Genomic DNA, 115,343 nt, shown 5'->3' on the forward strand with positions numbered 1-115,343 from the left:
GTGTTTTGTTTTGGTCGTAGAAATATAAAAAAGGGTTCTAGATGATTTAATGTGGGTAACGTTTACTTTGTTTGTCGAATTTTAGCGTGGCTCTCAGCTTGTTACCTTGTTACTTTTTTGCTTCAGGTCAAAAAAGTAACCAAAAAAACCCGCTGCGGTGAGGTATTTGACTAAAATCAAAGCCAGCATTCGCGCAGGCAAACTCCTCCATTTGAGCAGCCAATCAACTTTTTGTGCTGATTCACGTCAAACAATCCTGCGCCTTTTCCAGCCCACTTCTTTGATTTCTTAACGTCAAATACCTCAAGGCAGAGCAGAAAATTCCCCATTGAAAAGGATCATGAATCAACGGTAAAATAACCGGGCTCTTATCTTCACCCACTAGAATCTATATAGAGCCAAAAAAAGTCACCTTTTGTACGCTAAAGGTGACTTTTTCATTCTTATACAATAGTGTTTTTAAATCAATTCAGAAAGGCTTAATCTACTAACTTATACACTTCAGTCGCCGCCAGTAGAAAACAGCCCAAGCCATAATCTTCAAAATCCGGTTTGCTGGTGTAAGTGACCGGTTGACCGTCTTTTGGTTCTTTGCCAGTGCCTTGTAGATAACCTAGGAAACCATTGTCATGTATGGCTTCGGTAGATATCGCATTCCACGCTTTTTTGATAGCAGGCATATACACTTCTTTTTCCAGGAGGCCATTGTTTACGCCCCAGGCCATGCCGTAAAGGAAGAGTGCTGTACCGGAAGTTTCTTTGCCTTCAAAGTGTGTAGGGTCATGTAAGCTGACATTCCAGAAGCCGTCTGTACGCTGTACTGTCAATACTGCCTTTAGCATGCGTTGGAGCATTTGTACGTATTCGAAGCGGTGCGGGTCATCAGCGGGAAGAAGTTCCAAGGTGCGCACCATGGCAGCCACCACCCAGCCATTTCCACGTGACCAGTAGCAATCATTGCCATTGGGTTCTGCATAAGGGGGGCGGAAGTCACTGTCTCTCCACCATAGGTCGTCATGGGGATTGAACAGGCCTTGGGTTACTTTAGTGTCCATGTACATTTCGTACATGCGCTCAGAGTACTTGGCGTCACCGGTAAGGCTGGTCAGCTGAGCAAATACCGGCATGGCCATCTGCAGGGCGTCGATCCAGTCCCAATCGTTGATTTTGTAGGTGTCCATCATCGCGTCGATAGAGGCTTGGATATGCTCGATACGTTCAGGTTTTTGGTCGATTTCGTAGAGCATGATATAAGTCTGGCCGGCACAGTGATTGTCAGCGTGACGTGTTTGGGTGCCATTTCGAAGGTCCCAGCTGTGCGATTCTCCCCATTTCACGGCATAGTCATAATAAGCTTGGTCTTGTTTCAGGCCATAGAGGGCCATCAGCCCTTCATAGTAAACAGCTCGGGTCCATAAGTTGCTGCTGCGTTCTTTGTTGGTGATGACATTTTGGCCAGGATCAGGCCATTTTTCCATAAAATAGTTGTTGGTCAAGACCATCTGATCCATGACCTCTTCTTTGGAGGGAAGCTCTTGGGCTGTTGAGACACTTGCCAATAGCATGATGGTGGCAAGGAAGGCGGTTATTCGTCGGAATTGCATTTTTTAGATTATAATTTATTGATTTTGATAAAATCGTAAAAGTGTCAATGAAGGCACCAAGAAGATATCTTCAAAAACTCATGTAGATTTTTCCTACTGGTCAAATATAACCATGAACAGGGAGTTAAGTATGCTGATATGTACTGCTTTATTATGAGAGAACGCTGGCTCAAGCATATTTCCATCTAACGTAGGAAGGCTTTTATATCGTGGAATTTGGTATGGCTAGATGGAGGTGTTGAACTAGGCTTTCAGCCTGAGTGAGGGCAATGTTTTTTTGGACACTTTCCCTATTGTGCGCTCTGTGCCTAATGTGGTTGTCAACTAAGTTAGCTACTTTATCGAGGTCTTGGAATCTGGGTTTAAGCAAAAAAATCAGCGCAAATCTTAATCACCTGCCTCATCAGCATTCCAGCTTTTTGGCTTGATCCCCTAGCTAAAATAGCATAGCCAGATTAAAAAAATAAAGTCTCCTTGGCAGTGGTCGTTGCTGAGATTCAATGGGTGTTAATGAGCACATTGAACGTGTTAAATCCCAAGCTGCCGATCCCCGGCCATGGAGACATTACTGATGTAATTAACCCTAAGCTTAGTTTCTTACTAAACTGAAATAAAGTTCGCTAATTCCCGGTCATCGAGCTTATCATTATCGTTCAAAAACCTATCATTTTTAGATGATAGATAAAATGGGTCTGATTTAAACTGCTTGTGTTCAGTTGTTTAGGGTTTTCTTCTTTTTTCTTTGATATATTGACTTGGGGAAAGTCCAAAGTGCTTTATAAATGCACGGGAAAAATTATTGGGTAGGTTATAGCCTACTTTATAGGCAGTTTCTGAGATATTAAATTCACCGCTGAGAAGGTGTGATGAAGCCTTTTCCATTCGGAAGCTAGTGATGAACTCTGCCGCTGACTTGTCGGTAAGGCCTTTGATTTTTCGATAAAATTGGGGGCGGCTCATGCCTAGTTTTCGCGCGAGGGAATCGACATCCAGGTTTTCGGATTCCAAGTTGGCTTCGATATACTGGCGTGCATTTTCCAAGAAGGTTTGGTCCACGGGATTGGACGTGGATGCGGCAAAGTCCTTGGCGGTTCCTGCGGTGAATTTGGCCTGTAGGTGTTTGCGCTGATCGAGCAGGTTTTTTACCCTGGCCATGAGGACTTGGGTGCTAAAGGGCTTGGTGACATAGGAGTCTGCTCCCGTTCCGTAGCCTTCTGTTTTGGCGGTGTTGGATTGTCTTGCCGTTAGGAGAATGATAGGGATGTGGCTGGTACGCATGTCTGCTTTGAGCTGTTGACAGAGCTGGAGCCCGTCCATGTCAGGCATCATGACATCACTGATGACCAAGTCGGGGATCTCGTCAAAGGCCTTGGACATGCCTTCTTTGCCGTTGGCTGCAGTGCTGACGGCGTAATGATCCCCGAAATGCTTTTTGATATAGTTTCGGATTTCTTCATTATCGTCCACCACCAGCAATAATGGCGCATTTTGTTTTGGGGAAGGCTGGTGTGGCGTCGGCGGATTTTGTTCAGTTGCAATAGGAAATGGTGATGGGGCAGCGGGGATTGGTGTCGTTGGTATATTCTTTGGTGCTGATGGAGCATCAGGCAGGAAGAAGCTAATGGTTGTGCCTTTCCTCAAGCTGCTTTCTAGGGATATTTCACCGCCATGAAGGGCTACCAGTTCCTTGGTAAGGGCTAGGCCAATTCCCGATCCTGCTGATTTGGCTTTGCCGTTTTTTACCTGATAGAAGATCTCAAAGATCTTTTCTTGTTCTGATTTGGGAATGCCGGGGCCGGTATCCTTTACTTCGATGAGAAGTCCTTTTTCAGGGTGCTTTTTACGACGGATAGTTACGTGGACTTTCCCCTGATTTGGGGTGAACTTTAAGGCGTTTGACAGGAGGTTATTGAGCACCATGGTGATTTTATCCTGATCAAAGGAAAGCGTGTGGGATGCGAGGCTTGTTTCCATGCTCAGTGAAATGCCCTGCTTCTCGGCCAAGTGTTTGAAGGAAGCGACTGTTTTTTTTACAAAAGCGATAATATCATTTTGCTGTAGGTTTAGCTGAAGTTTTCCCCCTTCCAGCTTTCGGAAGTCCAAGAGCTGGTTGATGAGCATGAGCAGCTGCTGGGCATTGTTGCGCATAAGGTGGTAATAGTACTCGGCAAGCTGCCTTTTGGGTTTTTCGTGGATCAGCCGCTCCAGCGGGTCGATGATCAGTGTCAGAGGTGTCCTAAATTCGTGTGATATTTCCGTGAAGAATTGGAGCTTTGACTGGTGGATGGCTTCCTTTTTGCGTAGCTGGATTTTTGAATGCAAGTAGCGGTACACGAGCCATATCAGACACGCCACTGCCAGCAAGTAAAGGCATATGGCCCACCAGCTTAGCCACCAAGGAGGTAACATGACGATGCTCAGCGTAGCGGGCGACTCGCTCCATACACCGTCACTATTGGTCCCTAAGACCTTGAAGGTGTATTGTCCAGCGGGAAGGTTGGCATAGGAAGCGATTCTTCTGCTGGCATCTGTAGTAATCCATTCTTCGTCATATCCTTCGAGTTTGTATTGGTATTTATTGCTCAGGGGATTGGTAAAGTGAATGGCCGCAAATTCCAGTTGGAAGGATTTGTCCCACCAAGTAAGCGTGATTTCATCCGTGGTGAGCAATGAGCTGTTGAGGATGGTGCGGTCCCGGATCTTGGTGCCGATATTGAGCTCTTGGTGCATTATACTGAGCCTGGTGAGGACCATTTTTGGAGGATTAGGGTTGGTTTTGATCTTAGAGGGTAAAAAAGAGGTCAAGCCATTGGAGCCTCCAAAATACAGCTTGTTGTCTGTTGGGCTTTTAAAAACAGCACTTTGCTTGAACTCATTTCCCTGAAGTCCATCCTTGCGGTTAAAGTGTTGGACTTTCTCTGTGACAAGGTCCAGTCTGGAAAGCCCTTTGGTGTGGCTGATCCAGATAGAATTTTCCCCATCAAAAGCCACTGCCATGATAAGATTATCCGTGAGTCCATTCACTGTCGTGTAGTGTTGGACGGCTTTATCAGAAGGCTGGATACAGTTTAGTCCTGCATCGGAGCCCGCCCAGATATTGCCATGGTGATCTTCAGTCAGCGAGTAGATACGGTTGCTCAGGAGCCTGTTGTGTTGGGCGCTTCCATGAGTATAGTTGGTGATGTTCAAGTCAGGAAGGCCGTCAGAAGGGTTTTCGATACAGCTCACTCCACCGTCTTCAGTAGCTACCCAAAGCCTGTCTTTGTGGTCCATCATCAGGTCCATTATTTGATTGCCGGCCAGCCCGTCGGAGCTATATAGGCATTGGAACTGGTCATTGGTGGGGTCATATTTGGCGAGGCCATAAAATGTACCGACCCAGATAGTGCCATTTTGGTCCTCTGTGATGGCAAAGATACTGGGGTGGCACATGTCCGTAGTGCATTGTGTGAAAGTTTTCTTTTTTGGGTCGAAATAAAACAATCCCGTTTTGGTACCGATCCAAACGATTCCTTTTGAGTCACAAAAGATAGCTCTGATGCGGAGATCGGTGAGGTGATCGCTGTCCACATAGGAATATCGTGGAGCCTCTGGGTCTGGGGAGAGAATGGTGATTCCTTGGTTTTCAGAACCTACCCATAGGTTGTTGGATTGGTCTACAGATATTGCTCGGACGACATTGTTGATAAGGCCTTCCCCGCGGCGACCTTTGTAGTAGTTTTTAAATGTCTTGTCATATAAGTCGGCGTGGTCTACGCCGCCGGATTGGGTGCCTACCCATAGGTGCCCGCTATAGTCGAGATAAACGTCTTTGACGAGGTTGTCAGAGAGCGACATAGGATCACGGATCTCGGCTTGGTAGATAAGGGTATCCTTCGTTGTTTTATTGATTTGTACCAAACCATTAGTGGAGGTTTTCCATTCAAAGCGCTCGTTGGAAGCATGTTTGGTTTGATATCCGTAACGTTTTATAAGCATATCACGGAGGTAGTTGGGTACTTGTTCCTCTTTGGGCTTTTGGAAGGTGGCTGTTTTGTAATCGTATTTAAAAAGTTCCCCGCGTGGCTCTACCTCGACCCAGATGTTTTCTAGTGAATCCGTGATAATGCCACTGATGCGATTGTCTGATAGTGCCGTGCTGTCCTTCTCATTGGCCCTAAAGACCTGGACATTATACCCGTCGTACCTTACGGCTCCTCCCCAAGTGCCAAACCACATGAATCCATACTTGTCTTTGGCGATAGAATATACCGAATTTTGGGGCAATCCATTGTCTACGGTGAGCTGGTCAAAATTCAAGTGGAGCTGTTGTCCGTAGGCGGGATCTACTGTGAGCGGGCACAGCAGGATATAGTAGATGAGGAAATATGTAAAGGAGGCTTTGGGCATTGGGCTTTTTTGTAGTTGGTCGCCTAAGGCGAAAATAGCGTTATTTTTGCTTTTTTACTATGGATATAGGCTTTGTTTGCTTTTTGGTTTGTTCCTTATCTTTATCGCTAATAAAGGTGATTTTTGCCTTTCCATCTACTGTCCCAAAATCCGGGTCCTCCAAAGCTCGGATAAAGGCGTTCCGGTGAATGTTTCGATCGGTGAGTTGTTGCAAATATTATATTGTGATAATGGCCTGGGGATTTGTTTCATAACAGTGCATAACGGTTTTGGTTTTGTTTTATTATAAATTGATTTGAAATGCGGTATTATGAACTAATTCAATCCCAAAATAATCAATTATGAAAAAGAGTTATGGAAATTTAAAGGGTTTAGCGATCCTAGTATTATCGATAATACTTATCACATCTTGTAAGGAGGACATGGAGCTGGCCAAACCAACTGCAGGCTTCACTACGGCCACGAATGAACTGGTGGCCACATTTACCAACGCATCAGAAAATGTCGCTTCCTATTCTTGGAATTTTGGTGATGGCAATACCTCTACCGAGGAGAATCCAAGTCATACTTACGAGGCGGCAGGTATATATACTGTCGTACTGACGGCCAAAGGAGCCAACGGAAAAATAATAGAAGCCAATAAGGATATCACAATCATCGAAAACCTAAAAGCGGATTATGATTTTGAAAGTGAATATTTGACCGTAACCTTTACCAACGCATCCGAAAATTCGGTTTCTTATTTGTGGGATTTTGGGGATGGCAACACCTCCACGGACGAGAACCCAACTCATGTTTTTGAGACGGCGGGGACCTATGAGGTGGTTTTGTTCAGTACTGCCCAAGGAGGGACAACAGTCCAAGCGACTAAGGAAGTAACCGTTGTAGGGCCTCCAATGGCGAATTATACGTTTGAAGATGAAGGCCTGACGCTAAACTTCACCAATACATCTGAAAACGTAGCGACTTACGCATGGGATTTTGGTGACGGCGCTACCTCGACGGAAGAGAGTCCAAGCCATACCTATGCAGCTGCCGGAACCTACACGGTGGTATTGACAGCTACTGATGAGGAGGGAGTGGTAGTGATGAGCAGCCAGGAAATCACCGTAGAAGTGCCAATCGATACTTCGCTGTATTCCATTGTGGTAGTTACAGATGACTCCCTTGACGATGCCCAGATTGAGTGGTTACGGGAAAAAGGCTTTAATGTCAGCACGTATTATAACAGCGGCTTCAGTACTGCCCCTCAAGAGGATATTGATATGCTGAATGCAGCAGACTTGATCATCATTGGACGGAGTGGTGGCTCAGGGGACTTTGACGGGGACGAAAAAACAGCTTGGAATGCTTTGACTACGCCCCTGATACTGAACTCCCAATGGACGGCCAGAAATAACCGGCTGAACTGGTTTGATAATAACGGAAATCCTGCAGCTTTCAACCCAACTGGAGGAGAGATCGTGACTGCCCAAGTCTTTGAGACAGATGATGAAGTTTTTGATGACGTGACCATAGAGGATGATAATGCTCTTTCATGGATCACTCCTCCTGCCAATTTACTTTATGTAAATACAGCGTCCAATGGGCAAGTAATGGCCACGACTGCGCCGGGCAGTGGAGGTAATGAAGAAGGCGGAGCAATGTTATTTGTCCGCTTTGCAGCCGGCATGGAGTTTTATTCAGGTGCTGGGGAATCACCCGCAGGACCTAGGACTTACTTTGGCTTTGGTGCTGATGAAGGTGGAGTAGCCTACTATTGGCAGCTTACAGATGAAGCCAAGTCGGTGTACTTTGAGGAAATCCTCAGGTTGGTTTTGATGTAAGCCAAGCAGAATACTGCTATCAGCCTAACGGTAGGCAATCATATAAACTGGAAACCAGCTGCAAAAAATTAATTACGCAGCTGGTTTTTTTATTTCTAAAAAAACTTAGCGCCTTTGTGGCCTACCATTCATCCCAGAATATTATAACAGTGAAGATACCACTGAGCTGACCCGGTGAGTCAACCCTATTGTGCCCTATGTATCTATGTTGTCAATACCAAGTCAAGCCCAAAAGCACCACTCCCACAGTTGGTGTTGGGTTAAAAACTCACATCTCGTGGTCCCGCAGCACAGCTTTCGAAACACCAGAATGGTCTGTTTTTTTTTGCCACGAAGTCACCAATAGGATTGGTTGGAAGGTGTCATGCAGTCCACACCTTTATTTCTAAAAAACCTTAGAGCCTTAGCGCCTTTGTGGCCTACCATTCATCCCAGACTACAACAATGAAGGTACCACTGAGCTGACCCGGTGAGTCACTCCTATTGTGCCCTATGTATCTATGTTGTCAATATCAAGTCAAGTCCGAAAGCACCACTCCCACAGTTGGTGTTGGGTTAAAAACTCACTTCTCGTGGTCCCGCAGCGCAACTGTCGGAACAACAGAATGGTCTGTTTTTTTTGCCACGAAGTCACCAATAGGATTGGTTGGAAGGTGTCATGCAGTCCACACCTTTATTTCTAAAAAACCTTAGAGTCTTAGCGCCTTTGTGGCCTACCATTCATCCCAGACTACAACAGTGATGGTACCACTGAGCTGACCCGGTGAGTCAACCCTATTGTGCCCTATGTATCTATGTGGTTTCCACTCCCCGAAGGTCGTTCCTAAAGATATTGCTAGACCCGAATTATGCTTTTATTCTGAAATTCAGCTGGTAAAGAAATATAAATAAGCACTTGAAGAAGTTTTCTCAAAGCCCTAAAATGCCAAATTAATTTCCTTATAGGTGTGGTGCAAAAAAAGTATTGTTTTCAGGAAAAATCTGTGTTTTGTCCGACGGGGATCAGTTGGGGCACAAAACCGTTTTAGAAGGTGCTAAAATGCTATTTTTTGTGTGGAAAAATTTGATCCGTTCATAACGAAAATTGCCCTGTATTCTTATATGATCTAATGATTTCTTTGCATGTCGTTGCTGATGTCTGGTTTTTTGTACCAGTACGGATCATAACACTTTGCGGGTTTTAGTTTTATAAATTTCGATTAAACCTTTATAGGTAAAAGTTTATAAAAGTCTTTTTTATGTTTTGCGAAAGATAATTAATGAGACTGTTAGTGCTTTGCTGAAAGGAGTTGATTAACCATAAAACCTCAAATAATCTATGAACAATTTTACAAAACTGCTTTTTGCGTGTTTTTGCTTGTCAGGGGTTTTCCTATTTGGATGTAAGGAAGAATTCGATGACTACTACGCCCGTCCGGAAGGACTGGAGGGGCCAGTGTACCAGATGCTTTCCGATTCCGTCCGTTTCCGGGGAGACTTTGACCATTACCTAGCGCTGGTGGACAGGGCAGGTTACAAGCAGACCCTCAGCTCAGCGGGCTATTGGACCGTATTCGCTCCCAATGACGAGGCCTTTGAGCAATATTTTCAAGATAATGGCCTCAGCGGTATCGATGATATCTCTGATGAGAAGGCCTACGAAATCGTCACCTATTCCCTTGTGTACAATGCCTATAGCATGAGGGATCTGGGCTATTACCAAACTGGCCCTGGAAACGACACCCTTTCTTCTGCTTTCAGAAGAAAGACGGCCTATTATAAGGGAGTATACAAGGATGATGTTTACGGGCAAGAGCTGGATGTGGTGGATGCCAATAGAAATGGCGTGGCCACCTACAATATCAATGATAACAACAACAAGTACATCCCTTATTATGTGCAGCATTACCTGGATCAGATGAACTTGACGGCAGATGATATTGAAGGCTTTTATGATCGGCCTTATTCCGGTGCCCAAGTGGCCAATGCCAATGTCGTGCAGTCAAATGTCCCCGCAGAAAACGGCTATATCCATACCGTGGACCGAGTGATCGAGCCGATGCCCAATATTGCAGACTACCTGAAGGGCAAGCCGGAATACAGCCTTTTTAAGTCTATTCTTGAAATGGACTTCAGGGATGAGGAAAACAATACCGCAGTGAACTACGATGGGACGACCTATCCAGAACTCACCGAGCGATTTGGGCCAGTGTATGACTTGTCTGGCCCTGTCTATGTGAAGTCTTACACTGGTACCTATGCTTTTGCGCCCAATAATGAGAACTTCCTGACGGGAGGCAATGATGCCCAGTCTGATAGCTGGACGCTTTTTGCACCCAATAACGAAGCCCTTCAGCAGTTTTTGGATGAAGTGCTCTTGGAATATTACGGCGAACTCGCCAATGTGCCTGATCCGATCCTGTTTGATTTTGTAAATATGCACATGTGGCAGACGGCTCTCTGGCCAAGTCGATTTACCTTGGTGTCCAACTTACTTAATGAAGAAGCGCGCTTTGATGCTGAAACGGATCTGGTAGAGAGAAAAGTCCTGAGCAACGGCCTTTTTTATGGCACCAATCAAGTGCAGCAAGGAAACTTCTTCTTTACCGTTTACAGCAGGCCATACTTGGATCCTTCCTACAGTATCATGTTGGAGCTGCTGAACAGCTACCGGTTTACCGTGTCTGATCCAGGACAGAATTTTGCCATGCTCATGATGTCCAATCAGCAGCTCAATGACGCTGGATTTGTGTACGATCCAGGAGCCCGTGATGTGTGGACCTATAATGGATCCGCTGCCCAGGCCTACGAACGGTTAATAAGAATGTTGGAAATGAGCATCATTAAGCTGGGAAGCTCGGAGGAATTGGAAGATATATCAGGTTCTGGTATCGTGGAGACCTTGGGAGGAGAGTATATCCGTTATGAAAACGGGCAGTTTTTCGCCTCGGGAAATATCGATAGCGGCGAATACATCGACGTCAATGAAAGTGAAACGTATGAAGCGGTAAACGGTCGTGATTTTTATACGGAAGGATTGGTTGCTTACACTGAAAAGGTGCTGGCAGAGATTATCCTGGAAACACCGCAGTTTGCCAAATTTGCCGAATACCTAGAAAACTCAAGTATCTATAATGCTTCTACTTTACAGATCGAAGGCGTGTCTCCTGGGCAGTTTTTTACGGTGTTGGTGCCTTCTGATGAAGCCATAGCTGCTGCGGTGGCCGCTGGCAAAATCCCCGCAGACCCCATGACGTCGGATGCAGCAGAGCGGGAAGCAATTACGGCCTTCTTGAAGTACCATTTCGTGCCCAGAAATACCATTGTGCCCGACGGGAAGAAAATCGTAAGCGAAAACGGTGAGGAATTCAGTACACTTCTGGCCTCCTTGGACGGCGAAATCAAAGAGGTAGTGATCGACAACAGTGCCAATGGCTTCCAGCCTCCTTACACCATGACGGTAACGGACCTACAGGGCAATGTGGCCAATGTGGACATTCCTAACAGTAATGTGCTGGGCAGCTATGCTGTGCTGCATCAGATTGATCGAGTTTTAGAAAGTAACTAACCCCAATAACCAAAATATTTCTTATGAAGAATTTTACAAAGAAACTGTTGTGGTTTGTCGTGGGGCTTACTTTGATCACTTCGGGGTATTCCCGGGCACAGCAACAGCCCGCCCAAACCTTGGAAATCGTCAAAGGAAAAGTCACTGACAAAGATGACGGCTCCACCATCATCGGTGCTACGGTGGTAGAGGTGGATCGAAATGATGAAAGAACGCTCCGCGGGGTAGCCACTGATGTGAATGGTGCTTTTTCCCTAAGGGTAAGCAGCAAGCAAAACCTCATCCGCATTTCCTTTATCGGCTATAAAACGGTGACCGTCCCCATTAATGGACAGTCGGAAATCAATGTCCCTCTCCAATTTCAGGTCAGTGATCTGGACGTGGCAGAGGTGACCGCAGAAAAGATGATCGATCAGGGCATGATGAAAATCGATGAGCGTGACCTGACCTCCTCCGCCACACGAGTGGATGCAGAATTGCTCGAGGAGATGTCGGCCCTATCCATAGACCAAGCCTTGCAAGGACGAATGGCCGGTGTGGACATTGTGTCCAACTCAGGTGATCCGGGTGCTGGGATGTCCATTAGGATCCGGGGTACCACTTCCATCAACGGCTCATCAGAGCCACTGATCGTGGTGGACGGGATTCCTTTCCAGACCAACACCTCCTCTTTTGACTTTGCCAATGCCAATGAACAGGAATATGCGCAACTGCTGAACGTGGCACCGGCAGATATTGAGTCCATCACCGTACTACGGGATGCGGCGGCCACGGCACTGTGGGGCTCCAGAGGCTCTAATGGGGTGCTGGTGATCACGACCAAAAGGGGGAGCAAAGGCAAACCGACCATTACGTACTCCTTCAGGGGAGCCATGACCCAGCAGCCGGATCAGATTCCGATGCTCAGTGGTGATGAGTACTCGACCCTGATCGCTGAAGGCTTTATGAACAGCCGCGGAGTACCCCTGAATATCTCAGCAAACAAAGAATTTTCATATGATCCTAAAGACCCGTATTACTTCTATAATTATGGAAACAATACCGACTGGATCGATGAGATCACCCAAATGGGCTATATGTTTGACCATAACTTGGCCTTGTCTGGTGGTGGAGAAAAAACCAGGTACCGGGTGTCGGTCAATAAGAACAATTCGGAAGGGACTACCGTGGGGACAGGATTTGACCGTTTTGCGACCAGGATCAGCTTGGATTACCTCGTATCGAAGAAAATCCGTGTGATGACGGACTTGGCCTACACCAAGTCGACTACGGACCGAAACTGGGTAAACGACAGTGACGGCCAAGACCGTGTGCGGGGCATTGCCTATGAGAAGATGCCCAACATGTCTCCCTATGAGTACGACGAATTCGGTAACCTGACGCCAAATTATTTCTCTCCGGCCAGTAACATCCAGGGAGCTTTTCCCGGTACCTACAACCCATTGGCACTGGCCAATGAAGCCACGAACAGAACAGAAAGTGACCGGATCATTCCGAAATTTACTTTGCAATACCACATTCGTCCTGACCTGATGTTCCAGTCGGATGTAGCCTTTGATATCAATAATACCCAGAGAGAAAGCTTTTTGCCGCAGGTGGCCACTGGCCTTCCGATGAACAACCAGAATGTCAATATGGCTTCTGGAAGCGACACGGATTTCCTGATTACCCAGACCTTCAACAAACTGTACTATACGCCAGAGTTGGGTGAGGATCACAGTTTGATGGCTATGCTGTTATTTACCACTTATGAAGGCAGAAGTGACGGGTATGCCGTGGGCACAACCAATTCCGCTTCCTCATTCTTGCAGGTACCAGGGACGGTAAATAGGGATGACAATGTCTTCCTTTCTTCTGGAACGAGTATCTCCCGATCTATCGGCATGGTGGCCAATGTGCAGTACGGCTTCTTGGACCGCTATATAGTCAATGCCTCCATCAGAAGAGACGGAAGTTCCAAATTCGGTGAAAACCACCGATGGGGAACCTTCCCGAGTATTTCCGGTAGATGGAGGGTGTCCGGTGAGCCGTTTATGGAGGACTTGACCTGGCTGAACGAATTTAGCGTGAGGGCGAGTTACGGCGAGAGTGGCAATACACCAAGACAGGATTATGTACACTTCAGCACCTTCTCTAACCTGAACTGGAACTACCTCGGGGAGACAGGCGTAGTGCCCAATAACCTGGAGCTGACCAACTTCAAATGGGAAAATGTAGCCCAGACCAATCTAGGGTTTAATTTGGAAGTCATTGAAAGTAGGATTATCGTCGGTTTTGACTGGTACCAAAAGCGTACTTCCGACCTCTTCTTGGATAACCTCCGCATCCCTAGTACCACCGGTTATTCGGCTATCAACATGAACATTGGCACGATGGATAACAGGGGCTGGGAGCTGTCGGTGTTTACCACTCCTTACCAAAAGGGAGACCTGAAGATCAACTTTGATTTTAACGTAGCCAGAAACAAGAATATCATCCAATCCATTTCGGAACTGTACCAAACAGACAACCTGGAAGCGATGCAGTCCAATGGTAACTATTTCGTGACCATCCAGGAAGGCAATCCACTGGGCTCTTTCTATGGTTTCAAATACAAAGGCGTCTATTCTGACGGAGAAGCGACCATGGCGACAGATGGCAATGGCAATGTCATCACCGGTCCCAATGGCGACCCGGTCCCGATGATGTTTACCTATCCGACCATTGCCTACGAATTCCAGCCTGGTGATGCCATGTACGAGGATATCAACCATGATGGCAATATCGATTATAAAGACATCGTATGGCTGGGGGATGCCAATCCGAAATTGACTGGTGGCTTTGGGCCACGGGTGACCTACAAAAACCTCCAAGTATCCGGGTATTTCAATTTCCGCTATGGTGTGGATATCGTGAACAGTACCAAGATGCAGACAGAGAATATGTACGGATATGGCAATCAAAACAAGGCAGTGCTCAATCGATGGAGAAGGCCGGGGGATCAGACGGACATGCCACGCGCACTGATCGGTAATGGCTATAACTGGCTGGGCTCTGACAGGTATGTGGAAGACGGTTCATTTATGCGTTTCAGGACATTGACGGTTCGCTACGCCATGCCAAGACCATTTCTGGACAGAACAGGGCTGGGCGACCTGAGCTTTTACCTGACTGCAGAGAACCTGTACACTTGGACCAACTATACCGGCCAAGACCCGGAAGTAGGACTGACAAGTTCCAATGCCAATCGACTTTTCCAGATTGGTTATGATAATGCGCGGACACCACCTACGCAGACCTACACTTTGGGCGTAAACGTGCGGTTCTAATTTGATCATTAAAAAGAAAGAAAGATGTTTAAAAAATATATATCCTATACGTTGCTTGCACTGATGATCGTGGCAGGTACCAGCTGTGACAGTTGGCTGGACCAACGTCCACAAAACGGTGTGGTAAAGCAGGATTTTTGGAAGACCAAGGAGCAGGTGCGCTCGGCCTTGATGGGAGCATATGCCTCGCTGAACGGGAATTATAGAGGATACCACCTGCCTGAGCGGATGTTCCTTTGGGGAGAGTTGAGAGGTTATATGATTGCGCCCAGCACGGGAGCAGGCTTTAATGACATTCAAGTGGTGTTTGGCAATATCCAGTCCACCAATTCCATCGCAGATTGGGCGGGGTTTTATGGTACCATTAACCTGTGCAGTAATGTGATCGATAATGGCCCCGGAGCTTTGGCAACCGATGAGACCTTCAAAGAGGAAGACCTCAACAACTACGTGGCAGAAGCTCGGGCACTTCGGGCGCTGATGTACTTCTATCTAGTGCGGACATTTGGCGAAGTGCCATTGTCCATAGAGGCGGTGGATAGTGACGAAGACCAGCTTACCATTGCCAAGTCCTCCCAAGCAGAGGTGCTGGAGCAGATTGTGATAGATCTCGAAATGGCGGAGGCCGACATCTTTGAGCAGCACGAAACACCTCAGGCCAGTAAGGGCAGGATGACCCGCTATGCGGTGAATGCCTTACAAGCTGACGTGTACCTGTGGATGCAAAACTATGAAGCCGCCGCCGCCGCCGCTGACAAGGTGCTGGCTGGGCCTTATGCCTTGGTGGATCAGGAAAACTGGATGGGGAGGCTTTTTGTGGAAGGGAATTCCGTGGAAAGTATTTTCGAAATCCAATACGAAGCACCGCAGTCCAATACATTTTTTGACATGTTCAGTACCACTAGGGTTACCCGGTTTTTGGCCTATCCATCGGTACTGGAAGAGACTTTTGGGTTTAGTATTGACAGACCAGAAGAGGTGGATTTGAGAAGTATCGACGCTTCGTTGAAAAGCAGCGGTGAAATATGGAAATACATTGGGATAAGTGAAACCCAGCGACGTGAGCCTACCGACTCGTATGCTAACTGGATCGTTTATCGGCTCGCCGATGTGATGCTGATGAAGGCCGAAGCGCTGTCCCAAATCGGAAGAGGAGAAGAAGCACTGGAAATCGTGGCGGAGATCAGGGAAAGAGGCGGAGCCATACAGGCTACCGAGGAGAGCCCTTCCCCATCCAGTGCCAATGATGTCATCCGCTATGTCTTACGCGAAAGGGCCAGGGAGCTGGCCTTTGAAGGGAAATGGTGGTTTGACCTGTTGAGGGTATCCAAGATGGACGATTATGCCAATCTGGATTTGATGTTGGATGCGGCCATTACCAATGCGCCGGAAACCAATCTGAGCACGATTTTGAACCAGCTGAGGGATACACGGAGCCATTATCTTCCCATTTATAATGTGGAGCTGAATGCCAATCCGCTGCTGGAGCAGAATCCTTACTACCTCAAATAAACCTAAAATAATCGAACATGAAGACGTTTAAGATAAATACCTTATGGAACATAAGAAGCAGCATTGTGGTGCTTGTTTTGCTAGGCTTGGTGGCAGTAGGTTGTGAGTTTGACCCTCCGTCCAATATCAACATCACGGAGGATACCAATATCAGCGGTTACCTGAGACAGCATCCGGACGAGTTCAGCAATCTTTCCCGGATCCTGGAAATCTCCAATACCGAGGGCTTTTTGGGTACGTATGGAACGTATACCTTCTTTGCCCCTAATAATGAGGCGGTAGATGGTTATTTGGAAGAAAACGGCCTTAGCCTGGATGGCCTTGGTGAGCAAGAAGCCAAGGATATCGTCCGCTTTCACCTGTTGTCAGATACGTTGTCCACGGCGGATTTTACGGATGGAAAGTTACCGGTCCCTACGGAGTACGGAAAGTACCTGGTGACGGGTGCGGAGTTTGCAGACGGAGAGACCTATACCCGGGTAAACAGACAGGCCAATATCATCCAAAGCAACATCAAAGTGGGCAATGGCTTTGTCCATGCCATAGACAATGTGCTCTCACCGCCGACCAAAACCGGGGCACAGTGGCTGGAAGAAAACCAACAGTATTCTATTTTTTCACAGGCGCTGAAAGAAACCGGCTGGTATGCTAGCCTGAATGTCGAAGAAGAAGGGCAGTGGTACACCATTCTGGCAGAATCAGACGAAACATTGGCCGCAGCAGGGTATGACTCCTACCAAGACCTTAAAGATGATTACTCCCAAACGGGAGATCCGACCAATCCTTCGGACAGTTTGAACCTATACGTGGCCTATCATGTGATCCCGGATATCAAGTTTATCGCAGACTTATTGACAGCCACAGCCCATCAAACAGAGGCACCTCAGGAAGTGGTGACCATTAAGCTAGATGGTACGGACGTGCTGGTAAATGATGATACGTTCTTTGGCGTCCATGAGCCGGGGTCGCCGATTGTCCGCGCCCAAAGCGACAATTCCGTAACCAATGGCGTCGTACACAGCGTGGAGGACCACTTTGCGATCAAGCTTCGTGCGCCAACGGCCGTGTATTGGGATGTGGCCGAGCAGCCGGAGATTCGTCAGCTGACGCAGGTTTTTAGAGTGCCTGGTGCACCAAACTATACGTTCAAACTTGGAGAATTGGCAGGGATGTCCTGGGAAGGAAATTATGTAGATGCCATGGTAAATTATTACCCGCCTAGTCTTAACCAAGTTTATTATGCATTTGGAGACTATTTACGAATAGAGCTTCAAGGCAATCGTCTAACGGCGGCAGAAATCAAAACCCCCACCTTGGTAAAAGGAAGGTATAAACTCTGGATCTGTCATCATGGCGATAAATGGAACAACGGCTGTGAGCTGAAAGTCACCTTCAATGGAGAGGATATTCCTGGAGCGCGACTACTGGATACGACCATCAAGGCTCCCACGGATATGAACGAAGATGAGCTGGAGTCCAGGGGCTGGAAAGAATACCTGACAGCCGGTTCCGACGGGGGCAGGATCATGGGCAGGTTTATCGGTACCATCGAAGTACCCACTACCGGAGAGCATATGCTTCGTTTTGATCGAGTGACCGGTATCGGGAGAAGTAGTGGTGGTCTGTGGCTGGATATGATCCACTTCATCCCAGAAGGTGATAACCAGGTCTATCCCAAGTTTGCCATTGATGGCTCACCGGTATATGAAGGGGAGGAATAATGGGCTTTCAGAGATTAATAATCCAAATCGCAACTACAATGAATAAAAGATATAGATACTTCTTGCTTTGCCTTGTAGCCTTAGGGCTGTTTTCCTGCTCCGACCAGTGGGCAGACCATAACGAGGCCTCGCAAGACCTGAACAATAACTTGGTGCAAATGATCCGCGCAGATGCGGATCTAAGCACCTTTGCATCACTGCTGGAGCAGAGCGGGCTGGACAAGCAGGTGGCATCCGGTTCCTATTCGGTCTGGGCGCCCAGCAATGCCGCCCTGCAGAATTTACCGGAGAGCATTATCGGAAACGAGGAAGCGCTCAGGACCTTTGTGGGTAACCACATCGGTTACCAGCAGCGTCTCAGCTACCAAGCCGAAGAGGCTCCCATCCGGGTAAAAATGCTCAATGACAAAGTCAATGTACTGCGCCAAAACAGCATTACTTCCGTGGATCAGACGGCCAGTTTTGACTATGCCGATCGCGTGTCCAAAAACGGCGTGCTCTATAAAATCGACAGCTACCTGGAGCCAAGGAAAAACGTCTGGGAGATCGTGCAGGAGCAGTCTGATAACCCTGTCAGCCAGTTGGTGACAGGGATGGCGGTAACCGACTCCCTGACCGATGAAACGTACAATTACTTTGAATATGACGTGGCGGATCTTGCCAATGAAGACAGTACCTACACGTTTTTTCTCTTGAGTGACAATGCCTATACGACATTCAAGTCGGCCATGGAGCCTTATTTTAAGGATACCCTGCCCGAAACAGAGATGCTTTCGATGCCCCTTTCATTGGGGCTTTCGAAGGACTTGGTGTTTACGACAGCTTATTATGACAATGTGCCGGATACGATACTTTCCGTGGACAGTGTTAAGGTGGCCTTTCACGAAGGTCAGGTGCTGGAAAAGATCAATGCCTCCAATGGCGTGGTCTATCTGATGGACGGGTTTGATTACAAGCTTTCGGACAAGATCCCCGAGATCAAAATCGAGGGAGAATATTATGATGGACTAAGCGATGGCTCCGGCCCGGTAAATATCCGTGCCAGAAGCTGGGCATCCAATATGCGTGACCTGCTGGTGATCAATAGTGGTATCGCGGGGTACAGCGTAAGATACGATGTCCCTCAAGCGCACTCCACCAAATATGATATTTACTGGAGAGCGGTAAACGATGATTATATCCCACGAACCAATGAACAGCGGATTGCCGTGGATTCGGTCCAAAACGAGTTGTTTTCCCTGATGTTTGTAGTGCCCAACACGTACGAGGAAGTGTATGTGGGACAGCATGAAGTACAGAATTACGGGGATTTAAGACTGCTGTTGCAGTCTTATCCTACGACCAGTAATGACTGGAATAGCTTGGTGCTGGATTATATACGTTTGGTCCCGGTAGTTGAATAAACCCAAAACAAGAAACGATGAAGCGAAAAAATATACAGAAATTTTGTGCAGCCGCGCTGGTATTGCAAATGGGGTTTGCCGGTAGCTTGTGGGGGCAGGAGGTAGAAGAGGTCAAGGTCCAGCCCAACCAGCAGATGGAGTCCCTGATCGAAAAGGTGACAGGTAAAGTGGTCTCCAAAAGGACAGGCGAACCGCTGGAAGGACTCAGCATCGCCTATCAGGATCTTTCGGCCACCTTTACCAATTCCAATGGCGAATTTGAACTGATGGTACCCGCCTATACGACGACCATTCAGGTGAACTTCGGTGACCAGTTGGTCAAAGAAATCCCCCTAAAGGGCCGCAGTCAATTGGATATAGCTCTTTCGGATTTGGAGCTTGCAGCTGCTGGTAGCGGCTATGTACAGTTGCCTTATGAAGAGGCGGCACAAAGACACGTGACCAATGCGGTGACTTCGGTGGACTATACGGCAGCGGCCAAGCTAAAGGCCAGTTCGCCCGAGACCTTTGCCCAAGGAACCGCCGCCGGGGTCAATACGATCAGAAGGTCCGGCACCCCTGGAATGGGAGCAGACATGTTTATCCGTGGTTTGGGATCCTTGAATGCCAGCACGCAGCCACTTGTGGTCGTGGATGGAATGATCTATGACCTGGATGCTTATCAAGGTTCTATCCTGAATGGCTATCGGTCCAATCCACTTTCCTTTTTGGATGTCAAGGACATCGATAACATCACTTATATCAAGGACGGTGGCTCCATTTATGGCACCAAGGGAGCCAATGGCGTTGTCCTGATCACCACTTCGCGTGCAAAGGACCTGACTACTAGGATCGATTTCCACACGTATGGAGGCGTCAATATCAAGCCCAAAAACTTGCCAGTGATGGAGGCGGATGAGTTTAAGCCTTACTATTCAGAAATGCTGGAGAGCAGCGGGCTGACGACCAATGAGGTCATCGGCAACCGTTATTTGAACGAAACGCCAGATACTTTGGGGTATTATAATTACCACAATAACACCAACTGGCAGGATCAGGTCATGAAGACCAGCTATGACCAGAATTACTATATCAAAGTGTCCGGTGGGGACAATATTGCTCGCTACGCACTTTCCTTGGGACACTTGAAGAGCAACAGCATCATGGAAGGCGAGGACATGTCCCGCTCCAGCGTCCGGTTCAACGCGGATTTTCAGATCACCGAAAAGTTGACGGCCGGTACCAATATGTCCTTTTCCTATGCGGTGAACAACCTGCATGAATATGGCTATGGGGCTGAGGCGGTAAGTCCATTGTATTTGGGATTGGTCAAGTCCCCTTTCCTGGCTCCTAATATCTATTCCGACGAAGGCATCCAATCGCCCAATTTGAGTGATGTGGATTCGTTGGGCATTAGTAATCCTAGGTCTATTGTAGAGAACATGTCCGGCCAAAACAGGCGGTACAGGTTCTTCGGTTCGTATGATGCCAAGTACCAGTTCAATGAGCACTTTAGCTTGCAGACACTCTTTGGGCTGACCATTGACAAGAACCGGGAGTCTTTCTTTATTCCTGACTTGGGCACGGATGAGACAGAAGGCCCCAACGCAGAGATCCGCAACCAGATAGGCGGGCAAGTGCAGCGTCAGTTCAGCACCTACAGTGATACCCGTTTTGACTATTCCAAGACCTTCGGCTTTGCCCATGACTTGGACGTAGGACTAGGTTTTCGGTACAATAAAAACCAAATACAAGAAGACAGGGGCTATGCCTATAATTCCGGAACGGATGATTTGATCACCTTGAACTCAGGGGTGGTGACCCTTAATGATGCCCGTGCTAGTGCAGGTGATTGGATATGGATGAGTTATTATGCAGACATCGATTACAGTTACCTGGACAAATATTTTGTCGATGTGGATGTGGCCGTGGACGGTTCTTCGCGCTTTGGAAAAGAAACTGCTGACGGGATAGGCCTGTTCAATCACCGCTTTGGTGTGTTCCCTTCCATAAAGGGTGCTTGGTTGATCTCTTCTGAAGACTTTATGTCCGAGGTAAACTTGGACCTGTTAAAGCTTCGGCTGAGCTATAGCCAGACTGGTAATGACGGCATCGGCAATTACAAATACCTGCAAACCTACTCTGGCAGTAGCATGCTCGCATTGCAAGGCTTGGTAAGAAATAACCTGGCCAACGAAGAAATCCAGTGGGAAACCAACTCGAAGCTGAATGCGGGAATTGACATTGTGTCTCCCAACAGTATTTTTGGTCTTAGCGTGGACCTGTACCAAAACACCATCAGCAATATGCTGACCCTTCAGCCGCTGGAGGCATTCACGGGCATGGAATATTACCTGGCCAATGGCGGGGAAATGGTCAATACCGGTGTGGATTTGGGGCTTTCAGCAAGGGTGCTCGACCGCGATGTGAAGCTGACTTTGGCGGCACAAGTGGGTACCTATAAAAATGAAGTGAAGCAGTTGCCTTATGATCAGCGCATCACGCCAGTGGCTGGTGGTGAAGTGATCACCCAAGTGGGCGAGTCGGCCTCCATGTTTTACGGCTACCAGACCGAGGGCGTGTACAGTACTTCGGAAGAAGCCAGTACGGCAGGGCTTATGACGACGTTGCCAGACGGCACATTGGGAGCATTTGGCGCAGGTGATGTGAAGTTTGTGGACCAGAATAATGATAATGTCATCGATGAAAATGACAGAACGATCATTGGCGACCCGAACCCGGATTTCTATGGCGGGTTTTCGGCCCACGCAGAATATAAGCGATTCACCTTTGATGCTGCTTTTTCCTTTAGTGTAGGCAATGATGTCTATAATTATGTACGCCATGAGTTGGAGAGCATGTCCGGTTACGAAAACCAACTGGTCAGTGTACGTAATCGTTGGAGATCAGAAGGACAGGAGACCAATATGCCTCGATTGGCCTATGGTGACCCTATGGGCAACAGCCGCTTTTCCGATCGATGGGTCGAAGATGGTTCTTATCTCCGGTTGAAGACCCTCAGTGTGAATTACACCATCCCGATCGATGGTGACATCGTGAAGAATATCGATGTCTATGCCTCTGGCCAAAACCTGTTGACCATTACCAATTACCTTGGTTATGATCCGGAATTCAGCTACACCAGTAGCGTATTTGGGCAGGGAGTAGACGTGGGGCTCACTCCACAGTTTACCAGTGTGATGTTAGGCCTTAAAATCGGACTGTAATCATGGAAAAGTTAACAAGAATTTTAAAAGCTTCAACTATGAAAATGATACCTATTCCTGTCAAGAAATACCTCGGTATGGCAATGCTGAGCGTGGGGCTATTTTCCTGCTCGGATATGCTGGAAGTGGAGCCATCTGCGGAGCTGGACAAGGACCGCTACTACCAAAATGAATTCGATGCGGATGCAGCGGTCATAGGGGTATATGGGAAATTGATGCAATTTGCCGAGCAATATGTCGTGCTGAATGAGGCTAGGGCCGATCTAATGGATGCTACGATGATGGCTGACTCAGATATAGCGGCACTTAACAATCATTCGGTAGTGGCATCCGATGACAATAAATATGCTGACCCAAGGACTTTTTATGAGATCATCGTCAACTGTAACGATGCTTTGGAAGGCTTGGAGAAAATGCGTGATGAAAACCGGATCACCGAAGATCAGTATGTCCAGCGGTATTCGGATCTTGGAGCGGTCCGCTCTTGGGTGTACCTGCAGCTGGGGATTCACTTTGGGGAAGTACCCTATGTGACCCAGAGCCTGGAATCTATCGACGACGTCAATAACCCTTCCTTGTCTCCAAGGCTGAGCTTACCGGAGTTAGTGGACGAGCTAGTGAAGTTTATGGAAACACTGCCTTATATGGATCCTTATCCGAATAATGTCAGCTTGGTGGGGAACTATGACGGGTATGACATGAGCAAGTTCTTTGTCAATAAAAGAATGGTTTTGGGGGATTTATACCTCTGGCAGGGCAGCTATCAGCTTGCCGCAGAAAACTACCGCTATGTGATGGAGACAGGTACAAGGTTAAATGGTGCGGGTGACAATGATTATTATAATAGGTATAAGATGTCATGGTCTGGATCCACCTATAACGTGAACTACGATAAGGAAAATGACATCAGGACACTGCAAAACAACAATTCTAATGGATGGAGATCCATGTTTGGAAGGCCTTCCAATGATCGGGATGAGCGTACCGAGTGGCTTTGGATCATGCACTATGACAGTGATTTTGCTCCAGAATATCCTTTTGTTAGGCTATTTGCCAACACGGGCGATGGAGAATATCACCTTAAGCCTTCCCAGACTATTTTGGATTTATGGAATGCCGACGAGCAGTACAACAGTTTTGAATTTGATGCTAGAGGAATATTGAGCACCCAAAATTGGGATACCGATTATCCAGAAGTAGGGAAATATACATTTAACTATGACGCGATATCTTCTCCGCTTGTGAAGAATGGGAAATGGTTTTTGGAGCGTGCATCCAGCATTCACCTGAAATTTGCCGAAGCGGCCAATCGGGACAATGCTATTGATGAACTGCCAAAGCTGGCCAGGGCATTGGTGAATGAAAGTTTAGGTGGTGCCTATACTCCTGATGATTTCTCTGGAGATGATGTGACTGATATTCAGAACACCTTGTACCTACCTTATCCGTATGATTTTGATGCCAGAAATGGCAACTATCCCTATTATAGAAGCAGTTGGTACCGTCATCAAGGTATCAGGGGGAGAGCATATTTGCCTCCTAGAGAGCTCCCCGAAGATATGGAAGGTGGTGAAGCAGAGAGAGAGTGGACAGAAGACCTGATCATGGATGAGCTGGCGCAAGAACTGGCCTTTGAAGGACACCGCTGGCCGCAATTGTTGCGGATAGCCATGCGGAGAAACGATCCATCGGTTTTGGCCGATAGGGTCTATGATAAAATGTCCTCGTCCAATAACCCAGAAACCGTAGGCAGAGCACCAGGAGTACGGGCAAAATTAATGGCCGGTGACTGGTTTTTACCTTTTCATTGGGAAGAGTAGAAGGCCTTTGTCGTCAGAATGACAGTCGAATAGCCTGATTTGGTTAAACGAAATCGGGCTTGTAGCCAATAAAAACAAAAAGCATAAAAATGTATACGAAACAACTATAAAGATTTTAGGCAACCGTTTGTACTGTAAGTAGAAAGCACTATATTATGCCAATATTACCAATCACCCAACAAATGAAAAAGTACGTTAATCTAAGAGGGAAGTCTGGCCTTAGCTGGAAGACACGATTGTTGGTTTATTTGGCAACTATGCTATTATGTATCTTGGCTGCTAATTTTCGCCCCCAAATACAACACTTCGCAGGAAATACAAACAACGCTAATGTTCGAATTTCCACCATTGAAGAATAAACCATGTTAACCAACTTATTAACCAACGGCAAGGTGATGAACCTTGCCGTTCTATTATCCTTAGGATTGACATATTCCACGTCTGCTCAGCAATCGCGACAAATGGAAAACTTGGATAGGGGCGTCGTCGCTATCCCGACAGAAGCGGGAGGTAACTTTGTCAGTTGGCGGGTGCTAGGCACAGAACCGGAAGAGCTCAGCTTTAACCTGTACCGGATTGCAGCATCCGGAGAAGCCAAAAGACTTAATCCAACACCACTGACCAAATCCAGTAGTTTTTTGGATGAAGAAGCTCCCGAAAAGGAGGTTTCCTATGAAGTAAGGGCCATCATCGATGGCCAAGAACAGCAAGGGATAAAACCTGCCGCTGTATGGGAAGAAGACTTCCTTTCGATATCCCTCCAAACCCCAGAAGGCTATATGCCTAATGATGCTTCCGTAGGCGATCTGAACGGTGATGGCCAATACGAAATCGTGCTCCACCAAGCGGGCAAAACACACGATAATTCCCATAAAGGCCTCACGGATCCACCGATCCTTCAAGCTTATACCCTAGAAGGCGAAATGCTCTGGGAAATCAATTTGGGCAAAAATATCAGAGATGGTGCACACTATACGCAGTTTATGGTCTATGACCTGGATGGCGATGGTAAGGCAGAGGTGGCCTGTAAAACGGCCGATGGTACCACCGATGGCCTAGGAACGGTCATTGGGGATCCTGAAGCAGATTGGCGCAATGAGGATGGTTACATTCTGGAAGGGCCAGAGTTCCTGACGATTTTTGATGGCCTGACCGGCAAAGCATTGGCGACCACTGATTATATTCCTCCAAGATATCCCGGAAAATTACACCCTACGACAGAAGAACTTAAATCCCTATGGGGCGATGGCTATGGCAATCGCATGGATCGTTTTTTGGCTGGGATAGCATACCTGGACGGGGAGCGCCCCAGCTTGATCATGACCCGTGGATATTATACGCGGACGGTACTGGCTGCGTGGAATTGGCGCGATGGAGAACTTTCCGAGGTGTGGACATTTGATAGCGAGGATGGTGATCCGGCGCACAAACCGTATGGTGGCCAAGGCTACCACAGCCTATCTGTAGGGGATATTGATGAAGACGGTAAAGATGAGATTGTGTTTGGTGCCATGGCCATTGATGATGATGGTGCTGGGATTTATAGCACGGGGCTGGGGCATGGAGATGCGCTGCACCTGTCTGATATTGATCCAGAGCGACCAGGTATGGAGGCTTTTGGTATCCACGAACATGTGAAGCACGAGCATGGCACCAATTTAAGGGACGCCGCTACCGGGGAGATTATTTGGTCGTATTCTTCGCCAGATGTGGGAAGGGGTTTGGCCATCGATATAGATCCCCGATACCAAGGATACGAATGCTGGGCTTCTGGTGAAGGGCTGCATGGTCTTTGGAATGTGAAGGGAGAGCAGATTTCAGCAAAAAAACCTCACTCCTGCAATATGGGCATCTGGTGGGACGGTGACTTGCTCCGTGAAATCCTCAATGGTGTGGACATTGACAAGTGGGACTTTGAGAATGAACGTTCCCAAAGGATTTTTACCGGAGAGGATTATCGCATGGCCAAAAACAACGGCACCAAATCCAACCCTGCTTTGTGCGCAGATATCTTTGGAGATTGGCGGGAAGAACTGATCGGAAGGACGGCTGATGGCAGTGAGTTGCGGATTTTCAGCACCACGATTCCTACGGAATACCGCTTTTACACATTGATGCATGATCCAGTATATCGCCTGAGCATTGCCTGGCAAAACGTGGCCTACAACCAACCCGCCCACACTGGCTTTTACCTAGGAGCAGGAATGGCCAAACCACCAAAGCCAAGGATTAGTGTTAAGTAGTGAGTAGTGAGATATGAGATGTGAGACAAAAAATCCAAATTCCCCCTTTTAGGGGTTAGGGGGTAAACGGCTGTGCCCCGGTAAGGGTAGTATTGAGCTTTGGGCTTTTTTGGAGTATAAGGGCTCAGTTTTGGACATGCTGTGATATGGCTCTTGTTATAATCAGGTAGTGAGAGGTGAGATATGAGACGTGAGACATGAGACTAAAAATCCAAACCCCCTTTTAGGGGGTTAGGGGGTTAAGCCGTTGTACCGGGGGCTGTGTCCTCTTTATAATCAGATAGTGAGACGAATTCCTCTCCCGCGCTTTTGTTTGTCCAAAACCCCCATCTTTTAATTTTACACCCTTCCAATTCAAAACCGACCATGACAGACCAGAAGAGTTTCGTCAGTGTTTATGCTTACTTTAAACCCGGAATATGCATTAGCCTATCTGTTGCGACCTGAAACTGCTTCAAAATCAGCCGTTTCACATTAGTTTTCGGCATAACCGTAGCGGTGCTACGCTAATGCCTCCAAACTAACTGATTTTCTTGCAATTTCAGCTCTCACTACGATTCCTAACGCATAATCCGGGTTAAACCCAGAATTTAAAAAAAACACAGACATCATGAAGCATTCTTTTTGGTTAGTTGGTTCGGCAGTTTTATTGGCTTGTGCCTGTAGCCCGGCAAAGAAAGAGGAAAAACCGTTACAGTTTACCGTTACCAATCAAGCGTCACTGGCATTGACAGATAAGCCAGTAACGATCAAAAGGGGCGATATTCCTGGCCTGGAAGGGCATTCCGGCAAATTGCCTTTGGTGATTTCAGCATCGGATACCATTGCCTCCCAGTGGGATGATACCGATGGTGACGGAAGGTGGGACGAGGTGTTTTTTGTCACTGACCTTGCGGCAAATGATACCAAAACCTTTACGGTAGGCTGGGCTGAAGAAGCACCTGAATTTGCCCCGCGCACCAGTGTGCGCTTTGGTAAGCGTGAAGGGGCAGACATTCCAGTTCATCCGGCACTGGCAGACACCTTGCCAGCAGATGGGCTGCCCAAAAGTGTGGGCTACCAGCCTTATCAAACCGACGGCCCTAGCTGGGAAAATGATAAAGTGGGTTTCCGCCACTATTTTGATGGCCGAAATGCCAAGGACCTCTTTGGCAAGAAAACATCCGCCATGAGCCCAGAAGATGTGGGAATCAACAGTGAGGGAGCTGTAGAAGACAATTACCATGTGATGCATGACTGGGGACGGGACATTTTGGCGGTTGGCAATTCAGTCGGTCTGGGAGGTGTCGCTCTGATGATTGACGATGAACCGGCAAGAATGGGCGTTACCGTAAACGATGCTGTCAATAATGTAGAAGAAAGCATTTTCCAAATCGTAAAAGAAGGTCCCGTTCGCTCGGTGATCCAGTACAATTACAATAATTGGCAAACGCATGACCGCAGCTATGATGTGCAGGAAGTAAGCAGCATCTGGCCGGGCATGTATGCTTATAAAAATGCCGTTTCCGTGGATGGAATGCAAGGGGACGAGACACTTTTGGTGGGCTTGGTAAATATCAACAATGATCATGAACTGAGTGAAATCGAAGTCAACGATGATTGGGTGGTGTTATTGACCCATGACCAGCAGAGTTATGAAAAAGAATGGTGGCTTGGTATGGCCCTGATCCTGCCAAAAGCTGTGTACGAGGGGTACACAGAAGCCCCCAAAGAAGGACCACTATCCAATACCTACCTCGCAAAGCTAAAAGTGGACAATGGCAAACCTGTCGAGTATTTTGCTGCTGCAGGTTGGGAACTGTCCGAAGAGCAGTTTACTGACAGGGACTATTTTACCCAATACATCACTCATCTCGTAGAGCAGCTCAGTGCTGAGGTTACGGTGGATTGGGAAGAATAAAGAGATGGTGGTTCTATTCATTGCGAATGGAGCGATAGCGGAGTGAAGCCATCTCATATGATGGAGACGAGAGATCGCTTCGTTTACGATAATCATCCTGACACAGGCGATTCTTTCTCGCAATGAAGGCCTCCCAGTCAACCACTAAATAGAATAAGATACCCGTAACCCATTAAAAAGGTTATAAAATGATAAGAGTATGTTTAATGGTCATCACAGGAATCGTATTGGCGTCCTGTGGGGGCTCCGGTAAAAAGACAGCCACCAGAGAAGTGACTGTCCATACCAACGAGGTGTTGGTAGAAGAGGGTTTTTCCAAGCCGCTGGACAGCAATAGGTGGAAGGTGGAAATGGATGATCAGCCCAATTCCTTAGTGACCGTGAAGGACGGTAAACTGGTGCTGGACACCAAAGGAGGGGTGACGGTTTGGCTTAACCAAAAGCTGGAGGGCAATATTGAAATCACCTACAAGCGGCAAGTGGTGATGGCGGATGGCACCAATGACCGCCTATCTGATCTCAACCAGTTTTGGATGGCCACAGATCCCCGAAATGACAACTTATTTACCCGTGGAGGCAAGTTTCAGGAATATGACTCCCTGAGCATGTACTATGTGGGGTTTGGGGGAAATTATAACGGCACCACCCGTTTCCGTGAATATCAGGGTGATGGCGAAAAAACACTACTCTTTGACCTCGACGATGAAGCCCATCTGCTGAAGCCAAACCATTGGTACACCATCAAAATCAGCGTGGTGGATGGTCTGGTAAGCTACTGGGTGGACGGAGAAAAATTCTTCGAGTACCAGGATGAGACACCACTTACGGAAGGCTACTTTGGCTTCAGGTCCACTTGGTCCAGACATGAGATTGATGATTTGAGGATAATTAGTCTTGAGTCTTGAGATATGAGTCTTGAGACCAATGGCGATGAAGTATCAAGATCAAAAGGTAAGGCTTGAGCGTGTTGTCTCGCTGTATGTGACGCGGGATGTTCGAAGTTGGTGGCTGAGCGGAGCCGAAGCCAGCAACTTCGAACATCCGACATTAAACAATTTTCCCATCTTTCAATAATTACCATAAAACCAAATAACCCAACGCAATGAAAGACTATTCCCCTTCACGAAGAAATTTTGTAAAGCAATCAACCCTATTGTCAGGCGGACTTTATATGGCGCCTCACTTAGCGTCTGCATTTGATACTACGAGAGATATGCCCCTTGAGCCCGTTGAGCTCGGTTGGCTTGAAAATCCTGAAAATAGCCGTTTTGGTGGAGTGACCTTGGGAGTGCCCTGGCCAAAAGGGCAGTTAAGGCAAAGTGACTTTCTGCTGACGAATAGTGCCGGAAAACAACTTCCTGTCCAGAGTTGGCCGTTGGCCTATTGGCCGGACGGCTCTATCAAATGGGCCGGGCATGCCATTTCCCAGCCGATGGATGTGAAGGGCAGTTGGAAGTTGATACCGGGGAAAGGTGTGCGACCGGAAAAGGAAATAGCAGTAGAAGAAACTTCCGCATACATAAAAGTAGATACAGGCCTGATTCAGTGTACGGTGGACAAAAACGGCACTGCTCTACTGAAAAGTGTCACTCGAAATGGTCGGGAGAGCCTAAGAAACGGAAGATTGGTGCTTTTAAAGCAGGACGGGATTCTTGGCGAAGACGAACAGATTGCTACCTCGTTATTTGAAGGAGAGATCAACCAAGTGACGGTAGAACAAAACGGTCCCGTGCGGGCAGTCATAAAAGTAGAAGGAAAACACGAAGCGCCTGAGGGTGAAGGTTGGCTTCCTTTTATTATTCGGCTTTATTTTTATGCCGGAGAGGCCAATATCCGAACGATGCACACCATTGTTTATGACGGTGATGAGCAAAAGGATTTTATCAAAGGCCTGGGGCTGCGTTTTGATGTCCCGATGGAAGATGAGCTGTATGACAGACATGTCCGGTTTGCGGGTAAGGGCGAAGGGATTTTTGGCGAAGCCGTTCGGGGATTGACAGGCTTAAGACGGGATGCTGGCGAAGCTGTTCGGGAAGCCCAAGTAAAGGGAGAGAAAACGCCTCCCGAAAACACCTTTCCGGAAAATGTTCGTTCGAGACTACATTATATTCCCGCTTTTGGGGACTATACCCTTTCACAAACCAGTTCGGATGCGTTTTCCATCAGAAAGCGGACAGCGTCAGGACATTCCTGGCTCAAGTCGGGTTTTGGTGACCGCAGTAGAGGGGCTGGCTATATCGGTGGCCCTGCAGGTGGTGTGGCTTTTGGTATCCGGAACTTTTGGCAGAGCTATCCCGCCCAACTCGACATCAGAAATGCCCATAAGGAAAATGCAGAAGTGACCATGTGGCTTTGGGCACCGGATGCACCGGCGATGGATTTGAGGTTTTATCATGATGGCATGGGGCAAGATACCTACGAAAAGCAGCTGGACGCGCTGAACATTACCTATGAAGATTATGAACCGGGGTTTGGTACAGCAAAAGGTGTGGCCAGGACCAGTGAAATGCAGCTTTGGGTAGAAGGAGAGACGCCTGATCATGAAACCTTTAATGCCATGGCCAATGGAATAGCTACACCTCCCCAGCTGGTGGCATCGCCGGAATACCTCCATCAGATGGGGGTGTTTGGGAAAATTTGGGACCTGCCAGATTCGAGCTCACCGAAGAAAGCAAAGATCGAAGAGTACTTGGAAGACCATTTTGATTTTTACAAAGGCCAAGTGGATGACAGGAGATGGTACGGGTTCTGGGATTACGGGGACGTGATGCACAGCTATGATTTTGACAGGCATACTTGGCGATACGATGTCGGTGGATTTGCCTGGGACAATTCAGAATTGTCCACTGACCTGTGGCTTTGGTATTATTTTCTGCGCACGGGACGGGCAGATGTTTACCGTATGGCAGAGGCGATGACTAGACATACGGGAGAAGTAGATGTGCACCATTTGGGCAAATTTGCACCGCTCGGCAGTAGGCATAATGTGATGCACTGGGGCTGTAGTGCCAAGCAGCTGCGTATCTCCACTGCTGCCAACAGGCGTTTTTATTATTACCTCACAGGCGATGAGCGGGTAGGTGACCTGATGAAGGAGCAAATCAATGCAGTGGCCACGCTCAAAGAAGTACCGCCGACCAGAAAGGTGAGCCGTAAGTCTGTCTGGGAAACCGATGATGATCCCAACCATGTTTATGCTGGGTTTGGTACAGATTACAGTGCAATTGCCGCCGCTTGGCTGACAGAATGGGAAAGGACAGGAGGGGAAGAAATCCGTGAAAAACTCATGAACAGCATGCGTACCATTGCTGCACAGCCAAAGGGCTTCTTCACGGGTGGTAGCCGCTTGGATCTGCGAACAGGCAAATTTGAAATCCAAGAACGTCAGCGGGCATCCGCATCCCATTTGAGTGCAGTATTTGGGCTGATGGAGATCTGCGCTGAACTGATCGAAAATATTGACATGCCTGAATTTAAGGCTGCTTGGCTACAATATTGTGAGATGTACAATGCCACTGATGAAGAGCAGGAAAAGGAACTGGGGAATGCCCTCGGAAAGCTGAACCTCGGCCAGGGGCACAGTCGTCTCACCGCCTATGCTGCCAAACAAAAAGAAGATGCCCAACTGGCAAAAAGAGCTTGGAAGGAGTTTTTTGGTGGAGCTGCTGGGTACCGCTTTGATAAGCCCGAAATCTACGAAGTAAAAGGTGCCGAAGTGCTGCACCCCATGGAAGAAGGCCACCTCTCCACCAATGCCACCGCCCAATGGGGACTGGCTGCGATCCAGTGTTTAGGGTTGGTAGGCGATTATTTGGAGGAGTAGGAGGTTGGAAGGTTGAAGGTTTGTAATGTTGAACCCGAAATCAATGCCGTTTGGTTAAGGATATTTCCCCAGCAATGGGGATCCCTCACCCATTTTAATTTCCACCCGATGGCTACGGCCTAAAAGCGAGTGGGTCTCGCTGTTCCACGACGCGAGCCAACTCGCTTTCTTAACGGCCTCCATCATTGGCTGGAAAACAGCCCTACCACATACCATCACCTACCTACTTCCAAAATCCCACCCTCACAGCAGCGTACAGTTATTGATACATAATTGTTTAATTTTCGCTAAACTTCATTAACCACAATAGACCAACCATGCGTAGTTTATTCTTCTTGGCAGCATCACTTTTATTATTGACAAACCTGACAGCCCAGACCTACAAATTTGATTTTGGCAATGGTGCCGTGGCAAATGGCTATAAACAGGTGCTGCCCGATATGGCGTACAGCGCCGACAGAGGTTTTGGTTTTTTGGAAAGCAAGAAGCTGGAGGCAGTGGACAGGCAAGGAAATGCGCTTAAGGGTGATTTGATCTCCAGCGATGAACCATTCTTCTTTACCGTAGATGTGCCAGAGGGCAATTATGATGTAAAGGTGATTTTGGGCGATAAGGCGGGGACTTCATCCACGACCATTCGTGTGGAGAACCGCCGGCTGATGCTGGATAAGACGGATACCAAAAGAGGAGAACAGGTGAAAGAGCTGTTTTCGGTCCATGTTCGGTATCCTGAAATCGCTGGTACCGATAAGAAAGTCAGGCTCAAGTCCCGTGAATTGGCCTATTTTCATTGGGACCACCAGTTGACCATTGAGTTTAACGGAGATGCACCCAAAGTGGCAGCCGTCGAAATTACGCCCAATACCAAAGCTCCAACGGTCTTTTTGGCGGGAAATAGCACTGTTGTGGATCAGGCCAATGAACCTTGGGCCGCTTGGGGACAGATGTTTCCGGTGTTTTTTAAACCTAGCAAGGCAGTCATCGCCAATCATGCAGAATCAGGTGAAACGCTAAAGGCCTTTAAGGGGGCCGGAAGACTGGAAAATGTGCTTAGTTTGATGAAGCCGGGAGATTACCTGTTTATTGAATTTGCCCATAACGACCAGAAGCCGGGAGGAAGTCACGTGGAGCCTTTTACGACCTATCAAGAAATGATTCGAGAATATGCTGCTGCCGCAAAGGCCAAGGGAGGCATCCCTGTTTTGGTCACTTCCATGCATAGAAGGAGGTTTGACGAAAATGGCAAGATCATCAATACACTCGATGATTATCCCGAAGCCATGCGACAACTGGCCAAGGAAGATGGGATAGCCTTGATCGACCTGAATGCGATGAGCAAAGTCTTGTATGAGGCCTGGGGTGTGGAGGCATCCAAAAAGGCATTTGTCCATTTTCCGGCAGGGACATTTGAAGGACAAAGCGAGGACTTTGCGGACAATACCCACTTCAGTACTTATGGTGCTTACCAATTGGCCAGATGTGTGGTGGAGGGGCTAAAGCAAACTGATCTAAAGCTGAAAAAATACCTTAAGAAAGGTATTCCAAGCTATGATCCCGCAAACCCACCTTCCTTCGAGGATTTTTATTGGCCACTGAGCCCAAAGGTGTCGGTGATCAAGCCGGATGGTAATTGAGTGACAAGTAGCAAGATAGAGCAAAGAGAAAAGGAGAAAGAAAAAAGGTTCACCCGAGAGTTCCGTATTCCCACCCAGGGCAAGGCAAGCGCATTTAAAAACCTCAGTTCGATTATAAAACCGTTTCCGTACAGTGGTCGGAACATGCACTGCGAGGCTTAGGGGGGAGATTTGAGGAGTGGAAGCCGTGGCTGTCTTCGTATTTGGGGATTGCCACACCCTTTTCCAACCCACATCCTCCTAAAAAGGGTTCGTAATGACGCTTTTTATACTAAAAATAAGTCGAGTTCAGGTTAAAAAAAGTATCCCAGTTTGAATATATCTGTCGTTCCTACGGAACTTACCTTTTTGTGTGTAATCATTTTTTGTTGTCACCAGCACCTTCTATATGACCCTCCGCCAAAGGCGGATTAGGCAGAGTGCTCAGTTGCTAATGTGTATTCAGGGTTTAACCTCAACCAAGCCAACCACTATACATGAGCAGATAGGTGCGATGGCTCGTCCGATCCAAATCCATTAATCATTCTTCAACCTATCCCGCCATTCGGCAATCTAGTGTCAAGCCAAACCTAAACCTACGTGTAACCCGGTGTGTCTTTTGGCCTATCTCTACGTTGCAAAAAGACTTCCTTAGCTACGGCTAGGGGCATTTTTTGCGCCTTGATCTCGTCCAAAATCCACTACCGCCTTACCCGTCATTTAAGCGTTGACTTGACCCTAGGCTACTGCGGTTTCCAATGTACAAATCAGGGCAAAGTGCCAGCGGCACGATAAATTTTGTAACCTGCGGATTCATCCGCAGGAGCTTAAGGTCTCCTCAACCTCCCGAAGGAGTGCCAGCGGCACGGATGATAGCTATGCCTACACGAAAATTGTTTTCCTTCAAAACACTAAACGCGTTTGCCCTGTTATTCCACTCTTCGACATGCTCATGATGGGAATACGGAACAGCATCATTCAGTTAGCTACTCCACACTTGCCAGTGCTGGGGCAAAGACCCAGCACAACCCAGAAAAGCACAAAGACATTCTTTAGATAGGAGAGGTGAGTATTGCGTCTTGTCTCCTATCTAAAGGCTCAAAACTCACGTCTATTTTAAGTGTATAAAAAACATTTAATTATTTTTTCTTATATTGAGCTCTACTAGTCTCACCTAGAGGCAGCGAATAAATTTAAATCTAATTATAACCTAAACCCATGAACAAATTTAAACCCCTGATGCTTGGGGTGGTGATGTCATTAGCGCCATTCATTGCCCAAGCCCAAGATGAACCTACAGTTTTAGCGGTAGATCTAGACGAAAAAACCGCCGATATCGCCCCGACCATGTGGGGATTGTTTTTTGAGGATATCAATTTTGCCGCCGATGGTGGATTGTATGCGGAGATGATCAAGAATTACTCCTTTGAGTTTGAAAACCCCATGATGGGCTGGAACAGAGTGGAGGATCATGGAGCAAAAGGTTACGTGTTTAACCAAAACCACGAGGCTACTGGAGCCAACCACAAGTACCTTCGCATGCAGCGCCTCAATGAAGAAGGTAACTTCGGCCTTCATAATGAAGGTTTTCGCGGCATGGCAGTCAAAGAGGGATTAAAATATAGGCTGACATTTATCGCCAAAGTGGCCAAAGGCGACAACCTCACCGTCACCGCCAAACTGCTCAACAAAGATCAAGTGATCGGAGAAGGATCGGTAAGTGGGTTTAATAGCCAATGGGCCGAATATGAGATCGAAATGACCGCTGCTGAAACCTTGGATGGGGTTAACTTTCAGATTTTGTTGGAAGGAAAGGGAGAGCTGGACGTGGATATGATCAGCATGTTTCCGGAAGATACCTGGAAAGGCCGTGAAAGAGGCTTGAGAAAAGACCTGGTACAACTATTGGCGGACATGAATCCGGGTTTCTTACGTTTCCCCGGTGGGTGTATTGTAGAAGGTTTTGATCTGGAAAACCGCTATCAGTGGAAAAAAACCATTGGTGAAATGGAAGACAGGGAAGTGATGAAAAACCGCTGGAACATTGAGTTTGCACACCGTACCACACCGGATTATTACCAGTCTTTTGGGATTGGTTTTTTTGAGTATTTTCAGCTTTCTGAGGACATTAATGCAGAGCCATTGCCGATTTTGAGCTGTGGATTGGCCTGCCAATTTAATACTGGCGAACAAGTGCCGATCGGTGCGTTGGACCAATATGTGAATGATGCGTTAGACCTGATTGAGTTTGCCAATGGCCCTGTGGACAGTGAGTGGGGAGCCAAGCGGGCAGAGATGGGGCATCCTGAGCCCTTTGACCTGAAATTTATCGGAGTGGGCAATGAAAACTGGGGCCCTCAATATATCGAAAGGGCCAAGGTCTTTGAAAAAGCCATCAAGGCGGCTTATCCAGAAATGACGATTGTTTCTACTTCTGGTCCATTTCCCGAAGGAAGGGAGTTTGAATACCTCTGGGGTGAGCTCAGAAAAATGGATGCGGAACTGGTAGATGAGCACTACTACCGACCACCATCTTGGTTCCTGGAAAATGCCAGCAGGTACGATGACTATGACCGCAATGGTCCGAAAGTATTTGCCGGAGAGTATGCCGCCCACAGCACCACGGTAAGTGAAGATTTCAAAAGGAACAATTGGGAAGCGGCGATGTCTGAAGCAGCTTTTATGACTGGACTGGAGCGAAATGCGGATATCGTGCGCTTGGCGTCTTATGCACCGCTTTTTGCACATGTGGACGGATGGCAGTGGAATCCCGATCTGATTTGGTTCGATAATCTACGTTCTTACGGCACCACCAATTACCATGTACAGAAGCTATTCTCTACCAATCCTGGCACGGCAGTCGTACCGATCACATCAGCGGGTGAAAGCCTGGCCGGAGAGGAAAATTTGTATGCCTCTGCCACCATTGATGAAAACACCAATGAGCTGATTTTCAAAGTGGTCAACACCTCTCCTGAACCCAAGGAAATCACGATCAAACTGGACGGGAAGTATAAGGGTAATGGTCAAGGGACTTGGCTGGAAATGGCCAATGACGACCTAGAGGCCTACAATTCTTTGGATAACCCAATGGCTGTCAGTCCAAAAACTAGGACGTTCGAAGTCAAAAAGAAAACGATCCAGCTGACACTCAACGGTCAATCAGTGAATGTCGGCAAGGTGAAGCTGAGTAAGTAATTATTTTGTCCACGGATTGCACGGATTTTTCTATTCATATCAATGCTAATCCGTGGACATTTTTTAAGTGATTTTTTTTCAACTAATGATTATTGGCCAAAATTAATTAGCCACGGCCATCGGTCCTCTGTAATTTGCCTTAGATACGTCACATTTGATCAATTAAATTTTCAAAAACCGGCTTCGGCAGATTAGGCTATGCATAATCCTTTCTTTGCCCTTGTTCAGTACCTACGGCACCGTAGGGATGCTGATTCAATTTCTGTTACCAAGCTAATGCTCCTAGCGGAGCACCCTTCTGCTCGCTAAAATGGTGAGGTAGGTGTCCTGGCCAATGCCGTTTAGTGAAGAAACATGATGCAACATGAAATACTGGATGGTAGACTATTCTTCTACGTCACTTTCTTCATAGCGTACCACTTCCGCATCAAACTCCGCTTCCATAAATTCATCTCTGCCCATCCAGTATTCTGAGGTGATGAACCTGTACTGCTGATCGTTAAGTGCTTTTAATTCCCAAATAATGGAATCGGCTTCTGGAAAAGGCTTTTTGCCCTCAAGCTGATCAGGGAAAAGACGCTTGATAACATTGCTTTCGTTCAGTGTTTTTTGTAGTGCTTTTAATACAATTTCATTGGAAATTTCAGCCTTTTCACCACTGGTTTGCTTTATTTCAAACTCTACGATGGAAGCCTTGGCACAAGGGAATTTGCCATTATAGGATTTATAAAGCAGTTGGTTTATCATAAAAAGTTGATGATGGAGGTCTATTTCAGGATATTCTTCAGAGATTTTATCTGTCAGCATATCATGCGAAATTTGCTCTATTTGGCCTTCATTGAGTCTGTCCGAAAGTTTATAATCCAGCACAATGGCAGCGGCTTCTTCCGGTTCAAAATCAGTAACGGCCATGGCCAGTAGCTCTTTCAGCTCTTCGGGTTTAGACTCCGCTGCATCTGGAAAACCAAAGCGGTCTAACAATTGTACGAAGTCCTGGTTTGACCAACTGTCAGGTAGTTGCTCGACGGTTTTCACATCGTTGATGACGATATGTAAAATAATCTTGTCTGTGTTTGGTGAGTTGCTCATAATAAAGTTTTTAAATTAAATAATTATCGAGTTTGTGTTTTGTTGTTACTCCTTTCTGATTTTAAAAAGTGTGGTTTAGTATCGAATAACGTAAAGCTATTAAGATTGTTCTTCGCATAAACTATAATGTTGTGCTACCGCCAATTGCCCCAATAGCCGTCGCTAGTAACGAAGGCTTAACGAGCAGGGCACTTGCAATGCACGAATATTTTAAAGAGCAATACAAATGCCAAGCTTGTAAATTCCTCGTTGTAAACAAGGAATAGAGTAGTAGTAGGTAGTATTCATGGATATATCCAACAGACTATTTGACGGGAAGGTACAGGATAGCAGCTTGTGCGGTTCTTTCTAACTTGTTCGTGATACTGGGGACTCCCTGTGATTTTTGTTGGACAACTAACCCAAAATTAATACATATTATGAACAAGAAATACCTTTGGATATACTGCTTATCCTGTTTGCCGATACTGTTTTCCTGTGCGGGAGAAAAGCAAAAAGTGACGTGGAGGGATGGAATCGTCGTGGATGAATTCATCTACGAAGAAGCCCCTTACCCCTCTTGTCACGCCTCCACTATAGCCGAAACCCCCGAAGGACTGGTGGCTGCTTGGTTTGGTGGTACCCACGAACGGAACCCTGACGTAGGCATCTGGGTGAGCCATAGAAAAGACGGCAAGTGGACCGAATCCGTGGAAGTGGCCAATGGCATCATCAATGATACTTTGCGCTATCCCACTTGGAATCCCGTGCTCTACCAAGTACCCGATGGAGACCTGCAGTTATATTACAAAGTAGGTCCGCACCCATCTCAGTGGTGGGGCATGCTGATCACCTCTGCTGATGGTGGCCACTCGTGGTCTGCACCCAAAGCACTTCCTGACAGTGCCATCGGGCCTGTAAAAAATAAGCCAGTGCTATTGGATAACGGTGACCTGATCGCTCCTTCCAGCACGGAAGGGAATGGATGGAATATCCATTTTGAAGTGACTTCTGACTTTGGCGACACCTGGGAGAACGTAGGCCCAATCGCTCGGGGAGCAGATGATATCAATGCCATACAGCCAAGCGTGCTGGACCACGGTAATGGAAAGCTTCAGATTTTGGCCAGAACACGTAACCGGGCTATTGGGGCCTCTTGGTCAGAAGATTATGGCCAGACTTGGACACCAATGGAGAAGTCCAATTTGCCCAATAACAATTCAGGAACGGATGCCGTGACTTTGGAAGATGACCGTCACCTGTTAGTGTACAATCACGTATTGCCTCCAGGGGAGAAAGCAAAAGGACCCAGAACTCCCCTTAATGTGTCCGTATCAGAAGATGGGATCCACTGGAATGCTTCCTTGATCCTGGAAGATTCGGAGATCAGCCAATATTCTTACCCTTCCATCATCCAATCTTCCGATGGGATGGTGCATATCGTCTACACATGGAGACGTGAGCGCATCAAGTACGTGCAAATCGATCCCAGCAAATTGACCACCTTACCGATCAAGGACGGCCAATGGCCAAAACTTCCCAACGAAAACACCACAATGGAGGAAGCAGCTACGGAGTAGGATAGCATCAAGTAACAAGTACGAGGAATAAAGTACTTAGTATTGACTGCCTGTTGAATCTATAATCTTTCAACCTTCCAATATTCCAATCTTCAAATTTTAAGTCGTGAGCAATACATCCAATAATAGAAGAAATTTCATCAAATCCCTGGCCGTAATGGGCACGGGTATTTTATCTGGTCAAGTACTTTCTGCCTGTTCTTCCAGCCGCGGAATGGCAATGGCAGGAGAAGAACGGTATAAAATAGCCGTCTGTGACTGGATGATCCTGAAACGCCAAAAACTCAGTGCCTTTGCCCTTTCCAATGAAATCAATGCCGATGGTATTGAGTTGGACATGGGGGGATTGGGAAATCGGGAGACCTTTGACAGTAAACTGGGGGATCCGGCAGTGCGGAAAGAATTTCTGGCCGAAGCCAAAGAGCAAGGGGTGGACATTAGCTCCATCGCCATGTCGGGTTTTTATGCACAGTCATTTGCGGAGCGTCCTACCGTACCACGTATGGTGCAGGATACCGTGGACACCATGGAAGGAATGGACGTAAAAGTAGCTTATTTGCCGCTAGGCGTCCAGGGAGACTTGGTGAAGCATCCTGAGCTGCGCCCGGCCATCGTGGAGAGGCTAAAAATGGCCGGCGCCAAAGCACAGGAAATCGGTGGTGTCATTGCCGTAGAAACGGCCTTGGATGCTGCTGGAGAGGTAGCACTGCTGGAAGAAGTGGATTCGCCAGGGGTAAAAATCTGCTTTAATTTTGCCAATGCCATTAAGAACGGAAAAGATATTCCGAGTGAGCTGAAAACCTTGGGAGCGAATAATATTGCCCAGATCCATTGCTCCAATACCGATGGAGAACTGATCGAAAATGACCCTGCACTGGATATGCCGACCATTAAGAAAACCCTGGATAAGATGGGCTGGTCCGGTTGGCTGATCATCGAACGGTCCCGGGATACAGATGATGTCCACAATGTCCGCGCAAATTATGGCGGGAATGTGGCTTATATGAAGTCGGTGTTTCAAGCGTGATAGTTACCTCATCCATCATACCAAGTTAGAGGCGTAATGAGGCAAACTTGTTTTCTATAATGGGGAGTGGTACTTCTCCCCACCTTCACCCAAAAACTAACCGAAATGAAACTATTGACTCCCTTTCTGTTTTTGATTTTGCTGATAGGCTGTCAGCCGGAAGCAGAGCAAATCACCATTCTCCTTTCCGAAAATGCTTCCAATAGGGCCAACTTTGGAGCCGAAAAGCTAACCAAGGCACTGGAAGCTTCAGGCGCGTATACCGTACAGCTGGCGAAGCTCGGCAGTACGGATTCCAAGGGAAAAACCATTGTCGTAGCAGAACAGAATGATCCTGCACTGGCACAATGGAAGCAGGATCACTCATGGAAAGAGCCGAAAGAAGAACTTGCTGAAAAAGAAGCTTTTCAGATCAGCAGTGCAAGGGACAATATACTGTTGGTAGAAGGGGTAGATCCCTCGGGAGCACTTTATGGTGCCGATGAACTGAGTGATCAGCTTAAGGAGACAGGGAAGATTGATTTTCAGCAGCAGCTTACGGATGGACCAGAGATGGTGCTTCGCGGAGCGTGCATCGGTTTGCAAAAACTTTCTTACTTACCTGGAAGGGGAGTGTATGAATATCCGTACACACCTGAAAATTTCCCATGGTTTTATGATAAAGAACACTGGATAGATTATTTGGACATGCTGGTAGAAAACCGCATGAACTCCCTCTACCTATGGAACGGTCACCCTTTTGCCTCACTGGTGAGGTTGGAGGATTATCCTTTTGCGGTGGAGGTGGACGATGAGACATTCAAGAAAAATGAAGAAATGTTTCGTTTTATCACAGAGGAAGCCGATAAGCGTGGCATTTGGGTGATTCAGATGTTTTACAATATCATCGTGTCCAAGCCTTTTGCTGAGCACTATGGCATCGAGACCCAAGACCGTAGTCGCCCGATCATTCCGTACATCGCGGATTACACACAGAAATCCATTGCGGCTTTTATCGAAAAATACCCCAATGTAGGCCTTTTGGTCGCCTTGGGCGAAGCCATGTCTGGTGAGGAGAATGACGTGAAGTGGTTTACCGAAACCATCATTCCCGGTGTCCAGGACGGCCTGAAGGCAATAGGAAGAACCGATGAGCCACCCATCATTCTGAGAGCCCACGATACCAATGCTCCTTTGGTCATGGAAAAGGCATTGCCGCTCTACAAAAACCTCTACACCACCCACAAATACAACGGGGAATCCCTGACGACTTACCAACCCCGAGGACCTTGGACAGCCATCCACAAGAGCCTTAGCGCTAAAGGAAACATCCATATTTCCAATGTACACATTTTGGCCAACTTGGAGCCCTTCCGGTATGGCTCACCGGATTTTATCCAGAAAAGTGTGCAAGCCATGCACGATGTCCATGGTGCCAATGCACTCCACCTTTACCCGCAGGCTTCCTATTGGGACTGGCCATATACCGCAGATAAAACCGAAAGTGGGGAGAGACTGCTGCAGATCGACCGTGACTGGATATGGTACAAAGCCTGGGGCCGCTATGCGTGGGACTGCCGAAGAAGCCGAGAAGATGAAATGGCCTATTGGGGAGAGGTACTTGGGGAAGAGTATGGTGCTGGTAAAGAGGCCGGCCGCCAGATCTTGACTGCCTATGAAGAAACGGGTGAAATAGCACCGAAGTTATTAAGGAAATTTGGCATCACCGAAGGCAACCGCCAGACCCTGTTGCTAGGTATGTTTGGCAGCCAATTGGTCAATCCGTACAAATGGCGGGTATATCCGGGCTTTCACTCTTCCTGTGGACCATTGGGAGAAATCCTAATCGAATATGCCGAAAAAGAGCAGAACGGAGCACCTCATGAAGGGGAGATCCCGCCGCAGCTTATCGAAGAAGTAGTGGCACACGGCCGCAAGGCGGTGGAGGCCATTGATGCGGCAGCTCCTTCCGTAAAAGCCAACGAAGAGGAATTTGCGCGGTTGCGAAATGATGTCCATAGCTATAACGTGTTTGCCCAGTTTTTCTCAGAAAAGGTGAAGGGCGCCATGGAGGTATTGGAGTTTAAGTATTCCGGGGATGTGGCAGACCTAGAGGAGGCCTTGCCCCATCTGGAAAAAAGCGTAGCCCATTACAGGGACTTGGTGGAGCTGACAAAAGATGCCTACCTCTATGCCAACAGCATGCAAACATCCATGCGAAGAATTCCGATAGGAGGCGATGAAGGCAATAACAAACACTGGGTAGAGCTGCTGCCGCACTATGAAAAGGAATTGGCCAGTTTCAAGAGAAATATTGCTCTACTGAAAGACTCCAAAGACGGACAGCGGCCGGATGTGGAAGTAACTCCATGGAAAACGGTGGAGGTGGATTTGGGCTTGGATGCTGCCCGGTTTTCTGTGCGGGAAGGCCAGAAGGTTTTTACAGATGATCCGGGCAAAATCATTCAGCTGGCCGATGAGCTCAAAAGTCTCAAGGGCTGGATGCTGTCTTCCGAAAAGCTGGACGATGAAGGAATCACGCTGGAATTTCACAATGATCAACCCATAAAATTGGTAATGGGGTATTTCAATACGGGCGACAAGCACTTTCTGACACCACCCACACTGGAAACCAATGCCATGGGCAATATGCGCGGAGAAGCGGAAGTCCAGCTGGCCAACGCCCTGCAGATCGAAGGCTTGCCGCCGGTGAATATCCATACCTATGAATTTGAAGCAGGAGAAAATAAATTGACGCTGCAAGATGGCAAAGTGCTTTTTCTAGGAGCGATCGATGCCAATCAGGAAATCACTTCAAGGGATGTGGGGCTGATAGATGAGGAGCAGAAAGTGGCCGTGGACTGGGTTTTTTATTAGGAGAAACTGGATAGGAGATGGGAGACGTGAGACTTGAGATTTGAGACAAATGTATATCCTCCCCGCCGCGGCGGGGAGGTTAGGTGGGGTTATTTTGGAGCAAAGAGAAACACAATAGGATTTTAGTAAATGACTAGCGATTACAACAATTGACAATGAAAACTAATATTAATCTGGTCAACACTAATCAGGGAAGTACAGTATGAAATGCAGTGGCGTAGTTCTTTTGATAATATAGGTTTGCCAGGGCTGTTCGGGATTTGCAATCCCGAACCCATAATTAAGGGGGATTTGTAATCCCCAAAAATAATATCAGAAATGAAGAAGATAAGCACTCGTATTCTATCAGTATTGATGCTTTTTTGGGGATGTACCTTCTCTGTAAAGGCCCAAGAGGTGCGGAAAGAGATTTCGCTGAACCAAGGCTGGAAAACCATCGCTTCCGGAGTGGCGCCATTGCAAGAAGAGGGGTTTGAAGAAGCTGATTTTGACGCCAGCGACTGGCTTACTGTGGATGTACCACACAACTGGGATCAATATGAAGGCTTCCGGCGAATGAAGCACGGCAATCGTCATGGAGCCGCTTGGTACCGAAAGGATTTTAGGCCCAGCTCTGAAAACGAAGGAAAGCGACATTTTTTGTATTTTGAAGGAGTAGGTTCTTATGCCACCGTCTGGGTAAATGGCGAGCTTGTGGGCAAGCACGATGGTGGCAGGACCACTTTTACTTTGGATATAACCGATGCGCTGCATTTTGGAGCGGAGAATACCATTGCCGTAAAGGCCGATCATCCGGCGTGGATAGCGGATTTGCCTTGGGTATGTGGCGGCTGCTCTGGAGAGTGGGGCTTTTCGGAAGGCTCACAGCCCATGGGGATCTTCAGGCCAGTGACACTGGTGGTGACGGATCCTGTTCGTATCGAACCTTTTGGGGTGCACATCTGGAATGATGAAGAGATCTCTGCCGAATCAGCCAAGCTGCATGTTACCACAGAGCTCAAGAATTACGGTGCCTCTACCAAAGAGGTCAACGTCGTCAATCGGTTGTTGGATGCCAAAGGGAATGAAGTAGACCGGCAGGAAGATTACCTTTCCTTGGCACCGGGAAAGTTGGACACGATCCGCCAAACATCAGCCATTATCCAGCAGCCCAAGCTTTGGTCACCTGCCAATGCCTACTTGTACACCATGGAAACCGAGGTGTACGAGGGAGGGCAGTTGATTGATAAAATAAGCACTCCATACGGTATCCGTTGGATCAGTTGGCCAGCAGGTCGAAAGGATGGTGACCATCGTTTCTTTATTAACGGAAAGCCGTTATTTGTCAACGGCATTTGTGAATACGAGCACCTGATAGGAATGAGCCATGCCTTTACCGATGAGCAGGTAGCCTTTCGGGTAGCGCAGATGCAGGCAGCTGGGTTCAATGCCTTCCGCGATGCCCATCAGCCCCATAATTTCAAGTACCACGAAGCTTGGGACAGGGAGGGGATCTTGTTTTGGACGCAGTTTTCAGCACACATCTGGTACGATACGCCCGAGTTTAAAGCGAATTTTAAAAAACTATTGCGTGAATGGGTAAAGGAGCGGCGCAACAGCCCGTCGGTGGTGCTTTGGGGATTGCAGAATGAAAGCACCATTCCCAAGGCATTTGCAGAAGAGTGTACCCAAATCATTCGTGAGATGGATCCTTCCACTTCTTCCCAGCGGCTGGTCACTACCTGTAATGGCGGGGAAGGAACCGACTGGAACGTCATCCAAAACTGGTCAGGAACCTATGGCGGTGATCCCCAGCAGTACGGGGAGGAGCTTAGCGAGCAAATCTTGAATGGGGAGTATGGCGCTTGGAGGACCTTGGACTTGCATACCGAAGGGCCATTTGACCAAAAGGGAGCCTATAGCGAAGACCGTTTTTACCAACTAATGCAAATCAAGGTACGAGAAGCAGAAGAGCATAAGGACAGCCTTGTCGGCCAATTTCACTGGCTTTTTAATTCCCATGAAAATCCAGGTAGGATCCAGAACGGAGAGGCTTACCGAGACATCGACCGTGTGGGACCGGTGAATTATAAAGGCTTGGTGACCCCATGGGAGGAGCCTACTGATACCTATTACATGTACCGTTCAGAATATGCTCCCGCGGCTTCTGAGCCGATGGTGTACCTCGTCAGCCACACTTGGCCGGATCGCTGGACCGAGCCGGGGCTTAAGGACAGCGTGGTGGTGTTTTCCAATTGCGACGAAGTGGAGCTGTTTAACGGTGTCAATGGACAATCCCTCGGGAAGAAATCCAATCCAGGCATGGGCAGTAATTTCCAATGGGATCAGGTAAATCTGCAATATAATGTCCTCAAGGCAGTGGGCTACCGTAATGGACAGGCAGTCGCGGAAGATATGATCGTACTTCACCATTTGCCCAAAGCACCTGATTTTGACGAATTGGTGGAGGATACCGACGTGCTCCGGTCAGCGCAAGGATATCATTACCTCTACCGGGTAAATGCCGGCGGGCCTGATGTTACAGACCATTTTGGAGAACATTGGCAGGCGGATGTCCAGCGGAAGGATGAACGCTCATGGGGTTCACTTTCTTGGACAGATGATTTTGAGGATTTACCGGCTTTCTATGCCAGTCAGCGCAGAACCTTCGATCCCATTGGCGGTACAGCTGATTGGGGATTGTTTCAGACATTCCGATACGGCAAGCATAAGTTGCGATATGAATTTCCTTTGCCGGATGGGGAGTATTTGGTGGAGTTGTATTTTGTGGAGCCTTGGTACGGAACTGGGGGTGGATTGGATGCAGAAGGTTGGCGGGATTTTGATGTGGCCATCAGTGGAGATACGGTATTGGAGCAGTTGGATATATGGCAGGAAGTGGGGCATGACCATGCATTGAAAAAAGTGGTGAAGGGCCATGCCAAGGACGGTTTGTTGACCATTAGCTTTCCGAAAGTCACCGCAGGGCAAGCGGTGATCTCCGCAATTGCCATTGCCAGTAAGTCTGAAGGAGCCACAGCGGCACCTGCATCATCCAAGACCATTGCTGATTTTTACTCCTCCCTTCCAGCGGCCAGTGTGCAGTCGTGGTTGGATACCGGTCAGCCACAATATGCTGATAAAACCACGGCCTTCAGTCGATTGCCCTATGCATTATTTGGCGCAGATTGGGTAAGGTTCCCCGCTGATGCCAAGAAGGTGTCTGGGAAATTACAAGCATTGGAAGCATCCACTTTGTATGTGTTATTGGACAGTGCCATCGCGTCATTGCCAGAGTGGATGGCGGGTTTTGAACAGGCGACAGATGAGCTTGCCGTCAACGGCCGGGGAGATTACTTTAAAGTGTATGAAAAAGCCTTAAAGCAAGGCGAAGAATTTGCCTTTGGAGAGAATGGTTCGGTGCAAAGCGGTAACGCTGCCATGTACAGTTTGGTATTGGTACCGAGGTATGAGATGGGGGACGGTGAGGAAAAACGCCCAGTGGAAGAACAAGAGGCTGAGGCGGCGCTGGTAGAAGGTGAAGTCACTGCTGGAAACTTTAAGAAAAGCGATTATATAGCCTTTGAAGGGGAGAACACCTTCTCTTGGGAAGTCAATCCCGGACTGGCAGGCACTTTCCTGATCCGGTTCAGGTATATGAACAATGACGATCATCCCAAAAAGGTAAGGCTACGCATCACCGCTTCCAATGGCGTGGTGATGCGGGACGATTTAATTGAGTTTCCTGTGGCGGATGTAAAATGGAAAATCCTGAACACTACTTCTGGAGGGCAGCTAAATGCCGGGAAATACACCATTACACTTTCTGGAGAAGGACTAAAAGGACTTTGGTTGGATCGGGTGGAATTTCAATAGGATACAATGATCAAACCCGCATTAGATTTTCTAGTTCGAATGGCGGGTTAAATGCCAAAACTTTCAAAAAATGCAGTGAGTGTCCTATTTTACTAATATCTTAATGGGACGGTTAGAGGCCAAATATGAATAACATGCAAAAAATCCTGAGTTTTATTCTTGTACTTTCACTAGCTGTGGTCAGCTGGAATTGTTCTTCCTCAGAGGACAAGGAAAGACAAGTCATTGATTTTAATAACGGCTGGCATTTTCAACTAGGAGATCATCCCAATGCCATCAGCGCAGATTTTGATGTGTCCAATTGGCGGGAGCTGAACCTTCCCCATGATTGGAGTATCGAGGGCAGTTTCAGTGAGGACCATCCCACCAAGCCAGAAGGCGGAGCATTGCCTGCAGGAATAGGCTGGTATAGAAAAGCATTTAGACTGCCCACCGAGGCAAAGGAACAAAGCATATGGATCGAGTTTGATGGCATCTATAGAAACGGAGAAGTATGGATCAATGGCCACCGGCTAGGAATACGGCCAAATGGCTACAGCTCTTTCAAGTATGACTTAAGCGAATACTTGAATTACGGGGATAATGTAAACGTATTGGCCGTTCGTGTGGATAATTCGCAGCAGCCCAATTCACGCTGGTACACTGGGTCGGGGATTTATCGAAACGTACGCCTGATCCGTACCGGTAAAGTCCATGTGGAACACTGGGGCACCTATATCACCACCCCTGAAATCACAGACTCATCGGCTACTGTAACTATGGAAGTAATGGTGAAAAATGAGGGAGCCAATGAGCGGAATTTGACGGTTCGGTCGACGATCTTGGATGCTGATGGCGAAGAAGTGGCCCAAGAGGAACATCCCTTATCCCTTGGTAAAGGTGAAAGTGCAGATATCATGCAACAATTTACTGTTCCTTCTCCTAAATTATGGTCCACAGAGGATCCTTATTTATACAAGGTGGTCACTCAAGTTTTTGCAGGAATGCAGCTGATGGATGATTACCAAACCCCCTTGGGAATTCGGTATTTTGAATTTGATGCTAAGAAAGGCTTTTCCTTAAATGGCAAGCCAATGAAAATCCTGGGCGTTTGTAACCATCATGATCTTGGGGCATTGGGCGCAGCAGTGAATAGGCGAGCCATCGAAAGGAGATTGGAAATCCTCAAAGAAATGGGTGTAAATGCCATTAGAACGGCTCATAATCCTCCGGCTCCTGAGCTCTTGGAGCTTTGCGATGAGATGGGTTTCATTGTCCAAGATGAGGCGTTTGACGTGTGGAAAAAGAAAAAGGTGGATGCCGACAGCCATTTGTTTTGGGATGAATGGCACCGTCGGGATTTGGAAGATTTGATCCTGAGGGACCGCAACCACCCATCCATTATGATGTGGAGTATCGGCAATGAAATCAGGGAGCAGTTTGACAGTACAGGGATCAGCATCACCAAGGAACTGGTGAGGATAGTGAAGAGTCTCGATACGACGAGAGTAGTGACCTGTGCCCTTACAGAGAATATCCCTTCCAAGAATTTCATTTATCAATCCAAAGCCCTGGACCTTCTGGGGTTCAATTATAAGCATAAAGACCATAAAAAATTCCCGAAATGGTACCCAGGAGAAAAGCTCATCGCAACAGAAAACATGTCAGCCTTGGCCACTCGTGGACACTATGATTTCCCGTCGGATACCATTATGAGATGGCCTCAATCATACGATAAGCCATTGGAAACGGGGAATGAAGACTGGACGGTCTCGGCCTACGACCAGGTGTCCGCTTACTGGGGCAGCACCCATGAAGAGACATGGAAATCCATCAAGGACCAGGATTTCATGGCCGGACTTTTTGTGTGGACGGGCTTTGACTATTTGGGGGAGCCGATACCTTACCCTTACCCAGCACGAAGTTCTTATTTTGGCATAGTGGATTTGGCTGGATTCCCCAAAGACTCCTACTACATGTACAAAAGCGAGTGGACTTCTGACACGGTGCTTCATGTTTTTCCTCACTGGAACTGGGAAGAGGGGCAAGAGGTGGATGTATGGGCGTATTATAACCAAGCGGAAGAAGTGGAATTGTTCCTGAACGGGGAATCACTGGGAACCAAACAAAAAGAAGGTGATGACCTTCATGTGATGTGGCGCGTACCTTATGAGCCAGGAACACTCCGGGCGGTATCCAAAAAAGACGGCAAGTCTATACTGGAAAAGAAAGTCTTCACCGCGGGAGATGCCCAAAAGGTCACATTGGCCCCAGATCGTAAGACCATCAAAGCAGATGGGAAAGACCTTTCTTTTATTACCGTGAGCATCTGTGATATGGATGGTAATATGGTGCCCAATGCCAATAATATGGTCAATTTCGAAATCCAGGGAGAGGGAAAGATCATGGGCGTGGACAATGGCTACCAAGCCAGTCTGGAACCTTTTAAGGCCAATTACAGGAAAGCATTTAATGGAAAATGCCTACTGATCGTCCAGTCTACTGGCAAGGCAGGGAGCATTTCTGTTCGAGCCACATCCGAACACCTTCAGCCAGGGGAGGTTGTCTTGGAGACGGTGGATTGAGGGATGATAAAGCAGGAAATTCCAATATAGCATAAACAGTAATGCGTTTGATTATGTGCAATGTAGCGGATACACATCAAGACATCAATTGACCTCCCGTTTCCTCAGCTGACTTTGGTACTTGCCGGGAGTGATGCCGGTGCGGTGCGAAAAGGTCGTAGTAAAGTGTTGCAAGGAAGAAAACCCACAGTTATAGGCAATGTCCGAAAGGTCCATTCCGTTAGGTGCCAGGATTTGGGCTTTGGCCTTTTCGATCTTTAGGTTGATGATAAAACTGTTTGGGGGATAGCCTGTGAGCCGTTTTACCTCATCGTTGAATTTTGTCTTTCCCATCCCAAAGTGGCTGGCCATATCCTCGACGATCCACTTTTTGGTCAAGTCGCTTTGTACCAAAGTGGTCAATTGTTCAATAAAATGATCATCTTCTTTAATCTTTGATTTGCGGTGCTTGAGGTCACGGTAAAGCTCGATGAGCAAATTTTCGATGAGGTTTCCAATGATCCTATCGTAGCCCTCACGTTGGTGCTGCAGTTCTTCCTTTATTTCAGCAAAATACTTTTTGAACACTCGGGCTTTTTTCAGCACCATTCCTTTTTCGGCCGCGATCATATTGCCCAGTTCCTCTTGGAAACTAGAGGAGAGCTTGGACCAATTTCCCAACTGCAATGGTGCTTCTGGGGAGAAGGCCTCAGGCTTGATGATCAGCCAATTGATCTGTCCCATGTCCATTTTGCCAGCAGGGCTACCGTTCCAGTGCCATGGGGCGGTGATGGATAGATCGTCGGGCAGCAGTTCCACAGAGCGATTTTCGATGACCCAGTCGTATTTTCCGCTTTCGATAAAATGGATTTCGATTCCGTCATTGAGGTGGGGGCGCATATTTTCGTCCATTCGGACTTTCGAAAATTTCATGCTGCCAAATTGGTTGATAAAAGGAAGCGATGCTATAGGACCGGGATTTTCCTCGTGGTACCACATCCCTGATTCTCCTGCTTTTGATCTTCCCGAAAGGTGCTGTTCACGATCAGTCATGTTACTTTGGTGGGTGTTAATTTTAGCTTGCATTTTGGGTAATTGAAGGGGGATTTGATTGGAGTTTATTAATTTTTTTGGAATAAAAACAAATATAATGACCTTTTTATAAAATCGACCGTTGTTTTAATTTTTATTCGAATTTCCTTAAATCTGGTGATATTTACTAATAACAATACTGGATTTGCAATCCATTTTCCTAACCCAAAATTTCCAAACGTATGAATCCAACATTACTCTTTGCCACCTTGGTGGTAGGAAGTAGCATGGTGCTTTCAACTGCCAATGCTACAGGAGTCCCCTTCCTTGACCAACCTAGCCCACCCCTTGAAACGTTGATACTCCAGCAAGATGCAGCAACTGTCCGCGGCACTGTCCGGGATGCAGATAGCGGTGAGTTGATACCTGGCGTAAATGTACGATTGAAGAACACAAGTAAAGGTACCATCACGGATATTGACGGGAAATTTGAAATCGACGTGGAAGGTCCGGAAAGCGTCTTGGTTTTTTCATTTATCGGTTATGTATCCCAAGAAGCAACTGTAGGCAATCAAGGTATCATGGATATATCACTTCATTCTGACCTGGAAAGTTTGGAAGAAGTGGTGGTGGTCGGCTATGGTACACAGGTAAAACGCAATGTCACAGGCTCCGTGAGCTCTGTGGAGGTAGATCAACTGGAAACCCAGCCTAATACCAATATCGGCCAAGCGCTACGTGGAAGAGTGGCAGGGGTGCAGTTTACAGACAATGGCCGCCCTGGTCAGGGAGGTAGTGTGCTTGTCCGAGGTCAACGTTCCATTACCGCTAGTAATGACCCGCTGATCATTTTGGATGGAGCTTTTTTTAATGGAGAGCTGTCTGACATCAATCCATCCGATGTCGCGTCCATGGAGGTACTGAAGGATGCAAGTGCTTCGGCGATTTACGGATCGAGGGCCGCTAACGGGGTGATCTTGATCACTTCTAAAAAAGGAACATCCGAAAAACCGCTCATCAGAATCAATTCCTATGCGGGGGTCTCTGATTGGAGCTATAAAATGCCCCTCTATTCCCCTGACGAATACCTTCAGCGACGGCTTGATTTCAGGTTCCAAAATCAGCCCAATGATCCCACGGTACCTGTACGCGAGCTGCTAAGTGCAGAAGAAAGGGAAATGTATGATGCCGGGAGAACTGTAGATCCATGGGATGAGATTTCGCAGAATGCCTCGCAAAAATCCATCAACCTCAGCGTTTCCGGTCAGAGCGACAAAACGAATTATTTCATTTCGGGAAGCTACGTGGATGAGGAAGGGCTTATTTATGGGGATCGTGCCAGTAGGATTTCCATGCGCCTAAACCTGACCAATCAAATTACAAATTGGTTAAAGATCGGGGCAAATACCCAGTACGTACAGCGAGATCTTTCCGGTGTGGAAGCATCGGAATTGAATGGCTATTGGCTCACGCCATATGCCAAAATGTACTACGATGATGCCAAAACAGATCCGGTACCATATCCTACAGGGGATAACCTGGTAAACAACCCAATGTTCAATTCGCTATTAATGGACAACGAGCAAATTTCCAATAACCTTATGGCCAACTTGTTTGCGATCATTGATGTTCCGTTCCTGGAAGGGCTAAGCTATCGGTTCAATTACAACCCGAACATTCGCTGGAGCAATGATTATTCTTTTCAGCCGATTTATCAAAGAAATGGGATCAATAATCCAGGCACTGGCAGAAAATACAATCAAAACCGAAAGAATTGGCAATTTGAAAATATCGTCACCTATACGAAGGAAATTAATGATCATGGCTTTGATGTCACATTGCTATATGGACGAAACCATGCTTTTCGGGAAGGGACCTTTGCAGAAGGAAGGGGATTTGTTAATGATGCGAATGGATGGCATAACCTTGAAATAGCCGAGACACAGCTGATCGAAACAGAAGGTGCTCAACAGGATGGCGTGTCTTCAATGGCGCGATTGAATTATCGGTTTAAAAACCGCTATATGATTACACTTACCGCTAGAAGGGATGGTGCATCTGTATTTGGTGAGGATAAAAAATTCGGGACGTTTCCTTCCGTGGCCTTGGGCTGGGTGATGAGTGATGAAGCCTTTATGATGAATCAGAAGACCATCGATATGCTAAAACTCCGGCTGAGCTATGGTGAAGTAGGAAACCAGGCTGTATCGGCATACCGGTCACTGGATAGGTCCAATTCCTTCCAGTATGTTTTTGGGTCAGAGACATATACCGCGCTTTTCCCAAACCCAGATTATATGCCCAACCCAAGTTTGGGCTGGGAGACCACGGCTTCCTTTAATGCAGCAGTAGATTTTGAGCTTTGGAAGGGGAGGTTATCGGGTACAGCAGAATTTTATGATATGACTACCACGGATCTCCTTCTGGCGAGAAGCCTTCCGGCAATGACTGGATTCTGGTCCACTACTGCTAACCTTGGACAAACCAGCAACACCGGATTTGAACTGACCTTAACTGGCGGGATTATCCAAAAGAAGGATTTTTCTTGGAGCAGTACCTTGACATTTTCTACCAATAAAAACCGAATCGACCATCTGTACTATGCAGATGCTGACGGAGATGGACAGGAAGATGATGACCTTGGCAACAGGTGGTTTATCGGTCAGCCCATTGGCGTGACCTATGATTATGCTTTTGATGGCATCTATCAAGAAGGTGATGAGATGCCAGATGGTTACCAAGCAGGATGGGTAAGGGTAAAAGACCTGAACAGTGATGGTCAAATTTCGCCTGACGATAGAACCGTCCTAGGACAAACAGCTCCCAAGTACCGCATGGGCTTGAATAATCAATTCAACTATAAAAACTGGTCATTATCTGTTTTTATCAATGCGATGACAGGCTGGGAAGCGCAGTTTAATCTGCTGGATGTAAGTACCCAAACTGGGAATAGCTATCCAGGGAGATCGGTGAATTTTCTCAACGCTGGTTATTGGACTCCCGAAAACCAGTCGAGTGAGCGACCGGGACTTACTTATACCAACCCGTTGGGAAGAGGGTATTACCTCAGCAGGGATTTTGTCAGGATTCAGGATGCTACACTTGCCTATAGCTTTCCTGAGGCAATGTTGGAAAAATGGAGAATGTCAGGATTAAAAGTTTATGTAAGTGGGAGAAACCTCGCCACCTTTACCGACTGGCTCGGTCCTGACCCTGAAAGTGGAAACAACACCATTACCAACCTGTACCCAACCCCACGAACTATAATAGCGGGACTTAATATCAGCTTTTAACACCAAGCCAAAAGTCATGAAAATAACAGCTAATAAATACATCAAAAAAGCAGCCCAACTATTGCTAGGAGCAAGTCTAGTGGGCGCGGTGATATCTTGCGAAAATGATTTCTTGGATGAAAAACCCTTGGACTTCTTGAATTCCGATGTGGTCTTGACCAATCCTGAGGGCTTTGAAAGTGCCATCACTGGACTTTACGAATCCGTCAGGCACCTTTACTTCCGAGAGGATGGTTCTAAGATGCAGGCAATGTACTATGGAACCGACGTGGCTACCACAGGAGACCGGTCATTGGCGGATTTTAAAGATTACGGAACCTGGCTAACCCCCACGCTTTATGCAGTGGATCATTACTGGAACTGGGGATACAGGAACTTGATGCCAAGGGCAAATACCATTATCCAGTATGCGACAGAAGCGGATTTCTGGGAAAGTGAAGAGCAGCGAAATGCTGTCATAGCAGAAGCGAGATTTTTCAGGGCATATGCCTATAATTTCTTGGCCAATTTGTACGGCGATCTGCCCCTTGTGGATCAGCTATATCGGGCGCCCAAAACAGATTTTCAACGCAGCCCAAAGGCCGAAGTATATGACTTTGCCCGCGAGGACCTTGAATTTGCAGCCCAGTGGCTTCCCGATGAGGCGAGTGTGGATGGACGGGTGACGAAGGCGGCAGCTTTCCACTTGCTCGCCGAAGTTTACATCAGCCTCGGTGATTACAATGCAGCCATTGATGCGGCGACCAATGTTATCGAGGATGGTAATTATGACCTGATGAGAGAACGTTTCGGGAGCTGGGTGGATCAGCCTGGTGATGTTATTTCAGACCTCCATGCTCAGGATAACCAAAATCGATCTACGGGCAATTTGGAAACCATCTGGAACCTACAGTTTGAGCCGCGATCTACTCCAGGTGGTACCGTGGAGAATAGTAGATGGAAAGGTGTAACCTGGCTTAGGGCATGGGGACCGAAATGGTGGGAGATCACCGACCCCAATGGAGAGCCAGGAATGGAGCTGTCCGTGGACAGCCTTGGGCGTGGCGTAGCTTGGGTAAGACCGACCAATTACTATTCCTATGAAATATGGGAGGACGAAGGCGATGTAAGAAATTCATCCTTCAACATTCGAAGGACTTATTTCTATAACAACCCCGAGTCGGAGTATTTTGGGCAGGAAGTGCAGCTGGACCCCAACAGATTGGACTCAATGGTTCAGTTTTATCCTATGCTCACCAAGATAGAGGGCACGGCTGAATACTTGGAAGGAGCGAATTATGGACGATCGTTTAAAGATGTTTATTTAATGCGACTGGCTGAAACCTACCTATTACGGGCAGAAGCCTATTTTCTAAATGGAAATGCAGATTTGGCTGCCGAAGATATAAACGAGGTACGGTTGAGAGCAAGTGCCACAGCGATTACAGCAGGTGATGTGGACCTCGATTTTATATTGGATGAAAGGGCCAGGGAACTCATCATTGAAGAAAATAGACGGTTGACGCTGAATCGAATGGGTAAACTGGTAGAGCGCACCAAAAAATATAACCCTCAAAGTGGTCCGACGATCCAGGATTACCATGAATTGTTCCCGATTCCTCAAACGACCATTGACGCAAATATCGATGCAGATATGTCCCAGAATCCAGGATATTTATAAATATAAAATGAACTCCCCAGAAAGCTTCTTGCAGCATCAGTTGTAAGAAGCTTTTTTATATAATCGACCGTTGTTTTAATTTTTCTATTGGTAATCATTAAAAATCGATATTGAAAGAGCAATGCCGCTTGAAACCTTGATCACTACGAACCCAACCGTAAAGGTTTGGTGATGGTACATTGACACAGGAAATGAGGCTTTGAATCTACAACCCAAAATATCCCTATTTATGAACCCAAAATTACTCATGATGCTTGCAGGTACCTGGCTAGGGACGCAAGCAATTGCTACAGGTGCTGTAGCAGACACCGGACCGATCTCTCCTTCTTCATTGGTACTTCCCGTGGAAAAAACCATCCGAGGTGTCGTGAGAGATACAGAAGATGGGCAAACCATCCCCGGTGTAAATGTGATGCAAAAAGGTACCCAAAACGGTACCGTCACCGATATGGATGGAGCCTTTCAGCTGACGATCCCTGATGATGCCAGCACGCTGGTGGTATCGTTTGTGGGGTATTTGTCCAAAGAAGTTTCCATAGGCAATCAAAGTAACTTCGAAATCTCACTGGAACAGGATGTCCAAAACTTGGATGAAGTCGTCGTCGTGGGCTATGGTACGGCCAGAAAACGTGACCTTACCGGTGCTGTTAGCCGTGTGGGGGAAGAGGGCTTTAACAAAGGGGTAAACGTATCCCCAGACCAGCTGATCCAAGGAAAAGTGGCTGGGGTGGACATCATCAATAATAGTGGTGCTCCTGGAGGTCAGGTGACTTTTAGGATCCGGGGTACCTCCTCCGTACGTTCGGGCAATCAGCCGCTTTTTGTGGTGGATGGTGTGCCCTTGGACGGTCGAAATACCAAACCCGGTGCGACGGCAGGAGAGCTGGGAAGCACGGAAGGTTCCAATCCGCTCAATTTTATCAACCCCAATGACATCGAATCAATCGATGTCCTGAAAGATGCGTCGGCTACGGCGATTTATGGTTCTAGGGGTGCCAATGGTGTGGTGATCATCACCACCAAAAAAGGAAAATCCGGAGCTCCCAAGGTGACGGTGGATATGAGCACTGCGGTGAGCACCATGGTGCGGCGGCCGGATATAATGGATGGCGATACGTATCGTCAGGCATTGCAGCATAGGGGGATAGAAGGGAATAACGGTGGTGATGCCGTGGATGCCTTTGATGAGATTACCCAGACTGCCCTGACCAATAGACTTAACCTCAGCGTGAGTGGTGGTGGAGAAAAAAACAATTACCGCCTTTCGCTGGGCTATCACGATCAAGAAGGTGTCGTAAAGGAATCAGGATTGACCAAATATACAGCCAGCTATACGACCAGTTACCGCTTCTTGCCAGAAGACAGGGTGACGCTGGACGTCAGCTTGATCGCGTCCAACACCGTGGAGCAGGGTGCTCCTATTGCTGAAAATTCGAATGTCAATGGCAGTTTGATCGGTAATGCGATCGAATGGAATCCCACGGTACCTTTTCGGTACGCAGACGGGGCATTTGTCCAGCGGATGTACGATCAGGAAGGGAATGAAGTTGCTGGATTGTCCACCAACCCAGCAGCTCTTTTGGCTTATTATAATGACAAAAGCAATGTGACCAATATATTGGGTAATGTGGCCCTTACGGTCAATATCATTGATGGCCTGGATTACCGGTTTAGTCTCGGTGTCAATCATGCCAAGGGCAACCGCACCGTGGACACTTCCGGTGAATTGTTTTTGAGCACCATTACGGATTTGGGCTTGGCGATATCCAATACCTCTACCTTGACCAGCCAGACGCTAAACCATACCCTTAACTATAAAAAGGAGCTGGGAAATGTACGTTTGAATGCGCTGCTGGGGTACGAATTTCAGGATTATAAAAGTTATGTCAACAATATCTCGGCACGTGGCTTTACATCATTTGATGTTTTAGGAACGGATATTCTACAAAATCCTTCCAGGGACAATGTAGGTGTAAGTTCCTTTAGAGACCCTACCAACCAGCTCCAATCGTTTTTTGGCCGGATCAACCTGAATTTCTCTGATCGCTTTTTATTGACGGGAACCATGCGGGCAGATGGCTCTACGAAGTTTGGTGAAAACAATAAGTACGGATATTTCCCTTCGTTTGCAGGTGCTTGGGTGCTGAGTGAAGAGGGCTTCTTGAAGTCCAGTAACTTCGTGGATAACCTGAAATTCAGAGTAGGATGGGGCATCACGGGTAATCAGGAATTTCCAGCAGGAGCTTCCCAAGAGCGGTATGCTTTCGGGAATCAGCAAATTTCCCTGATCAATGTGGCCAACCCAGACTTGAAATGGGAAACGACCGAAACGGTAAATATTGGCCTTGATTTCTCCCTCTTCCGATCCAAGTTGATGGGGTCTTTGGAGTATTTTGACAAGGCGACCACTGACCTGCTGTTTCAGTTGCCGACGATTCAGCCGGCTCCTGCTGCCCAGTTCTGGACCAATGTGCCTGCTACGGTGAGCAACAGAGGCGTGGAGTTGATGCTGAGCACTGTTGTTGCGGATTCGGAAAAACTGCTATGGGAGGTGGGAATGAATGCCACCTACCTCTCCAATGAGCTGACCGATTATGACGGAGCACCTGTATGGACTGGCCAAATCAATGGTAACGGGCTCGGAGGGGGATCTAATTCCCAACAGCTTGTCAATGACCATCCACTGAATGTGTTTAAGATGCTCATGTTTGAAGGCTTTGATGAAGATGGTGCGGCCCTTTATTCCGACCAGGAAGAATTTGTAGGTGATCCCAATCCCAACTTCCTGTTGGGCGTAAACACACGGCTGGACTATGGGAAGTTTGGCTTTAACATGAGCTTAAACGGTGCATTTGGCCACCAGATTTATAACAACACTGCCAATGCATACTTGACGGCAGCTAATTTTGGCTTGGGAAGAAATTCATCTCCAGAAATTGGCTTGGGCAATGAAAGCCTTGCCAATGCCAATGTGGTTTCTACCCGCTTCCTGGAAGAGGGAAATTTCCTCAGGTTACAAAATGCTTCTGTCAGCTATAACTTAGGTGCAATAGGTAATGTCATAAGTAATCTCCGCTTCTCCCTTACGGGTCAAAACCTGTTTTTGATCACGAACTACAGTGGTTTTGATCCAGAGGTCAATACCAACCGGGCGGTGGACGGTGTTCCTTCATACGGGATCGAATATGCTCCCTACCCGAGAGCAAGAACGTTCCTGCTGGGAGTGAGTGCTTCCTTTTAAGCCATGAGGTATCCCTGACCGTCCACGGTTCACAGTGGCTCCAAAACCAATAATTAGTAACCCAATAACCATGAAAAAACAATCCATAATATATGCGCTGGCGTTGACCGCCTTGTTTTCCTGTACAGACCTCGATGAGGAATTGCGTTCGGAATTACCAAAAGAAAAGGCAGAGGCCTTTCTAAAAGAAAATGTAGACTTTAGCTCCCTGATGGAAACGGTTTATCGGGACTTTGATAGCCGGTATATCCAGCATGCTGGATGTGTGTGGCTGTTTCAGGAAATCAGTGCCGATGCAGCCGTGGTACCATCCCGCCCCTCAGGCTGGGACAATGGCGGCGTGTACCGGCAATTGCACACCCACACTTGGGTATCGACCAATCCCTATATCCAGTCGCTATGGCGGGGACTGAACAAGGGGATTTTTGATGCGACCAATGTACTGTCCTTTGATCCATCTGCGGAACTGGCAGCGGAGGCGAGGTTCCTCCGGGCGTTTTTTATGTACTCGGTGTTGGACTTGTTTGATCAGGTGCCTTTCCGGGATCCTGGTGACAATTTGTTGGATCCTTCTACTGTCCTTAGGGGCAAGGAGGCTGCAGATTTTATCATTAGTGAAGTAGAAGAGGTACTTGCTGACCTCCCCGCTGATGGCCCGGCCTACAGGGCGTCGCAGAATGCAGCCCACGGGCTGTTGGCAAAGCTATACCTGAACAGAGGCGTTTATGAAAACCGCGAAGCACCGCAGTTTGCCACTTCGGATATGGATAAGGTGATCATGCATGTCGATGCCATTCAAGGCAAAAGCCTAGGGTTTTACTGGGACAGTTTTGTGCCGGAAAATAACAGTGCTTCATCAGAATTGGTCTTTACGATCGAGGGCTTGGGAGGCGTTAGGTCGCATTCGCTTTGGGTATGGTGGCACGCCATTTTTCCTACCGAAATGACCCTTCCCAATGGTGGCGGCTGGAATGGCTTCTGCTCCACACCAGAAGTCTATGAGCTATTTGAAGAAAATGATGTCAGGAGATATTACGAGCATCCGTTGACAGAAGCCCACGGCTATAATGCAGGCTTCCTTACCGGGCAGCAGACCGATGCGGAAGGAAATCCCCTGACCGATGTGGTATTTACCAAGGAGGTGCCCAAGATAGTGGGCGCGACACTCTGGAATGGTTACCGGCCTGTAAAGTATATCCCTGATTATCAATATCCCGGAGCAGCAAACAATGATGTCGTCTTGCTTCGCTATGCAGACCTTTTGCTGATGAAAGCCGAAGCCTTATGGCGCAATGGAGATAATACCACTGCACTGGGAATCATTAATCAAGTCCGGGAGAGGAATAATATTGGTCCACTGGAAGAAGTGAATGCCCAAGTGCTGCTGGATGAGAGGGGAAGGGAGCTGTTTTGGGAAGGTCATCGTAGGCAGGATATGGTTCGTTTTGGGACATTCTTGGGAGAATGGACACTCAAGGAGGCCTCTGACCCGAAATACCTGATTTTCCCTATTCCACCCGCAGATGTACTGTCCAATCCGAATTTGGAGCAGAACCCTGGGTTTTAGTGCAGACTACCATGCTGGGTGAGGGGATTTGCTACCATAGCGCTAGCTCATCCCGAAAGTGCAGGATAGTGTTCAGGGTAGTCTGCTGTAATATTAGACCAAGGTACAGTGGAGGAATTCCGAAAAAATCGAAGTTGGAAAGATGAAAGTAGGTAAAGGACTTCGCTGCCTGTTCGGAGAAATCTACCAATAGTCCAGTTTTGCAATATTTCAATCAGTTATATCAAAATAGAATGCATAAACCGAAATTAACCTTATTGTTCCTGTTTGCCTTTTTGACAGGCTTGATGACAGATGTGATGGCCTTGGATATATGGGTGGCCAAGAATGGTGATGATGCCCACGAGGGTACTAAGGAGCGTCCTTTGGCGACTGTGCACATGGCGCTTCGCAAAGCAAGAGAGCTTCGCCGTTTACATGACCCGGCCATTGAAGAGGGAATTCATATCCTGGTGGGCGATGGTGTTTACCGATTTGAGGAGCCACTATTGATCCGTCCGGAGGATGCCGGGACAGCAGCTAGTCCCACCATCATCAAAGCCGCATCAGGAGCTCAGCCTGTTTTCTCAGGAGGGACAAAGGTGCTTGACTGGAACAAAGCCGCAGCCCTACCAGATGGACTTCCGGCAGCTGCAAGAGGGCAACTTTGGGTGGCGGATGTCCCCACTGTGGGCGGTCAGGAGCTGGAGTTTCGCCAGCTTTGGATCAATGGACAAAAAGCCAAGCGGGCAACCAACCTGTATGAAGGGGAACTGGACAGGATTCTATCCGTGGACAGTGCACGGCAGGAAATGTGGATTCCCACACCGAAATGGGATTTTGAGAACCTCGATCAATTGGAATTTGTCATTCACCAGTGGTGGGCCATTGCCAATCTGCGGGTGAAGTCAGTGGACGTGCAGGGCGAGAAAACCAAGCTGACCTTTCACCAACCTGAGAGCCGGGTCGAATTTCAACATCCTTGGCCTGCGCCATTTATCGATGCCAAGAAAGAATACAATGGTAATTCGGCTTTTTATTGGCAGGGAGCAGCAGAATTGCTGAGCCAGCCGGGAGAATGGTATCACGACAAGAAAGCAGGAAAGGTCTATTATTGGCCAAAAATGGGAGAAGATATGGAGGAGGTAGCCGCCATTGTGCCTTTTCTGGAAACGATCGTCCAGCTGGATGGTACAGCAGATCATCCCGTCAAGCATGTTGCATTTGAAGGTATTGGCTTTGAGCATGCGACTTGGCTGAGACCATCGCACCGTGGGCATGTGCCCTTGCAGGCTGGTTGGTACATTTTGGAAGCCTATAAGCTGAAGAAGCCCGGGACTCCCGATAAGGCCAGCCTTGAAAACCAAGCTTGGACAGGTCGACAGCCAGCAGGAGTAGCGGTAAATTATGCCCATAACATCCGCTTTGAGCGGTGCCGATTCGAACACATGGCCGCCACGGGACTGGACATGGTAGAAGGAGTCAGTGACAGTGAGGTTATTGGGAATGTGTTTAGGGACATTGGCGGCACAGGTATCCAGGCAGGGTACTTTGGCGGCCCAGACTTCGAGTCCCATTTGCCTTACAATCCCACGGATCGAAGGGAACTGGTCCATCACCTTACCATCGCCAATAATTATATCACTAACGTGACCAATGAAGATTGGGGATGTGTCGGCATCAGTATCGGATCCGCCCATGATGTCAATATTGAACACAACGAGGTAAGTGATGTCAACTACTCGGGTATTTGTGTGGGCTGGTTTTGGACCAAGACCATTACGGCAGCTAAAAATAACCGCGTCCATGCCAACCGGATTCACAACTTTGCGAAGCAGATGTATGACGTGGGAGGGGTGTACACCCTTTCTGCTCAGCCGAATACCGAAATCAGTGAAAATGCCATCTATGATCTACAGGAGGCACCGTATGCCCACATGCCGCACCATCACCAGTACATTTATTTTGATGAAGGCTCGTCCTATATCCGTGCCATTGACAACTGGACAGAACGGGACAAGTTTTTTTCCAACAGCCCAGGACCTGGCAATAAATGGGAAAACAACGGCCCTGATGTGGATATGGCCATAAAAGAAAAGGCGGGACTGGAAGAAGCTTATAGGAATATCAAGTAGCTAGTATTGAATATTGAGATGTGAGACTTGAGACAAATTCCTCCCCGCCGCGGCGGGGAGGTTAGGTGGGGTTATTTTGGAGCAAAGAGAAACACAATAGGATTTTAGTAAATGACTAGCGATTACAATAATTGACAATGAAATCTACTATTAATCCGGTCAACACTAATCAGGGACGTACAAATGAAACAAACAAACTACCAACTTTTTGATTTTTTGGATTTCGATCCTGAACGACTGGGTGTCGCTACAGACCGGTTGTGGCGTGCTGGAAGGCCATTGGCGATCGAACAGTCCGGCAAAGGAATCATTGTGCATGTGCCTTTTCATTGCCAAAAACCAACGGTGGATATGCAGCCTGATCCGGAGGTGGAGGCTCAGTCTTTTGAATTGCATATACGGGCCTATGGAGAGCGGATTTTGCGGGTGACAGCAGCGATGGGACAAAAGATACATGAAGAATCTCCCATGTTGGAAATGGCCAGCGATGTAAAGGAGAGCCCCTTGTCTATAGAAAAAGCAGCAGAAGAATGGATCATCAGGGACGATAGGCAAGTGGTACGGGCGATCATTGACCTGTCTGCACCGACGATCGACTGGTGGAGCGATCTACTGCCTGCTCCTGAGCCGACGTTTCAAGCTACCTTTTTCCCGGATGGCAAGAAAGCGGTAAACATCAGTAGCCAAGACCAGTTTTTCCCAGGAAGAGTAGATGCCATGGGACTGGCCATGATTTCCGTGGAAGGAAAGCCGGCGAAGGCCAGCCTTTCATTGGCAGCACAGCCAGGCGAAAAGTTTGTGGGTACTGGTGAGCGTTTTACCAAAATGGACCTGTCGGGCCGGACTTTTCAGCTGAAAAACCAAGACGGGCAAGGCGTCAATAACAGAAGAACGTATAAAAACATCCCTTTTTATCTATCTAGTGAAATGTACGGGATGTTTCTCCATACTTCGGCCTATGGTAAGATTTCCTTGGCCGATCATAGCACCCGATCAGTACAGATGCTAGTGGAAGAACCACTGGCGGACGTGTTCTTGTTGGGAGGGGAAAACCCAAAAGAAATACTACACCATTACCGAAGGTTGACAGGTTTTCCTGCCATGCCACCATTGTGGAGTTTTGGGGTTTGGATGAGTCGTATGACTTATTTTTCTGCCAATGAGGTAGAAGAAATATGTGATCGCTTGCGGGTCGAAAAATTCCCTTGTGACGTGATCCATTTGGATACGGGCTGGTTTGAGACGGACTGGTTGTGCGAATGGAAATTCAATGCTGAGCGTTTTCCAGATCCAAAAGGATTTGTCCAAAAACTGAAGCAGCAGGGGTACAGGGTGAGCCTTTGGCAAATGCCGTATATCGCCGCCAATGCCATTCAGCACGATGAGGCAAAAGCCAATAAGTATATCGGCCCATTAAAAGAAAGCAAAGTGCAGGGCGGTTCCAATTTCAGTGCCTTGGACTATGCGGGGACGATAGATTTCACCTATCCACCAGCGGTAGATTGGTACAAGGGCCTATTGAGAGAATTGCTGGAGATGGGTGTGACCTGTATCAAAACGGATTTCGGAGAAGAAATCCATTTGGATGCTACGTATCACAATATGCCAGCTGAGCTACTGAACAACCTATATGCTTTACTGTATCAAAAGGCGGCCTTTGAAGTGACCGAAGAGGTGGCTGGTGACGGTGTAGTGTGGGCACGTGCCGGGTGGGCAGGATGTCAGCGGTATCCGATCCACTGGGGAGGAGACGCCGCGGCCAGCTGGGACGGGATGGCCGGATCGCTAAAGGGCGGATTGCACCTTGGCTTATCGGGCTTTGGTTTCTGGAGCCACGATGTACCGGGATTCCATGGGGTGCCCAATTTTATGAATTCAGTAATTCCCGATGACTTGTATGTGCGGTGGACACAGTTTGGTGTCTTTACTTCCCATATACGGTACCACGGGACTTCCAAAAGAGAGCCCTATCATTATCCCGCTATTGCGGATACTGTCCGCAAATGGTGGAAGCTGAGATACCTGCTACTGCCCTATATCCTAGAGCAAAGTCGCTTATCGATCCAATCAGGAATGCCTGTTTTGAGGGCTATGCTGCTTCATTTTCCGGAAGATCCCTTGTGTTGGCATTTGGATGACCAGTATTTCTTTGGAGATGATTTCTTGGTGGCACCCGTGATGAACAGCGAAAATGCCCGAAGGGTCTATCTTCCAGAGGGGGATTGGGTGAATTTCTTTACTGGAGTAAGCTCAGGAGGTTCCCAGTGGATAAATATGGAAAACATCCCGATGGAGGAAATGCCGGTATGGGTCAGAGCAGGTGCAGAGATACCAGTTTACCCTGAAGAAATTGCCTGCACGGATGAAATGGATATGGACAAAGCAAAAACACTGGTGATCGATGGGGGATTTAAAGGAATTTGGAACGATTGAAGGATGGGACACAGATGACGTGGACAAAGCGGATTTTCTCTGAGGACTTGGCTTTAATTGCGTGAAACTATGCCTTTACACGCTACAGCCGCAGAGACGGCACCAGTGTCATCTTCTTTTCGCTAATGCACAGGGTAAATAAATGAGAAATAATAAGTAAGAGAGCGTCGATGTTGGTCCTGTATTGTTGTCGGGATAAATCCAAGATGTAACATAACCATCTAATGTCTTGAGTCTTCCCTCTTAAAAACTAGTATCTAAACATCTTAAAAATAAATGACAAAGGAAGGAAAGCTAAGGTTGGGGATTTTGGGCCTAGGGGAAGGGCGGAGTACGATATCTGCCGCCCTGAACAGCCAAAAGATCCAGCTGGTACAGATCTGTGACCGTAACGAGGAACTGTGTAAGCAGCGGGCAAAAGAATTCGATTTTGCCCATTATACCACACGGTATGAAGACATGCTGGAAAATGAAGGTATCGATGCGATCGGGATCTATACACCGGATAAGCTCCATGCTTCCCATATCAAAATGGCCATGGAGCATGGCAAGCATGTCGTGTGCACCAAACCGTTGTTGGATGATCTCAAGGATGCCAAGGAATTGATAGCGCTGCAAGAGAAAACCGGTAAGCGCCTTTTTGTAGGGCAAAGCAGTCGGTTTTTTGAGCCGATGAAGCGGCAGCGGGCAGACTATAAAAAAGGCTTGATCGGGGATTTGATCACCGTGGAGGCTTACTACCATGCCGATCACCGATGGTTTTTGGAGAAACCATGGGCCTTGGAGCCGGCTTTTAAGTGGCTATACGGTGGGTTGAGCCATCCGGTGGATTTTATCCGGTGGTATTTGCCGGAGATCGAGGAAGTGATGGGCTATGGTATGCTCAGTGCCAATGGCCAAAAAGGAGGATTGAAAAATCCAGACACGATGCACTTTATCTATAAGGCCAAGGACGGGCGCATCGCAAGGGTCTCGGGAGCCTATACGGGGCCGGTGCAGCCAGCATTGAGGGACAGCGAAATGAGCTGTATCCTGAGAGGTACTGAGGGCAGCAGCCAGGGAGATTATATGGAACTGCGCTATGCAATCACGGACAACACAGGCGAGGAACAAGTGGTGACCTGGGAGCATAAGTCCAAGCACTATTTCCGTTTTGAGGGGAAAAGCCACCATGCGGGAGAATACAATAATTACTTGGAGCACTTTGCCGACAGCATCCACTACGATTTTGTGGCCTATCCAGACCTAACAGAAGGGATTGGTACCATCGCCCTGCTGAAGACCATGGAGAAAAGCCTGAACACCGGCCAACCAGAAAAGGTAGCCGATGTAATTGCTGAATTTGGCCTGGAAAAATACCTGAAAAGGGAATGATCCCCGAATACCAAAAGCTAAAAGAGTCAAGTATCGAGATATAAGTCTCAAATCTCACTACTCACGTCTCACTACTCACTACTCAAATTAACAACCATTTAACCAATAACAACCATGAGCAAAATCTTATCAGACGAGCAATTAAATCAGTTTCAAGAGGATGGTTTTTGTATAGTCAAAAATGTCATTCCCAAAGAACTACTAAAGCGACTACAGGAGGAGTGTCAGCGTTTTATGAAGGAAAAGGATGATGAAATGGACCGCAAAGGTGTGGAAGTAGACGAGATCAACCACAAGGGAAAGCGTTATTTTATAGCCCTTCGTTACAAAGATAGCGAAACCATGCAGGACCTGATCTTTGGCAAGGAGATGGAGGAAATCACCCGTAAAATCCTTGGTGAAGATGTTTACCTTTTTTTGGAGCAGTTTGTCGTCAAGGCTGCGGATAAAGGCATGACCTTCAGCTGGCATCAAGATTCGGGTTACCTTGATTTTGAGCACAAGCCATATTTATCGGTTTGGTGTCCTCTTGATGATGTCACAGAAGAGAATGGTACCGTGTACCTGCTGCCTTATAAGGATGCCGGCACCAAAGACAGAATTGACCACGAGCTACAAGAAGGAACCAACGATAAGGTAGGTTACTTCGGAGATAACCCAGGCATCCCTGCCATTCTCAATGCGGGCGATGTGGCGTTGTTTTCCAGCACTTGTTTTCACCGCAGTGGCTCCAACAAGACCGGGAAATCCAGAAGGGTGCTCTTGATCCAGTATTCTGCCGAACCGATCATGAAAGGGGAAAAGCCACTGTACTGGGCAGATCCTTTTGTCGTGAATGGCGAACGCAAAAAAGAGGTACCCGCATAAATTACTAAAATCCTCATTGTGAGAAGACGGAGCCTGTCCCGGTACACATTGGGAATGAAGCCATCTTATCTACAAAAGGCGAGATGGCTGCATCAGGGGCTCCCTCCCTATGGCGGATGACAGGCTTGCAATGACGCTTATTGAATAATTTCGACCCAAAAACACCCATGGAAATACATGAAATACTCCAGCCGCTGGATTTTGCGGTGGTTGGTCTTTACTTAGTGACCCTGATAGGCATAGGCTATTGGGTGAGTTTTAAGAAAAAGCGTGATGCCAATGAAAACCTGTTTTTGGCAGGGAATTCCTTGGGATGGCCCAGCATTGGTTTTACCATGTGGGGCACCAACGTCGGTCCGTCCATGCTGATCGCCTCGGCCAGTATCGGCTATACCACTGGTGTGGTAGCGGGGAATTTTGCTTGGTATGCGTTTATCTTTATTTTCTTACTGGCAGTGGTTTTTGCACCACGGTATTTGGGCGCTCGGGTGCAGACTCTTCCGGAGTTTATGGGAAAGCGTTTTGGCAATTCCACCCAGAATATTCTTGCCTGGTACACGATTGTTACTGTGCTGATTAGCTGGCTGTCCTTGACGCTCTTTGCCGGGGGGATTCTGATTCGCCAAATATTGGATTTGCCGCTTTGGCTTTCGGTGATTATCCTGATTCTTATTGCGGCTTTTTTTACCATTGCCGGGGGGCTGAAGGCCATTGCCTATACCAATGTGTTTCAGATGGTACTACTGATTTTGGTATCACTGGCACTTACGCTGACAGGGCTGTATAAAGTCGGGGGAATAGGGGAATTGATTGCCCAGACGCCGGGAGAGTATTGGAATTTACTGTTGCCCGCAGATGATCCCAGCTATCCGTGGATTGCCATTGCGCTGGGGTATCCGGTGATGGGTGTCTGGTTTTGGTGCACGGATCAGTCCATGGTGCAGTCCGTCTTGGGCGCAAAAAACCTCAAGGAAGGCCAACTGGGAGCCAATTTTACAGGCTGGCTCAAAATACTGGACGTAGCATTGTTTATCATTCCCGGGATCATTTGCTATGTCTTGTTTCCAGATCTTGACAATCCCGATGAAGCGTACATGACCATGGTGACCAAGCTGTTTCCGGTGGGGATGACGGGACTGGTCATGGCGGTGTTGATCGCCGCATTGGTGAGTACAATTGATTCGGCACTGAATGCGCTGAGCACCGTGTTTACCATGGATATCTACGTGAAAAAGTACCAACCAGATGCCAGCCAAAAGCAGATCATCACGATCGGCAGGGTGGTGACCGTCTTGGGAGCCGTGATAGCTATTTTCCTGACCTTGGCCATTGACAGCATCAAAGGGCTAAACCTGTTTGATGTTTTTCAGTCTATTTTGGGCTTTATTGCTCCGCCGATGTCTGTGGTGTTTTTGTTTGGCGTGCTTTGGAAAAAGACCACGACAAAGGCCGCCAATACCGTTTTGATCTTCGGAACCATTTTGAGCTTGGGCATAGGCGTGCTGTATCTCTGGGTATTTCCCAATGCGGAATATACCTTCTGGCCACATTTCCTGCTGCTTTCGTTTTATATCTTCGTGTTTTTGGCCGCATTGATTGTGGTCATCTCCTATGCTGAACGTAACCGAAAGGACCTTTACGTGAGCACATTGGACTATGGCACCATTCCCAAGTTGCCGAGTAAGGTCAAATGGCTATGGATTGCGCTGATCATTGTGATGGTGGGGATGTATGTGGTGTTTAATGGGAATTAGTAGTGAGACTTGAGTATTGAGATATGAGTCTTGAGTCTTGAGATTTTAGAATCCAAGTTCCCCCCGGGTTGTGCTGGGTCTCTGCCCCAGCACTGGCAAGTTTTGAGTCTCTGACTCAATTAAGCTGTTCCAGATTTGTAATCCCCTTGGCACCGAGTATGACTTATTGGATACCTGTTTTGGGCCTTCTACTTAAGGTAAAACCTTCCCGAGCGTAGCCGGAAAGGCTATATCGAAGTCTTGATGCACCATGTGGGCTTAGCATCTCACCACTCACTACCGACCAAAGCAGGAATGTACAGGATAAACGTCTGCCGATATCCTTGCAGTTTTAAAGAGATCAGCCAGTGACGTCGCTCAAGAAGACAGAAAGAGCCCACGGGAAGCGTATCGGCAGACTGTTGACCGTCGTCAGTGGACGATTTCTAAAGTAGACCCTTGTAGGCTAAGGGAAATACGACGGATAAGTTGGAAAATAAAATAACCACTCAGAAGAAAAACAATAAACCTCAGATGGAAACCCGAAAATATACCATTCTCTTATTACTTTTCGTGATGTGCTTTGCTACTGCAGCGGCACAGGCACAGGAAAAAGTCCCTCAAGCCACTTGGATATGGTATCCTGGAGATTATGAGATTTGGCTGAGCAATAAAATGCAAGCCCGAAGAACTGAGCGGGGTGCTTTTTTGCCCCCATTGTGGCGGTATTACAGCCCCTATGCGCTGGTGACCTTCAGGAAGGAATTTACGCTTCCTGCCGAAGATGAAATCTCCATCTTTACAGAGGGGCAGTTTAAGCTTCAGATAGATGGAAAGCAGCAGCATGGAACGTCACAAAAAATCACCATTCCTGCCGGAAAGCACAGCATTGTCATCAAAGTCTATAACCAAGAGCGTGTGCCGGCAGTGTTTATCGAAGGGGATTACTTGGTGACAGATGACAGTTGGAAGGTGACCTTTGAGGATAAGGAATGGATCGATGAGACGGGCAAAGCTTCCGATCAGTCCGGTACCAACTGGGAGGCGGTAGGAACCTGGGATTTCAATGCCCCTGATGATTTGCCCTCTGAGTTTAGGCTGGCCACCACCCCACAATATGCCAAAGAAGTGAAATCCGTAGGAGACGGTGAATTGGTCGATTTTGGTAAGGAAACCTTTGGTTATATCCAATTCCATGGGCTGAAGGGAGAAGGAAAGGTCAATGTCTATTACGGGGAGTCCAAAGAAGAGGCGCTGGACAGTGCCTATTGCGAAACATTGGATTATCTCAGTTTTGATGGGAGCCAAGCGGAGACGTACACCATTGAAGATTCCAAGGCGTTTCGTTACGTGCAGGTGCAGCCTGGTTCCGGAGTAAGCTACGATTCCGTGTCGATGCTTTATGAATACTTGCCAGTGGAATACCGCGGTGAATGGAATTCCTCAGATGAGCTATTGAACGAAATCTGGGATGTCTCGGCCTATACCATGCACCTCAATACCCGGGAGTTTTTCTTGGATGGCATCAAGCGTGATCGGTGGATATGGTCAGGCGATGCCTACCAGAGTTACCTGATGAACTATTACCTGTTTTTTGACAATGCTTCCGTGCGCAGGACGCTGCTGGCATTACGCGGCAAGGAGCCTGTGTCCAGTCATATGAATACCATTATGGATTATTCCTTTTATTGGTTTGTAGGAATATATGATTATTACCTGTACTCCGGTGATGAGGAATTTATCAAGAATTTCTATCCCCGCATGGTCAGCATGATGGATTTCTGCCTAGAGCGGAGAAATGAAAATGGGATGATGGAAGGATTGCCGGGCGATTGGATTTTTATCGACTGGGCAGATGGCTTGAGCAAGCAGGGTGAAGTGAGTTTTGAGCAGATGCTACTGGCCAGGAGCTTGGAAGCCATGGCAGTAAGTGCTGAGATCGCAGGTGATAAGGAAGGGCATCAACACTACCAAAAGCTGGCTGATGAGATGAAAGAAAAGCTTTTTGAGGTGTTTTGGTCATCAGACCGCGAAGCCATCATGCACCAGCGTGTAGATGGAGAGGTGCTTGATAATGTCACCCGCTATGCCAATATGTTCGGGATATTCTTCGATTACTTTTCCGATGACCAAAAGCAAGCCGTCAAACAGGCCGTATTGCTCAATGACGAGGTGCAGAAAATCACCACTCCGTATATGCGGTTTTATGAGCTGGAAGCGCTTTGTGCGATGGGTGAGCAGGAATTTGTCCTTGATGAAATCCGTGATTACTGGGGGGGATGCTGGATTTGGGAGCTACTTCCTTTTGGGAAAAATACGACCCCAATGAGTCAGGTACAGAGCACTTGGCGATGTATGGGAGACCTTATGGCAAGAGCCTCTGCCATGCCTGGGGAGCTAGTCCGATTTACCTCTTCGGGAAATATTACCTAGGCGTAAAACCACTTTCGGCTGGATATGAAACGTATGAAATTCGTCCAGCATTGGGAGGATTGGAGTGGATGGAAGGAAAAGTGCCCACGCCAAACGGTGATATTGCCGTGCACTGTTCCACAAAGGAAATCAAGGTTTCCTCGGACGAAGGCCAGGGAATCCTGAAGTTTAAAAGTAAGTCAAAGCCGAAGACCGACCAAGGTGAGATCAAGGCATTGGGGAATGATGAATATGAATTAGTACTGGCTGCAGGGAAAGAATATGTGGTGAAGTATAAGGCGGTAAAGTAGTCCCGAGATTTCGGGAACCGTCATCGCGAAAAATGTAATAAATAGAATCAAAATATAATGATCAAATCAAGACGTATTAACAAGCTGATTTTGGGGCTGGCAGCCATCTTTGTGATGTCCGGGGTGAAAGCCCAGAAAACGGAAGTCCAGTACCTATCAGGTAAAGGCTATCAGGACACCAAGGAATGGGAGTTTAAAATTTCCGGAGGCCGAAACAGTGGCGAGTGGAGCACGATCAGCGTGCCTTCGGTGTGGGAGCAGGAAGGCTTTGGGAAGTACCAATATGGCATCAAATTTTACGGCAAGCCATTTCCCGATGGGATCGCCGATGAAGTGGGGCAATACAAATACGCCTTCGAAGTACCCCGGGGATGGGAAAATAAGCTGGTAAGAATTGTTTTTGACGGCTCCATGACCGACACAGAAGTGAGGGTCAATGGCCGTTCGGCAGGGGATAAGCATCAAGGAGCCTTTTACCGCTTTAAGTACGATATTACCGACTTGCTGAAGTATGGAAAAGAGAACCTGCTGGAAGTGACAGTGAGTAAAGAATCCACCAATGCCAGTGTCAACTTGGCTGAGCGCAGGGCCGATTATTGGAACTTTGGCGGCATTTTCAGACCGGTGTTCTTGGAAGCATACCCCGCAAAATTCATCGATCGCACCGCGATAGACGCGCAGGCCAATGGTGAATTCAGCGCCGAAGTCTTCCTCGGCAGCGCGAGCTCAGAAGACATGAAAGTGGTGGCCCAAGTGACCGATGAGGAAGGTAATGCTGTGGGGCAGCCAATGGAGAAGCCCATTACCCAAGGGGGAGACAAGGTGGTCTTGGAAAGTGCTTTTGACGGGATAAATCGCTGGACTGCGGAGACACCAAACCTATATCATATACAGTTTTCACTTTTTGATGGCGATGAGCTCGTGCATCAGACCGATGACCGCTTTGGTTTTCGTACCATTGAGCTGAAAGCCAGTGATGGGATATATGTCAATGGCCAACGGGTGCTGATGAAGGGGGTGAATAAGCACAGCTTTTGGCCAGAATCCGGGAGGACACTTAATAAAGAACTTAATTATGCCGATGCCAAGTTGATCAAAGAAATGAACATGAATTCGGTGAGGCTTTCCCATTATCCATCTGATCCTGAGTTTTTGGATGCTTGTGATGAATTGGGGCTTTATGTGCTCCACGAGTTGGGCGGCTGGCATGGTCACTATGACGAAGCCATAGGCATGAAGCTGGTGGAATCCTTGGTGACGCGTGATGTCAACCACCCCAGCGTGATCTTCTGGGACAATGGCAACGAAGGAGGCTGGAACACGGAATTAGATGATGAGTTTGCAAAGTGGGATCCTCAAAACCGCCCTGTGCTGCATCCGCAGCAATTGCTCAACGGTGTCGAGACGATGCACTATCGCTCGTACGGCGAGACGGAGGAATATTTCAGAGGTGACTATATCTTTATGCCAACGGAATTTTTACATGGCCTGTATGATGGCGGCCATGGTGCTGGCCTGTATGATTACTGGGAAATGATGCGCAAACATCCCCGAAGCGGTGGTGGTTTTCTTTGGGTTTTTGCCGACGAGGGAATTGCCCGTACCGATCAGGATGGCCGTATCGATAATCAGGGTAATTATGGGGCAGACGGTATAGTAGGTCCTCATCATGAAAAAGAAGGAAGTTTCTTTACCATCAAGGAAGTATGGTCGCCAGTGATGGTGATGCACGAAGATCAGTTGGCGAGTGACTTTGATGGTGTTTTTGAGGTAGAAAACAGGTATGATTTCACCAACTTGAATGCCTGTACTTTCGAATGGGCTCTGGCGGAATTCTACAGCCCTGAGGCAGGCCAAAGTGGCCACAAGGTAACCAAGTCTGGAGAACTGAAAGGCCCTGATGTGGCAGCACATGAAGCGGGGAACGTGTCCATACCGTTGCCGTCAAATTGGCAAGCGGCCGATGTACTTTACCTTACCGCAAAGGATCCGGAAGGCAAGGAGCTATGGACTTGGCATTTCACATGGGAGCAGCCCCAGCAGTATTTACAGGCAGGTGCTGGAGCAGTGGAGTTGGAGGAGCGCGCTGCAGGCTATGTAGTGTCTTCTGGAGAACTGGAAGTGGAGTTTAGCAAAGAAAATGGACAGATCTCTTCTGTTAAAACCGGTGGAAAAGCTATTTCTTTTGGGGGAGGACCACGGTTTGTGGCTGCCAGAAGAGGAGACCGAACCTTGGACGGAACGGTAGACCCTGATTTCGAAAAAGGAATGGACAGGATTTATAAAGAACTGGACTTGGAGCAAGAACTAAGGACGGTCACAGCAGGCAAGGACGGTGACAATGTAGTGATCAGCGCTAGCTGTTTTGGCCCACTGCAAGAGGTGGAGTGGACGATTCAGCCCGGAGGATTGGTGCAGCTGGATTATGCGTATGAATACAACGGTGTTGTTGAATTGATGGGGGTGTCGTTTGATTATCCAGAAGACAAGGTAAAAGCGATCCGTTGGCTTGGAGAAGGGCCCTATCGCTCTTGGCAAAACCGGATTCATGGCACTACTTTGGATATCTGGGGAAATGATTACAATGACCCTATTCCCGGCGAGTCCTTTACTTATCCTGAGTTTAAAGGGTATTTCCACGATTGGCATTGGGCTGCATTGGAGACAGAAGAAGGTCACATCTACATGGCCAATGACCAGGCGGATAATTACCTGGGCGTGTTTACCCCTAGGGATGGCAGGGATGCCCTTTTGTACACTTTGCCCCAGACTGGGCTGGCTGTCTTTGATGTGATTCCCGGAGTGAGAAACAAGGTGAACGCCACCGATCTGGTCGGTCCATCATCTCAGCCGCAGCATGTGAGCGGCCCGAAGCAAGGCAGGGTTTATTTTAAATTTAAGGCGCATTGATCGCTACCCTTAACTGGAAGTCAGAGACAGTGGGACAACCAACAATTTTCAAATCTTTTAATTTTCCAATGATATGATCAAAAACACCAACGACGGAACGAACGCAGCCCCTTATCTAAGGGTGGACATGAATTATGGCGGATGCAATGATTTGCCTGACTTTTCCACAGGACCCAAAGGGGATGATAGGGAGAAGCATGAGGCCATCAAGCAAGCGGGCTTTCAGGGGATTCAAGATGGGGATCCAGCTCTTTGTAAGAAGCTGGGATTGGAGTTGACTGGTCACGCACGGATGAATGAAGTGGGAGAGCTGGATGAATTACTGCCCAAGTGGAAGGACGATGGCTATAACTGTGCCACGCTCCATGTGGGCTGGGGAATGGAGGGTGATGCTGAAGTGGATAAATTGGTAGAATATGTGCTGAACAGTGCAGTAAAATTTAAGCTGCCGATCTATATCGAAACCCACCGGGCGACCATCACCCAGGATATGTGGCGAACCGTAGAGCTGACCAAGCGTTTTCCGGAGATTCGTTTTAATGGTGATTTTTCGCATTGGTACACCGGCCAGGAAATGGTCTATGGTGGGATTGAAAACAAGTGGGAATTTATCCAGCCGGTAGTTGACCGTGTCCGGTTTATGCATGGCAGAATAGGGAATCCTGGTAGTATCCAAGTGGATGTGGGCGACGGTCAAGGCCAAAGCTATGTGGGGCACTTCAAGGAAATGTGGACCCGGGCGTTCCAGGGCTTTTTGAAATCCGCTGGAGCAGGAGATTTTATCTGTTTTGCCGTAGAGCTGTTGCAAGCAGATATTTTCTATGCCCGGACCTTTAAGAACACCAATGGTCAGCCACAAGAAGAAGGCGATCGATGGCAGCAGGCATTACGCTATAAGCAACTGGCGGAGGAATGCTGGAAAAAGGCATTGGAGCGGGAAGTATGAAGATAAAAGTCCGAGGTTTTTTTGAGCGCTGTAGCTTGTCAGGTACTGAATATAAGGTTTGGGCCAAGATGTTAGCGATTACTGGTTTTGGATACCAGTTGAAATAAGGCTTCAACGGATGTTTAGATGGGCGATTAAATTATGAAAAAAACGTTCATAATTTAATATTAGCGCCTAAATAGTGTAGAAATTGATGTGATAGAATAAAAAGGTTTTATATTAAGATGGAAGAGAAAAAGCACTTAGTGCTTTTAGCGATTCAGCGAGAAATATAAAGCCATGAAAATACAACTTATCGGTGCGGGAGGTATTGTGAAGGATGCGCATTTGCCGGCATATAAAATTGCTGGATATGAGGTGGAGGGAATTTTTGATCTTAACGAAGGAAAAGCTGCTGCGCTTGCGGAGGAGTTTGGGATTCCAGGTGTATTTGCTTCTCTGGATGAATTGGTCGCTCATGCCGGTGAAAATTCCGTTTTTGATGTGGCAGTACCGGGGAGTGCTGTGTTGGAGGTGTTGGAAAAGCTTCCAGATGGTGCCGTGGTATTGATCCAGAAGCCGATGGGCCAAGATTTGGCGGCAGCCAAAGCTATCTTGGCCCTTTGCAGGAAAAAGCAGTTGAAGGCAGGAGTCAATTTTCAGATGCGCTATGCACCCTATATCCAGAAAGCCCGTGAAATCATCGATTCTGGTCAAATAGGAGAGCTTTGTGATATAGAAATCAAGATCAATGTCTACACTCCTTGGCACCTTTGGGATTTTTTGTTTACGGCAGCGCGAGTGGAGATTTTGTACCACAGCATCCATTATGTGGATTTGGTCCGATCATTTTATGGCAATCCCAAAAAGGTATACGCCAAGACCATCAAGCACCCAAAGATGTCCCAATTGGCCTCAGTGAAGACGAATATCATTATGGACTACGGCGAGCTGAAAGGCGCCAATATCCTGACCAACCATGCCCATGAGTTTGGTCAGAAACATCAACAGTCCTACGTGAAATTGGAAGGAACAAAAGGGGCCATTATGATAGAAATGGGGTTGATGAAGAATTATCCAGTAGGCACTGCGGATAAATTCGAATATGTGGTGATGGAAGAAGGAAAGGAACCTGAGTGGAAAGAGGAATCCATCGAGGGAACTTGGTTTCCACATGCTTTTGTAGGCTCGATGGCCGAGATGAAAAAGGCCTTGGAAAACCCCAAGTATATTCCTGACAATAGCGTAGAGGACTGCATCTACACCATGGCCTGTGTGGAGGCCGCCCACCAGTCCAACGAAGTGGGAGGAGTGGAGCTGTCCACGGATTAGGCAAATTGACAAAAAGCGGCCTGAAAATCTCCCGGGTTTTTTGCTTCAGGTTTGAAGATTTTTGACTACAAATATGTTTTTTTCATAAACTTTTTATATCGTTATTACGTGATTATAAGTCTAATACTCTAGTAATTATGAACGCAAAGTTGACATTATCAATCGAGAAAGAACTAATTGAAGAGGCAGAAAAGTATGCGGCTGGAAAAGATGGAAATCTTTCTGAAATTGTGGAAAACTATCTGAAATACCTGATCTCAAAAAGGGGAAAAACCACCCCAACAAAAATTCAATCTAATAGGGTCAAAAAGCTTCAAGGTATTCTAAAAGTTGATGCTGATTATGATTATAAAAAGATCCTAAAGGAGGAGAAAGTAAAAAAGTATGGCCACTAAGTTATTTTTGGACACTGATGTAATTATCGATTTTTTAATTGATAGAAGGCCTCATTCGATATATTCAGCTAATATTTTTGACCTTGCTGAAGAAGGAAAGTTGATCTTATATATCTCCTCCTTATCAATCAGTAATATTCACTATATCATAAGAAAGGTTCTTGGCCAGCAAAAATCCCGTGAAGTAATACATGAAATTATGTCCATGGTAGAGGTTTTAGAGGTTTCCAAGTATCATATTCAAAAAGCACTTAAAAGTTCTATAAAAGATTTTGAAGATGCTATTCAGCATGAGGTGGCCTATGAAGAAAGTGCGATCAAGGCAATTTTGACAAGAAATATAAGGGATTATAAAAATGCCTCCCTGTCCATTTTTTCACCGGAAATGTGGTGTAATGATCTTTCAGACTAGGCAATTCTCATTTGTATACTTATTCGCTATGTGAGAAGCTGTAGCCTGTAAATCTCCCGGGGTTTTTGCTTCAGGTTTGAAAACCGAGCATTAGTCTTTTAACCTTCCAATCTTAAAATTTCCCAATACCCAATCCACAAGCAGGTAAGTTCAGGATGCTGATATAAAGTGTCTTAGTTACATTTGTGTTAATAGGGTTTTATTAGGTTTTTAAGTAGGATGGGGGGATTTCTCCCGTCTTACTTTTTTTATCACCTACCTCATGACCTTTTCCCTCCTACATTTTATGGAAAGAATTTCAGCAACATACTATATCGAAACACCTTATGAGGTGGAAGCGGCGGCTCAGGTATTGGCTGGGGAGCAATCCTCGGGGACTTTTGTAGCAGTACCCGGTGAGACAGCCGAACTGAAGCAGCGCTTTGCTGCCAGGGTGGAGTCCATCGAAAAGTTAGAAACCGTCAGCCATCCAGCCATACCGGGTGCAGTATCAGCCAGTGGACAGTATCACAGGGCCATCATCACGGTATCTTGGTCTATTGAAAATTTTGGGTACAATCTGCCTACGATGATATCGACCCTGCAAGGAAACTTGTACGAAATCACCCAGTTTACAGGCTTGAAATTAATGGATTTGGAAGTGCCTGCTTCCTTTGCGGAGCACTTTGATGGGCCAGCTTTTGGGATCCAAGGTTGTAGGGAACTGACGGGTGTGGAAGAGGGGCGACCACTGATCGGGACGATCATCAAGCCAAGCATAGGGATGAGTCCTGAAGAAACCGCCACTTTGGTAAAAACCTTAGTGGAGGCGGGCATCGACTTTATCAAGGACGATGAACTGATGGGGTCAGCTGCTAATTCACCCTTTGGCAAACGTGTCGAGGCCATCATGAAGGTCATCAATGCCCATGCGGATAAATCGGACAAGAAAGTGATGTATGCCTTTAATATTTCTGATGAAATGGACAGCATGCAGCGCAATTATGATACGGTGGTGCAGCATGGAGGCACTTGTGCCATGATGAGCATCAATAGCGTTGGCTTGGCAGGCGTGAAAAAAATTTGCGACCGTAGGGAGCTGGCCATCCATGCCCACAGAAACGGCTGGGGAATGCTCAACAGGCATCCACTGCTGGGGATTGACTTCAGGGCATATCAAAAACTATGGCGACTTGCCGGCGTGGATCAGCTCCATGTGAACGGCATTAAGAATAAATTTTGGGAATCGGACGATTCCGTGGTACGATCGATTGAAGCGTGTTTGACGCCCATGTTGGGCGGCTATGAGGTGATGCCTGTGGTCTCTTCGGGACAATGGGGTGGCCAAGCGCCAGAAACGTACCGTCGAACCAATACCACTGATCTGCTTTATATGGCAGGAGGAGGTATAATGGCCCATCCTGCCGGCCCTGCCGGAGGTGTGAAGGCACTGCAGCAAGCTTGGCAAGCTGCTGTGGACGGCGTTTCCGTGGAGGAAGCAGCGAAAATCTATAAGGAATTTGGTCTGTCGGTAGAGAAATTTGGTCAATAATTATGCGAAAAGAGGCGGCACCATTGCTACTGGCCTATTATGGCGATGACTTTACTGGCTCATCCGATGCGCTGGATTTTTTGAGCAAAGCAGGAGTGAAAACGGTGTTGTTTATCGCTCCACCCACCCCTGTGCAATTGGAAAAGTATCAAGGCATTCAGGCCATCGGAATCGCTGGAATGACGCGTTCTATGGCGCCAGCGGAAATGGAAAGGGAGTTGGAAAGTGCCTTTGGGATGCTGAAGGAAACAGGAGCCCGGCAGGTGCATTATAAAGTCTGCTCTACGTTTGATTCATCACCAAAAATTGGCAGTATCGGAAAGGCCTTGGAAGTGGGCCTGGATGTATTCCAAACCCCATACGCCTCCCTCTTGGTGGCTGCTCCAGCGTTAGGACGCTATTGTGCTTTTGGGAACCTCTTTGCCCGGATGGGTATCGGGAGCCAAGGAGAGATCTATCGGCTGGACAGGCATCCATCCATGAGCAAGCACCCGACCACCCCTGCGGATGAGAGCGACTTGCGTCTTCATTTGGCCAAGCAGACGAGCCTAAAAGTGGGCTTGGTGGATTTGTTGGAAGTGGAAAATGGTGGAAGCCTTTTGGAAAAAGCATTAGATCGGGAGGTGGCGAAGGGGGCTAAAATAGTGCTTTTTGACGCCATGTATTCAAGGCAAATGGCAGGCATCGGACAAATGATCGATGAAGCGGGCAAGGATAAAATACATTTCTCCGTGGGGTCTTCAGGAGTAGAAATGGCCTTGGGTGACTATTGGAAAGAAAAAGGTATTCTCCAACAGGGTAAGGCTTGGGAAAACCCCGGAAAAGTAACGCCAATGCTCGTCCTTTCGGGAAGTTGTTCTCCTATTACAGAAGAGCAGATCGCCTACGCCCTCTCACGGGGATTTGAAGAAGTCTCGCTGGATCCAGAAAGGCTGGCCAAAGACCCCGAGGTGATCTTGGAGAATGCAGGGAAAGTGGTGGAGAAGATGAAGGGAGGAAAGAGTGTGATTGTTCATACTGCCTGTGGGGCCGATGATAAAAGACGAAATATTACACGAAAAATATTAATAGAACAGGGCATTGCTCCAGAAGATGTCAGTGCCAAAACGGCCGACTTCTTCGGCCATGCGCTAGGGGAAATTGCGCGAATGGCGGCAGAAGAATTCCCTTTTAAAAGACTCTTGATAGCCGGTGGAGACACCTCCAGTAAAGTGGCGAGAGCCCTTGGGATAGAAGCCGTGGAGATGATCGCTCCGTTGGTGCCTGGTGCCCCATTGTGCAAAGCGCACGCTCCCCAATCGCCCATGGATGGCATGGAGGTAAACTTCAAGGGTGGCCAAGTCGGGGCTGAAGATTACTTTGTACAGGTGATGGAGGGGAGGATTGGCGGATGACAGAAGTAGGGTGTCTTTTCGTCACACCTATAATCAACAAGGTTTTATCAAATTTTAACCAAAGATCACCTCAACTGCTCCCTATAACATTGGCAGCTAAATTAATAACCAATCACGACATAACTCAATAATCAACTACATGAAAACATTAGGACTTATACACACTTCAGCCACGCTGGTACCGATTTTCCAAGCGCTATGTGAGGAGCATTTGCCAGGTGTAAACGTGTTCAATATTGTCGATGACAGCCTGATCAAGGATGTCATCAGTAAAGGGGAATTGACGCCTCATACCGCCAGAAGAGTGGTGGATTATGTGGGTTCTGCAGAGGCAGCAGGTGCAGACCAGATCATGGTGACCTGTTCATCCATCGGTGCAGCGGTAGAAGCCGCGGCGGACTTGACTCAGGTTCCCGTACTGCGCGTAGACCAACCCATGGCTGATTTGGCCATCAGGACTGGCGTCAAGATCGGAGTGGTAGCGACTTTGCCTACTACCTTGGAGCCTACATCAGATTTGGTGAGAAGGAGGGCCAAGGTCTTAGGAAAAGATATTGTGCTGACGTCCAAATTGTGTGAGGGAGCTTTCGAAGCATTGATGGGAGGTGCTCCTGAAAAGCACGATGAGATGGTGGCCAAAGCACTTAAAGAACTTGCCTCAGAGGTGGATGTCATCCTCTTGGCACAGGCATCTATGGCCAGGGTCGTAGCACAACTGGATGATGCGGATAAAAAAGTACCTATCGTGGCCAGTCCACCAGAGGCTGTAAAATACCTGGCGAGCCTAGGTAACATTAAGTAGGATTTCGGACGTGTAAATGTCAAATGTAGCGAAGGTGAAGTGAAGCTATCCCGTATACTGTGATCGAGCTTCCTTCACCACAATTTCAGCTCAATGATGCCAAAGCCGTTATCTTCTTTCTCACATAAAACCTTTTTACCTACAACATTCAACCCCAATAACCACTCCTATGCACAGGATTCGCAAGTTTATGCTAATGTGTTCCCCCGTTATTTTGCTGGTTTTTATCATTGCTTTGATATGGGGCTATACTGAGGTATGGCAAATCGCAGCAGTTGTTTTTTCAGTGGTATTATCGCTTGGCTTGGGGGCTACCGAAAAGTTTAAAGGATACCAATATACCGCCTGGATCATGACGGCAGTGGTGGCAGGAATGATTTACCCGAATGCCTTTTTGCAGTGGGGCGAGATTGATTTACGGAACAAATGGTTGATCTTGATTGTCGTACAGGCTGTGATGTTTGGGATGGGAATACAGATGAGCTTGCGTGATTTTTCTAACTTGGCCAGCACGGGAAAAGGTGTTTTGGTGGGGCTGCTTAGCCAGTTCAGCATTATGCCGATAGTGGGCTTTATGCTGACCAAGCTGTTTGATTTTGATCCTGAGATTGCCGCTGGAATTATCCTGATGGGGGCCTGTAGTAGCGGCTTGGCATCGAATGTCATGGTGTATTTGGCCAGGGCCAACTTGGTGCTTTCGGTGACGGTAACCGCTATGGCGACGATGCTGGCTCCGCTGATGACGCCTTTTTGGATGAAGACGCTGGCGGGAACGCTGATTGATATCAAATTTCTGGATATGATGTTGAATATCATTAAGATTGTATTGGTACCCATCGGAGCCGCCTTGCTGCATGATTACTTGAAGATGGCCGGTAAGGGAATGAAAAACCGTATTTATTTGCTAGCGATATTTTGCCTTGTTTACCTGCTGGCATTACCTCTTGGGCTTTGGCAGGTCTTTGTTGACATGATACCGGCAGAAATCTTACCATCTGTGGAGATTTTGAGCTTTTTTGTGGGAGCAGTGGTGTTTGGTGTAGGCTATCATTTATGCACGCGCCAATTTAAAAATCTGGATAAACTGATGCCTTATATTTCCATGTTTGGCATTGTGTATTTTACTACGGTAACTACCGCCGCAGGCAGGGACAATCTACTGCAAGTAGGAGCGCTGCTGTTTATGGCCTCGGTGATTCACAATGGATTGGGTTATTTCTTTGGCTACTGGCTCAGCAGGTTGCTTGGCTTGGGCATTCCTTCCGCCAGGGCCATGGCTTTGGAAGTAGGCCTCCAAAATGGCGGGATGGCCTCCGGTCTTGCAGGCTCTATGGGAAAGCTTGGCACAGTGGGCCTGGCACCAGCCGTATTCAGTCCTTGGATGAATATCACAGGGTCTATACTGGCCAATTACTGGCGAAAGAAGTCCCACAAGCAAGAGGCTGAGCGGGGTGAAAAATCAGATCCTCACAACAACTGACTTGGAAGCAATTTCAGCTCGCAATACCTGTGCCGTGGCGTAGATAGGCTAATGCATAAACCGGCTTCAATGCAGTTTAAATTAGTATTTATCTGGAAATATGGGTGCTATATTTTTTCCTTGTGCAGTTATTTTTAATTTCTTAACGCCCAATACCTGCAAGGTGGAGGCCGTTAAGAAAGGGAGTTGGCTCGCGTCGTGGAACAGCGAGACCCACTCGCTTTTAGGCCGTAGCCACCGAGTTGAACTAACTAATTCATTTCATACTTTTCTAACCAATTGTCACCGGCGATAATTTCTTCCATGCTTTTTCCAAAATGGGCTTCCAATAGCTCTTTTCTATAGGCACTGTACTCAAGGAGGATGTCTTTCTGTAATTCACTAATAGCCTCAGAATCATATGCAAAAATATCCCTTACCATGAGGTAATATGGTTCCGCTTTGTCATATTCTTGCTTGGCCATATGGATCTTGCAGCGCACGGAATAGAAGAGGTGTACGTTAAATTCTCCCAAACCATCATTACCCATTGGCAAATCCCTCACATCAAAAGCTCCCCAGATCAGTTGTTCTGCCTCATTGATTTTCCCCATTTTTAGCAGGTTAATTGCATAGAAAAACCGGGCGGTATAATTTTCCGGAAACCGCTCGATCCCTTGTTGTAGGATCTGGTAGGCTTCTTCTGTAGTGCTAAGCTCGTTCATTAAATTAGCCAATAAGTCATAAAGCTGGGGTACATCAGGGTGCTCTTTGAGCTTTTGGGCTACTTTATCGGTGAATTTCGCCAGTTTTTTATTGTCAGACAATTCAATTTCAGATAGCTCGGCTGTCAGGGGGGTGCAAACGTCAAATTCATCCAGAGTCATCGAGTCCCTGTCCATTTCACTATATATTACCAATTCATCAGCTTCTAATCGCTCTTCTGCAAATTCATCATTCATATGGACTTCCCCGAAGGTATCCAAATAGATTAAATCTGTCATCCCCAATAAAATAGTGGCTCCTAGATCCAATGGGGAAAGGTCCATGTCGTTATCGTCTAATTCATCCCCAAAGGGAATAGGGAAAATAGGAATATCATCGGAATCTTCTTGGAGGACATATTGGGTCCAGGCGAATTGCTTATCCCCTTTGGCTCCCATGTCTTTTGCAAACTCAAGCCCTTGATAAACAATATTATGAGCCAAATCGTAGTCAATCTCTACGAATGCTATTTCTTTGGGATTGTCTATGACTATGTCCAGCATTTCTCCGTCCACATTCACTTCAGCAAAGGAATCCTTTAACCCATTCTCCATCAGGTCAACTAAGTAGGAGGCAAAGGTGAACCTGCCATTATCATGCTTTCTGGATACCACCACATGGGCAAACATCCCCACCTCCCAATCTTCGTTTACCCAGCATTTATAAATGGGCAATGACCTGGCACGGGTTTTCAGGTAGGCTTTTGGAGAGAATTTAACTTGCTGTTTGTTTTTTGATTTCTTTTTGGCCACTTTTTCCGATGATTTTAGTTATTGGTCGAATTTAGATCTGAATAGAATAAGATCAAAAGTAAAAAGATAAACGAATGATCCCATCACCTGTAAATGGTAATATTGGAGATCTTTACAAAAATCATAAGCTGTCTATTTAGCAAAGGTGTGTGCAGGTAGCGTTTTGAAGGAAACGGTCATGGTATGGGTTGGTGGTAAAAGAGATAACTGGCAGATAAGTTGCTTATTTCGTTAATTTTTACGTTTTTTTAGCGAGTGATTTTTTATATCATTAACCCTTACTGCTAGCGTCTGTAGCATTATGGGATTTTGTACTAATCAGAAGTGTAGCAATTAATTTTAAACTTAAACGTAGCCAAATGATCCGTTTTATACCGTTGTTTTTTTGTTTTGTAATCTTTTGTGGGGCAAGCCTTGCCCAGACAGAGAGTGATGCTGTCATTAGAGTGGGGTTTACGGGCTCCCAGCCTTTTGTTATTCCCGGTACTGATTCTGATGGTATTTCGGTGGATTTATGGAGAGAGGTGGCATTTCAGGGTGACTTGGATTATGAATTGACCCACTTTGAAAATGTAACTTCCGGTCTTGACGCGGTCAAGAATCAAACGGTGGATGTATTGGTAGGCCCCATTACTATAAACTCTGACCGTGCCGCTAATGTGACATTTTCACAACCGTTTTTCGAAACGGAAATGGCCATTTTGGCACCGAAGATCGAGCAAGGTTTTTGGGATTATGTCAAGCCAATCTTCAGCACGACTTTTCTTTTTGGTGTGTTGGGACTGTTTTTTTTGCTTTCCATTGTAGGAGTACTGTTGTGGATGGTGGAGCGAAAGACCCTTACTCCAGAAGGGAAAAACAGCACCATCGGTGGTATCGGGAACGGTATCTGGCTGGCCATTGTGACGATGACGACAGTGGGGTATGGGGATTTGGCTCCCAAGACACTCGCTGGACGGGTTATTGTCGGTATGTGGATGATTATTTCCTTAATCACCGCCACTTCTTTTGTCGCTGGTATCGCCACGACGATTTCCCAAATAAAAGGCGAAGGCGATACTATTACTTCTTTACTTCATTTGGAAGGAAAAAAAGTGGCTGTTCCCGATAATCAAAAGATCATCGATAACATCACCACTGTAGGAGGAAGACCCGAGCCGGTAGCTAATATTAATGAAGGCTTTGAGCGCTTGTCCAATGGTGAGGTGGATGCGTTGGTATATGATGTGATCGCATTGGAATATACGTACCGAAGCCATGATGAAGGCCAATTTGTGCTGAGCAAAAAAAGGATTGTTCCCCAAAATTATGGATTTGCATTTCATGAGGCATCCAGTCTAAAGCGCTTGGTAGATATCGAAATCCTAAAGCTCAAAGAGTCCGGAGAGATCCAGAAAGTCATTGACAGGTGGGTCAATAGTGGTGAATAGTCGTTGGTGTTTTTAATTCAGAATTCAAGACATCGAAAAGGAATAGCGTAAGGATTTGATAACGACATTAGGGACATAGGACACAATAGGGAGGGCATCTAATTAGCTTGCTGTACCTGTAGTGCTTTTGTTGGATCAATAGGGTGCCACTAAGACACTAAGTTTTCAGGAATATAACAAGCTAAGTACACAACAAACCCCAATCCAACCCCCTTTTATCTGGATTCAGGATTGCAAATACTGAATAGCTCGGAGCAATTACCTTCTAACATTCCAACCTTCCCACTTGCTAACCCGGGTTTAACTCCCAACACCATGATAGCACAGGAAGGTAAAAACAGGGTGTTTTGTAATTTTATTGAGTTAAAAACTCGGTATATGCATTGGAATATCTATTTCAAACTTCATAACGAAGTACCAATGCATTACTCGGATTAAATGAGAAGTCTGCTTTAGGCAATTTCAATAAACTCGATGATGAATAGACAAATAACCTCCCTGTTTTTCCTGGTCCTGATGATAGGGCTAGAAAGCAGTTGCTCCTCTGAAAAAACCAATCAGTCCACTTCTTCTGAGAAGGCCCCACTGCCGGCAGTGACCGATTCGGTGATGCGGCAGGTGTATGAGGAAATCAAGACTCCCCATAAATACGGTTTGGTGAAGATTCCGCCCAGCAACGATTTAAAAATGGATTGCCCCAGTATTTTTAGGGATGGAGACAAATGGTATATGACTTTCCTGATTTATGGTGGGCGCGGCTATGAAACCTGGCTTGCCGAAAGTGAAGACCTGCTGCATTGGGAGGATAAGGGCAAGATCATGTCCTTTTCCGATACCACGGACTGGGATATGAACCAAAAAGCCGGATATATCGCACTCCAAGACTTGGAATGGGGCGGTAGCTATGAATGGGGGACTTATCAGGACAAGCACTGGATGAGTTATTTCGGAGGCAATACTCGGGGCTATGAAGCCGGTGTACTTTCCATTGGAATGGCCTCTACTGATCAATCCCCGACTACAGCCCATGAATGGCAGCGGCTGGAAAAACCAGTGCTGACACCCCATGACGAAGACGCTCGCTGGTGGGACAATAGCACCATGTACAAAAACTCCATCATCCGTGATGAGCATGAGTTTACCGGACATCCCTTTATTATGTATTACAACGCCCGCGGTGATAGCATTAATCCTGGCCGGGGGCAGAAAGAATTGCCATGGCCGTGTCGGATGACATGGTCAATTGGGAGCGTTATGGTGATGCTCCACTGATTAACCATCACAAGGGTATTTCTGGTGACGCCTATATCCAGCAGATGGGAGACTTGTACGTGATGTTTTACTTTGGTGCTTTTTGGCCGGACAGGGAGAATACTACAGCATTTAACCGCTTTGCCGTTTCCAATAACTTGGTGGATTGGGTGGACTGGGAAGGAGAAGACCTGATCAGCCCTTCTGAGCCTTATGACAACCTCTTTGCCCATAAATCTTTTGTGGTCAAGCACAATGGGGTGGTGTACCATTACTACTGTGCGGTCAATAAGGACGGCCAGCGGGGTATTGCCGTGGCCACTTCCAAGGATTTCGGTACGAGTGAGCTGGAGTTTCTTCCTTTGGAAGGGGAATAGAAATGAGACTTGAGACGTGGCAATCAAGTATCAAGAAAAAAGTACAGCAAGAGGGTTGTGCTGGGTCTCTGCTCCAGCACTGACAAGCGTTGAGTTGTTGACTCAATTAAGCTGTTCCTGATTTGAACCCGGAATATACATTAGCCTATCTATTACGGTATGAACCTACTTCAAAATCAGTCGCTTCGCTGCTGTTTTCGATTTCACCATAGCGGTGCTATGCCTCAATCTCCAAACAGCCTGATTTTCTTGCAGTTTCAAACCTCATCACGATTCCTAATGCATAAACCGGGTTGAAACGTCAAATTGTTAGCCAAAACAACAACCACTCTCAAACCTTCCAACATTTAAGCCTTATGACCAATCATCCCATGCGTAACGTTTTTTATATTGCTTTTGTCATTTTCATCAATGGTCATTCGCTATTTGCCCAGACCGTGACGGGAGAGCCAGCGGCCATTCCGCATCCACCGGAGAAATTCCACCTTAACCCTTGGGAGGATCCCTTGATCACCAGCCTAAACCGTGAGCCTGCTAGGACGACGGCATATTCTTATGAAAGTGAAGCTGCCGCAAAAACAGGCGATCGAGCGGATAGCAGGATGCAGCTGTTGAATGGGGAATGGGATTTTCATTTTGCGATGAACATGAAGGAGGCACCCAGCGATTTTTATGCGTCAAAGGTGACTGGCTGGGACAAAATCGAGGTGCCATCCAACTGGGAGCTCAAAGGCTATGACAAGCCCATTTATAAAAGTGCCGTGTATCCCTTTCGACCGATCAATCCTCCATATGTACCTGAAGATTACAATGGTGTAGGCTCTTACCAACGCACTTTTGAAGTGTCCGAAAACTGGGAAGATATGAACATTACACTTCATTTTGGTGCAGTGAGTTCGGCATTTAAGGTATGGCTGAATGGTGAATTTGTGGGCTACGGTGAAGACAGCTTTTTGCCTTCGGAATTTAACATAACACCCTATTTGCAGTCAGGAGAAAATGTACTTTCCGTACAGGTACTTCGCTGGAGTGATGGGTCATACCTGGAAGACCAAGACCACTGGCGACTGAGTGGTATACAGCGGGAGGTGTTTTTGATGGCCGAGCCCAAGCTGCGGATTTATGATTTTCATTGGCAGGCAAAACTGGATGATAGCTATCAGAATGCCACGTTCAGCATTCGGCCAAAGATCGAAAACCTCACTGGAGCACGAGTGCCAGACAGTAACTTGAAGGCGCAGCTTTTTGATGCCGAGGGGAAGCCTGTTTTTGATGTGCCGCTGGAGATGGGGGTGGAGGATATTTTGAATGAAAGTTATCCAAGGCTGGATAATGTAAAATTTGGCCTACTGGAAGCAACCGTGAAAAATCCCCAGCTTTGGAGCGACGAGCACCCTTATCTGTACACCTTGGTTTTGCGGCTTGAAGGGGAGGGTGGAAAGCTGCTGGAAGCCAAAAGCTGCAAGGTGGGCTTCAGGTCGATTGCTTTTGACCCGGAAACCAGCAAGTTGCTCATCAATGGCAAGGTGACCTATATTTATGGTGTCAACCGCCATGACCATCACCCTGTACGCGGCAAAGCCCTCACGCGGAAGGACATCGAGGAAGATGTGAAAACGATCAAGCAGTTTAATTTCAATACCATCCGCACTAGTCACTATCCCAATGATCCATATTTTTACGAATTATGTGATGAATACGGCATTTTGGTGATCGATGAGGCCAATCACGAGACCCACGGCATCGGCGGAAAGCTCAGCAACGATACCCAATGGACCCATGCCTATATGGAGCGGGTGACCAGAATGGTACAGCGAGACAAAAACCACCCATCTATCATTTTCTGGAGCTTGGGCAATGAAGCAGGACGGGGGCCAAACCATGCTGCGATGGCCGCTTGGGTGCACGATGTTGACATTACCCGGCCAGTGCATTATGAGCCGGCGCAGGGCAATCACCGGGCAGAAGGATACCTCCCTCCAAACCACCCTGATTATCCAAAGGATCACTCCCACAGGGTTCAGGTGCCCACAGACCAACCTTATGTGGACATGGTCAGTCGTTTTTATCCAGCGATTTTTACCCCTGACCTATTGGTTAACCAACATGCTGACAAGCGGCCAATTGTGTTTATCGAATATTCCCACTCCATGGGCAACAGCACCGGAAATATGAAAGAATTGTGGGATAAGTTCCGGTCATTGCCCCAAGTGATCGGCGGATGCATTTGGGATTTTAAAGACCAAGGCCTGCTCCAAACCACCGAAGATGGAGAAAAATATTATGCCTATGGAGGAGATTTTGGAGAAGAACGCCATGATGGTAACTTTTGTATCAACGGTATTGTCGCTTCTGATGGAAGGCCAAAGGCTGCTATCTACGAATGTAAATGGGTATATCAGCCTGTGGAAATGACATGGGAGGAGCCGGTCGCAATGAAGGTTCGTGTCCATAACCGCCATGCTGATCAGTCATTGGAAAACTATCAATTTTCACTTGGGCTGTTGGAGAATGGAAAAGAAGTGCAACGCTATAAATTGCCCGCACTCCAGCTTGAGGCAGGGGAAGATACGGTCATCAATTTGGGTAATTATATCAATGACCTTTCAGTAGGACATGAATACCTTGCCCATCTCACCTTTAGCCTATCACAAGATGAAGTGTGGGCCGACCAAGGCCATGTGATCGCCGAACAGCAGTTCCAACTCCAAAAAGGTTCCAAGCCGGTTGTAGACCGAGAACCGGGTGAGTTGGTGGTGGAAGAATCGAGTGATGGCTACCATGTAAACGGGAAGGGTGTCAAACTGAGCTTTGGCAAAGTAACCGGAGCCTTGGAGAGCTATCAAGTGAAGGGCAAGGAGCAGATTTCCAGTCCAATGGAACTGTCCTTTACGCGGCCACTAACGGATAATGACCGCAAAGGATGGAAGCCACAGGAAAAGCTGAACGTTTGGTACGAGGCAGTTCCCTCGCTGACCAAAATGGAATCCTCGCAAATAGACAATGGCGATGTGCAGATTACCAGTCACTATTCCCTCATCAATGGTAAAGCCAATGTGCAGGTGGTGTACACCGTGATGGCTGGTGGAACGGTCAAAGTAGATTATACGCTGGTCCCGCTGGATGATTTGCCAAACATTCCAAAAGTAGGCATGCATTTGGGAATTCGCCGGGAATATGACCAGATTACCTGGTACGGTAAAGGCCCCGTAGAAAACTATATCGACAAGAGCCATGGATTTATGGCCGGCATTTACAGCCAGCCCATCGACCAATTTATGGAGCCTTACGTGATGCCACAGGAAAATGGCAACAGGACAGCTATCCGCTGGATGGAGTTGACGGATTCGTCCGGAAAAAATGGGCTGAAAATCACGGCTGACAGCTTACTAAGCATGAGCGCTTGGCCTTACACCGAAGAGAATATCAATGAAGCAAAGCATACTTATGAACTCCAAGATGCCGGTTTTATCACAGTGAATATAGACCTGATCCAGATGGGAGTGGGAGGAAATGACAGTTGGTCCGACGTGGCCCAGCCGCTGGAGCAGTATCAAATTCCCGCTAAACCTTACCGGTACAGCTATTATTTGAGTATCAAGTAGCTGGTATTGAGATGTGAGTTTTGAGTCTTGAGACATGAGATTTGAGACATGAGTCTTGAGTCTTGAGACTCAGGTAGTCAAGTGTCAAGATGAAAAAGTACGATGAATGTTGTGCCGAGGGCTGTGCTCCGGTACGATTTAGCATTGAGCTTAATGCTCAATTCAAAGCTGTTATGGAGTTACCATCTCGAACGTGGCGATATGGTGGATTTGTGATCCACGATTGGGCTGTGCTTGGTCTCAGCCCCAGCACTGGAAAGCTTTGAGCCTCTGGCTCCATTAAGTTGTTCCTGATTCCTGTCCTGAGCGTGTCGAAGGATGAATCAGGAACTCGTGAGAGGGGGATTTGCAATCCCAAACTTGCCCAACACGTGGATTTTAATCTACGAGCAATAAAATAAAGCGAGCTGGCAAGCGTCAAGGGCTGCCATATAATGATTTAAATCTGAATCCCAATGTCTGGAACAAAGACCTTAACTACTATTTTCTATATAATCCTCAGCTGCTGGATAGGAGCTTGCGGCACTTCGCCTAAGGAAGAGGTGTCCAACCCTTTTGAGCCGACTTACGAGAGTTCACAGCCATGGGTATATTGGTATTGGATGTATTCGACGTATTCTAAGGAAGGCATCACGGCGGACCTGGAAGCCATGAAGGAGGCGGGCATAGGCGGGGCATTTTTGATGTCCATTAAAGGTCCCGCTGAGCCGCCGTTGACTGACCGGCCTACTTTGCAGGGATCAGATGAGTGGTGGAAAATGGTGCGTCACGCGATGGAAGAGGCTGATCGGCTTGGGCTTCGATTGGCCATGCATGCTTGTGATGGTTTTGCAGTGGCCGGTGGGCCATGGATTACCCCAGAAAAATCCATGCAAAAAGTAGTGTGGACAGATACCTTGGTCCAAGGAGGGAGGAAGGTGGATTTACAGCTCAGGCAACCTGAAAGTCATGAAGATTATTACCGGGAGCTGGCGGTATTTGCCGTTCCCGCCAAAGAGGAATTTGAGCAAACTTCCGAAGCATTGCGTCCAGCAGTCACCAATAGCTTGGGAGAAAAAGGGTTGGATTTTTTGTTGGATGATGCAGGTGACGAGCGTTTTGGGACCAATGATGAAGCCTGGATTCAGTATGCTTTCGATGCCCCCTTCACTTGCCGCTCCATCCGGATCAAAACCAGTGGCAACAGTTATCAGGCACATCGCCTAAAAATAGCTGTTAGTGATGATGGGGAGCATTTCCGGGAAGTGACCAGACTACATCCACCCCGTCATGGCTGGCAGGATTGGGACGAAGATTATACGCACAGCATTCCTGCGACGACGGCAAAATACTTCCGGTTTATTTATGAAAAATCCGGTACGGAACCCGGGGCAGAAGACTTGGATGCTGCCAAGTGGAAGCCTTCGCTAAAAGTCAACACCATAGCGCTTTCTTCCAGCCCTAAAATTAACCAGTATGAAGGAAAATCTGCCGCAGTTTGGCGGGTGAGTGAACGCAGCACGTCCGATGTGTTGCCAAATAGTTCCTGTGTGCCCTTGGACAAAGTCGTGAACATCTCAGATCAGCTGGACGCAGATGGGAGATTGACCTGGGAGGCTCCAGAAGGACAATGGAAAATCATGCGGTTTGGCTATACATCCACAGGTCATACCAACTACACCGGTGGAGGTGCCAAAGGCCTGGAGGTAGATAAGTTCAATGCAGCAGCGGTCAAGTTCCAGTTTGACCAGTGGTTTGGAGAGGCTTTACGGACGGCTGGGCCTGATTTGGCAGAGAAAGTCCTGAAGATCTTTCATATCGACAGCTGGGAAGCCGGTAGCCAAAATTGGTCGCCCGTTTTCAGGGAAGAATTCAAAAAGCGTAGGGGCTATGATATTGTCGATTATTTGCCAGTAATGGCCGGTATTCCCCTGGAAAGCACAGAGACCTCAGAAAAGCTGCTGTATGACCTCCGCCGGACGATCTCCGAGGTGGTAATGGACAATTTTTTTGGAACCTTACAAAAGGAAGCTTCCAAAAATGGTGTGAAATTCAGCTCCGAAAATGTAGCTCCCACTATGGTGAGTGATGGAATGGAGCATTTTAAATACATCGACTATCCTTCTGGAGAATTTTGGCTGAACAGCCCCACGCATGATAAGCCCAACGATATGCGGGATGCGATTTCCGGAGGTCATATTTATGGAAAGCAGGTCATTCAAGCAGAAGCCTATACCGAGCTGAGGATGGACTGGGACGAATATCCGGGCATGCTAAAAGCACTCGGGGATAGAAACTTCGCACTGGGCATCAACAGGTTCTTTTACCATGTGTTTGTCCATAATCCTTGGCTCGATCGGAAGCCTGGCATGACGCTGGATGTGATAGGCCTTTACTTTCAGCGGGACCAAACATGGTGGAAGCCCGGCAAGGCCATGGTAGATTACCACCAGCGCGTCCAATACCAGCTTCAAAAGGGCAGTCCAGTGATTGACTTGGCGGTGTTTACGGGCGAAGATCTGCCCAGTAGGTCGGTGCTGCCCGAGCGTTTGGTGCCTTTCTTGCCAGGCTTGGCAGGAAGGGAGAAAATGGCGGCTGAAAAAAACCGCTGGGCCAATGAAGGTCAGCCCACAAGGGTGATCCCTAAGGGCGTGAAGCATTCTGCTAATATGGCTGATGCAGCAGATTGGACAGACCCGTTGAGGGGCTATCATTATGACTCCTTTAACAAGGATGCCTTATTGAGACTTGCGAAGGTGCAAGATGGCAAGGTGGTTTTTGGCGGTGGTACCCGTTATGGTTTTTTGATTTTCCCTGGCCAGCGTAAGATGAATCCCAATGCCAGCTTGATGTCCGTGGAGGTTGCCGAAAAATTGTTGCAATTGGTAAAGGAAGGGGCCACTGTCTTGGTGGATAAAAAGCCGACAGGTACCTTGGGCTATCGAGAAGAAGACCAGCGATTGGCAGCAGTGGTGGAAGAACTCTGGAGCGGAGAAAAAGACGCGCCAGAAGAAAGCACTGGTCCTAAAACTTGGGAAGTTGGAAAAGGGAAAGTCGTACAATTGCCTTATGAACAAGCTACATTGGAGACATTAGGATTGGGGTCAGACGTGGTGGCTATTGGTGAGGATGGCGAGCGTAATGTAGGCTTTGCCTTTGCCCATCGAAAAAGTCAGGAAGAGGATATTTATTTTCTGTCAAACCAATTGGAAAAAACACGAAAATTGGACGTTTCTTTTCGCATAACTGGCAAGAAACCGGTGTTTTATGACCCTGTTTGGGGCAGGGAGTATCCAGTGTCGAGCTGGGAAACGGGTGCAGGACGAACAGACATGACCGTTAAGCTTCCTGCAAACGGGTCGCTTTTGGTGATTTTCCGGGAAGATACGTCCGAAAAATCAGTAAATGAAGGGGACAATTGGCCAGTATACAAAACGCAAAAGACATTGGACAGGCCTTGGGAAGTGGCGTTTGACCCTGCTTATCGCGGCCCCAAAGCAGTGCAGGAAATGGCTGTTTTGGAAGATTGGAGCCAGCATCCAAATGACAGTGTAAAGTACTATTCCGGTACGGCAGATTACCGCGCGACCTTCGAATGGAATGGTGAACTAGGCGGGGCATTTTGGCTTCACCTTGGCAAAGTCGCCAATATCGCTTCAGTAAAATTAAACGGTAAAGACTGTGGCGTAGCCTGGACATTCCCCTACCAAGTGAATATTTCCGATGCGCTAAAGAAGGGACAAAATGAATTGGAAATCGAAGTGACCAACACCTGGGCAAACCGCACCATTGGTGACCTGAAGCTTCCAAAAGAACAGCGATTTACCAATACCATTGCCGACCTGGAAAGGATGGAAGGCCGGGAGCCACTGGAAGCAGGATTACTAGGTCCTGTGCGGATCTTGCAGGAGAAATGAATGGATCGAGGGCAGATAATACAGATTTAGTCGAGGGTCGCTGATTTAGGTTAAAATGTCCTTTTCGGGATTCATGCTGACTACGATCATGGCTGTCTTAGCGCGTAGCTGTTCGGGGTTTGTAATAACGAACCTAAATAAAGGGGATTTGTAATCCCCCAAAAAAACATAAATTAGCCAAAACATTAAACATTACCACCTTTTAACCCAATGATTTCCATGAAAAATATTATCGCTTTATTAGGGCTATGCTTGATTGCGAATGTATCAATAGCAGAAGTGACCTTGCCCGCTATTTTTTCGGACAATATGGTACTCCAGCAACAGATGGAAGCGCCTATCTGGGGTTGGGCAACTCCCAATGCCACGGTAAAAATTACGACAAGCTGGGATGACAAGGAGTATACTGCCGCAGCCAACAGCAAAGGCGAATGGAAGACTAAGATGAGCACTCCTGAGGCGGGTGGCCCTTATACCATAAGCATCAGCGATGGAGAGCAATTGGAGCTCGAAAATGTGCTGATTGGGGAAGTATGGCTGTGCTCTGGGCAGTCGAATATGGAAATGCCGCTGAAGGGATTTCCCGGCCAGCCCATCCTAGGAGGCAATGAGGCCATCGTGAACAGTAAGAATGATCGCATCAGGCTGATTACTGTTCCCCGAAAATCCACGGTTCAGCCACAGGACAACTTCGAAGGCAAATGGGAGGAAGCTGCTCCTAAAGTGGTGTCCAATTTTAGCGCCACGGCTTGGTTCTTTGGAAAACAGCTTTATGATGCTTTAGATGTACCAATCGGCTTGGTGCATGTGTCTTGGGGAGGTTCCAGCATCGAAGCTTGGATGAGTGAGCAGATGTTGGCCGATTTTAAGGAGGAAATTAAGGTCCCACAAAGTGAAGACGAAATAGACGTGCCTAACCGTACGGCCACGGCCCTGTACAATGGCATGATCACTCCTGTCGCTGGATATGGAATGAGAGGTGCGATTTGGTACCAAGGAGAATCCAATAATGGGCGGCCAGATCAATACGAGGAGCTGATGGTGACGATGGTTCGGGAATGGAGAAGTTTGTGGGGAGAAGGAGAATTCCCCTTTTACTATGCCCAAATAGCCCCATTCGATTATGGGATGTTCAGCCCAAATGAAGTGGTCGAGAAGAATAATTCCGCCTATCTCAGAGATGCCCAGCGGAAGGCCATGGACAGGATTCCCAACAGCGGTATGGCGGTGCTGATGGATATTGGAGAGAAGGAAAATATCCACCCAGCAGATAAAAAGGCTGGAGGCCACCGACTGGCATATTGGGCCTTGGCGGAGACGTATGGGATAGAAGGCTTTGAATATAAGGGGCCTGCTTTTGAAGCCATGGAAGTCAAAGGCAGTACGGTCATCGTGGCGTTTGAAAATGTCCCGGTAGGTATTACCTCATACGGAAAGGAAGTGACCAGTTTTGAGCTGGCAGGAGAGGATAAAAAGTTCTATCCGGCCACAGCTGTTTTAAGAAGGAAATCAGTGATGTTGTCTTCTCCGCAGGTGGACAAGCCAGTGGCGGTGCGCTATGCATTTGAGGATTTTGTGGTTGGCGAAATTTTCAGCACCGGAGGCATACCGATGAGTTCTTTCAGAACGGATGATTGGTGAAATGGAGCAGGTGATGATATGCGGATGATAGCAATTGATCTGAAAGGCGCAATGCATTTGAACGGGCCGGAGTCTTCTGATTTCGGCCTTTTGTTTTTTTGAGATGTGGAGGTTTTACTTAAGCTAAAGGCAAATGAGCTTAACTAATCCAGTTCCTTATTTAAGTATTTAGGTGTTTTTCTTAAATAAGGGTGTTGCTTAGTTAAGTTTTTTGAATTATGCCAATATTCGAGTTTAGCGGTTTTTTAACCCGATTTCAATGGCATTCTTTTTAGGGACACTAAACTTTTGTCTCCACACCTACCTCCTGATGCCACAGCATACTACAGGAAAGTAGAGCGATAAGATTTTTATACTTTGAGGCCATATTAGCGTAAAAATGAAGCGACCCTTTCTGATTGTCTTTAGTCTTTTTTGGCTCGGAATAACCTCAAGTATTGCCCAAAGCCTATCGGCATACGATCCGGTGTGGACTACCATGAGCAAAAATGCCAGTGAATCCATGCCCTTGGGCGGTGGAGATATTGGGATGAATGTTTGGGTAGAAGATGGCGAACTGTTGTTTTATTTTTCCAGAAGCGGGACATTTGATGAGCACAATACCTTGTTGAAACTGGGCAGGGTGAGGGTTTCCTTTACGCCCAATCCATTTGATGGAGATGATATATTTCGTCAAGAACTTAACCTCCAAGAAGGAAATATAAAGCTTACTGGAAAGACCGGTGGCAAAGAGGTAACTATCAATTTATGGGTGGATGTATTCCGTCCCGTTATTCATGTGGAAGTGGATGGTGATACGCCTACTTATATGGATGTAGCTTATGAGAACTGGCGCTACAAAAACCGACCGGTAAAAGGAGCTGCCAATAATGCCAATTCCTACAAGTGGGCACCGCAGGGAGAAGTCATCACCTATCAAGACAGCATTGGTTTTCAGGACAGCAGCGTGTTGTTTTACCATCAAAATCGAGCAAATACGGTGTTTGATGTGGCGGTGGAGCAACAAAAAATGGCATCTGTAAAGGGACAGATGATGAATCCACTCAGCAACCTTATTTTTGGAGGAGTGTTAGAAGGGGGCAATTTAATTCGCCAAAGCGTGAAAAACGGTGTTTATCAAGACACTGATTTCAAAGCTTTTCCGCTAAAAAGCATTAGCCCCAGAAAGCATCATTCATTTGAGATTTACCTTCATACAGCTCAAACTAGGTCGGTGGAGAAGTGGAAGTCAGGACTGGACAGTTTGGTGCAAACGGCAAAAACAGCTTCTCCCGAGGCCAGAAAAAACACCACGGCTTGGTGGAAGGGTTACTGGAAACGGAGCTATGTGATCACTGATCCCCAACAAAAAGCCGCCAATGACACTGTTTGGCAGATTGGTAGAAATTACCAGCTCTTTCGCTATATGCTTGGCTGCAATGCTTACGGCAGTTACCCAACCAAATTCAATGGAGGACTATTTACCGTTGACCCGGTATATACGAAACCAGACATGCCTTTTACCCCAGACCATCGCAACTGGGGCGGGGGGACGATGACCGCGCAGAACCAACGGCTAGTGTACTTCCCCATGCTTCGATCAGGTGATTTTGACCTGATGAAGCCACAGTTTGACTTTTACCTGCGCCTGCTGAAGAATGCTGAGCTGAGAAGCCAGGTTTATTGGGGACATGAGGGAGCGAGCTTTACGGAGCAAATCGAAAATTTTGGATTGCCCAACCCAGCGGAATACAATTGGAAACGACCGGATGATTATGACCCAGGAATGCAGTACAATGCTTGGCTGGAATATCAGTGGGATACCGTATTGGAGTTTTGCCTGATGATGCTGGAGCAAGAGCGGTATGCTGACAAGGATATTTCCGAATATATTCCTTTTATAGAAAGCTGTTTACGGTTTTTCGATCAGCACTATCAATACTTGGCTCAGCAAAGGGGAGCCAAAACCCTTGACGAAAACGGGGATTTGGTATTATACCCAGGATCAGCTAACGAAACCTATAAAATGGCTTACAATGCGAATTCGACCATTTCAGCCCTTCAGACGGTATTGAAAAGGTTGATTGCTTCTCCATCAGTAACTAGCGCCGCAAAGTGGCAAGAGATGCTAGAGAGAATCCCGCCACTGAACTTCAGGGAAATCAACGGCCACCGTATGTTGGCCCCGGCCAAGCTGTGGGAACGCATTAATAACACCGAGGTGCCGCAGTTGTATCCTGTTTATCCATGGGGTATTTACGGGATAGGCCGCCCCGACCTACAGATCGCCATCAACACTTATCAATATGATCCTGACGCCCTCAAGTTCAGAAGCCACATTGGCTGGAAGCAAGACAATATCTTCGCTGCTCGATTGGGACTGACGGCAGAAGCTGCCAAGTGGACGTTGAAGAAGATGGGAGATTCCGAGAGGCGCTTCCCCACATTTTGGGGACCGGGATTTGACTGGGTACCAGACCATAACTGGGGAGGATCTGGCATGATCGGCATGCAGGAAATGCTATTGCAGACCGATGGTGATAATATCTACCTTTTCCCTGCTTGGCCAAAAGACTGGGATGTACAATTCAAATTACATGCTCCCCGTCAAACGACCGTGGAAGGCGTATTGGAAGATGGCAAACTAAAAGAATTGAACGTCTTGCCCAAGGAACGGGAGGCGGATATTGTGAATATGCTGGGATGGGATTTAGAAAAGAAGGCAGGTTTTAAGTAGGAAGATTAGGTGAAAGAGCCAAGAATAAAGAGTAAAGAAAGCTAGCAAAAAATAGCGTTGAATCGGAGACTCAACTTCTGCAGTGCCACGTCAGAGACGATGGGACAACGTTTAATCGTGGTTGTACCGAGTCTCTGCCTCAAATAAAAACGAAATAAAATAAGTAACATGAACCTAAAATATGTAATCGCAGGAATTGGGTTGGGTATATTTTCGCACCAAACAGGGATAGCTCAGGAAAAGGCCTTGGTCGATAATTCCCAAAGTCCCCATGCCAAGCTAAAAAGTATCAACCTTCAGGATGTGACCTGGACAGATGGTTTTTGGGGGGAGAAATTCAAGATCAGCAAGGAAAATACCTTGCCATTTATGTGGGATTTGTACCATGATGCGGATAAAAACCACGCGGTAAGGAATTTTGAAATTGCCGCTGGTGAAATGAAAGGCAAGCATGACGGTCCTTCGTTCCATGATGGAGATTTTTACAAGGTTTTTGAAGGTATGGCCGCTCTATATGCGGAAACCCAAGATCCCAAACTCGACGAGCAGATGGATGAAACGATTGCACTGATCGCTGAGACACAACGGGAAGACGGGTACCTGCATACGCCAGTACTCATTGAGGAGCGCTGGGGCACACTAGGTGATGAGTATCTCCAGAAGCAGTTGGGATTCGAAAAATACAATATGGGCCACCTGATGACAGCTGCCTGTGTACACTACCGCGCCACAGGCAAGGATAACTTCCTGCAAGTGGCAATGGGGGTAGCAGATTTCCTTTATGATTTTTATAAAGAAGCTTCCCCAGAACTCGCCCGAAACGCCATTTGCCCCAGTCACTATATGGGGGTGGTAGAAATGTACCGAACCACTGATGATGAACGCTATTTGGAGCTAGCAAAGAACCTGATAGACATTCGTGGCAAAACCAGTGATGGAACTGACGACAACCAAGACCGGGTACCATTCAGAGAGCAGACAGAAGCCATGGGACATGCCGTGCGCGCCAACTACCTGTATGCAGGAGTGGCAGATCTATATGCCGAAACGGGCGAGGAAAAGCTACTTGAAAACCTGGAATCCATTTGGGAAGATGTGGTCCATCGAAAGATGTATGTGACAGGAGGCTGTGGAGCCCTTTATGACGGGGTGAGCCCCAATGGTACTTCCTATAACCCAACGGAAGTGCAGAAAATCCATCAGGCCTACGGCAAGCCTTACGAGCTGCCAAACGCCGCTGCCCATAACGAGACCTGCGCCAATATCGGCAATGTGCTCTGGAACTGGCGTATGCTGCAGCTGACTGGTGAGGCGAAATATATGGACGTGATCGAGCTTAACCTGTACAATAGTATCCTTTCAGGAATCAGCTTGCAGGGAACGGAGTTTTTCTATACCAATCCGCTCAGCGCCAAAAAGGATTTGCCTTATCACCTGAGGTGGCCAAATACCCGAGAAGGCTATATAGCATTGTCCAACTGCTGCCCGCCCAATGTCGCCAGGACCTTGGCAGAAGTGGCCAATTATGCCTACAATACCTCTGAAGAAGGACTGTTTGTCAATTTATATGGCAGTAATGAACTGAACACAACATTGCCCAATGGCCAAGAATTGGTAGTCAATCAATCCACTTCCTATCCATGGGACGGGGCCATTTCGCTGGATTTTGAGAAGGTGCCTACTGATGATTTTTCAGTTTTTATGAGAATCCCTGGCTGGTGTAACCAAGCATCGCTGGTCGTGAACGGAGAGAAACAGCACACCGAGCTGGCCGCTGGTCAATATGCCGCAATCACCCGAAAATGGAAAAAAGGAGACCAGGTAACACTCACCTTGGAGATGCCCGTACAATACCTTGAGGCTAACCCACTGGTGGAAGAAGCCCGTGGTCAAGTGGCTGTCAAAAGAGGCCCAGTGGTATACTGTGTCGAATCCATGGACCTGCCAGAGGGCCGTTCAGTAGATGATGTGGTGATTTCCCTCTCCGAGCAGCTCTCTCCCGAAAAATTCACCATTGGCAACAGCGAATTGGTCAGCCTTTCCGGCCAGGTTTACTATCAGTCGGAAGACGATTGGCAAAACCAGCTATACCGGGAAGTTTCAGCAAGTGCCTATGAAAAAGGAAACATTCGCCTGATACCCTACTACAGCTGGGCAAACCGTGGCGATGGTGAAATGATGGTATGGTTGCCGTATGAAAGGAAGTAGCGATTACTTGGACATGAGATGATCTCGGTTTCAGTGCCATTTAGTTAAGGCTAATTCCCATTTAGAGGGTGGAAAATGAGAGAGTTACGGTTTTGATTTTAGCCCATAGATGCACAGGTATTGCGAGCTGAAATTGCTTTAACCCGGAATAGGCATTAGCCTATCTGTTGCGACCTTAAACTGCTTCAAAATCAGCCGTTTCACTTTAGTTTGGAGGCATAACCGTATCGGTGCTATGCTCACACCTCCAAACTGACTAAACGGCATTGGTTTCAGGATTATATTATAGACATAAGCGGGAGCTATGGTGTGATTGGTGATCCCCAAACCCTGTCCACTTAGAAAAAGAAAAGGCTTTCCGCTCATTTACTCGGAAAGCCTTTTCTTATTTTAGCTGTCCCTCACTTGTAGCGAGGACAGATTATGGGCTAGGTGTTTTTTATTTGAATTCACCATTTTTCAGTCGAAGGGCTTCTTCAAGGTGTGCTTCGATCATGTCGTAAACCGCTTCATTGCCATCTTCGTTATTAGGGCCTACGATGATCATGCCATCACCATTGCCATCTTGGACAAGTCCAGGATCGATGCCCATCAGGAGTTTATCCATGTAGAGTTCAAGAACCAGTTCTTGGGTGCCGTTTACTTCCGTTCCGGGATTGAATTTGATGTCAATATTTTCTTCGATGTCCAGGTACATCATGGAAGGGATCCCTTTCCAGTCTGCTTTGATCAAGACCGATTTGCCATACATTGGGTCGGTTTCTGGAAGGTGGTCAGCCTTGGTGAGGTCAAAACTCATGTTGGTATAAACTCCATTGGGAGCCAAAAAACTGCCCATTCTTGATAAAAGGATATGCTCATCTTTTACCATGGGCACGATGAATTTTGGCCCTTTGTTTGGAGTGATGAGCGTAATGGGTAATGTTTTACTATCAGCGATCTTGAGGATCATTTTTACATCTTTTACGCTGATATTAACATCAGTTACTGTGACGTTTCTGAATACCAAGCTTCCATCATCCCCTTCAGAGGGAATATTGGTACTGACTTTTGCAGAAAGGGTTACCTCACTTTCTTGGATTTCTTGGGATTCTTCAGTTTGACTACAGGAAGCAAGCAGGGCAGAAGTGGAAAATGCCAGCAGCAGGTTTCTAAAAGTTGTTTTTCGATACATAGTTGTAAAGTTTTGGTTTGTGATGAAATAGTGCTTGTTTATATTGCCGATATTACTTTAATAATCACTGAATGGAATATTGTTTGTAGTCAATTGTAAATTATCTGTATTTTTTTTGAGTAAATGGCTGGTTGTTAGGGCGGAAAGTATAAATGAAAGCGAGTTTTATAGGGACGTAGGTAATGCTGAAGAGCCATGGCATACAAGTGTGTGTGATCCACGGTGTCGGACGGTTACACCTAAAACTAACCCTTTGAGGATATTGTAAAAAGAAGCGTTGTTTACAAATAATCCTTTTAAGCGTACAAAAATGAAGTGTTTGTTTTTAGTGGCTTGAATATCATGTATTTACAGAGTAAATTCAGTCGTTTTACCATCCATTAGTCTTATCATCATGAAGCCGTTATCTTATATTTATCTACTCGGAATTGCCCTTGTTTTATTTTCATCCTGTAGCAATGGCGACGAAGAGCCAGATGCAGAGATTGGTGGCGGTGGTACATTGACACTGAGCGGAGATGAAGCCCATTATACGTCCGGAAAACTGGAGGTCAGCGAAACGGCTTATGGCCGGGCGGATTTGACTGGGTTAGAAGAGTCCTTGGTGGCGGTGTCCAGTGGGATTTCCATTCCCAAAACTGCAGGTGAAGAACTGGTTCCGGAAGGAAGTGATCTGGAACAGCAGTTTGTCGTTGTTGCTTCAGAGATGGCCATTTCCATGAGTATTTTTGCCGATGGAACCAAGCGGGATTATGTTTCTGATGTGAGCAAAGCCATTAATGTCACCATAGACCAATCGTCCAAAGAAGTGACCTTCAATGATGCAGCCGTAGTCAACGCTGATAATGGATCCATACTGACCCTTAACGGTACTTTGGTCTGGTGATTTTTCCTTCTTAGCTATTAACCCTCAAGCTTGTCGTGATACCTAGTCTTCAAAGGAGGAGTTTGCCCTAATTTCTGGTCGGATAGGCCAATGTATATTTCGGGTAAAAATGGCTATACTATACTTTATATTAGAAAGAATACGTTACTTGGCTGCCCTTTTCTGGATCAAGCTCCACTTGTGCATACACACCGATTTCCTGCTGCAGTTCTTCTACGTGAGAGATTATCCCAACGATCCTTTTTTCATGCCTTAGGGATTTGAGTGTTTCGAATACCGTTCTCAGCGCATTTTTGTCCAAAGCCCCAAATCCTTCATCCAAGAAGAAGAAGCTCTGGTCCGCGCGGTTCAGGGATTTCACCTTTTCGGCCAAGGCCAATGCCAGACACAGGGACGCTTGGAAGGTTTGGCCGCCCGACAGGGTTTTGAGGAGTCTTTTTTTGCCGCCATTGAGGTGGTCTTTTACCCAGAAAGTATTGCTTTCATCCACTTCCAGGGTCAGGCTGTTTTTGGATAGCTGCATGAAGCGGATATTGGCAGTTTGTACCAGCTCTTTGAGGTAAATGTTGGAAACGTATTTTACAAAGCCACTTCCCTGAAAAAGCCCATACAGCTCTTTTAGGTTGCTTTCGCGATTTTCTACCTGTTGAAACTCCTTCTTTAGGCGTGTTTTTTCTTCCAGTTTGGAGTGGATGTCCTCGATTTCTTTTTGGAGGAGAGCGACGCGTTTTTGGGTGGCCTCCAAGGTGGACTTTGCCGTTTGATATTCTTCTTGGATGGTGGTGAACAGCGCTTGGTCATACCCTGCGACTGCCTCATCTGCTTGTAACTCTTTCATCTTTGCCAGTATGATGTCACGCTGCCTGTCAAAGACCTTGATTTCCTCTTCCAGCTTGGCAGGATCCAGCTGTTTGGCCAGCAGGTCTTTGACAGTGGCGGCATTGGCAAAATCATGCTGTGCCAAGGCAAGGGAAAGGGATTCTTCTGTTTTTTCCAGCTTGACCTTTACTTCTGCCAGTCGATCTTGGTACGTTTTCAGGTTTGCCAAGTTGGTGGTTTGTTGTTGCCGCGCTTCGTTTAGGGCATCTTGGGCCCTCGGCAAGTTTACTTCCAAGTCATCCAGGTAGTGCTTTACCTTGGCAATGTCTTCGTCGATTTTATGGCCACTGGCCGTTCTGTATTTTTCCAATAGGTCAGGAAAATTCACTTCGCCCAGCTTGGTTTCGATTTTGGTCTGAAGGGTTTTTACCTGCTGGTCGGCTTCTTGGTATTTTACCAAGTCTTGTTCTGATTTGGCCAAAAATGCCTTTTGGTCTGCCAGCAATGATTTGAGCTGCTGTTGGAGGGTTTTCTCCTTTTTCAGGGCTGTTTTGGCTGTTTCTAATTGCTGCTCAATGGTAGTCGCCCCATTTTTAGCATCATTTTCTTTTAGCAAATATTGGATGCGTTGCTGGACTTGGTCGGCTTCCTGTTGTTTTTCGAGGTGGCTTTTCTGGGTGTTTTCCAGGGTTAAGAGCAATTTTTCATAGGTTGACTGCGCAGCGCGCAATGCTTCCAGCCGTTGACCGAATTGCTGGATGGAATCGTCCGTTTTGTTCAGCATTTTCTCATCAAAGTGATGCTCCAGTGGCTCGGGATGCTCCAAGGCCCCGCAAAGCGGACAAGCTTCTCCATCCTTCAACTGGTGGGCGTAGACATATAGGCCCTGTTGCTGCAGGAGGTGTTCGCGGTCTTTTTGTGCCTGTTGGAGTAGCTTGGTGGTTTTCTGAATGGCAGAGGTAAAATCTGCCTCTTGGAGACCGACTCCCTGCAGGACTTGCTCTTTTGCGCTTTGGGTGGATTTGATTTCTTCAGCGAGGCCTTTTAGCTGCCCGGTCAGAAGGGCAGACCTTTCCTCTAGTTGACGAAGTTCAAGGAGGGCTGTTTCCAGTTTGCTGACCTGGGCCATGTCAGGAACATCCAGTTGCTCCATCGCTTTTTCGGTTTGATCTATTTGGAGCACCCACTTGTCTTTATGCTCTTGTTGGGTACTGTTTTGCTGGGCAAGCTGCTCGAGATTTTGTTGTAGGGAAGCTTTTTCCGCAGAGAGCTTATTGAGTTCCTTGATTTGGAGCAAGTCGCGGATACGGGCTTCCTTTTCGCCTTTATGACTGTAGTCTTGATAAAGCTTGTGATAGCGGGCATTTTTCTCTTCGATTTCCTGCTCGAAGCGTGTTTTGAATCGCTCGCAGTCGGTCACACTTACCCGGTATTTTTCTAGGTCAATTTCCAATTCTTGAAACTGGTCAAGCAGTGGCTTTACATACGCCAATGCCGTTTGGTATTGCTTGAGTTGGGTTCGCTTTTGCTGGAATGTCGGCAGCAGGCGGTCCGATTCCTCCATTTGTTTTTTGAGCTGGATAAGCTGTTCCGCCTTTTCCTTTACTGCCAGAATGCTGTTGAGCTGCTGCTCTTTTTGTGAGAGCTGTTGGGTTTCTTTCTGCTTTTGGTCGGTAAGCTGGTGTAACTGACCTTCGGAGGCTTGGAGAGCGTCTTTGGTAAATGCCGCCAGTCCCTCCAGCTGGGTTTCGAGTTTGATTTTCTTTTCCTTTTCTACCGAAAGCAACTGCTTGGTTTTTCCGGCCAGGTCAAACCGCTCCAAACCAAAAAGCTCCTTCATCATTTCCGCACGGTCTTTGGGCTTTTGTTCGATAAACTCCCTGAATTTTCCTTGGGGAATGATGACCGTCTGGCGGAAGTGGTCCATTTTCATTCCCACCAGCGCTTCGCCTTTTTCATCCAGTGGTAGCCAGCCCTCAGTGGTCTTTTCATAGAAAGTGTGGGTGGCCGGCTTTACATCATCAAAATTCTTGGTATTTCTCTTGGCGATGTAGGACGCCTTGTAGGTTTTTGCATTATTTTTTCCTGCTTGGAATTCAAAGTGGATGGCAATGCCCGGGCTCTGGAGGTTAACCATGCTGTTTTTTTCGCCCTTGCTGGCGAGCCTTTCGGTGGTGCCATAGAGTGCCAGCAAGACAGCTTCCAAAATAGAAGACTTACCACTTCCCACAGACCCGAAAATACCAAAAAGCCCGGCGCCGGTAAGCTGGGTGAAGTCGATGGTCTGTTTTTCCTTGTAAGAATATAATCCTTCAATTTCCAGTTGTACAGGAATCATAATGGTTCGTTTTGACTGATGATTTCATTAAAAAGTGCGTTGATTTCCTCATTAGGCTCCACGCCTTTGGCGCTTTGGTAAAAGCGGGAGAAGAGCATTCCCATGTCCTTTCCCAAGTCTTCGGCCTGCAGACCAGTGTTTTGCAAGGAGAGGTCCCCGGTGAGCCGCGGGATGAGGTTCACAATGCCGTCGTGGGCTTTCATGATGGTTTTGCGCGTTTCTGCATCGATGGACGTTTCGGTCTCATAGATGATTTCTACAAAGCAGTAAGGGTTGGTTTCCAGCCAAGCAAGTGTGTCTGCCAAATTGGAAAATGCCTTTTGATACAGCGGCCGCCCTTCCTTCAGGGCGATAGGCTGGTATTGGACAGGTTTGTTGGGTTCGGCTTCTACCAACACGACCTTTTTTTCTTGACCAGCTTCGCTAAAACTGTATGCCAGAGGCGAACTGCTGTAAACGACAGGACAGGGGCTGCTGTCCACGGCATGGTAGCGATGGAGGTGGCCGAGGGCGGCGTACTGGATGCTGTCCGGTATCAAATGGGTGTAAAGTGCCTGGGTGCCGCCAACATGGAGAATAGGGCGTTCACTTTCGGGTTCTGCTTCTGGTTTTTTACCTTCTTTCATGAAGAAGAAATGCCCCATAAAAAGGTTTACACCAGTATCATCACAGTAATTGTCTGCGAGATTTTGCCACTTTTTGCCCAAAACCTCCCGTAAAGCAGCCTCTTTGTCCTCTTCTCCAAGGTAGGTTTTTAAAAGGACCTCATTGGCATAGGGTGCTAGGATGATGCGAACAGGAAAGTTGTATTGTGGCAATTTCAATTCCACAAACCCCGGAGCAGACCGTGTGATCTGAAGACCGCTGTCCAGTGTCCCGGTGGCGATTTCCTGATCGTATCTACTGTAAAAAAGAATGCCCAGTTCCCTTGCCAGCGGATCCGGCGCACTGATGAACTGCGTGCTGTCATGGTTGCCGGAAATGGCAATAATGGGCCTTTTGCCGTCCTTGGAGAGCCTGCGAAGGGATTTGTACAGCAACTCCACCGCCTCGTGGCTAGGGTTAAAGCTGTCAAAAATGTCTCCTGCCAGCAATACCAAATCGACTTCCTCACGATCAGCAATGGAGATCATCTCCTCTAATACCAGCTGTTGTTCTGGCAATCTGGAATATTCCTGAAGGCGCTTTCCTAAATGCCAATCAGCTGAATGTAAGAGTTTTAACATGTTTTAAAAAGATCCGTTATTCGTTTTAATAGAAAATCAGATTAAATTTAGGGGCTTAAAAATTGGTAAGCAAACCAAGTTGCGGTTCAAAAGTGCGAAAAGCCCAATATGTTCACTGTTTTTAAAATATGGCATTTAAATTGAGTAAGCCGATGCTTATGAAGAAAATAGTGTTTCTGTCCCTGTTATTGAGTGTGTTAGTGGTGGAGGAGCTGTTGGCGCAGTCGCCTGTTTTGGGGGTGGATTCTACATTGGTCATTGAAGAAGGGATAGCGAGCTATTATGGGAGGTTTTTCCATAACCGGAGGACCGCCAATGGAGAAGTTTTTGATATGGAAGGGATGACCGCTGCCCATAAAAACCTCCCCTTTGGCACTATGGTACGGGTCACCAACCTGAAAAATGGAAAAGAGATCATTGTCAAAGTAAATGACCGTCTTCCCCAAAACTCCAAACGAAGCATTGATCTGGCAAAAGGAGCAGCAAGAAAGATAGGGATGATCCAAATGGGCCTAGCACCGGTAGCGATAAGTGTCCTGAAACCAGCAGCGATGGCACGGCTGATGGATTATTATGAGGACGATGCGCCTGGCGATTTACGCTTGAGGATGTACTATAAACCCATAGCGGTAGATAAGGATACCACCGTTATTTTCGCCTGGCCTTTTGACCCTCTAGCTTTTTGACCCCCTGGCCTTTTTACCCCCTAACCCCCTAAAAGGGGGGATTGTCGTTTGAATAAAGGTGTTTCTTGTCGATATGGCGGCTCCACCTTCAAACCTTTCGACATTAAAACTTTTCAACTTGTTCTTACCCCCTAGCCCCCTAAAAGGGAGAATAGTTGCCTAGCCAAGGGAGTTTCTTGTCGATATGGCGGCTCCACTTTCTAACCTTTCTACATTGAAACCTTCCAACCTTTCCCCCTACATCACATATTCGTCATTGATGGGGCTGACGGGATCTGGGATGTGCTCTTCGTGGATCATTTCCAGTAGATTGATTTCGATGGAGCGGGTGATTTGGTCTAGGGGGATTCCGGTGGGGATGGGCTCAAATGGATTTAAAATGGCTTGGCCGATAAAGTGAATGGTGTGGAAAACATAGCCGATGATGGTGCCAAAAAGAATCGCCCGCCAGCCTACCGTAGGGGCTACTGCCAGTGTAAAGGCGATGTTGAAAAGCCAAATAAAGGCTTTGGTATAGTAATTATAAGAGGTGGGAAAGACGGTGTTTTTGATCCGCTCTGCCTTGCCCATCTCATCACAAAACCGGGTGATTTCCCTGTTGAGTTCCAAGAATTCAAAGCCATCGATAAGCTGTTCTTTTCGCCAGGTCTTGAGTTCCATGGTTTGTAGGCTGAGGATGGCATTGTGTTTATTGCTTTCGTTTTCGATAATATCGATGTCGCTTTGAATGAGGTACTTTTTGTACTCACTATCATCGGTACCGCGTAGTTTTTCTTTTAGGGCATAGAGAAAGGCGATGTGTCGTTTGATGGCATATTCCTTTAGTAATTCCAAGTGTTGTCCTTTGATACGGGCATTGGCAGTGGGGAAGTGGAGGATGTGTCTGGCCCATGTACGGGAGCTATTGACCAGGGCACCCCATATTTTTCGTGCCTCCCACCAGCGGTCATAGGACTGATTATTATTAAAACCTATAAAAAAGGCCAAGGCTGTCCCTAGGATAGTGGGGATGATGGAGGGCATTTCGAAGTGGTATTGGATAAAGTACCAATAGAAAAAGTAAGCCATCGAACAAGTCACCGCCACAAAGATCGTATTTTTCCAAGTACCTTTTATGATTCTGCTTAATCGGATGTCATGGGTAATGATCATGATAAAAATCTCTTTTGTAATATAAACAATTTACGAAAAAGTTGATGGAAAGAAAGGGAGGCGAATGGGGTAAGGGCGGATTCAGTGGGTAGTAAACGGGGAATAATGGAGTGGCCAGTATGATTTTTCTTTCATTTAGTAAGTATTCCTGTTATGAAATATTTCTTTATTTATATATAAAATTGCGTTTAATTTCTATTAAATGAACTTTTATGATTGTTTTGTTGAAAATACCCAAAGTTGGGTATTTACTATTATCGTTTTATTTTTTTTCTTGTAGTGAAATCGGTCTACTTCAAAACTAAAAAGCATGAAATATCTTTTCTTGAAAAATGAAACAGAGGCAGCCAATATCCCTATGGATACGATCCTTTCACTTGAGGTAAAGGACTATTATTTGTCCTGTCACACCGTTTGTGGCCGTGATTTTAGCTGTAGTAGGGTACTAAATGAAATAGAGGGAGAGCTGCCCGCTCACTTTGTACGGATCAATAGGAATACCATCGTGAACTTGCGAAAGGTACAATTGGTCAATTTTAAGGAAAGAACCGTTTATATGAACGAAAATTTGGCCTATCAGATGGCGATAAGGAGAATGAAGACGATACGAAATGCAATCAATGAATATGAATCAGATAGACACGATTTTGGCAGATAAGCAATTCCTCCCGGAGGATGGTTTGGTAATTTTCGGGGAAGCCAGAAGTGGAAGCACTTGGCTAATGGAGCTCCTCGGTCATATCCCCGGTTCCATTATCAATTGGGAACCGCTACATGAGGAAAGGGGAGTAGTTCCTGTCAGTTTGAATTGGGGAGACCGGCCTTATATTCCCATTGAAGATAAGCATGCAGAATATGTGGACTGTATCATGGATATGTTGTCCCTCAGAAAGTATTCCGAGTGGACGATTGGCAAGAATTCCATAGAAGACTTAGTAAGTGGAAAAATGGTTCTGACCAAATTTGTCAGGGCCAACTTGCTGCTCCCTTGGATGTGCCAACACGTCAAGTTCAAGCATAAACCTGTGTTACTGGTGAGGCATCCTATAGATACCAGTCTTTCCCAGCTTAGGGCGTTTGGAAGCGGAGTCAATGATTATGGTGAAATTCCGTCGGGTATTAACAATGCCCGCTTCACAAACCATAGAAAAATGATGCAAGAAGCTCAAAATGATTTGGAGTATAAGATTACCCTATGGTGCATCAATAATATGCCGGTTTTGGAAAACCCAAGTTTAAGGGATTGGGTGGAAGTGGTCTTTTATGAAGATTTGATCATCGATCCCCGAAAACAACTCCGTTCGATTTTAGGACGGATCATTCCCTATGAACATATTTCGGAAGTAATGTCACACATTCCTTTAAGGGCTCCCAGCGAGACGAATTTGCAGGGACGACTGGAAAACAGTCCTATAAAGCAACTTTACAAAAATATTGATGTCATTGATTATAGCCAAAAGGAGCGGATTCAAAACATTTTTGACCATTTTGGATTAAAGCTGTACAATGCTTTTGGGCCTTTTAGGTTATGTAGTAAATCTTTGTGATTTAATCCGTCCCCTGAACGGAGTCGAAGGGGACGGATTAGTGGCATAACAGAGAGGAACCTACCAATGTTTATCATTTTGTAAACGCACGGGGTTGGTTTAAATTTTAATCTGAGATCTCAACACTTGCGGGTCGACACACTACGTTCACGAGTTGTAATGATACACTTTCCCTTTGGTATTGATATATTGTATAGGTTAAAGCTGTTAATCAATTCTTTAACCAAAACCAATTTAAAATGAAAAAGAAAAGAGTATTACCAAGAGTAGTAATGGCTGCGAGTGTAGCTGCGATGGGAGTAGGTGTTTTTCAGACTTTTGATGCGGAGGCGATGACTACAGGGGCGGGGTATTATATGGAACCTGATTGGTGTGGAGCCTATTATCCAGGATGTATGGAGCTTGTAATAAAGTGTAGACCATCGGGCTACGATCCTTGCGATGCTGGACAGCAGGTGCCTTGTGGTGAGGTGTGCGAGATGCCTTGAAAAGTTTAAAGAAAAGGTTGTTCCTTAGGTATAGGGTCAACTAATTTTAGTAAAAAAATATGAAGTTGACTTAAACTTATGAGAGCAACCTTTAAAGTCTTAGGCGATAAAACATTATATAGATGTATTTGGATTTTTCCCTTGTTGGTCTTACTCACGTTTTGCAATGGCAAGAATAAACCTTCCAATGATCATATTTTAGAATCATCGATTAATTTCTCAAATAATGAAATTTCCTCGATTAGCAAAATTGTATCTAGCATTGAATACTTTGTTTTGCCTTCTAATAGTTCTATATCTTTTGTGGATAAGGCTATTAGAACTAAAGGTTTCTATGTTTTAGGAGATTTTGATTTATCAAAATCACTTACAGTTTTAAATGAAAAATTAGAATTAGTAGGTAATATTCAAAATTACGGTGAAGGACCATCTGAATATCAACATATTCAAGACTTTACGATCAATAGAGAGGAGAATACCGTTGATGTTTTATCAATAAATAAATTAGGTTTAATTTTAATGGAGAATTTCTAGAAGAAATTAAACTCCCGTATTTATTTTATAAAATTCAACATATAGAAAACTCAAAATATATAGCGTTTACTCCAAATGGAATGAAGTCTGGTTTAAATAGACAAAATAGTTCCAGTTGTTTTACAATTTGGGATATAAAAAATGGTGAAACTGTAAATGTAAATTCTCCCATTGAAAAGTTAAAGATTGGTCATGCGAGAGAAAGGAACAATTTGACATACCAAAATGGAGACCTTTTGTTTTCAATAAATTTTTTAGATACAATTTATACTTTAAATACCTGTGGTGATGTGAAATCGAAAAGATTCTTTAAGAGCGAAATTCCAAGTTTACCACTGGAATATGTAGAATCAACAAATTCAATGTTGCATTACCTGAATAACTCTGAAATCAGGACTAAATATTTTTATCATCAAGCTAATTTACTTGAGGATGAAAGTTATTTTATGACAAGAGTTGTTAAAAACGGAAAATTCACCAACTTACTTTATTCTAAGAATAGTGGAAAAAGTGTTCTTTTTTCGCAATTTGAAAATGATATCGATTTTGGATTAAAATGGATAAATCCTTTGATATTGGATGAAGAAACTTTAATAACTGTTACAGAACCAATGGAATTAATTTCTCAATTTGAAGAAGGTTCTCCGGTGGATTCTGAATTTTATAAAGTAACAAAGAATTTAACTATTGATTCTCCCCTGATTTTAATTAAATATCATCTAAATTTTTAGATGGTTGTATAGCAAGGGGTGGGTTAACTATGTTTTGTCGTTGAAATGAGTTTTCAATTTCGCTTGAAGTGAAAAGAGAGGGCCCCATGAACGGAGCTCGCAGGTTATTACATCATTAACTTTACGTTAGACGTATAATTCATATTTCCTACTCATTTTTGGAGTAGTTACTGGGACAGGTAAATGCCGCTACACAGCTGGATTATGGAAACGGATTGGCGGGAATCGGTAGCGTTATCAATTACCTGTATCAGAAGGGATTATTGGAAGAAAGCCCCTTTGAACTTTTTTCGGAGCCGGAGGATACGTTGATAAAGGTGCTTTTTGGGGTCAGGTGCCATGAAATCACCCTTTCGGAGGGATTGCCCGGGATTGGGATATATTTTCTGTTCCGCCTTAGGGAAACCGGTTTGCGGGGGGATTCCTTTCAGGCCATGCGGTATAGGGAAGCGATCATCGCCACCATAGACCAGCTGAATGATTTCCTTAAGCGAATGCCCCGGGAAAAACTCGCTCAATATGACCTGAGTATCTGTCATGGCTGGAGTGGGGTTTACCTGTACTTGCTGCAAGTGGAACGATTGGGATATGTAAAGGAGAAAATTACCAAACTGGTCCATCGGATACAGATGATGATTGGTAAATTAACGTTCACGAGTTGAAACACTACGTTCACGAGTTATACCGGTACACTTTCCCTTTGGTATTGATATATTGTATAGGTTAAAGCTGTTAATCAATTCTTTAACCAAAAAACAATGTTGACATGAAAAAGAAAAGAAGATTACCAAGAGTAGTGATGGCAGCGAGTGTAGCTGCCATGGGCGTGGGTGTTTTTCAGACTATTGATGCGGAGGCGATGACTACAGGATCGGGCGCAATGTGTTGCGCTTTTGATGGAGATGGTTGTGTCGATGATTTTGGGTTTTTTTATCCAGAAGATGTAATGGTTGCTAGGGAATTCCCTGGAGACACCTGTACTAATCATCAGTAGGATATATTGGAGCGATGTAATTCGCTCCAATATTATATTCAATTAAATGAAATATAAATGAAAGTAGCCAAGCTTAGCTTTAGTTTAATTGTCCTCTTAATGTTATTTGTTTCATGTTCGTATAATAAGGATAGATTTCATAAGGTGTTTTCTTTTGAGTCAATATCAGAAATAAAATCCCTGGAAGGGGTTAAACATGAATTTGTTGAGCTGATAAACCCAAAAAAAATCGAACTAAAAAATAAATTTCTGATAATAGGAGAAAGTAGAAGAATTGACGATTACAATTTTCCTATACACATTATTGATAAAGTAAAAATGAAGTACCTTTCAGGAAAAGGGAAAATAGGGTTTGGACCTGGTGAAATATCAGATGCTTATGGAATAGGTGTAAGTGGGAAAGACAGTATGTTGTGGGTGTATTCAGCTCTTGAAAAGCGATTTTCTAAGTTTAATATTTATGACCAAGAGCAACTTTCAAAATATCAGATAAAGCAGGATGAAAACTTTTTTATGGCAACAGCCATGGCTTGGAGTTCAGATAGTTCTGTGGTGTGTCGGATGGCCAATGATCCAAAAAAATTTGTTGAGTTTAAAATAGATGGGACAAGGTTAGCGGGCTATGGACTTTGGCAGAATTTAGAAGTTGGTGAGGAACTTAACGATTTTAATATGGGGCAACTAAATCATGGGTGGTTCAAAGGAAATAGAGAAAAGAATATTTATGTTAACGCTGGCTATAATCGGGATCATATTGAAATTCTGCATAAAAGGAAAGGAGAAATTTACACTATAGATGGTCCAAGAAATGAGATTCCTAAATATAAGTTTGTTTCTGGAGGAAAAGGAAGATTAAATCGCCTAATAATAGATGAAGATAACCCAAAA

General features: G+C 46.7%; 66 protein-coding genes (1 of these 66 only partly in view). 57 read left to right on the forward strand and 9 right to left on the reverse strand.

Going from position 1 to position 115,343, the window contains the following annotated elements:
* Window positions 1-479 precede the first annotated feature (479 nt).
* Together DN752_RS14165 and DN752_RS14170 are read right to left on the reverse strand one after the other, a co-directional pair.
* Window positions 480-1,604 (reverse strand): glycoside hydrolase family 88/105 protein, encoded by a 1,125-nt coding sequence (locus DN752_RS14165; protein WP_112784555.1) that lies wholly within the window; start codon window positions 1,602-1,604, stop codon window positions 480-482.
* Window positions 1,605-2,324: 720 nt separating this feature from the next.
* Window positions 2,325-5,993, reverse strand: a complete 3,669-nt coding sequence (locus DN752_RS14170) for a hybrid sensor histidine kinase/response regulator transcription factor (protein WP_112784556.1) — start codon at window positions 5,991-5,993, stop codon at window positions 2,325-2,327.
* 341 nt (window positions 5,994-6,334) lie between these two features.
* Between DN752_RS14170 and DN752_RS25255 the strand changes: the two genes are divergently transcribed.
* The 14 genes from DN752_RS25255 (at window position 6,335) to DN752_RS14245 (ending at window position 37,113) form a co-directional block, all read left to right on the forward strand.
* Entirely contained in the window at window positions 6,335-7,819 is a 1,485-nt protein-coding gene (locus DN752_RS25255) for a PKD domain-containing protein (RefSeq protein WP_112784557.1), read from the forward strand.
* 1,318 nt (window positions 7,820-9,137) lie between these two features.
* Window positions 9,138-11,366, forward strand: coding sequence for a fasciclin domain-containing protein (locus DN752_RS14180; RefSeq protein ID WP_112784558.1), 2,229 nt, complete (start codon window positions 9,138-9,140; stop codon window positions 11,364-11,366).
* Window positions 11,367-11,389: 23 nt separating this feature from the next.
* The gene (locus DN752_RS14185; RefSeq protein ID WP_112784559.1) at window positions 11,390-14,674 is read left to right on the forward strand and encodes a SusC/RagA family TonB-linked outer membrane protein; all 3,285 of its coding nucleotides are present in this window, start codon (window positions 11,390-11,392) and stop codon (window positions 14,672-14,674) included.
* A gap of 24 nt (window positions 14,675-14,698) precedes the next feature.
* Window positions 14,699-16,186 (forward strand): RagB/SusD family nutrient uptake outer membrane protein, encoded by a 1,488-nt coding sequence (locus DN752_RS14190; protein ID WP_112784560.1) that lies wholly within the window; start codon window positions 14,699-14,701, stop codon window positions 16,184-16,186.
* Between the two features lie 17 nt (window positions 16,187-16,203).
* Complete coding sequence (locus tag DN752_RS14195; RefSeq protein WP_112784561.1) at window positions 16,204-17,907, forward strand: fasciclin domain-containing protein; 1,704 nt, start codon at window positions 16,204-16,206, stop codon at window positions 17,905-17,907.
* 38 nt (window positions 17,908-17,945) lie between these two features.
* The gene (locus DN752_RS14200) at window positions 17,946-19,310 is read left to right on the forward strand and encodes a fasciclin domain-containing protein (RefSeq protein WP_112784562.1); all 1,365 of its coding nucleotides are present in this window, start codon (window positions 17,946-17,948) and stop codon (window positions 19,308-19,310) included.
* Window positions 19,311-19,327: 17 nt separating this feature from the next.
* On the forward strand, window positions 19,328-22,516 hold the full coding sequence (locus DN752_RS14205; protein ID WP_112784563.1) for a SusC/RagA family TonB-linked outer membrane protein: 3,189 nt from the start codon (window positions 19,328-19,330) through the stop codon (window positions 22,514-22,516).
* 38 nt (window positions 22,517-22,554) lie between these two features.
* Entirely contained in the window at window positions 22,555-24,336 is a 1,782-nt protein-coding gene (locus DN752_RS14210; protein ID WP_112784564.1) for a RagB/SusD family nutrient uptake outer membrane protein, read from the forward strand.
* A gap of 362 nt (window positions 24,337-24,698) precedes the next feature.
* Complete coding sequence (locus tag DN752_RS14220; protein WP_112784566.1) at window positions 24,699-26,579, forward strand: rhamnogalacturonan lyase; 1,881 nt, start codon at window positions 24,699-24,701, stop codon at window positions 26,577-26,579.
* 610 nt (window positions 26,580-27,189) lie between these two features.
* Window positions 27,190-28,479 carry a DUF4861 domain-containing protein gene (locus tag DN752_RS14225; RefSeq protein WP_112784567.1) on the forward strand — a complete coding sequence of 430 codons (1,290 nt, stop codon included), beginning with the start codon at window positions 27,190-27,192 and terminating at the stop codon, window positions 28,477-28,479.
* Window positions 28,480-28,667: 188 nt separating this feature from the next.
* The gene (locus DN752_RS14230; protein ID WP_112784568.1) at window positions 28,668-29,384 is read left to right on the forward strand and encodes a DUF6250 domain-containing protein; all 717 of its coding nucleotides are present in this window, start codon (window positions 28,668-28,670) and stop codon (window positions 29,382-29,384) included.
* Window positions 29,385-29,581: 197 nt separating this feature from the next.
* Complete coding sequence (locus DN752_RS14235; protein WP_112784569.1) at window positions 29,582-32,302, forward strand: exo-rhamnogalacturonan lyase family protein; 2,721 nt, start codon at window positions 29,582-29,584, stop codon at window positions 32,300-32,302.
* A 317-nt stretch (window positions 32,303-32,619) separates the two neighbouring features.
* Window positions 32,620-33,936 carry a rhamnogalacturonan acetylesterase gene (locus tag DN752_RS14240; protein WP_112784570.1) on the forward strand — a complete coding sequence of 439 codons (1,317 nt, stop codon included), beginning with the start codon at window positions 32,620-32,622 and terminating at the stop codon, window positions 33,934-33,936.
* Window positions 33,937-35,133: 1,197 nt separating this feature from the next.
* On the forward strand, window positions 35,134-37,113 hold the full coding sequence (locus DN752_RS14245; RefSeq protein ID WP_112784571.1) for an alpha-L-arabinofuranosidase C-terminal domain-containing protein: 1,980 nt from the start codon (window positions 35,134-35,136) through the stop codon (window positions 37,111-37,113).
* Window positions 37,114-37,497: 384 nt separating this feature from the next.
* On the opposite strand, the gene DN752_RS14250 is transcribed toward DN752_RS14245, so the two are convergent.
* Entirely contained in the window at window positions 37,498-38,202 is a 705-nt protein-coding gene (locus DN752_RS14250) for a hypothetical protein (protein ID WP_211324057.1), read from the reverse strand.
* Window positions 38,203-38,621: 419 nt separating this feature from the next.
* Here DN752_RS14250 and DN752_RS14255 point away from each other — a divergent pair, with 419 nt between their 5' ends.
* The 5 genes from DN752_RS14255 to galB all read left to right on the forward strand — a co-directional run bounded on the left by DN752_RS14255 (window position 38,622) and on the right by galB (window position 50,063).
* Window positions 38,622-39,761 carry a sialidase family protein gene (locus DN752_RS14255; protein WP_112784572.1) on the forward strand — a complete coding sequence of 380 codons (1,140 nt, stop codon included), beginning with the start codon at window positions 38,622-38,624 and terminating at the stop codon, window positions 39,759-39,761.
* Between the two features lie 106 nt (window positions 39,762-39,867).
* On the forward strand, window positions 39,868-40,788 hold the full coding sequence (locus DN752_RS14260) for a sugar phosphate isomerase/epimerase family protein (protein ID WP_112784573.1): 921 nt from the start codon (window positions 39,868-39,870) through the stop codon (window positions 40,786-40,788).
* Between the two features lie 105 nt (window positions 40,789-40,893).
* The gene (locus tag DN752_RS14265; protein WP_112786559.1) at window positions 40,894-43,644 is read left to right on the forward strand and encodes an alpha-d-galacturonidase; all 2,751 of its coding nucleotides are present in this window, start codon (window positions 40,894-40,896) and stop codon (window positions 43,642-43,644) included.
* A 318-nt stretch (window positions 43,645-43,962) separates the two neighbouring features.
* Complete coding sequence (locus DN752_RS14270) at window positions 43,963-47,499, forward strand: malectin domain-containing carbohydrate-binding protein (RefSeq protein ID WP_112784574.1); 3,537 nt, start codon at window positions 43,963-43,965, stop codon at window positions 47,497-47,499.
* A gap of 134 nt (window positions 47,500-47,633) precedes the next feature.
* A complete protein-coding gene (gene galB, locus DN752_RS14275; protein ID WP_112786560.1) occupies window positions 47,634-50,063 on the forward strand; it encodes a beta-galactosidase GalB in 2,430 nt (809 codons plus the stop codon).
* 84 nt (window positions 50,064-50,147) lie between these two features.
* Here galB and DN752_RS14280 read toward each other — a convergent pair whose 3' ends face one another.
* Window positions 50,148-51,128, reverse strand: a complete 981-nt coding sequence (locus tag DN752_RS14280; RefSeq protein WP_245949228.1) for a helix-turn-helix domain-containing protein — start codon at window positions 51,126-51,128, stop codon at window positions 50,148-50,150.
* Window positions 51,129-51,316: 188 nt separating this feature from the next.
* Between DN752_RS14280 and DN752_RS14285 the strand changes: the two genes are divergently transcribed.
* From DN752_RS14285 to DN752_RS14375, 20 genes are all read left to right on the forward strand, one after another.
* On the forward strand, window positions 51,317-54,367 hold the full coding sequence (locus tag DN752_RS14285; protein ID WP_112784575.1) for a SusC/RagA family TonB-linked outer membrane protein: 3,051 nt from the start codon (window positions 51,317-51,319) through the stop codon (window positions 54,365-54,367).
* Window positions 54,368-54,383: 16 nt separating this feature from the next.
* Window positions 54,384-56,027, forward strand: coding sequence for a RagB/SusD family nutrient uptake outer membrane protein (locus DN752_RS14290; RefSeq protein WP_112784576.1), 1,644 nt, complete (start codon window positions 54,384-54,386; stop codon window positions 56,025-56,027).
* A gap of 229 nt (window positions 56,028-56,256) precedes the next feature.
* On the forward strand, window positions 56,257-59,268 hold the full coding sequence (locus DN752_RS14295; protein WP_112784577.1) for a SusC/RagA family TonB-linked outer membrane protein: 3,012 nt from the start codon (window positions 56,257-56,259) through the stop codon (window positions 59,266-59,268).
* Window positions 59,269-59,338: 70 nt separating this feature from the next.
* Window positions 59,339-60,835, forward strand: coding sequence for a RagB/SusD family nutrient uptake outer membrane protein (locus tag DN752_RS14300; RefSeq protein WP_112784578.1), 1,497 nt, complete (start codon window positions 59,339-59,341; stop codon window positions 60,833-60,835).
* Between the two features lie 233 nt (window positions 60,836-61,068).
* Entirely contained in the window at window positions 61,069-62,949 is a 1,881-nt protein-coding gene (locus tag DN752_RS14305) for a right-handed parallel beta-helix repeat-containing protein (protein ID WP_112784579.1), read from the forward strand.
* A gap of 183 nt (window positions 62,950-63,132) precedes the next feature.
* A complete protein-coding gene (locus tag DN752_RS14310) occupies window positions 63,133-65,382 on the forward strand; it encodes a glycoside hydrolase family 31 protein (RefSeq protein WP_112784580.1) in 2,250 nt (749 codons plus the stop codon).
* Between the two features lie 276 nt (window positions 65,383-65,658).
* Window positions 65,659-66,756 carry a Gfo/Idh/MocA family protein gene (locus DN752_RS14315; protein WP_112784581.1) on the forward strand — a complete coding sequence of 366 codons (1,098 nt, stop codon included), beginning with the start codon at window positions 65,659-65,661 and terminating at the stop codon, window positions 66,754-66,756.
* Between the two features lie 114 nt (window positions 66,757-66,870).
* Window positions 66,871-67,623 carry a phytanoyl-CoA dioxygenase family protein gene (locus DN752_RS14320; RefSeq protein WP_112784582.1) on the forward strand — a complete coding sequence of 251 codons (753 nt, stop codon included), beginning with the start codon at window positions 66,871-66,873 and terminating at the stop codon, window positions 67,621-67,623.
* 167 nt (window positions 67,624-67,790) lie between these two features.
* Window positions 67,791-69,377 (forward strand): sodium:solute symporter, encoded by a 1,587-nt coding sequence (locus DN752_RS14325; protein WP_112784583.1) that lies wholly within the window; start codon window positions 67,791-67,793, stop codon window positions 69,375-69,377.
* Between the two features lie 513 nt (window positions 69,378-69,890).
* A complete protein-coding gene (locus tag DN752_RS14330) occupies window positions 69,891-71,789 on the forward strand; it encodes an alpha-L-rhamnosidase-related protein (RefSeq protein ID WP_245949230.1) in 1,899 nt (632 codons plus the stop codon).
* On the forward strand, window positions 71,708-72,079 hold the full coding sequence (locus DN752_RS24950; RefSeq protein ID WP_245949233.1) for an alpha-L-rhamnosidase C-terminal domain-containing protein: 372 nt from the start codon (window positions 71,708-71,710) through the stop codon (window positions 72,077-72,079). Before DN752_RS14330 ends, DN752_RS24950 begins: the two co-directional genes overlap by 82 nt.
* Before the next feature lie 57 nt (window positions 72,080-72,136).
* Window positions 72,137-74,989: a glycoside hydrolase family 2 TIM barrel-domain containing protein gene (locus DN752_RS14335; protein WP_112784584.1), complete on the forward strand. Its 2,853-nt coding sequence runs from the start codon at window positions 72,137-72,139 to the stop codon at window positions 74,987-74,989.
* 73 nt (window positions 74,990-75,062) lie between these two features.
* The gene (locus DN752_RS14340) at window positions 75,063-75,935 is read left to right on the forward strand and encodes a hypothetical protein (protein WP_112784585.1); all 873 of its coding nucleotides are present in this window, start codon (window positions 75,063-75,065) and stop codon (window positions 75,933-75,935) included.
* A 279-nt stretch (window positions 75,936-76,214) separates the two neighbouring features.
* Window positions 76,215-77,246: a Gfo/Idh/MocA family protein gene (locus tag DN752_RS14345; protein WP_112784586.1), complete on the forward strand. Its 1,032-nt coding sequence runs from the start codon at window positions 76,215-76,217 to the stop codon at window positions 77,244-77,246.
* Window positions 77,247-77,383: 137 nt separating this feature from the next.
* A complete protein-coding gene (locus DN752_RS14350; protein ID WP_112784587.1) occupies window positions 77,384-77,641 on the forward strand; it encodes a DUF6364 family protein in 258 nt (85 codons plus the stop codon).
* Complete coding sequence (locus DN752_RS14355; RefSeq protein ID WP_112784588.1) at window positions 77,631-78,053, forward strand: PIN domain-containing protein; 423 nt, start codon at window positions 77,631-77,633, stop codon at window positions 78,051-78,053. Before DN752_RS14350 ends, DN752_RS14355 begins: the two co-directional genes overlap by 11 nt.
* Window positions 78,054-78,339: 286 nt before the next feature.
* Complete coding sequence (locus tag DN752_RS14360; protein WP_112786562.1) at window positions 78,340-79,584, forward strand: ribulose-bisphosphate carboxylase large subunit family protein; 1,245 nt, start codon at window positions 78,340-78,342, stop codon at window positions 79,582-79,584.
* Window positions 79,585-79,586: 2 nt separating this feature from the next.
* Complete coding sequence (locus tag DN752_RS14365) at window positions 79,587-80,978, forward strand: four-carbon acid sugar kinase family protein (protein WP_112784589.1); 1,392 nt, start codon at window positions 79,587-79,589, stop codon at window positions 80,976-80,978.
* Between the two features lie 139 nt (window positions 80,979-81,117).
* Window positions 81,118-81,780 carry an aspartate/glutamate racemase family protein gene (locus DN752_RS14370; protein WP_112784590.1) on the forward strand — a complete coding sequence of 221 codons (663 nt, stop codon included), beginning with the start codon at window positions 81,118-81,120 and terminating at the stop codon, window positions 81,778-81,780.
* A 169-nt stretch (window positions 81,781-81,949) separates the two neighbouring features.
* Window positions 81,950-83,260 (forward strand): bile acid:sodium symporter family protein, encoded by a 1,311-nt coding sequence (locus DN752_RS14375; protein ID WP_112784591.1) that lies wholly within the window; start codon window positions 81,950-81,952, stop codon window positions 83,258-83,260.
* A gap of 251 nt (window positions 83,261-83,511) precedes the next feature.
* Here the strand turns inward: DN752_RS14375 and DN752_RS14380 are convergent, their stop codons facing one another.
* Window positions 83,512-84,756, reverse strand: coding sequence for a tetratricopeptide repeat protein (locus DN752_RS14380; RefSeq protein WP_112784592.1), 1,245 nt, complete (start codon window positions 84,754-84,756; stop codon window positions 83,512-83,514).
* A 359-nt stretch (window positions 84,757-85,115) separates the two neighbouring features.
* Here DN752_RS14380 and DN752_RS14385 point away from each other — a divergent pair, with 359 nt between their 5' ends.
* The 8 genes from DN752_RS14385 to DN752_RS14415 all read left to right on the forward strand — a co-directional run bounded on the left by DN752_RS14385 (window position 85,116) and on the right by DN752_RS14415 (window position 101,880).
* Window positions 85,116-86,186 carry a transporter substrate-binding domain-containing protein gene (locus DN752_RS14385; protein ID WP_112784593.1) on the forward strand — a complete coding sequence of 357 codons (1,071 nt, stop codon included), beginning with the start codon at window positions 85,116-85,118 and terminating at the stop codon, window positions 86,184-86,186.
* Between the two features lie 474 nt (window positions 86,187-86,660).
* Window positions 86,661-87,458, forward strand: coding sequence for a glycoside hydrolase family protein (locus DN752_RS14390; RefSeq protein WP_245949234.1), 798 nt, complete (start codon window positions 86,661-86,663; stop codon window positions 87,456-87,458).
* Window positions 87,404-87,814, forward strand: coding sequence for a glycoside hydrolase family protein (locus tag DN752_RS24955; RefSeq protein ID WP_245949235.1), 411 nt, complete (start codon window positions 87,404-87,406; stop codon window positions 87,812-87,814). Before DN752_RS14390 ends, DN752_RS24955 begins: the two co-directional genes overlap by 55 nt.
* A gap of 356 nt (window positions 87,815-88,170) precedes the next feature.
* Window positions 88,171-91,419, forward strand: a complete 3,249-nt coding sequence (locus DN752_RS14395; protein ID WP_245949236.1) for a glycoside hydrolase family 2 TIM barrel-domain containing protein — start codon at window positions 88,171-88,173, stop codon at window positions 91,417-91,419.
* A gap of 455 nt (window positions 91,420-91,874) precedes the next feature.
* Window positions 91,875-95,315, forward strand: a complete 3,441-nt coding sequence (locus DN752_RS14400) for a glycosyl hydrolase (protein ID WP_112784594.1) — start codon at window positions 91,875-91,877, stop codon at window positions 95,313-95,315.
* Between the two features lie 219 nt (window positions 95,316-95,534).
* Entirely contained in the window at window positions 95,535-96,956 is a 1,422-nt protein-coding gene (locus DN752_RS14405) for a sialate O-acetylesterase (protein WP_112786564.1), read from the forward strand.
* A 379-nt stretch (window positions 96,957-97,335) separates the two neighbouring features.
* The gene (locus tag DN752_RS14410) at window positions 97,336-99,672 is read left to right on the forward strand and encodes a DUF5703 domain-containing protein (RefSeq protein ID WP_112784595.1); all 2,337 of its coding nucleotides are present in this window, start codon (window positions 97,336-97,338) and stop codon (window positions 99,670-99,672) included.
* A gap of 168 nt (window positions 99,673-99,840) precedes the next feature.
* Window positions 99,841-101,880, forward strand: coding sequence for an aceric acid hydrolase (locus DN752_RS14415; protein ID WP_112784596.1), 2,040 nt, complete (start codon window positions 99,841-99,843; stop codon window positions 101,878-101,880).
* A 439-nt stretch (window positions 101,881-102,319) separates the two neighbouring features.
* Here the strand turns inward: DN752_RS14415 and DN752_RS14425 are convergent, their stop codons facing one another.
* Window positions 102,320-103,054: a hypothetical protein gene (locus tag DN752_RS14425; RefSeq protein WP_112784598.1), complete on the reverse strand. Its 735-nt coding sequence runs from the start codon at window positions 103,052-103,054 to the stop codon at window positions 102,320-102,322.
* A gap of 394 nt (window positions 103,055-103,448) precedes the next feature.
* Here DN752_RS14425 and DN752_RS14430 point away from each other — a divergent pair, with 394 nt between their 5' ends.
* Window positions 103,449-103,940 carry a hypothetical protein gene (locus DN752_RS14430; protein ID WP_112784599.1) on the forward strand — a complete coding sequence of 164 codons (492 nt, stop codon included), beginning with the start codon at window positions 103,449-103,451 and terminating at the stop codon, window positions 103,938-103,940.
* Between the two features lie 130 nt (window positions 103,941-104,070).
* On the opposite strand, the gene DN752_RS14435 is transcribed toward DN752_RS14430, so the two are convergent.
* Together DN752_RS14435 and DN752_RS14440 are read right to left on the reverse strand one after the other, a co-directional pair.
* Window positions 104,071-107,097, reverse strand: a complete 3,027-nt coding sequence (locus tag DN752_RS14435) for an AAA family ATPase (RefSeq protein ID WP_112784600.1) — start codon at window positions 107,095-107,097, stop codon at window positions 104,071-104,073.
* Window positions 107,094-108,323 (reverse strand): metallophosphoesterase family protein, encoded by a 1,230-nt coding sequence (locus tag DN752_RS14440; RefSeq protein WP_112784601.1) that lies wholly within the window; start codon window positions 108,321-108,323, stop codon window positions 107,094-107,096. The genes DN752_RS14435 and DN752_RS14440 overlap by 4 nt, the downstream gene beginning before the upstream one ends.
* A gap of 158 nt (window positions 108,324-108,481) precedes the next feature.
* On the opposite strand from DN752_RS14440, the gene DN752_RS25185 reads away from it, so the two are divergent.
* Window positions 108,482-109,009 carry a septal ring lytic transglycosylase RlpA family protein gene (locus tag DN752_RS25185; protein ID WP_317048497.1) on the forward strand — a complete coding sequence of 176 codons (528 nt, stop codon included), beginning with the start codon at window positions 108,482-108,484 and terminating at the stop codon, window positions 109,007-109,009.
* Window positions 109,010-109,246: 237 nt separating this feature from the next.
* Here DN752_RS25185 and DN752_RS14450 read toward each other — a convergent pair whose 3' ends face one another.
* Complete coding sequence (locus DN752_RS14450) at window positions 109,247-110,161, reverse strand: bestrophin family protein (RefSeq protein ID WP_112784602.1); 915 nt, start codon at window positions 110,159-110,161, stop codon at window positions 109,247-109,249.
* A 310-nt stretch (window positions 110,162-110,471) separates the two neighbouring features.
* Here DN752_RS14450 and DN752_RS14455 point away from each other — a divergent pair, with 310 nt between their 5' ends.
* The 8 genes from DN752_RS14455 to DN752_RS14490 all read left to right on the forward strand — a co-directional run.
* Window positions 110,472-110,819, forward strand: a complete 348-nt coding sequence (locus tag DN752_RS14455; protein WP_112784603.1) for a LytTR family transcriptional regulator DNA-binding domain-containing protein — start codon at window positions 110,472-110,474, stop codon at window positions 110,817-110,819.
* Window positions 110,788-111,708, forward strand: coding sequence for a sulfotransferase family protein (locus DN752_RS14460; protein ID WP_162633221.1), 921 nt, complete (start codon window positions 110,788-110,790; stop codon window positions 111,706-111,708). The genes DN752_RS14455 and DN752_RS14460 overlap by 32 nt, the downstream gene beginning before the upstream one ends.
* A 239-nt stretch (window positions 111,709-111,947) precedes the next feature.
* Complete coding sequence (locus DN752_RS14465; RefSeq protein WP_112784605.1) at window positions 111,948-112,196, forward strand: hypothetical protein; 249 nt, start codon at window positions 111,948-111,950, stop codon at window positions 112,194-112,196.
* Between the two features lie 78 nt (window positions 112,197-112,274).
* Window positions 112,275-112,730: a 6-bladed beta-propeller gene (locus DN752_RS25190; protein ID WP_112784606.1), complete on the forward strand. Its 456-nt coding sequence runs from the start codon at window positions 112,275-112,277 to the stop codon at window positions 112,728-112,730.
* Window positions 112,731-112,762: 32 nt separating this feature from the next.
* Window positions 112,763-113,461: a 6-bladed beta-propeller gene (locus DN752_RS25195; RefSeq protein ID WP_262511703.1), complete on the forward strand. Its 699-nt coding sequence runs from the start codon at window positions 112,763-112,765 to the stop codon at window positions 113,459-113,461.
* Between the two features lie 215 nt (window positions 113,462-113,676).
* Entirely contained in the window at window positions 113,677-114,123 is a 447-nt protein-coding gene (locus DN752_RS14480) for a glycoside hydrolase family protein (RefSeq protein ID WP_112784608.1), read from the forward strand.
* A gap of 104 nt (window positions 114,124-114,227) precedes the next feature.
* Window positions 114,228-114,455, forward strand: a complete 228-nt coding sequence (locus DN752_RS14485) for a hypothetical protein (RefSeq protein ID WP_112784609.1) — start codon at window positions 114,228-114,230, stop codon at window positions 114,453-114,455.
* A 57-nt stretch (window positions 114,456-114,512) separates the two neighbouring features.
* Window positions 114,513-115,343: the 5' portion of a BF3164 family lipoprotein gene (locus DN752_RS14490; RefSeq protein ID WP_112784610.1), read on the forward strand. Its footprint extends 252 nt past the window's final position; only the first 831 of its 1,083 coding nucleotides appear in the window; its start codon is at window positions 114,513-114,515; the stop codon falls past the right edge of the window.

Origin of the sequence: Echinicola strongylocentroti (assembly GCF_003260975.1) — a bacterium.
GTDB lineage: Bacteria > Bacteroidota > Bacteroidia > Cytophagales > Cyclobacteriaceae > Echinicola > Echinicola strongylocentroti.

Bases quoted from the DNA above. Each gene is read 5' to 3' on its own strand.
- DN752_RS14165 (WP_112784555.1), bottom strand. From the start codon at position 1,604: ATGCAATTCCGACGAATAACCGCCTTCCTTGCCACCATCATGCTATTG.
- DN752_RS14170 (WP_112784556.1), bottom strand. From the start codon at position 5,993: ATGCCCAAAGCCTCCTTTACATATTTCCTCATCTACTATATCCTGCTG.
- DN752_RS25255 (WP_112784557.1), top strand. From the start codon at position 6,335: ATGAAAAAGAGTTATGGAAATTTAAAGGGTTTAGCGATCCTAGTATTA.
- DN752_RS14180 (WP_112784558.1), top strand. From the start codon at position 9,138: ATGAACAATTTTACAAAACTGCTTTTTGCGTGTTTTTGCTTGTCAGGG.
- DN752_RS14185 (WP_112784559.1), top strand. From the start codon at position 11,390: ATGAAGAATTTTACAAAGAAACTGTTGTGGTTTGTCGTGGGGCTTACT.
- DN752_RS14190 (WP_112784560.1), top strand. From the start codon at position 14,699: ATGTTTAAAAAATATATATCCTATACGTTGCTTGCACTGATGATCGTG.
- DN752_RS14195 (WP_112784561.1), top strand. From the start codon at position 16,204: ATGAAGACGTTTAAGATAAATACCTTATGGAACATAAGAAGCAGCATT.
- DN752_RS14200 (WP_112784562.1), top strand. From the start codon at position 17,946: ATGAATAAAAGATATAGATACTTCTTGCTTTGCCTTGTAGCCTTAGGG.
- DN752_RS14205 (WP_112784563.1), top strand. From the start codon at position 19,328: ATGAAGCGAAAAAATATACAGAAATTTTGTGCAGCCGCGCTGGTATTG.
- DN752_RS14210 (WP_112784564.1), top strand. From the start codon at position 22,555: ATGAAAATGATACCTATTCCTGTCAAGAAATACCTCGGTATGGCAATG.
- DN752_RS14220 (WP_112784566.1), top strand. From the start codon at position 24,699: ATGTTAACCAACTTATTAACCAACGGCAAGGTGATGAACCTTGCCGTT.
- DN752_RS14225 (WP_112784567.1), top strand. From the start codon at position 27,190: ATGAAGCATTCTTTTTGGTTAGTTGGTTCGGCAGTTTTATTGGCTTGT.
- DN752_RS14230 (WP_112784568.1), top strand. From the start codon at position 28,668: ATGATAAGAGTATGTTTAATGGTCATCACAGGAATCGTATTGGCGTCC.
- DN752_RS14235 (WP_112784569.1), top strand. From the start codon at position 29,582: ATGAAAGACTATTCCCCTTCACGAAGAAATTTTGTAAAGCAATCAACC.
- DN752_RS14240 (WP_112784570.1), top strand. From the start codon at position 32,620: ATGCGTAGTTTATTCTTCTTGGCAGCATCACTTTTATTATTGACAAAC.
- DN752_RS14245 (WP_112784571.1), top strand. From the start codon at position 35,134: ATGAACAAATTTAAACCCCTGATGCTTGGGGTGGTGATGTCATTAGCG.
- DN752_RS14250 (WP_211324057.1), bottom strand. From the start codon at position 38,202: ATGAGCAACTCACCAAACACAGACAAGATTATTTTACATATCGTCATC.
- DN752_RS14255 (WP_112784572.1), top strand. From the start codon at position 38,622: ATGAACAAGAAATACCTTTGGATATACTGCTTATCCTGTTTGCCGATA.
- DN752_RS14265 (WP_112786559.1), top strand. From the start codon at position 40,894: ATGAAACTATTGACTCCCTTTCTGTTTTTGATTTTGCTGATAGGCTGT.
- DN752_RS14270 (WP_112784574.1), top strand. From the start codon at position 43,963: ATGAAGAAGATAAGCACTCGTATTCTATCAGTATTGATGCTTTTTTGG.
- galB (WP_112786560.1), top strand. From the start codon at position 47,634: ATGCAAAAAATCCTGAGTTTTATTCTTGTACTTTCACTAGCTGTGGTC.
- DN752_RS14280 (WP_245949228.1), bottom strand. From the start codon at position 51,128: ATGCAAGCTAAAATTAACACCCACCAAAGTAACATGACTGATCGTGAA.
- DN752_RS14285 (WP_112784575.1), top strand. From the start codon at position 51,317: ATGAATCCAACATTACTCTTTGCCACCTTGGTGGTAGGAAGTAGCATG.
- DN752_RS14290 (WP_112784576.1), top strand. From the start codon at position 54,384: ATGAAAATAACAGCTAATAAATACATCAAAAAAGCAGCCCAACTATTG.
- DN752_RS14295 (WP_112784577.1), top strand. From the start codon at position 56,257: ATGAACCCAAAATTACTCATGATGCTTGCAGGTACCTGGCTAGGGACG.
- DN752_RS14300 (WP_112784578.1), top strand. From the start codon at position 59,339: ATGAAAAAACAATCCATAATATATGCGCTGGCGTTGACCGCCTTGTTT.
- DN752_RS14305 (WP_112784579.1), top strand. From the start codon at position 61,069: ATGCATAAACCGAAATTAACCTTATTGTTCCTGTTTGCCTTTTTGACA.
- DN752_RS14310 (WP_112784580.1), top strand. From the start codon at position 63,133: ATGAAACAAACAAACTACCAACTTTTTGATTTTTTGGATTTCGATCCT.
- DN752_RS14315 (WP_112784581.1), top strand. From the start codon at position 65,659: ATGACAAAGGAAGGAAAGCTAAGGTTGGGGATTTTGGGCCTAGGGGAA.
- DN752_RS14320 (WP_112784582.1), top strand. From the start codon at position 66,871: ATGAGCAAAATCTTATCAGACGAGCAATTAAATCAGTTTCAAGAGGAT.
- DN752_RS14325 (WP_112784583.1), top strand. From the start codon at position 67,791: ATGGAAATACATGAAATACTCCAGCCGCTGGATTTTGCGGTGGTTGGT.
- DN752_RS14330 (WP_245949230.1), top strand. From the start codon at position 69,891: ATGGAAACCCGAAAATATACCATTCTCTTATTACTTTTCGTGATGTGC.
- DN752_RS24950 (WP_245949233.1), top strand. From the start codon at position 71,708: ATGTATGGGAGACCTTATGGCAAGAGCCTCTGCCATGCCTGGGGAGCT.
- DN752_RS14335 (WP_112784584.1), top strand. From the start codon at position 72,137: ATGATCAAATCAAGACGTATTAACAAGCTGATTTTGGGGCTGGCAGCC.
- DN752_RS14340 (WP_112784585.1), top strand. From the start codon at position 75,063: ATGATCAAAAACACCAACGACGGAACGAACGCAGCCCCTTATCTAAGG.
- DN752_RS14345 (WP_112784586.1), top strand. From the start codon at position 76,215: ATGAAAATACAACTTATCGGTGCGGGAGGTATTGTGAAGGATGCGCAT.
- DN752_RS14350 (WP_112784587.1), top strand. From the start codon at position 77,384: ATGAACGCAAAGTTGACATTATCAATCGAGAAAGAACTAATTGAAGAG.
- DN752_RS14355 (WP_112784588.1), top strand. From the start codon at position 77,631: ATGGCCACTAAGTTATTTTTGGACACTGATGTAATTATCGATTTTTTA.
- DN752_RS14360 (WP_112786562.1), top strand. From the start codon at position 78,340: ATGGAAAGAATTTCAGCAACATACTATATCGAAACACCTTATGAGGTG.
- DN752_RS14365 (WP_112784589.1), top strand. From the start codon at position 79,587: ATGCGAAAAGAGGCGGCACCATTGCTACTGGCCTATTATGGCGATGAC.
- DN752_RS14370 (WP_112784590.1), top strand. From the start codon at position 81,118: ATGAAAACATTAGGACTTATACACACTTCAGCCACGCTGGTACCGATT.
- DN752_RS14375 (WP_112784591.1), top strand. From the start codon at position 81,950: ATGCACAGGATTCGCAAGTTTATGCTAATGTGTTCCCCCGTTATTTTG.
- DN752_RS14385 (WP_112784593.1), top strand. From the start codon at position 85,116: ATGATCCGTTTTATACCGTTGTTTTTTTGTTTTGTAATCTTTTGTGGG.
- DN752_RS14390 (WP_245949234.1), top strand. From the start codon at position 86,661: ATGATGAATAGACAAATAACCTCCCTGTTTTTCCTGGTCCTGATGATA.
- DN752_RS24955 (WP_245949235.1), top strand. From the start codon at position 87,404: ATGGCCGTGTCGGATGACATGGTCAATTGGGAGCGTTATGGTGATGCT.
- DN752_RS14395 (WP_245949236.1), top strand. From the start codon at position 88,171: ATGACCAATCATCCCATGCGTAACGTTTTTTATATTGCTTTTGTCATT.
- DN752_RS14400 (WP_112784594.1), top strand. From the start codon at position 91,875: ATGTCTGGAACAAAGACCTTAACTACTATTTTCTATATAATCCTCAGC.
- DN752_RS14405 (WP_112786564.1), top strand. From the start codon at position 95,535: ATGAAAAATATTATCGCTTTATTAGGGCTATGCTTGATTGCGAATGTA.
- DN752_RS14410 (WP_112784595.1), top strand. From the start codon at position 97,336: ATGAAGCGACCCTTTCTGATTGTCTTTAGTCTTTTTTGGCTCGGAATA.
- DN752_RS14415 (WP_112784596.1), top strand. From the start codon at position 99,841: ATGAACCTAAAATATGTAATCGCAGGAATTGGGTTGGGTATATTTTCG.
- DN752_RS14425 (WP_112784598.1), bottom strand. From the start codon at position 103,054: ATGTATCGAAAAACAACTTTTAGAAACCTGCTGCTGGCATTTTCCACT.
- DN752_RS14430 (WP_112784599.1), top strand. From the start codon at position 103,449: ATGAAGCCGTTATCTTATATTTATCTACTCGGAATTGCCCTTGTTTTA.
- DN752_RS14435 (WP_112784600.1), bottom strand. From the start codon at position 107,097: ATGATTCCTGTACAACTGGAAATTGAAGGATTATATTCTTACAAGGAA.
- DN752_RS14440 (WP_112784601.1), bottom strand. From the start codon at position 108,323: ATGTTAAAACTCTTACATTCAGCTGATTGGCATTTAGGAAAGCGCCTT.
- DN752_RS25185 (WP_317048497.1), top strand. From the start codon at position 108,482: ATGAAGAAAATAGTGTTTCTGTCCCTGTTATTGAGTGTGTTAGTGGTG.
- DN752_RS14450 (WP_112784602.1), bottom strand. From the start codon at position 110,161: ATGATCATTACCCATGACATCCGATTAAGCAGAATCATAAAAGGTACT.
- DN752_RS14455 (WP_112784603.1), top strand. From the start codon at position 110,472: ATGAAATATCTTTTCTTGAAAAATGAAACAGAGGCAGCCAATATCCCT.
- DN752_RS14460 (WP_162633221.1), top strand. From the start codon at position 110,788: ATGAATCAGATAGACACGATTTTGGCAGATAAGCAATTCCTCCCGGAG.
- DN752_RS14465 (WP_112784605.1), top strand. From the start codon at position 111,948: ATGAAAAAGAAAAGAGTATTACCAAGAGTAGTAATGGCTGCGAGTGTA.
- DN752_RS25190 (WP_112784606.1), top strand. From the start codon at position 112,275: ATGAGAGCAACCTTTAAAGTCTTAGGCGATAAAACATTATATAGATGT.
- DN752_RS14485 (WP_112784609.1), top strand. From the start codon at position 114,228: ATGAAAAAGAAAAGAAGATTACCAAGAGTAGTGATGGCAGCGAGTGTA.